108 protein-coding genes and 2 pseudogenes (1 of these 110 running past the window's edge) are annotated in these 115343 nt (G+C 53.0%); 52 read left to right on the forward strand and 58 right to left on the reverse strand.

What is annotated here, in order from left to right:
* Nucleotides 1-162 precede the first annotated feature (162 nt).
* The 19 genes and pseudogenes from J1779_RS05660 (at nucleotide 163) to J1779_RS05750 (ending at nucleotide 22210) form a co-directional block, all read left to right on the forward strand.
* The gene (locus J1779_RS05660) at nucleotides 163-1395 is read left to right on the forward strand and encodes a hypothetical protein (protein WP_217203054.1); all 1233 of its coding nucleotides are present in this window, start codon (nucleotides 163-165) and stop codon (nucleotides 1393-1395) included.
* On the forward strand, nucleotides 1392-4817 hold the full coding sequence (locus J1779_RS05665; RefSeq protein ID WP_217203055.1) for an ImcF-related family protein: 3426 nt from the start codon (nucleotides 1392-1394) through the stop codon (nucleotides 4815-4817). The genes J1779_RS05660 and J1779_RS05665 overlap by 4 nt, the downstream gene beginning before the upstream one ends.
* Nucleotides 4817-6409 (forward strand): type VI secretion system protein TssA, encoded by a 1593-nt coding sequence (gene tssA, locus J1779_RS05670; protein ID WP_217203056.1) that lies wholly within the window; start codon nucleotides 4817-4819, stop codon nucleotides 6407-6409. The genes J1779_RS05665 and tssA overlap by 1 nt, the downstream gene beginning before the upstream one ends.
* A gap of 22 nt (nucleotides 6410-6431) precedes the next feature.
* A complete protein-coding gene (locus tag J1779_RS05675; RefSeq protein WP_217203057.1) occupies nucleotides 6432-7691 on the forward strand; it encodes a PAAR domain-containing protein in 1260 nt (419 codons plus the stop codon).
* 1622 nt (nucleotides 7692-9313) lie between these two features.
* Nucleotides 9314-9589 carry a hypothetical protein gene (locus J1779_RS05680; RefSeq protein ID WP_217203058.1) on the forward strand — a complete coding sequence of 92 codons (276 nt, stop codon included), beginning with the start codon at nucleotides 9314-9316 and terminating at the stop codon, nucleotides 9587-9589.
* A 352-nt stretch (nucleotides 9590-9941) separates the two neighbouring features.
* Nucleotides 9942-11204 (forward strand): PAAR domain-containing protein, encoded by a 1263-nt coding sequence (locus tag J1779_RS05685; protein ID WP_217203059.1) that lies wholly within the window; start codon nucleotides 9942-9944, stop codon nucleotides 11202-11204.
* 14 nt (nucleotides 11205-11218) lie between these two features.
* Nucleotides 11219-11635 carry a hypothetical protein gene (locus J1779_RS05690; protein ID WP_217203060.1) on the forward strand — a complete coding sequence of 139 codons (417 nt, stop codon included), beginning with the start codon at nucleotides 11219-11221 and terminating at the stop codon, nucleotides 11633-11635.
* Nucleotides 11636-11756: 121 nt separating this feature from the next.
* Nucleotides 11757-12191: a DUF1240 domain-containing protein gene (locus J1779_RS05695; RefSeq protein WP_217203061.1), complete on the forward strand. Its 435-nt coding sequence runs from the start codon at nucleotides 11757-11759 to the stop codon at nucleotides 12189-12191.
* A gap of 58 nt (nucleotides 12192-12249) precedes the next feature.
* Nucleotides 12250-12444: pseudogene (locus tag J1779_RS05700) on the forward strand (PAAR domain-containing protein); the annotation flags it as partial.
* A 6-nt stretch (nucleotides 12445-12450) separates the two neighbouring features.
* A complete protein-coding gene (locus tag J1779_RS05705) occupies nucleotides 12451-12885 on the forward strand; it encodes an immunity protein TsiR (protein WP_217203063.1) in 435 nt (144 codons plus the stop codon).
* Between the two features lie 474 nt (nucleotides 12886-13359).
* Complete coding sequence (tssF, locus tag J1779_RS05710; RefSeq protein ID WP_217203064.1) at nucleotides 13360-15123, forward strand: type VI secretion system baseplate subunit TssF; 1764 nt, start codon at nucleotides 13360-13362, stop codon at nucleotides 15121-15123.
* Nucleotides 15087-16172 (forward strand): type VI secretion system baseplate subunit TssG, encoded by a 1086-nt coding sequence (gene tssG, locus J1779_RS05715; RefSeq protein WP_217203065.1) that lies wholly within the window; start codon nucleotides 15087-15089, stop codon nucleotides 16170-16172. The genes tssF and tssG overlap by 37 nt, the downstream gene beginning before the upstream one ends.
* A complete protein-coding gene (gene tssJ, locus J1779_RS05720) occupies nucleotides 16105-16683 on the forward strand; it encodes a type VI secretion system lipoprotein TssJ (protein WP_217203066.1) in 579 nt (192 codons plus the stop codon). The genes tssG and tssJ overlap by 68 nt, the downstream gene beginning before the upstream one ends.
* Complete coding sequence (gene tssE, locus J1779_RS05725) at nucleotides 16683-17120, forward strand: type VI secretion system baseplate subunit TssE (RefSeq protein WP_217203067.1); 438 nt, start codon at nucleotides 16683-16685, stop codon at nucleotides 17118-17120. Before tssJ ends, tssE begins: the two co-directional genes overlap by 1 nt.
* Before the next feature lie 11 nt (nucleotides 17121-17131).
* The gene (locus J1779_RS05730; RefSeq protein ID WP_217203068.1) at nucleotides 17132-18514 is read left to right on the forward strand and encodes a VasL domain-containing protein; all 1383 of its coding nucleotides are present in this window, start codon (nucleotides 17132-17134) and stop codon (nucleotides 18512-18514) included.
* Between the two features lie 64 nt (nucleotides 18515-18578).
* Nucleotides 18579-19049, forward strand: a complete 471-nt coding sequence (locus J1779_RS05735) for a hypothetical protein (protein WP_217203069.1) — start codon at nucleotides 18579-18581, stop codon at nucleotides 19047-19049.
* Nucleotides 19050-19599: 550 nt separating this feature from the next.
* Entirely contained in the window at nucleotides 19600-21024 is a 1425-nt protein-coding gene (locus J1779_RS05740) for a cytochrome ubiquinol oxidase subunit I (protein WP_056780090.1), read from the forward strand.
* 2 nt (nucleotides 21025-21026) lie between these two features.
* Nucleotides 21027-22034 carry a cytochrome d ubiquinol oxidase subunit II gene (gene cydB, locus J1779_RS05745; protein ID WP_136374751.1) on the forward strand — a complete coding sequence of 336 codons (1008 nt, stop codon included), beginning with the start codon at nucleotides 21027-21029 and terminating at the stop codon, nucleotides 22032-22034.
* A gap of 11 nt (nucleotides 22035-22045) precedes the next feature.
* Nucleotides 22046-22210: a DUF2474 domain-containing protein gene (locus tag J1779_RS05750; RefSeq protein ID WP_217203070.1), complete on the forward strand. Its 165-nt coding sequence runs from the start codon at nucleotides 22046-22048 to the stop codon at nucleotides 22208-22210.
* 59 nt (nucleotides 22211-22269) lie between these two features.
* Here the strand turns inward: J1779_RS05750 and J1779_RS05755 are convergent, their stop codons facing one another.
* Nucleotides 22270-22746 (reverse strand): OsmC family protein, encoded by a 477-nt coding sequence (locus J1779_RS05755; RefSeq protein WP_217203071.1) that lies wholly within the window; start codon nucleotides 22744-22746, stop codon nucleotides 22270-22272.
* A 109-nt stretch (nucleotides 22747-22855) separates the two neighbouring features.
* Here J1779_RS05755 and J1779_RS05760 point away from each other — a divergent pair, with 109 nt between their 5' ends.
* Nucleotides 22856-23515 (forward strand): GntR family transcriptional regulator, encoded by a 660-nt coding sequence (locus J1779_RS05760; protein WP_238485076.1) that lies wholly within the window; start codon nucleotides 22856-22858, stop codon nucleotides 23513-23515.
* Between the two features lie 61 nt (nucleotides 23516-23576).
* Here J1779_RS05760 and J1779_RS05765 read toward each other — a convergent pair whose 3' ends face one another.
* The 7 genes from J1779_RS05765 to J1779_RS05795 all read right to left on the reverse strand — a co-directional run bounded on the left by J1779_RS05765 (nucleotide 23577) and on the right by J1779_RS05795 (nucleotide 31216).
* Nucleotides 23577-24155: a TetR/AcrR family transcriptional regulator gene (locus tag J1779_RS05765; RefSeq protein ID WP_056780083.1), complete on the reverse strand. Its 579-nt coding sequence runs from the start codon at nucleotides 24153-24155 to the stop codon at nucleotides 23577-23579.
* A 47-nt stretch (nucleotides 24156-24202) separates the two neighbouring features.
* Nucleotides 24203-25699, reverse strand: coding sequence for an MFS transporter (locus J1779_RS05770; protein WP_217203072.1), 1497 nt, complete (start codon nucleotides 25697-25699; stop codon nucleotides 24203-24205).
* A gap of 219 nt (nucleotides 25700-25918) precedes the next feature.
* Nucleotides 25919-27433, reverse strand: a complete 1515-nt coding sequence (locus J1779_RS05775; protein WP_217203073.1) for an ABC transporter substrate-binding protein — start codon at nucleotides 27431-27433, stop codon at nucleotides 25919-25921.
* 1 nt (nucleotide 27434) lies between these two features.
* Nucleotides 27435-28463 carry an ABC transporter ATP-binding protein gene (locus J1779_RS05780; protein ID WP_217203074.1) on the reverse strand — a complete coding sequence of 343 codons (1029 nt, stop codon included), beginning with the start codon at nucleotides 28461-28463 and terminating at the stop codon, nucleotides 27435-27437.
* Nucleotides 28447-29424 (reverse strand): ABC transporter ATP-binding protein, encoded by a 978-nt coding sequence (locus J1779_RS05785; protein WP_217203075.1) that lies wholly within the window; start codon nucleotides 29422-29424, stop codon nucleotides 28447-28449. The genes J1779_RS05780 and J1779_RS05785 overlap by 17 nt, the downstream gene beginning before the upstream one ends.
* The gene (locus J1779_RS05790) at nucleotides 29421-30281 is read right to left on the reverse strand and encodes an ABC transporter permease (RefSeq protein WP_156362029.1); all 861 of its coding nucleotides are present in this window, start codon (nucleotides 30279-30281) and stop codon (nucleotides 29421-29423) included. The genes J1779_RS05785 and J1779_RS05790 overlap by 4 nt, the downstream gene beginning before the upstream one ends.
* Nucleotides 30278-31216 (reverse strand): ABC transporter permease, encoded by a 939-nt coding sequence (locus J1779_RS05795; RefSeq protein WP_056780070.1) that lies wholly within the window; start codon nucleotides 31214-31216, stop codon nucleotides 30278-30280. Before J1779_RS05795 ends, J1779_RS05790 begins: the two co-directional genes overlap by 4 nt.
* Nucleotides 31217-31531: 315 nt before the next feature.
* On the opposite strand from J1779_RS05795, the gene J1779_RS05800 reads away from it, so the two are divergent.
* The 6 genes from J1779_RS05800 to J1779_RS05825 all read left to right on the forward strand — a co-directional run bounded on the left by J1779_RS05800 (nucleotide 31532) and on the right by J1779_RS05825 (nucleotide 38304).
* Nucleotides 31532-32287, forward strand: a complete 756-nt coding sequence (locus J1779_RS05800; protein ID WP_056780067.1) for a LuxR family transcriptional regulator — start codon at nucleotides 31532-31534, stop codon at nucleotides 32285-32287.
* A gap of 89 nt (nucleotides 32288-32376) precedes the next feature.
* Nucleotides 32377-33270 carry a proline iminopeptidase-family hydrolase gene (locus J1779_RS05805; RefSeq protein WP_217203076.1) on the forward strand — a complete coding sequence of 298 codons (894 nt, stop codon included), beginning with the start codon at nucleotides 32377-32379 and terminating at the stop codon, nucleotides 33268-33270.
* 284 nt (nucleotides 33271-33554) lie between these two features.
* Complete coding sequence (locus J1779_RS05810) at nucleotides 33555-34253, forward strand: fimbrial biogenesis chaperone (RefSeq protein ID WP_217203078.1); 699 nt, start codon at nucleotides 33555-33557, stop codon at nucleotides 34251-34253.
* 91 nt (nucleotides 34254-34344) lie between these two features.
* Nucleotides 34345-34926, forward strand: coding sequence for a fimbrial protein (locus J1779_RS05815; RefSeq protein ID WP_217203080.1), 582 nt, complete (start codon nucleotides 34345-34347; stop codon nucleotides 34924-34926).
* 166 nt (nucleotides 34927-35092) lie between these two features.
* Entirely contained in the window at nucleotides 35093-37438 is a 2346-nt protein-coding gene (locus J1779_RS05820; RefSeq protein ID WP_217203082.1) for a fimbria/pilus outer membrane usher protein, read from the forward strand.
* Nucleotides 37429-38304 carry a hypothetical protein gene (locus tag J1779_RS05825; RefSeq protein ID WP_056780054.1) on the forward strand — a complete coding sequence of 292 codons (876 nt, stop codon included), beginning with the start codon at nucleotides 37429-37431 and terminating at the stop codon, nucleotides 38302-38304. The genes J1779_RS05820 and J1779_RS05825 overlap by 10 nt, the downstream gene beginning before the upstream one ends.
* Before the next feature lie 17 nt (nucleotides 38305-38321).
* On the opposite strand, the gene J1779_RS05830 is transcribed toward J1779_RS05825, so the two are convergent.
* On the reverse strand, nucleotides 38322-39740 hold the full coding sequence (locus J1779_RS05830) for an aminotransferase-like domain-containing protein (protein ID WP_217203084.1): 1419 nt from the start codon (nucleotides 39738-39740) through the stop codon (nucleotides 38322-38324).
* 201 nt (nucleotides 39741-39941) lie between these two features.
* Here J1779_RS05830 and J1779_RS05835 point away from each other — a divergent pair, with 201 nt between their 5' ends.
* The 3 genes from J1779_RS05835 to J1779_RS05845 all read left to right on the forward strand — a co-directional run bounded on the left by J1779_RS05835 (nucleotide 39942) and on the right by J1779_RS05845 (nucleotide 41965).
* The gene (locus J1779_RS05835; RefSeq protein ID WP_072158165.1) at nucleotides 39942-40634 is read left to right on the forward strand and encodes a DJ-1/PfpI family protein; all 693 of its coding nucleotides are present in this window, start codon (nucleotides 39942-39944) and stop codon (nucleotides 40632-40634) included.
* 103 nt (nucleotides 40635-40737) lie between these two features.
* Nucleotides 40738-41040, forward strand: a complete 303-nt coding sequence (locus J1779_RS05840) for a hypothetical protein (protein ID WP_217203086.1) — start codon at nucleotides 40738-40740, stop codon at nucleotides 41038-41040.
* 46 nt (nucleotides 41041-41086) lie between these two features.
* Nucleotides 41087-41965: a PhzF family phenazine biosynthesis protein gene (locus J1779_RS05845; RefSeq protein ID WP_217203088.1), complete on the forward strand. Its 879-nt coding sequence runs from the start codon at nucleotides 41087-41089 to the stop codon at nucleotides 41963-41965.
* 164 nt (nucleotides 41966-42129) lie between these two features.
* On the opposite strand, the gene J1779_RS05850 is transcribed toward J1779_RS05845, so the two are convergent.
* The 7 genes from J1779_RS05850 to J1779_RS05880 form a co-directional block, all read right to left on the reverse strand.
* Nucleotides 42130-42735, reverse strand: a complete 606-nt coding sequence (locus J1779_RS05850; protein WP_136375461.1) for a helix-turn-helix domain-containing protein — start codon at nucleotides 42733-42735, stop codon at nucleotides 42130-42132.
* 91 nt (nucleotides 42736-42826) lie between these two features.
* Nucleotides 42827-43864: a fimbrial protein gene (locus J1779_RS05855; RefSeq protein WP_217203090.1), complete on the reverse strand. Its 1038-nt coding sequence runs from the start codon at nucleotides 43862-43864 to the stop codon at nucleotides 42827-42829.
* 11 nt (nucleotides 43865-43875) lie between these two features.
* The gene (locus J1779_RS05860; protein ID WP_072158164.1) at nucleotides 43876-46368 is read right to left on the reverse strand and encodes a fimbria/pilus outer membrane usher protein; all 2493 of its coding nucleotides are present in this window, start codon (nucleotides 46366-46368) and stop codon (nucleotides 43876-43878) included.
* Between the two features lie 17 nt (nucleotides 46369-46385).
* Nucleotides 46386-47117 (reverse strand): fimbrial biogenesis chaperone, encoded by a 732-nt coding sequence (locus J1779_RS05865; protein WP_136375464.1) that lies wholly within the window; start codon nucleotides 47115-47117, stop codon nucleotides 46386-46388.
* 61 nt (nucleotides 47118-47178) lie between these two features.
* Complete coding sequence (locus tag J1779_RS05870) at nucleotides 47179-47820, reverse strand: fimbrial protein (RefSeq protein WP_235533476.1); 642 nt, start codon at nucleotides 47818-47820, stop codon at nucleotides 47179-47181.
* A 666-nt stretch (nucleotides 47821-48486) separates the two neighbouring features.
* The gene (locus tag J1779_RS05875) at nucleotides 48487-49134 is read right to left on the reverse strand and encodes a LuxR C-terminal-related transcriptional regulator (RefSeq protein WP_217203092.1); all 648 of its coding nucleotides are present in this window, start codon (nucleotides 49132-49134) and stop codon (nucleotides 48487-48489) included.
* 279 nt (nucleotides 49135-49413) lie between these two features.
* A complete protein-coding gene (locus tag J1779_RS05880; RefSeq protein ID WP_217203094.1) occupies nucleotides 49414-50523 on the reverse strand; it encodes an HD-GYP domain-containing protein in 1110 nt (369 codons plus the stop codon).
* Nucleotides 50524-50834: 311 nt separating this feature from the next.
* Between J1779_RS05880 and J1779_RS05885 the strand changes: the two genes are divergently transcribed.
* The 3 genes from J1779_RS05885 to J1779_RS05895 all read left to right on the forward strand — a co-directional run bounded on the left by J1779_RS05885 (nucleotide 50835) and on the right by J1779_RS05895 (nucleotide 52863).
* The gene (locus J1779_RS05885) at nucleotides 50835-51611 is read left to right on the forward strand and encodes a winged helix-turn-helix domain-containing protein (RefSeq protein WP_217203096.1); all 777 of its coding nucleotides are present in this window, start codon (nucleotides 50835-50837) and stop codon (nucleotides 51609-51611) included.
* Nucleotides 51608-52099 carry a FidL-like protein gene (locus J1779_RS05890; protein ID WP_217203098.1) on the forward strand — a complete coding sequence of 164 codons (492 nt, stop codon included), beginning with the start codon at nucleotides 51608-51610 and terminating at the stop codon, nucleotides 52097-52099. Before J1779_RS05885 ends, J1779_RS05890 begins: the two co-directional genes overlap by 4 nt.
* A gap of 197 nt (nucleotides 52100-52296) precedes the next feature.
* Complete coding sequence (locus J1779_RS05895) at nucleotides 52297-52863, forward strand: YfaZ family outer membrane protein (protein WP_056780020.1); 567 nt, start codon at nucleotides 52297-52299, stop codon at nucleotides 52861-52863.
* Nucleotides 52864-53007: 144 nt separating this feature from the next.
* On the opposite strand, the gene msrA is transcribed toward J1779_RS05895, so the two are convergent.
* The 4 genes from msrA to J1779_RS05915 form a co-directional block, all read right to left on the reverse strand.
* Complete coding sequence (gene msrA / locus J1779_RS05900; protein WP_217203099.1) at nucleotides 53008-53748, reverse strand: peptide-methionine (S)-S-oxide reductase MsrA; 741 nt, start codon at nucleotides 53746-53748, stop codon at nucleotides 53008-53010.
* Nucleotides 53749-53766: 18 nt separating this feature from the next.
* On the reverse strand, nucleotides 53767-54273 hold the full coding sequence (gene msrB / locus J1779_RS05905; protein ID WP_217203102.1) for a peptide-methionine (R)-S-oxide reductase MsrB: 507 nt from the start codon (nucleotides 54271-54273) through the stop codon (nucleotides 53767-53769).
* Nucleotides 54274-54505: 232 nt separating this feature from the next.
* Nucleotides 54506-56545, reverse strand: coding sequence for a glycoside hydrolase family 31 protein (locus J1779_RS05910; RefSeq protein ID WP_217203104.1), 2040 nt, complete (start codon nucleotides 56543-56545; stop codon nucleotides 54506-54508).
* Nucleotides 56542-57921, reverse strand: coding sequence for a glycoside-pentoside-hexuronide (GPH):cation symporter (locus J1779_RS05915; protein ID WP_056780012.1), 1380 nt, complete (start codon nucleotides 57919-57921; stop codon nucleotides 56542-56544). The genes J1779_RS05910 and J1779_RS05915 overlap by 4 nt, the downstream gene beginning before the upstream one ends.
* A gap of 930 nt (nucleotides 57922-58851) precedes the next feature.
* Between J1779_RS05915 and J1779_RS05920 the strand changes: the two genes are divergently transcribed.
* Nucleotides 58852-59109, forward strand: a complete 258-nt coding sequence (locus J1779_RS05920) for a biofilm development regulator YmgB/AriR family protein (RefSeq protein ID WP_056780009.1) — start codon at nucleotides 58852-58854, stop codon at nucleotides 59107-59109.
* Between the two features lie 69 nt (nucleotides 59110-59178).
* On the opposite strand, the gene J1779_RS05925 is transcribed toward J1779_RS05920, so the two are convergent.
* Nucleotides 59179-60036, reverse strand: coding sequence for an SDR family oxidoreductase (locus tag J1779_RS05925; RefSeq protein WP_217203106.1), 858 nt, complete (start codon nucleotides 60034-60036; stop codon nucleotides 59179-59181).
* 120 nt (nucleotides 60037-60156) lie between these two features.
* On the opposite strand from J1779_RS05925, the gene J1779_RS05930 reads away from it, so the two are divergent.
* The 4 genes from J1779_RS05930 to J1779_RS05945 all read left to right on the forward strand — a co-directional run bounded on the left by J1779_RS05930 (nucleotide 60157) and on the right by J1779_RS05945 (nucleotide 63699).
* Nucleotides 60157-60573, forward strand: a complete 417-nt coding sequence (locus J1779_RS05930) for a winged helix-turn-helix transcriptional regulator (protein WP_183849540.1) — start codon at nucleotides 60157-60159, stop codon at nucleotides 60571-60573.
* Nucleotides 60574-60685: 112 nt separating this feature from the next.
* A complete protein-coding gene (locus J1779_RS05935; RefSeq protein WP_217203108.1) occupies nucleotides 60686-61246 on the forward strand; it encodes an antibiotic biosynthesis monooxygenase in 561 nt (186 codons plus the stop codon).
* A gap of 14 nt (nucleotides 61247-61260) precedes the next feature.
* Nucleotides 61261-63132, forward strand: a complete 1872-nt coding sequence (locus J1779_RS05940; protein WP_217203109.1) for an amidohydrolase — start codon at nucleotides 61261-61263, stop codon at nucleotides 63130-63132.
* Nucleotides 63133-63408: 276 nt separating this feature from the next.
* Nucleotides 63409-63699, forward strand: a complete 291-nt coding sequence (locus J1779_RS05945) for a YdgH/BhsA/McbA family protein (RefSeq protein WP_056779995.1) — start codon at nucleotides 63409-63411, stop codon at nucleotides 63697-63699.
* A 73-nt stretch (nucleotides 63700-63772) separates the two neighbouring features.
* Here the strand turns inward: J1779_RS05945 and chbG are convergent, their stop codons facing one another.
* From chbG to J1779_RS05975, 6 genes are all read right to left on the reverse strand, one after another.
* Nucleotides 63773-64531: a chitin disaccharide deacetylase gene (gene chbG / locus J1779_RS05950; RefSeq protein ID WP_217203110.1), complete on the reverse strand. Its 759-nt coding sequence runs from the start codon at nucleotides 64529-64531 to the stop codon at nucleotides 63773-63775.
* A 45-nt stretch (nucleotides 64532-64576) separates the two neighbouring features.
* Nucleotides 64577-65920, reverse strand: a complete 1344-nt coding sequence (locus J1779_RS05955) for a 6-phospho-beta-glucosidase (protein WP_217203112.1) — start codon at nucleotides 65918-65920, stop codon at nucleotides 64577-64579.
* A gap of 63 nt (nucleotides 65921-65983) precedes the next feature.
* Nucleotides 65984-66820: a transcriptional regulator ChbR gene (gene chbR / locus J1779_RS05960; RefSeq protein WP_136376121.1), complete on the reverse strand. Its 837-nt coding sequence runs from the start codon at nucleotides 66818-66820 to the stop codon at nucleotides 65984-65986.
* A gap of 14 nt (nucleotides 66821-66834) precedes the next feature.
* Nucleotides 66835-67182 (reverse strand): PTS N,N'-diacetylchitobiose transporter subunit IIA, encoded by a 348-nt coding sequence (gene chbA / locus J1779_RS05965; RefSeq protein ID WP_056779981.1) that lies wholly within the window; start codon nucleotides 67180-67182, stop codon nucleotides 66835-66837.
* 63 nt (nucleotides 67183-67245) lie between these two features.
* On the reverse strand, nucleotides 67246-68604 hold the full coding sequence (gene chbC, locus J1779_RS05970; RefSeq protein ID WP_217203114.1) for a PTS N,N'-diacetylchitobiose transporter subunit IIC: 1359 nt from the start codon (nucleotides 68602-68604) through the stop codon (nucleotides 67246-67248).
* A 123-nt stretch (nucleotides 68605-68727) separates the two neighbouring features.
* Nucleotides 68728-69051 carry a PTS sugar transporter subunit IIB gene (locus tag J1779_RS05975; protein WP_056779975.1) on the reverse strand — a complete coding sequence of 108 codons (324 nt, stop codon included), beginning with the start codon at nucleotides 69049-69051 and terminating at the stop codon, nucleotides 68728-68730.
* Between the two features lie 375 nt (nucleotides 69052-69426).
* Here J1779_RS05975 and J1779_RS05980 point away from each other — a divergent pair, with 375 nt between their 5' ends.
* The 3 genes from J1779_RS05980 (at nucleotide 69427) to J1779_RS05990 (ending at nucleotide 71242) form a co-directional block, all read left to right on the forward strand.
* Nucleotides 69427-69954 (forward strand): GNAT family N-acetyltransferase, encoded by a 528-nt coding sequence (locus tag J1779_RS05980; RefSeq protein WP_217203116.1) that lies wholly within the window; start codon nucleotides 69427-69429, stop codon nucleotides 69952-69954.
* Between the two features lie 77 nt (nucleotides 69955-70031).
* Nucleotides 70032-70631: a tellurite resistance methyltransferase TehB gene (tehB, locus tag J1779_RS05985; protein ID WP_217203118.1), complete on the forward strand. Its 600-nt coding sequence runs from the start codon at nucleotides 70032-70034 to the stop codon at nucleotides 70629-70631.
* 248 nt (nucleotides 70632-70879) lie between these two features.
* The gene (locus J1779_RS05990; RefSeq protein ID WP_056779967.1) at nucleotides 70880-71242 is read left to right on the forward strand and encodes a hypothetical protein; all 363 of its coding nucleotides are present in this window, start codon (nucleotides 70880-70882) and stop codon (nucleotides 71240-71242) included.
* 63 nt (nucleotides 71243-71305) lie between these two features.
* Here the strand turns inward: J1779_RS05990 and J1779_RS05995 are convergent, their stop codons facing one another.
* Nucleotides 71306-72865 carry a DUF1176 domain-containing protein gene (locus J1779_RS05995; protein ID WP_217203120.1) on the reverse strand — a complete coding sequence of 520 codons (1560 nt, stop codon included), beginning with the start codon at nucleotides 72863-72865 and terminating at the stop codon, nucleotides 71306-71308.
* Between the two features lie 499 nt (nucleotides 72866-73364).
* On the opposite strand from J1779_RS05995, the gene J1779_RS06000 reads away from it, so the two are divergent.
* A complete protein-coding gene (locus J1779_RS06000; protein WP_217203122.1) occupies nucleotides 73365-73733 on the forward strand; it encodes a hypothetical protein in 369 nt (122 codons plus the stop codon).
* 35 nt (nucleotides 73734-73768) lie between these two features.
* Nucleotides 73769-73906: pseudogene (locus tag J1779_RS25500) on the forward strand (DNA polymerase III subunit theta).
* A gap of 445 nt (nucleotides 73907-74351) precedes the next feature.
* Here J1779_RS25500 and J1779_RS06005 read toward each other — a convergent pair.
* The 17 genes from J1779_RS06005 to J1779_RS06085 form a co-directional block, all read right to left on the reverse strand.
* On the reverse strand, nucleotides 74352-75770 hold the full coding sequence (locus J1779_RS06005) for a gamma-aminobutyraldehyde dehydrogenase (protein ID WP_217203123.1): 1419 nt from the start codon (nucleotides 75768-75770) through the stop codon (nucleotides 74352-74354).
* A gap of 13 nt (nucleotides 75771-75783) precedes the next feature.
* A complete protein-coding gene (locus tag J1779_RS06010; protein WP_217203125.1) occupies nucleotides 75784-76590 on the reverse strand; it encodes an ABC transporter permease in 807 nt (268 codons plus the stop codon).
* Entirely contained in the window at nucleotides 76580-77512 is a 933-nt protein-coding gene (locus J1779_RS06015; protein ID WP_390976467.1) for an ABC transporter permease, read from the reverse strand. Before J1779_RS06015 ends, J1779_RS06010 begins: the two co-directional genes overlap by 11 nt.
* Nucleotides 77513-77527: 15 nt before the next feature.
* Nucleotides 77528-78550 carry an ABC transporter ATP-binding protein gene (locus tag J1779_RS06020; protein ID WP_056779945.1) on the reverse strand — a complete coding sequence of 341 codons (1023 nt, stop codon included), beginning with the start codon at nucleotides 78548-78550 and terminating at the stop codon, nucleotides 77528-77530.
* 58 nt (nucleotides 78551-78608) lie between these two features.
* Nucleotides 78609-79784 (reverse strand): putative ABC transporter substrate-binding protein YdcS, encoded by a 1176-nt coding sequence (gene ydcS, locus J1779_RS06025; protein WP_217203126.1) that lies wholly within the window; start codon nucleotides 79782-79784, stop codon nucleotides 78609-78611.
* Between the two features lie 36 nt (nucleotides 79785-79820).
* On the reverse strand, nucleotides 79821-81284 hold the full coding sequence (locus tag J1779_RS06030) for a gamma-aminobutyraldehyde dehydrogenase (protein ID WP_056779940.1): 1464 nt from the start codon (nucleotides 81282-81284) through the stop codon (nucleotides 79821-79823).
* A 149-nt stretch (nucleotides 81285-81433) separates the two neighbouring features.
* Nucleotides 81434-82339 carry a LysR substrate-binding domain-containing protein gene (locus tag J1779_RS06035; protein WP_056779938.1) on the reverse strand — a complete coding sequence of 302 codons (906 nt, stop codon included), beginning with the start codon at nucleotides 82337-82339 and terminating at the stop codon, nucleotides 81434-81436.
* 198 nt (nucleotides 82340-82537) lie between these two features.
* Nucleotides 82538-82969 carry an OsmC family protein gene (locus J1779_RS06040; protein ID WP_122096795.1) on the reverse strand — a complete coding sequence of 144 codons (432 nt, stop codon included), beginning with the start codon at nucleotides 82967-82969 and terminating at the stop codon, nucleotides 82538-82540.
* Nucleotides 82970-83325: 356 nt separating this feature from the next.
* Nucleotides 83326-83574: a hypothetical protein gene (locus tag J1779_RS06045; protein WP_056779932.1), complete on the reverse strand. Its 249-nt coding sequence runs from the start codon at nucleotides 83572-83574 to the stop codon at nucleotides 83326-83328.
* Between the two features lie 181 nt (nucleotides 83575-83755).
* Nucleotides 83756-84967, reverse strand: coding sequence for an MFS transporter (locus J1779_RS06050; RefSeq protein ID WP_217203128.1), 1212 nt, complete (start codon nucleotides 84965-84967; stop codon nucleotides 83756-83758).
* Nucleotides 84968-85244: 277 nt separating this feature from the next.
* Nucleotides 85245-87047, reverse strand: coding sequence for an ABC transporter ATP-binding protein (locus J1779_RS06055; protein ID WP_217203160.1), 1803 nt, complete (start codon nucleotides 87045-87047; stop codon nucleotides 85245-85247).
* Nucleotides 87048-87049: 2 nt separating this feature from the next.
* On the reverse strand, nucleotides 87050-87967 hold the full coding sequence (locus J1779_RS06060; RefSeq protein WP_217203129.1) for an ABC transporter permease: 918 nt from the start codon (nucleotides 87965-87967) through the stop codon (nucleotides 87050-87052).
* Nucleotides 87967-88941: an ABC transporter permease gene (locus J1779_RS06065; RefSeq protein ID WP_217203131.1), complete on the reverse strand. Its 975-nt coding sequence runs from the start codon at nucleotides 88939-88941 to the stop codon at nucleotides 87967-87969. Before J1779_RS06065 ends, J1779_RS06060 begins: the two co-directional genes overlap by 1 nt.
* Nucleotides 88938-89900: a nucleoside hydrolase gene (locus J1779_RS06070; protein ID WP_136375032.1), complete on the reverse strand. Its 963-nt coding sequence runs from the start codon at nucleotides 89898-89900 to the stop codon at nucleotides 88938-88940. The genes J1779_RS06065 and J1779_RS06070 overlap by 4 nt, the downstream gene beginning before the upstream one ends.
* Nucleotides 89901-89904: 4 nt before the next feature.
* Nucleotides 89905-90855, reverse strand: a complete 951-nt coding sequence (locus tag J1779_RS06075) for a nucleoside hydrolase (protein ID WP_122096799.1) — start codon at nucleotides 90853-90855, stop codon at nucleotides 89905-89907.
* Nucleotides 90852-91736: a dihydrodipicolinate synthase family protein gene (locus J1779_RS06080; protein ID WP_056779914.1), complete on the reverse strand. Its 885-nt coding sequence runs from the start codon at nucleotides 91734-91736 to the stop codon at nucleotides 90852-90854. Before J1779_RS06080 ends, J1779_RS06075 begins: the two co-directional genes overlap by 4 nt.
* Before the next feature lie 80 nt (nucleotides 91737-91816).
* Entirely contained in the window at nucleotides 91817-93382 is a 1566-nt protein-coding gene (locus J1779_RS06085) for an ABC transporter substrate-binding protein (RefSeq protein WP_238485077.1), read from the reverse strand.
* Between the two features lie 141 nt (nucleotides 93383-93523).
* On the opposite strand from J1779_RS06085, the gene J1779_RS06090 reads away from it, so the two are divergent.
* The 4 genes from J1779_RS06090 (at nucleotide 93524) to J1779_RS06105 (ending at nucleotide 99151) form a co-directional block, all read left to right on the forward strand.
* On the forward strand, nucleotides 93524-94411 hold the full coding sequence (locus tag J1779_RS06090; protein ID WP_217203133.1) for a LysR family transcriptional regulator: 888 nt from the start codon (nucleotides 93524-93526) through the stop codon (nucleotides 94409-94411).
* Between the two features lie 379 nt (nucleotides 94412-94790).
* Nucleotides 94791-97265, forward strand: a complete 2475-nt coding sequence (locus J1779_RS06095) for a membrane-bound PQQ-dependent dehydrogenase, glucose/quinate/shikimate family (protein ID WP_056779906.1) — start codon at nucleotides 94791-94793, stop codon at nucleotides 97263-97265.
* A 190-nt stretch (nucleotides 97266-97455) separates the two neighbouring features.
* Nucleotides 97456-98127 carry an HAD family hydrolase gene (locus J1779_RS06100; RefSeq protein WP_217203135.1) on the forward strand — a complete coding sequence of 224 codons (672 nt, stop codon included), beginning with the start codon at nucleotides 97456-97458 and terminating at the stop codon, nucleotides 98125-98127.
* Nucleotides 98128-98479: 352 nt separating this feature from the next.
* Complete coding sequence (locus tag J1779_RS06105) at nucleotides 98480-99151, forward strand: oligogalacturonate-specific porin KdgM family protein (protein ID WP_217203136.1); 672 nt, start codon at nucleotides 98480-98482, stop codon at nucleotides 99149-99151.
* A 205-nt stretch (nucleotides 99152-99356) separates the two neighbouring features.
* Here the strand turns inward: J1779_RS06105 and J1779_RS06110 are convergent, their stop codons facing one another.
* The 9 genes from J1779_RS06110 to J1779_RS06150 form a co-directional block, all read right to left on the reverse strand.
* Nucleotides 99357-99893 carry a GNAT family N-acetyltransferase gene (locus tag J1779_RS06110; protein WP_056779897.1) on the reverse strand — a complete coding sequence of 179 codons (537 nt, stop codon included), beginning with the start codon at nucleotides 99891-99893 and terminating at the stop codon, nucleotides 99357-99359.
* Nucleotides 99874-100185 carry a type II toxin-antitoxin system TacA family antitoxin gene (locus J1779_RS06115; protein ID WP_390976463.1) on the reverse strand — a complete coding sequence of 104 codons (312 nt, stop codon included), beginning with the start codon at nucleotides 100183-100185 and terminating at the stop codon, nucleotides 99874-99876. The genes J1779_RS06110 and J1779_RS06115 overlap by 20 nt, the downstream gene beginning before the upstream one ends.
* 162 nt (nucleotides 100186-100347) lie before the next feature.
* Entirely contained in the window at nucleotides 100348-101601 is a 1254-nt protein-coding gene (locus J1779_RS06120) for a VWA domain-containing protein (protein ID WP_217203137.1), read from the reverse strand.
* A 107-nt stretch (nucleotides 101602-101708) separates the two neighbouring features.
* On the reverse strand, nucleotides 101709-102284 hold the full coding sequence (locus J1779_RS06125) for a TerD family protein (RefSeq protein ID WP_056779888.1): 576 nt from the start codon (nucleotides 102282-102284) through the stop codon (nucleotides 101709-101711).
* 80 nt (nucleotides 102285-102364) lie between these two features.
* Nucleotides 102365-102943 (reverse strand): TerD family protein, encoded by a 579-nt coding sequence (locus J1779_RS06130; RefSeq protein ID WP_056779886.1) that lies wholly within the window; start codon nucleotides 102941-102943, stop codon nucleotides 102365-102367.
* A gap of 50 nt (nucleotides 102944-102993) precedes the next feature.
* Complete coding sequence (locus tag J1779_RS06135) at nucleotides 102994-104037, reverse strand: TerC/Alx family metal homeostasis membrane protein (protein ID WP_056779884.1); 1044 nt, start codon at nucleotides 104035-104037, stop codon at nucleotides 102994-102996.
* Nucleotides 104038-104065: 28 nt separating this feature from the next.
* Nucleotides 104066-104521 carry a tellurite resistance TerB family protein gene (locus tag J1779_RS06140; protein ID WP_056779881.1) on the reverse strand — a complete coding sequence of 152 codons (456 nt, stop codon included), beginning with the start codon at nucleotides 104519-104521 and terminating at the stop codon, nucleotides 104066-104068.
* Nucleotides 104522-104564: 43 nt separating this feature from the next.
* A complete protein-coding gene (locus tag J1779_RS06145; RefSeq protein ID WP_217203139.1) occupies nucleotides 104565-105737 on the reverse strand; it encodes a TerD family protein in 1173 nt (390 codons plus the stop codon).
* Entirely contained in the window at nucleotides 105737-106324 is a 588-nt protein-coding gene (locus tag J1779_RS06150) for a TerD family protein (protein WP_056779874.1), read from the reverse strand. Before J1779_RS06150 ends, J1779_RS06145 begins: the two co-directional genes overlap by 1 nt.
* Before the next feature lie 322 nt (nucleotides 106325-106646).
* Here J1779_RS06150 and J1779_RS06155 point away from each other — a divergent pair, with 322 nt between their 5' ends.
* The 6 genes from J1779_RS06155 (at nucleotide 106647) to J1779_RS06180 (ending at nucleotide 112323) form a co-directional block, all read left to right on the forward strand.
* The gene (locus J1779_RS06155) at nucleotides 106647-107735 is read left to right on the forward strand and encodes an ATP-grasp domain-containing protein (RefSeq protein WP_056779871.1); all 1089 of its coding nucleotides are present in this window, start codon (nucleotides 106647-106649) and stop codon (nucleotides 107733-107735) included.
* A complete protein-coding gene (locus tag J1779_RS06160; RefSeq protein WP_420804203.1) occupies nucleotides 107732-108874 on the forward strand; it encodes a phosphoribosyltransferase domain-containing protein in 1143 nt (380 codons plus the stop codon). Before J1779_RS06155 ends, J1779_RS06160 begins: the two co-directional genes overlap by 4 nt.
* Nucleotides 108867-109640 carry an HAD family hydrolase gene (locus J1779_RS06165; RefSeq protein ID WP_056779865.1) on the forward strand — a complete coding sequence of 258 codons (774 nt, stop codon included), beginning with the start codon at nucleotides 108867-108869 and terminating at the stop codon, nucleotides 109638-109640. Before J1779_RS06160 ends, J1779_RS06165 begins: the two co-directional genes overlap by 8 nt.
* Nucleotide 109641: 1 nt before the next feature.
* Nucleotides 109642-110721, forward strand: coding sequence for a cysteine protease StiP family protein (locus J1779_RS06170; protein ID WP_217203141.1), 1080 nt, complete (start codon nucleotides 109642-109644; stop codon nucleotides 110719-110721).
* Complete coding sequence (locus tag J1779_RS06175; protein WP_217203143.1) at nucleotides 110721-111677, forward strand: HpcH/HpaI aldolase/citrate lyase family protein; 957 nt, start codon at nucleotides 110721-110723, stop codon at nucleotides 111675-111677. Before J1779_RS06170 ends, J1779_RS06175 begins: the two co-directional genes overlap by 1 nt.
* Before the next feature lie 166 nt (nucleotides 111678-111843).
* Nucleotides 111844-112323, forward strand: a complete 480-nt coding sequence (locus tag J1779_RS06180) for a hypothetical protein (RefSeq protein WP_056779855.1) — start codon at nucleotides 111844-111846, stop codon at nucleotides 112321-112323.
* Between the two features lie 58 nt (nucleotides 112324-112381).
* Here J1779_RS06180 and J1779_RS06185 read toward each other — a convergent pair whose 3' ends face one another.
* The 4 genes in view from J1779_RS06185 to J1779_RS06200 are tightly spaced (at most 24 nt apart) and all read right to left on the reverse strand, a layout consistent with a single transcriptional unit that may run on beyond the window.
* Nucleotides 112382-113152, reverse strand: coding sequence for an ABC transporter ATP-binding protein (locus J1779_RS06185; protein ID WP_217203163.1), 771 nt, complete (start codon nucleotides 113150-113152; stop codon nucleotides 112382-112384).
* A gap of 24 nt (nucleotides 113153-113176) precedes the next feature.
* Nucleotides 113177-114043 carry an ABC transporter ATP-binding protein gene (locus tag J1779_RS06190; protein WP_122096951.1) on the reverse strand — a complete coding sequence of 289 codons (867 nt, stop codon included), beginning with the start codon at nucleotides 114041-114043 and terminating at the stop codon, nucleotides 113177-113179.
* Nucleotides 114015-114920, reverse strand: a complete 906-nt coding sequence (locus J1779_RS06195; protein ID WP_056779852.1) for an ABC transporter permease — start codon at nucleotides 114918-114920, stop codon at nucleotides 114015-114017. The genes J1779_RS06190 and J1779_RS06195 overlap by 29 nt, the downstream gene beginning before the upstream one ends.
* A protein-coding gene (locus J1779_RS06200; protein ID WP_217203164.1) for an ABC transporter permease crosses the window boundary here: on the reverse strand, nucleotides 114917-115343 show its final stretch. Its footprint extends 590 nt past the window's final position; only the last 427 of its 1017 coding nucleotides appear in the window; the start codon falls outside the window, past its right edge — the gene reads right to left on this strand; its stop codon occupies nucleotides 114917-114919. The genes J1779_RS06195 and J1779_RS06200 overlap by 4 nt, the downstream gene beginning before the upstream one ends.

A 115343-nucleotide genomic window follows, 5' to 3' on the forward strand; every position in this document is an offset into this window, starting at 1 on the left:
CCTTAGTCTACTTTTCCACTTTCTAAACTAAAAGTTTTATAGATCAATTTTATTAAAAAACTAATACTTGCTGCATTTGTAAATGATTTAAAATTGCTAGTTAATATGTACGTGTATTCAGACAAACCCCATAATTTGTTTCCATTTTAATCCGAGTCACTCATGCCCGTTAAACTCAATACCGTCCCTGCCGCGTCTGTGCGTCCTGCTCCACCAAAACCTTTACGCTGGTTAAGTGCATTGGTTTGTCTGATTGGAGCAGGAGTATTACTGATGCGCTTTTTTGGAAATCTGGTGGGAAAAACGTCTTTCTGGTGGTTTGCCTTAGGCATTCCTGCGGTTTTCTGGTTTACGCTGATGATTTTTCGTCTGGCTATTTATCTTATGCAACAAATTCAGGCTAATGCCTGGGATAAGAGGCGTGAGCAAGTCATTTTGCACGGAGTTCGCCGTGGGCGTCGGGCGTTGCAGATTTTGGCCGCTGATTGTATTACCGCGCATAGTAATGATGAGCAATTTGTCACAGTGGCGGATGCGTTACTCAATAATGAAAACAAACTCTTTCCTCAGACGTCGTGGGAGGAAGAAACCAGCATCCGCCATAGCCGCCTTCCTGTTTCTGAGGAAATGTCACAAGAAGCGCTGATCTCGAACTCTTTTGATCGTCTCCTCATTAATCTGGCTGAGCAGTTTTCTTCCCTGCCGCCTGAAAACCCTGTGGTCATTTTATTTGAAACTTCCTGCTCATTGCCTAAAGAGCATGTGCAGGAAATTTGGATGCAAGCTTGGCAGGCCAGTGAGATCTGCCAGCCTGTCAGCTTCATGTCAGGCCACGGCCTGAGTGTCATCGATCACTGGTTAGATCATCGCATTAAAAGTTATGAACTGCTGCTGATTATTGCCGTGCAGATTGCGCCAAAGACATCGGCAATGAGTGCAGAATCTGTCGTGAGTCTTTTGCTGGGAAATCGCCTCACCCAGAAAACGGTGTGCCCGCTCGCGCTGTTACACCGTCCGGAGGGCTCTGCACCACAGCAAACACCGTTACAGGCGGGACTTTTGCAATCCGCCGACTGGGTTCCCTTAGTTCCTGATGAAATACAGCACCTCTGGATGGCTGAAATATATCCAGAAACTGATGCATATCTTAGTGCAACTGCCGCTCAGGGAAAGCCGCCGTTGCTCAATATTACTCAAGCTTCATCAGTACATGATTTTAATTCATTTCTGGGTGATCCCGGTATCGCTGGCCCCTGGCTGGCTATCGCCGCTGCCGCTCTGGCCATGAGGAGTCATTCCGCTCCACATATGATCCTCAGTGGCGAACATGGCAGTGACACTGTCTGGAGTACCGTCGTATCCCCTGTCGCTTCTCACAAGGAGAATAAAGCGTGAAGCGTATTGCCCTGCCTGTTAAAAAACCAGAAATTGGGTTCTGGACTGTCATTCTGTTGTTCTTAGTCGCTGGCATGGTTCTCTGCTGGCTGGCCTGGCAGCACCCGGAACATATAGGTTTAGTACAGGGAACGCCTGAGCGCGATCTTTGGCTGACCGGTCTGATAGTCGGAACCTCCATCCTTGCATGTTGTGCGCTGCTGTCGTTTTTTGGCACAAGACTCGCAGGAAAAAAGCATTTTGATGAAATTCTCAAACAAGCCCAGGGAGATGATAATCCTTCGCCTGAAAAAACGATTACACCGGAAGAGAAATCTGTCACTGCGCTAACTCAACTCAAAACCCGCCTGCGCCGCCGTTATGGCCTGTTCTGGCGTTACAAAGTCCGCCTGCTGATGGTCGTCGGTGAACCGGAGCACATTACAGCACTGGCACCTACTCTGGCACTTCAGGGCTGGCTGGAAGGTCAGCGCACCGTACTTATTCACGGTGGCAGTCTGCATGAAGCCGGTGATGACTCTCGTCTGTATGAATGGCGGAAACTGCGTCACAACCGTCCGCTGGATGGCATTGTCTGGGCCGTCACCGGATCGCAAAGCAAAACGCCTCAGTGGATGGATGACGGACTGCGTTCGCTTGAGAAAACTGGCGAAGCTTTACGTTATCAGCCGGCAGTGTATCTGTGGCAGGTTTGTGAAAGCGACTGGCCGCAGGACGAACGTATTGAGCAGCCGGTCGGGGTTATTTTCCCCGCCAATGCCACTTCGCAGGCGGTAGAAAGCCAGCTGAAATCGCTGATCCCCCTTCTTCGCCAGCAGGGGATGCAGCAGATATTCACCCGACAGTCACACGATTTTCTGCTGCGTCTGGCGCAGTCGCTCGGCGAAACCGCTGCTGCCCGCTGGCGTCAGTCCCTGACACCGTGGTTTGCCGACTATGCCGCACGCATTCCCCTGCGCGGCCTGATGTTCAGTCTGCCACAGGCTTTAAACGTTCCGGCAGTCGTACACGAGAAAACCTGGACACCGTCTGCCAGCTGGCAGAGCGTGATGGATGACTGTCGCTCCGCTCGCGGTCGCCGCGTCGGTCTGCCGTGGGAGCAAACGCTCTGCTACGGTGTGCTCGCGCTGATCGTCCTGTGGGGTATTGGCAGCGTGGTGTCGTTTTCTGTGAACCGTCATCAGATGGTCAGTGCAGCGGAACAGGCGCAATACCTCGCCACACCTCACCCTGTGTCCGATGAGCAGCTGATTGCCTTGCAGGCTCTGCGCAATGATATCGGTCGTCTTCAGACTCGCGTGACTCAGGGCGCACCGTGGTATCAGCGTTTTGGTCTGGACCACAACGCGCAACTGCTCACCGCTCTGCTGCCATCGTATGGCAACGCGAATAACCGTCTGATTCGCGATGCCGCGGCTGAAAGTTTGCAGCGTAAGCTCAACGAACTGGCCAGCCTCCCGGCTAACAGCCCGAAACGGGCTGCGCTGGCTAAATCAGGTTATGACCAGTTAAAGGCCTATCTGATGATGGCTCGCCCGGAGAAGTCCGAGGCCGCGTTTTACGCCCAAGTCATGAAAACCGCCGAGCCTCTGCGAACAGGGGTATCCCCTGGGTTATGGCAAAGTCTTGCACCCGACTTATGGCAATTTTATGCCATTAACCTGCCCGCTCAGCCGGGCTGGAAGATTCAGCCGGATAGCTCACTGGTTTCCCAGTCACGGCAGGTTCTGCTCGGGGAGATCGGTCAGCGTAATGCGGAAAGCACGTTATATGAAAACATGCTGCTATCGGTGCGCCGTAACTATGCGGACATGACGCTCGTCGATATGACGGGCGACACTGACGCACAGCGCCTGTTCCAAAGTGATGACGTGGTACCCGGGATGTTTACCCGCAAAGCATGGGATGAACAAATCCAGCAGGCGATCGATAAAGCCGTCACCGCACGTCGCGAGGAAATCGACTGGGTATTAAGCGACAACCGACGGGCAACGTCTGAAGACATTTCTCCTGAAGCGCTAAAAAAACGTCTTACCGAGCGGTATTTCACTGACTTTGCCAGCAGCTGGCTCAACTTCCTCAATGGCCTGCAATGGAACGAAGCGAAAAATCTGTCTGATGTGATTGACCAGCTTACCCTGATGAGTGACGTACGCCAGTCACCGCTCATTGCCCTGATGAATACACTGGCATGGCAAGGTCAGACGGGGCAGAAAAATGAAGCGCTCTCAGACTCGCTGGTGAAATCTGCTAAGGCGTTGATGAACAAAGAAGCTCAACCCGCTATCGATCAGCACGCAAGCGGTCCAGTCGGCCCCCTTGATGAAACATTTGGTCCCCTGCTCGCCATGATGGGCAAAGGCAACGTGCAAAATATGATGTCATCAGACATGTCGCTTAGCCTTCAAACCCTGCTGACCCGTGTCACCCGAGTACGTCTGAAACTCCAGCAGATCGCTAACGCTTCAGATCCACAGGAAATGACGCAGGTGCTGGCACAAACCGTATTCCAGGGCAAAAGCGTAGACCTGACTGATACACAGGAATACGGCAGTCTTATTGCCGCCAGTCTGGGTGAAGAATGGAGCGGATTCGGCCATACCCTGTTTGTTCAGCCACTGACTCAAGCCTGGGAAACGGTGCTTCAGCCCTCCTCTGCCAGTCTGAATGAACAGTGGAAAAACGCCATTGTCGCCAACTGGAAATCGGCGTTTGATGGACGCTACCCGTTTGCAGCCAGTAAAAGCGATGCTTCCTTGCCGATGCTGGCCGAATTTATCCGCAAGGACAGTGGCCGCATCGACAGCTTCCTGACCCGTGAACTCAGCGGGGTTCTGCACAAGGAGGGGACGCGCTGGGTGCCGGATAAAGTCAACAGTCAGGGGCTGACCTTCAACCCTGAATTTCTTAACGCCATCAACCAGCTGAGCCAGATCTCCGACATTTTGTTCACGGACGGCAGCCAGGGAATGCGCTTTGAATTGCTGGCCCGCCCGGTACCCAACGTGGTGGAAACCAACCTCATGATCGATGGACAAAAGCTTCATTACTTCAACCAGATGGAAAGCTGGCAAAGCTTTCGGTGGCCGGGGGATACCTATAAACCGGGCACCATGCTGACCTGGACTTCAACCTCCGCCGGTGCCCGCTTGTACGGGGATTATCAGGGAACCTGGGGCCTTATCCGCTGGCTTGAGCAGGCTAAACAACAAAAGCTGGATGAAGGCCGATATCAGCTGACGTTCAACACCTCAGACAAACAGCAACTGCAGTGGATACTGCGTACCGAACTGGGTAAAGGCCCGCTGGGTCTGCTGCAACTGCGTAACTTCACGTTACCGGCGCAGATTTTCCTGATTCAGGACAATCCCTCCGTTTCTGAACAACCTTTTGATCCCGATGCAATCGCCGAGGAGCCGTAATGGCCACATTAACTACATTGCTTGCCGCCTGCGCGGCAAAGCCTGAATCGCTTTTACCTCAGGCAGAAAAACAGGCTGCCCTTTGGGATAAATGGTTGCAGCCTGTTACGCCGGATCAACCCGCAGGCGAAGATCCGGGTTACGACGACGACTTCCAGCAGATGCGCGAAGAGGTCAATAAACTCTCCGGGGCGGATACGACCCTGACCTGCGAACTGGCAGAAAAACTGCTCGCCAGTCAGTGTAAAGACGTCCGCGTTGCCACGTACTACATCTGGGCGCGCCTTCATCGTGATGGCGAAGCCGGTCTGGCTGACGGACTTTCCCTGCTGGCCGGGCTGATCGCCCGCTTCGGGGAAACGCTGCATCCGCTTCGCGCAAACAGCCGCAAGACATCACTGGAATGGATCGCAGGATCCCGCGTGCTGGACAGCCTGTCGCTCTATCCTGAAGTCGATAAAACGGATTTTGCCCGCATCGTTGGCGCACTGGCGTTAATTGAACAGGGTGTTAGCACCTGGAATGACTCTTCACGGCCAGAACTGGGTGCGCTCTATGCCGCACTGGAAAACCGCCTCGCTCAGTCGGGCGGGATGAACGCCGTCGTCCCGCAAACCAGCGCCTCGTCATCACAGTCAGAAAGTGCGGGATTATCCCCTTCCCTGCGTGCTGTACAGTCAGGACGGGACCTGCTTGATCAGGCAAAAATGCTGGCAAAATACCTGCGGGATCAACCGCAAGGCTGGCTCTCAGGGCACCATCTTATTAAGAGCGTTCGCTGGGACACTGTGCACGAACTGCCGCCGCTGGATGCCAGTGGCCGCACCCGTCTGTTGCCGCCCCGCCCTGAATATCGTGCACAGCTTAAGCGTTTGTATCTGCAACAAAGTTGGGTGGAGTTGCTGGAGCAGGCTGAATCGATGTTTGCTGAAGGCGTTAACCATTTCTGGCTCGACGTGCAGTGGTATTTGCACCAGGCACTCAGCAAAGCCGGCGCACCTTATGAAGGCTGGGCTACCTGCATCACGCAAGATCTGGCGCTGTTCCTCACCCGTTTGCCGGGTCTGGAAAGTTTGTCATGGAGCGACGGCACGCCGTTTGCCGATGAAGTGACGCAGGGCTGGATTAACCAGCAGGTGCTGGGATCCGTCTCTGGCTGGGGAAATGAACCCGCGGCATGCGTCGCGTCCGGTGAGGATGACATCCTGCTGCTGGAACCCGAAGCCCTGGCACAGGCAGACAGCGACGGGGTGGAGTCGGCTCTGACCTGGCTTCAGACCAGGCCAGGCATCCACACTGACCGCCACCAATGGCTGTTGCGCTTAGTGATGGCGCGTGTGTCGGAGCAGTACGGTAAAAATGATATGGCGCTGCATTTGCTCAGCAGCCTTGACAGTGACAGCCTCTCACTCACGTTGCCGCAGTGGGAGCCGGGGCTGGTATTTGAAGTCAAAGCGCGCCGGCTGAAATTACTGCGTATGAAATCGCAACGAGGCGACGGAGATAAAAACCGCATGCTGAATGACATGGACACCCTGCTCAGCGCACTGATCGCCATCGACCCTGCCCGCGCCGCCGTGTTGTGCGGTTAGAACTCAATAAAGGACTTTCACTATGGCAAAAGGTTATTACTTAGTTTTGGGGGATAAAACCACCTGCGGAGGAAAAATCCTCAGCGGTGAACCTACTCACACCATCATGGGCAACCCCGTTGCCCGGGAACAAGACCCTGTCACTTGCGGCAATCATCCTGGAATTTATAAGATCATCGGGCATATTCCTGGTGATTCAATAATGGGCCGAAAATTTGCTGGTACGTTACACAGCAAAAGCAGTTGCCCCTGTCAGGCTAGATTTGTTCCGTCGATGGTGAATGATGCGTATGACTTCTCAGGTAGTTCATCGGCAGAAACTAAAAATCCTTCCGACACGAAAAAATCAGTGCAGTCCTCTTACGTCACTGGCGAAACCACTAAGTCGGGATTTGTTCCTGATTACCCTGCTACCTCATTGATAAATACGCATACGTTGCCTGATGATCGTGTCCGAGCCATGCTTGAAGCAAGAAATCAGGACGTGATGTTACTTACCGCAACAGAAGGTTATGAAATTTTAGTATATTGGAATGTGTTTAAAGAAGGATGGGTAGATATCACTCAATCAGGACCAGGGCAAATTTTAGTCAACTATGGACTAAATGGAAGAGATGCAATAAATACCTCTTTAGTAATATCAAAATTAGGTAGTTTTGGCCTGCGTGCTACGACTTTTGTCAATGAAAAAGGAACAGAGCTAATAAAAATTTCAGGCTACGCTGGCATTCGAAAAATATTGAATGCTCCCTTGTTTTCGCTAAAAAACCCAAAGGTTGTAGACATTGGCATCGGAAAGTATGGGCTGGCAAAATCAGTAATCGAAGGTGCAAGGCTAACTATATATGTTGCTACTGCATACAGAACGGTTGATTTTATTTTAAATGATCAAACGACTTTAGCGATGTTTATTGGTAGTCTTGCTACCGATGTTGTAAAGGTTGGTATTGTTTCTGCGACTGTATGGGGGGTAGGGGCCCTTATTTCAATGACACCTTTCGTTGTTGGACCCTTAGTTGTTGTAGTTGTTATCGGCTTTGGGACTGCTTGGTTACTCAACTTTATGGATGAGAAGTTCGGTATAACTGATAAAGTAGTTAAATATATCGAATCAGCTCAGCAAGAGTTCGTTTGGAAAGCAAGGCAAATAGAAAAAGGCATTTGGGATTTAGGAACAATGTATGCCGAAGAAATGCTTGAAGTCGGAGTGGAAGTCATCGAAGAACAAGTAATAAAATATTTGCGCTCAACCATTCACAATGTAAATCCTCAGGTGTATTGATCATGTATGATGCTAAACACAGATTTTTCGCTTTTTTGGGATTGCTTTTTTTCTTATTGCTTACCTCAACGATCTCTTTTTTTGGATTTGAATCGCTCCTGGGATATTTTGATAATTTGCCGACTTTCACTTTTTCCTCATGGAGTGTTTTCGCAGCGCTATCACCTCTCGTCATAATTCCATTTCTACTCATGATAATACCAGTAATTATAAGAGGAAAGCAGATTGAAATTAAGGCAGGTAAAAGGCTATTGATTTTCTCACTAACATCATTAGTTCTAATTATAATTATAATGTTTGCCTTTTCATTTATCTATAAAACTTTTTTAAATAACAAAGGTTATGTAGAATGCATTGAGACTCCAATGGGCTGGACACCAGGAATGGCAACTAAATACTCTATCAAAAAAAGTTATTGTGTAAAGTAACCTACGGACGGGATAACCATGGTAACAGTTGAGATTATTTTTATAATGTTCTTCTACACTAGAAACTGATCGATTATTTTCATGGCTATCTCTTTCGGATTTATTTAACTCATTCCCTTAAAATTACATTGTATATTGTGGCAGCATACAAAATTCTTGATTGTATTTAAATAATTAAAATACACTTTCAACATACATTTATTCTCTTACAGCTGATGTATTAAAATCGCAATAGCACCTACCATTTCATTTATGGTTTGTTGAAAAGCGCGAGAAATGGAAAATGGATTTTGGGACTTGGGAGCCATGTTTGCCGATGAAATACTTATAAAAGGTACAAAAGTCATTGAATCAGAAGTTAGAAATTACCTAAGATATGCTCTTAGTGGAATAAACCTTAGAAAATATTGAAATGAAAACAAGATCGGCCGCATCATTGTATATAATATTAAGCACATCTTTATTATCTCTGTATTTATGGGTTCATGAAATAATCGATTATCTAGAATTTAGGCATGTAATCACTTTTTCATGGATGTCTATTGGTTTGGTATGCATCCCTATTATTTTCTCTTTTCCAATTTATTGGTTTTTTTAGACTGTATCTATGAAAGAAAAGTAGCAATCGAGAAGATGGAAAGGATAATTCCCTATTTTAAACAGTTATGTATGCTCCCTTTCATTTTAGTCATACCCGTTTCATTGGGGTATATCACTATCTTAAAAAACAAAGGGTATGCTTCATGTCAACAAACCCCCTCAGGCTGGATGCCTGGACTGCTGAAAAATATGCTATTAATAAGGAATTGTGTGGAAAGTGAACTAGTAAGAGAGCGTTAGATTATTTTTTCAATGTATTGCGAAGGAGAAGCGGAAAGAAAACACAAGAAAAGCAAACAAACAAGGATATTGAAGGAAAGGATTGAATAATAAAAAAAATACGGCATAACACCGGTGATTTATTTATTATATGCAATAATAAAAACTTTCCTTTTTTGAGATTTATACTTTCCTCAGGATTGTTTGCCTCTGTTTTTACACTGTGATTTATTTACAATCTTCATTGATGGGTTTAAACTTCTTGAAGAGTCTTAAGATACAAACTTCAAAATTGAGATTCTGAAGTTGGGGCACTTGGTGACTCTTTATCACTTTATTCTGTTGGAACAGTAGATGAGTATCTTGGGGGGTTTTATGAGCTTTAATAAAAATAATAAATACATTATTCGTTGGGGGTTTATTAGCCTTGTTGTTATATGCTATTTTTTTGGTCTAATAGGAGCTTCATTTTCATTATCAGCTTTCATAGAAAATCAAAGTATGCAGATTTCTGGTCCTGTTAGCGTAGGTGAATACTCAGAAACAATAGATTCTTTAATGAAAGCCACCGATAATATATTCTATGTGGCCACCATTGGATTCATTATATGCGTGCCTTTGATCCTATTAATTTTTAATCGAGTTAGATGATTTAAACGCATTTTTACTGGGGGCATTTTTATGCCGAGCCTATTACCGATTAACGGCAAATAATATTTTATTATTTAAATACCCCTCCAAAATTTGTTAACGCAAAAGAGCCGTTCTCTATCGTCAAAGAATGTTATTAAGATGACTGATGAAATTTAAAAGATTATCCGAATGGGAAAATGTTGACCATAAAGGTCTAAGGATCTGTAACTAACGGTGTGTCAACAAGTAGGAATTACTGGAAGATGACGGATGCTGATCCCAATGAACAACTTACTTAACGCATTAATAGCCATCGACCCTGCCCGCGCCGCCGTGTTGTGCGGTTAGAACTCAATAAAGGACTATCACTATGGCAAAAGGTTATTACTTAGTTTTAGGCGATAAAACCACCTGCGGAGGAAAAATTCTTAGCGGTGAACCTACTCACACGATCATGGGCAACCCCGTTGCAAGGGAACAAGACCCTGTCACTTGTGGCCAACATCCCGGAATTTATAAGATCGTCGGGCATATACCTGGTGATTCAATACTGGGTCGAAAATTTGCTGGTACGTTACACAGCAAAAGTACTTGCCCCTGCCAGGCAAAATTTGTTCCGTCAATGGTAAATGACGCGTATGACTTTTCAGAAAATCCCTCTTCAGCAACGCAATCTTCAGCACAGTTGAAAAATCCGGCCCTGTCTTCATATGTCACTGGAGAAACCACAAATTCTGGGTATGTGCCAGATTATCCTGCGACTGCTTTGATTAATACACATACGTTGCCTGACATGAAACTTAGAGGAATGCTACAAGCGAACAATCAAGACATAGCTCTGCTAACCCCTGAAGAATGTATCGAGGTACTAAGCTCATGGGGAACATATAAGAGCGGATGGCTTCAGATAACACAGTCAGCTCCGGGGGCATTTATAGTCAACTATGGTACAAATATGAAAGATGTAGTCACTACTTCTATGATTATTTCACAACTGGGTAGTTTTGGCATTAAAGCAACAAACTTTACTAATGCTAAGGGTACTGCGTTGATTAAAATAAGTGGATATCCGGGTGTTAGGAAGATATTGAACGCTCCTGTTTTTGCTGCTAAAAATCCTAAAATTGTAGATTTAGGAATCGGCAAATTTGGAGCTACAAAATCAATTATAGAAGGAGCCAGAGTTACATTTTATGTGGCTGCAGCTTACAGGATTATTGACTACATTTTAAACGATGAAACTTCACTTTCTACTTTCATAGGCTCTCTGGCTACAGATATCGCAAAAATTGGAATTGTCTCAGCCATTACCTGGGGAACACAATTAGCCGCTGCTTCCCTAACAACTTTTGTGGCAGGGCCGTTAATTGCTGCTGTAGTTGTAGGTTTTATTACAGTCGTTGTCTTGAATGAATTAGATAATAAATTCGGCATTACTGATAAGTTAGTAAAATATATAGAATCAGCCCAACAAGAATTCGTTTGGACGGCAAGGAAATTAGAAGAAGGCATCTGGGACATCGGCGCGATGTATGTAGATCAAATGCTTGAAAAAGGTGTGGTGATTATAAAATCAGAAATAATGAGATACTTGCGAGCATCTCTTCAAGAATTAGCTCCCCAAACTTACTAAACAAATGGAATTGTATGAAAAAAAAATTGATTGCACTTTTAGTTACTTTAATTTTTGTGATTGTTATACCAACAATTTCATATTATCAATTCATTGAATGTGCCCAATACTTTACATATAACACAGAGATCATATACAGTAGATTTAGCATAGTGGTTATTCTTGCTCCAATTATCACAATTCCTTTTTCCATTCTAGGGTTTTATATTATTCTCACTGGAGAACTAGCTCCTGAAAAAATACAAAGAAATATAAACACCTTCGTTATTTATGCATTTATTTTCATTTTTTTATCAACTATCATTGCTTCAATGCTGTACACCCATTACATTGAAAGCAAAGGCTATTACAGATGCAAAAGCACTCCTATTGGATGGTCTGCAGGAACTGCCATTAAATTTGTAATTGATGAGAAACTTTGCTTCCGATAGATAATACATTAAAAAACTCAATGAGTTTAAACGCATGAAAATCATGTTATTTAAATGAAATAGGCATGTTCTTCATTTTCAATAACTCAGACATTCTTACTCGTATAATACAGGTATACTAATGACATATAACATAAAACAGCGGGTGTTATCATTATGTGGTTTTTTGTTTCTTGTAATAATATCTATTTCAGTTTTTTATGCTGGTGTTTATTTAATCTCAAAATATAATAATTATTCTCCAACTATCATTTTTACTGAATGGGGGGTTTTTGCAGTATTCTTTCCTCTTTTTTTTATGCCCTACGCCCTTATGTTAACCCCTGTTTTTATTAATGGTAAAAGCATTTCTGAAAAAAAAGCAAAAAAGCTAATAAAAACATCCCTCTGCTTTTTGTTACTCACCGCAATATCAATGGTTTTATTCTCCGCTTACTATAAGGAATCATTAAAACAAAGAGGATATGTTGAATGTCAAGGAACGCCTTCTGGATGGACTCCAGGTATGGCGACCAAGTATACGATTAATAAAAATTATTGTATAAAAATAGATTAACTATTGAGTCTTTGATTCATCACGCTACTCGACTGATTTTCAGCAAAGGAATATTGACATGGCAAAGGGTTATTACTTAGTTTTGGGCGATAAAACCACCTGCGGGGGAAAAATCCTTAGTGGTGAACCTACTCACACCATCATGGGCAAACCCGTTGCACGTGCGCAGAAACCTGCGACCTGCGACCTGCGACCTGTGACCTGCGGTCAGAATCGCGGAATTTATAATAAAATCGTGCTGATTCCGGGAGATTAGATAATGAAAAATATCATATATTTGTTATTTACTGTCACGGCGATCTTCTCAATTATACAGTATGGGAAACCCAATATTGTTGTAAGAAACGATACGGATAAGGTAATTTCTGTTTATTTAAGCATGGGTAGACTCGGGGTTGAACCTGATGTAAGCGAGGCCAAATCAGCTAATCAACCCCAAAAATTACTCGCTGGCGAGTCTCTTCAGATACCCCTGTCACTTTCCGATTTACTTACAGATAATGAACAGATCTACCTGGGGTGGAAAGTCAACGGGATGATTAATTCGTCAAAAAGAGTTGGTTACAAAATTTTCGATTTCACCCAATCAGAAGGGAGTTGCGCAGCAAAAATATTAGTAGGCAAACATGAAGAGACCCTAGAGTATACTCCCCGTTATTTTTGTTTTAAATTCCTTAAATTAACATCGAACTAGTTTTGGTTAACTGAGGGCTTAATGGACGAGATGCAATAAACACCTCTATGAGGGTAAAAGATTTTTAATCTCCGGGACGCCCTGCGTGATTTACACTTAACATAGGATGTCAAATATCTCATTTAGTGCTGTTACCATCAGGTTATACTTTTCGTTAATTAAAAAATGAATCAGTTAAACAGCATCGTAGAAACACTCCGGAAACAATGAGTGTATTAATACAAGTCTTTTTTATAACAGACATGTGGCGTAACCATTAACAATGTATAATCCTTGAGAAATTTATTCTATCTCTCTGCGATAGAAAATGAAGCGTGAATGTTTTTGCAATGAAGTTAATTAAATTATTGATTGGCATTATCAAACCAATTTAATATTATTTATTCTAATTCACACTCTCACAATGCAATGCATAACGAAAAAACATGAAACATAAACATCTATATTTGGATAATTAGATTTACTGAGAATCTTATGGAAGACTTAACCCTGCGTTATTTTGACGCTGAAATGCGTTATTTGCGTGAAGCGGGCGAAGAATTTGCCCGTGCGCATCCTGACCGCGCTGCCGGATTGAATCTGGACAAAACCGGTGCCCGTGATCCTTATGTAGAACGCCTGTTTGAAGGTTTTGCCTTCCTGATGGGACGCCTGCGTGAAAAACTCGACGACGACCTGCCTGAACTGACCGAAGGTTTAGTCAGCCTGCTGTGGCCACATTACCTGCGCACGATCCCTTCCCTTTCTATTGTTGAATTCACCCCTGAATGGCGGGGAATGAAAGAGCGAATGGCGGTGAATAAAGGGTTCGAAGTGCTCTCCCGCCCTATTGGCGAGCGGGCTACGCGTTGCCGCTACACCACGACGCAGGACATCGAACTGTTGCCGCTGTCGCTCAGTCGCGCCGTGCTGGATACCGAACCGGATGGCCGCTCGGTGGTGAGATTGCGCTTTAACTGTGGTGAACTGGCCGACTGGAGCAAAATCAACCTGAGTCATCTGCCGCTCTATTTTGATGCCGATGCGCCGCTGGCCTGCGCGTTACATGAAGCGCTGACACTCAACACTGCAAAACTGTGGATCCGCTTGCCGGGTCATACCGACCGACAGCCGCTGGACGCTTATTTTGCTCCGCAGGGGTTCAGTGAGCAGGATCAATTGTGGCCGAAAGGTGACAGTGCATTCAGCGGCTATCAGCTGTTGCTGGAATATTTCACCTTCCGCGAAAAGTTTATGTTCGTCGCCCTTAAGGGTCTGGAAAACGTCGAATTACCCGCTGAACTCGCCTGGTTCAACATTGATGTGGTGCTGGAAAAACGCTGGGATCACGATTTCTCATTCTCAGAAAAGCACCTGCGCTTGCACTGCGTACCGGTTATCAATCTGTTCCCGCTCGAGTCCGACCCCCTGTCACTCTCATCGCTACAGACCGAATATTTGCTGCGTCCGATGCGCATTCAGGACGGTTATACCGAAATCTACTCAGTGGATTCGGTGGTGTCGTCTAAACATTCCGGTCATCAGATATACGTACCTTTCACCAGTTTTCGTCATAAAGGGGGAATGCTGCGCCATGATGCGCCGGAATATTATTACCACACCCGCGTCAAGCGCGGTCCTTCTGGCCTGCACGATACCTGGCTGGTGCTCGGCGGCGAAGCCTTTGATAACCACACGGTGCCCGATAACGAAAATCTCTCTCTGAGCCTGACCGGAACCAACGGACAGTTGCCGCGCAAATCATTGCAAAGCACCGTGCTGGACACTGCCGTGAAATCAACCGGCGCCAACGTTCGGGTGCGCAATTTGTCCGTGCCATCAATGCCGTGCTACCCGCCTAACCGTGACCGTTTTCACTGGCGGGTGCTCAGCCATCTTGGCAGCAGCTTCTTATGGATGATGGACAGCGCGGAAGTTCTGCGCGGAACACTTGCCCTGTACGACTGGACCGAAAGCGAAATGAACCGCCGTCGGCTGGAAGCCATTGCTGATGTTAAACACAGCGAGATTGAGAGGTTCGAACGCGGGTATCTGCTGCGTGGCGTACACATAGAAATTACCCTCGACAGCAACGGTTTTGCCGGTACCGGCGATATCTGCCTCTTTGGTGAAATGCTCAGCCGATTTTTTGCGCTTTACACAGATATTCATCTGTTTAACCGCCTGACCCTGATACTGCAACCCACAGGAGAACGTCTGGAATGGGAAGAGAATCACAAACCCCGCATTCCCAGTTGAATGCCCGGCTTGCAAGGGATATCGCAAAGATTAACTTCTTTCGGTTTTGCCAGTTACTCGAGAAATCCGGCACATCTCCCCTCGGCGGCACCGCGAATCCGGCGGACGACCGGGTGCGTTTTCGGCCCCATCCGGGGATGGGGTTCCCGGTCAGCGAACTGAAGTCGCTGGAAACCGATGCAGCACATGTCGATGCGCCGCCGACGGTACGCACCACCTTTATGGGGCTGTACGGCGTCGATTCACCTTTACCGACATCCTATATCGATGACATCACCCAGCAACGCGAAGGACATGAGGCGCTGGAAGGTTTTCTCGATATTTTCAACCATCGCATCATGACGCAGTTTTATCGCATCTGGCGCAAATACTCTTATCCGGCCACGTTCGAAGCAGGCGGTAAGGACAATACCTCGCAAAGCTTGCTGGGGTTGATCGGGATGGGTATCCCCGGTTCCCAGCAGCATTTTGCAACACCTACCTCTCGCTTTCTGGCGTTGCTGGGTGTCATGCGCCAGCCGGGGAGAACGGCTGAAGGCGTACAGGCGTTGGTTCGCTTGCTGGCACCTGAAACCCGGGCTGACGTCACGCCGCATTGCCTGCGTACGGTACGCATTACTTCTCCAATGGCGTTTGCAGATGAAGGTGCGCAATGGATGGAAGGCGACACGGTGATGGGAGACGAAGGGACAGACGCCAACAGCCAGTTGCTGATTTCACTGCATACCTCAGACACCACTGAAGCCGCCGAATGGCTGCCGGATGGCATGATACTGGCTGATTTTATGGTGCTGTTGCGCGTCTATTTGGGCTGGCGTTACAAGGCCCGCATACAACTGACAGTTCCCTCTCATCTGCTGCCTGCACCGATTTTAGGTGATTCGCCAATCAGGCTGGGTCTGACCGGCGTGCTTGGGCTCGGCGATGGGCCCCCGTCGGACGATATACCCGAATATTTTACCGTTGAATTGGGCCACTACCATGGAATGGCTCCTTATTTGCATCAGGAAGGAAAGCAACGTGTTATTAAATACCGCGTGGAAAAATAGAATTGTCCTGCCAGCATTCGCCTTAGTTCTGGGCGGCTGCGGGCTGACGCAGACTGTGACTGACGGAACGGTATCTGCGACGAAATCCCTCTTCTATAAACAGATCAAAGTTCTGCATCTGGATTTTACTGCCCGTGAAGCCCTGAATACCGACGCCCAGGAGGCAAACTCAGCGTCAGAGCCGGTATTAGTGCGGATTTATCAATTGCGCGACGATAAAAACTTCCAAAAAACGGTATACCAGCAACTGGCCGTTGACGGTGACGATGCCTTAAAAGATGAACTGCTGGCCAGCCGTAATGTGGTGGTTAAACCCGGCACCGCTGCATCGTTAGATATGCCGATGGAAAAAGACGCTAAATTCGTCGCCGTCGTCGCCCTGTTCCGCCACCCTGATATGGAAAAAAATCACTGGCGTTTGATTCTCGCCCGTGAGGATTTAGATCCAGATAAAGCGCGCATCATTGAATTGGGTGAAAACCACCTGACGCTGCAGGCGGTGAAGGACTGATGCCACTTTCCCGCTCTCCCTCACTCTACGAAATGCTGCTCGGCAACTTTGCCGGTGGCCTCGACCTGCATAATGTCAGCGAAGAGAATCAGGTGATCCTGTCGGTACTCGATAATATGCAGCGCATTCTTAACTGTCGCGCCGGCACCCTCAGCCATCTGCCGGATTACGGCCTGCCGGACATGAGTAAGATCCTGCAAGGGATGCCGGGTACGGCGCATTCATTGCTGAACGTCCTGTCAGAGACGCTGCTTAAGTACGAGCCACGCATCAAAAAACTGCACGTCATTTTACTGCCGCAATCCACACCAGGACATCTGGAATACGCCATCGACGCCGAGCTGAAAGAGCTCGGCTTAGTGCGTTTCGGCACAGAATTTATGCCGGAAGGCCGGGTGCTGATGCGCCACATGAAACAGCAGAATTACGTCAGTTAAGGAAAACAACCATGTCTATTGAACGCCAGCTGCGCACCGGGGGCGACCCGCGTGCGCTGCCTGATTACGCCGTTTTACGCGAAGAGCTCAGCAAATTAACCCATCCGGCGCGCCCTGATGTGAACTGGAAGAGAGTCGAACAGCTGTGTCTGAACCTGTTCCAGCAAAACGGTATCGAGTTGCAAACCGCGTCCTGGTATACGCAGGCCAGAACGCAGCTTGTCGGGCTGTCCGGGCTGAATGAAGGACTGGCGATCCTCGAGGCGCTGATCTCCCGTCAGTGGCCCGGACTCTGGCCGCAGCCGGTTCACGCACGTATGGAAATCCTCACGGGTCTGAGCCAGCGCCTGCAGCAGATTTTGCGCAGCATGACGCTGGAATATGGCGATCTGCCGCAAATCTATCAGGCAGAAAAACTGATCACTTCATTATGTGACGCCCTGCAACGCCTTGAACTGAAACATGCCAGCCAGCTTGCTTCGCTGATTACGATTATGCATGGCGCGGCGGTGCGGCTGGAGAACATGCATGCCACCACCGATGCACCAGTGGTCCTTCCGGCAACGGCGAGCCTGACACCTGATGACCTGTCCCACAGAGCATCTGAGCCCTGGGTGTATGTCGCGCAGGCTGAACCCGTTACGCCGCAGGTGGTGATCTCTCCGCCACCGGCACCTCAGCGCCCGATCCAATGGAAAGGATTTATCGCAGGCGTGGTGATCACCGTGCTGGCGGGCAGCGGCGTGAAGGCGGGCATCAACGCCTTTTATTCGCCTTCCACCAGCGAGCAACTGATGGCGACCTTAAAGGGGATGCCGAAACCGTTGAACGCGCCGTCACTCAATGCGCTTAAACACCGCGAGGCTGAGATGCTGCGCCGCGAAGCCCCGCAGATTATTGCCGCAACGCAGCAGCAAACCCGCCAACTGGCATCCCTGTCGCCGGTCTGGGCGCAGGATACCGGTGCGCAGCTGGTACATCAGACACAGGTACTGTTGCCGGACAATCCGGCGGCAAAACGCCTGGCGCAGGAATGGGCAGATAACCTTAACGCCCGTGCCTTCCCGCTGGAAAATCTGACAGGCTGGAACTCGGCCAACACCCAGTTGCAGCAACTGGCAGACAAACTCAACGGCCTTGATGAACAACGCGGCAAATACATGACCGTCTCACAGCTTAAATCCTCGGTGTTTGCTATCCAGCAGGCGCTGAACAGCTCACCGCCGGTCGAAGAATCGCTGCGCAAACTTGCCGAGGCAAAACAGCAAAACAAGGACGCGTCTGCGCAGCTGGTCATGCAGCTGGATAACCAGTTCACGCAGTTGCTGAACCGCTATGCGTTGCTGACGCAAACCCCGCCAGAAGCCGATAAAAAGGGTAACGGGGCTCACTGAAGCACGGGCGCTGTTGCAGTAGCAAAACATATGATGATGAGCCATTTTAAATTACAGAGGATGTATGTCAGCAAAAGAGCGGTTTTTAAAGAAGTTGCAAGACAGTCAGCCGCGCAGCGGCTCATTTGCCAATAAAGGTCAGGCAGATATTGCCGAGTTCCGGGAACGGATGAACCTGCTTCAGGAAAACATGGAAGAGTGGCTGACGGGCACCGGCATCCGCGTTGAACGCACCGATGTCTCACTGGTAGAACTTCTGATGGGAGGCAAAACCTTCAGCGTTCCGGGGATCCGGCTGCAATACGAAGATAAACTGGTGAAATTCACGCCTGTCTTTTTGTACGGGCAAGGCGTGACAGGCTGTTTGGAAACCAGCCTCAGCGATCAGGGCCACATCTCTATTTTATGCCGGTTGTTTATGCGGGCGGGCGAAGTCAGCCACTGGACCTGGCGCCCGGCAAACGCCTCCACCGGGCCGGGTGGTACATTCGATGAAGATGCCTTTTTCGAAATGATTGCGGGTTTACTACCATGACGCCTTCGGGCGTCATTTTTTTTAGCAGCACTCACTGAGTCAGTCACACAAATGTAAAAAAATGCTACAACCGTTACCCCTTTTGATGCGAATATCATCAAAACCGATGACATAAATTTACATTGCATTAAAATCAGAATGCGCTGAGGCCCCTGTTGATTTAACTTTTTTGTTACCAATTTTGCACACAACAAACCATTACAGGATGCAGGGAAATTACATTTGAAAAACATCAAAACTTTTTGATCCAGATCAATGCAACAACATGCCCTCTTCCTTTTTGTGGATAATCCCCCCTGCTGCCCGTTTCCCTCTCATTTAGTTTTTCTGCCCCGGCGTTTTAACCGCCGCTAAAGTGTTTCAGCGACTACTTTCCCTGCGAAACCGTCCCTGTTAATGCCTTTGTTCATTGTGGTTAAATCGCCCTCTCGCAAAACCCCGTTGTACTTTCCTTTCATTCAAGACTTCACCTGCGAATGTCAGACATCGCCGGTTCCCGTGCCGGTGCCTGTGTTTGGAAGGAATACCTGACGCACAAAAAGAGGTTGTTATGTTTGGTCTTGATGCGCTTGAACTGGCCCGGATCCAGTTTGCCTTCACCGTCTCTTTTCACATCATTTTTCCCGCAATCACCATCGGGCTGGCCAGCTTTTTGGCGGTTCTCGAAGGGATGTGGCTAAAAACCAAAAAAGAGGCTTATCGCGATCTGTACCATTTCTGGTCGAAGATTTTTGCCGTTAACTTCGGTATGGGCGTGGTGTCCGGCCTGGTGATGGCCTACCAGTTTGGTACCAACTGGAGCATGTTCTCCTCGTTTGCCGGCAGCATTACCGGCCCGCTGCTGACTTACGAAGTGTTAACCGCGTTCTTCCTGGAAGCGGGTTTTCTCGGCGTCATGCTGTTCGGCTGGAACCGCGTCGGCCCCGGCCTGCACTTCTTCTCCACCTGCATGGTGGCGCTCGGCACGCTGATGTCGACGTTCTGGATCCTCGCCTCCAACAGCTGGATGCAGACCCCGCAGGGCTATGAGATTGTTAACAATCTGGTCGTTCCGGTCAGCTGGATGAAGATCATCTTCAACCCGTCGTTCCCGTTCCGCTTAATGCACATGACCACGGCGGCGTTCCTCGCTTCCGCCTTCTTCGTCGGTTCTGCGGCGGCCTGGCATTTACTGCGCGGTCGCGATACACCGGCAATCCGCACCATGTTGTCGATGGCGATGTGGATGGCGCTGATCGTCTCGCCCATTCAGGCATTTTTAGGCGACGCGCATGGCCTGAATACGCTGAAATATCAGCCGGCTAAAATCGCCGCCATTGAAGGCCACTGGGAAAATAAAGACAACAAACCGACGCCGCTGGTGCTGATTGGTTATCCGGACATGAACCGTGAAGAAACCCGCTACGCGGTTGAAATCCCGTATCTGGGCAGCCTGATCCTGACGCACAGCCTGACGCATCAGATCCCGGCGCTGAAATCTTTCCCGAAAGAAGACCGCCCGAACTCATCCGTCATCTTCTACACCTTCCGCATCATGGCTGGCCTCGGCATGCTGATGATTTTACTGGGTGTGCTGAGCCTTATCCTGCGTCGCGGCGGCAAAATGTATACCTCTAAAGCCTTCCTGCGCTTTGCTTTTCTGATGGGGCCTTCCGGTCTGCTGGCGTTACTGGCGGGGTGGATTACCACGGAAATGGGGCGTCAGCCGTGGGTGGTGTATGGCCTGCTGCGCACCAAAGACGCGGTATCCAACCATAACGTGCTGCAAATGAGCGTCAGCCTGATCCTGTTCATCGTTATTTACTGCTCGGTGTTTGGTGTCGGTTACGGCTACATGATGCGTCTGATCCGCAAAGGGCCACAGGCGCATGAAGGCGAAAGCGTTGACCACGGCGGTCCGGGCCAGCACCGCACGCCTGCGCGTCCGCTGTCTGCCATCAAAGAATCACTGACCGACGACACTAAGGGAGCTTGATAATGGGTATCGACTTACCGCTGATCTGGTTTTTGATCATCATCTTCGGCGTGATGATGTATGTGGTGATGGACGGCTTCGACCTGGGTATCGGTCTGCTGTTCCCGCTGGTGAAAAAAGAACACGACCGTGACGTGATGATGAACACCGTTGCGCCAGTCTGGGACGGCAACGAAACCTGGCTGGTGCTCGGCGGCGCGGCGCTGTACGGCGCATTCCCGCTGGCCTACTCGGTGATTCTGGATGCGCTGACCATCCCGCTGACCCTGATGCTGTTCGGCCTGATCTTCCGTGGCGTGGCCTTTGAATTTCGCTTCAAAGCCAGCCCGGCCAAACGCCACGTGTGGGATAAATCCTTTATCGGCGGTTCCGTGCTGGCGACGTTCTGTCAGGGCGTGGTGCTGGGCGCGGTGATCAACGGTATCCCGGTGGTAAACCGCACTTATGCCGGTGGCGCGCTGGACTGGCTGACGCCGTTCACGCTGTTCTGTGGTTTCGCGCTGGTGGTGGCTTACGCCCTGCTTGGGTGCACCTGGCTGATTATGAAAACCGAAGGCGAATTGCAGGAAGCGATGCATAAGATCGCCAAACCGCTGCTGGTGGTATTCCTGCTGGTGACGGCGGCGGTCAGCCTGTGGACACCGCTCTCTCACAGCGACATCGCCACCCGTTGGTTCTCGCGTCCTAACCTTTACTGGTTCCTGCCGGTCCCGGTGCTGGTGGTGCTGGTTTCTGCGTGGATGTTCCGCGCCATCAGCAAAAATGCGCACCACGCGCCATTCTTGCTGACGCTGGCACTGGTGTTCCTGGGCTATACCGGTCTGGGTATCAGCATCTGGCCGAACATCATTCCACCGTCCATTTCCATCTGGGAAGCGGCTTCACCTCCGCAAAGTCAGGGCTTTATTCTGGTCGGCGCCCTGTTCATCATCCCTATTATTCTGGTGTACACCTTCTGGAGCTACTACGTGTTCCGCGGGAAAGTCACACCGGATCAGGGTTATCACTGAGGAGTAACCTGATGAATCTGATTCAAAAGATGGATGAGAACGTCATCACCAAAGCCCCGTTCTGGAAACGCGTCGGCTGGATGGCCGTCATCTGGGGCGGCAGCGTACTGGCGCTATTTGTTGTGGCAACGGCGTTTCATCTGCTGATGTTTGCAGCGGGAATGAGAAGTCATTGAGTGAACAGAGTCCGGCACTGTGCCGGACTCTTTTTTTTAGCATGGCGTTCTGCCGCCCGTTAAGACGCTGAACAATACCTAATCACCGGTTCACACAGTACCGGGAAGTTCAGCGAATTCGCGATAAAGCACAGTTCATGTGCGCGGTGATGCAGTTCCTTCGCGAGCTGAATATCATCACCGGCACGGATCGCAATGTCGGGTTTGAGTGTGATACTCGTGAAACACCCTTTCTCACCGTCTGTCATGACCCCTTCAGCCTTATCGGTATAAGAATCAACACTGATACCCGCCTCGGCGCATAAATGCAGATACCAGAGCTGATGGCAGGCTGAAGCCGAAGCCACCAGCAGGTCTTCAGGGTTCCAGCGCGCGGCATCACCCAGAAATGCCGGGTCTGATGAACCGGCAATGCTTTGTTTCTTCCCTTCTGAAATTTCATAATCGCGGCTGTAAGCTTTATAGGATTCGGTTCCGCGCCCCTTGTTGCCTGTCCATTCAATGTTGACCTGATAATGATGCTCGCGATGTGCCATAGCCGGTGCTCCTGTCGTTTCTAAGTGGGGATACTGAGGGGTGGAGAGGGATAGTTCTCCCTTTAATGCCAAAAATGGTATACCATTATTCCATAATGTACAGGAGAAAATGATGACGCTGAAACCCCAATCCACCGCCGAAATGCTTGCCGGATCACTCAGGAAGATGATTAACAATGGCTCACTGCCTGATGGCTCGCGGCTGGTAGAAAGGGATCTGGCCAGCCAGTTTGCTGTCAGCCGTGTTCCGATGCGGGAAGCTATCCGGCTGCTGGAGCAGGAAGGCATGGTGGATATTTTCAGAAACCGCGGGGCGGTGGTCAGAACACTGTCTGTTGAGGATATCGCTGAGATTTATGAACTGCGGGCTTTACTGGAGGGGGAAGCGATATTTAACAGCGTGCAGAATATGGATGCCGAAACACTGGCCAGAGCGGAACTCACGCACACACTGCTCGGGAATGCCGAAGACGCCGACAGGCAAGGAGAGCACAACCGTGAGTTTCACGGTCTGCTGTACCGCGGATGTCAAAATAAGCGCCTGCTGGCGATGATCGACGAGTTACGTAATCAGATAGAAAGGTACGAATATTTTCAGCGCAGACTGCTTTCAGACACTCAGGCATTTCAGCACGAACATGAATTGATTCTTAATGCGTGCCGGGAAGGCAATGCAGAGGCGGCACGACAGGAAACCTTCCGGCATATTGAATCTGCCGGAAGAGTGCTAAAAGAGTTCATCAGTAAGGGGATTTCGGCTCAGAAATGAGTGACTGCCCGAAGCCGATGTTCCGGGCCACTGCGGTGGAAGAAGCCGCCTGGGAATGGGGTTATTTCTCCAGCACCAGCGCCACAAAATCCAGAATATCGTCCATCGCTTCCTGTCGGGCTTCGGCAGAAGGCATGACGATCAGCTGATCGGAATAGCCATTCATGATCGCGGAAAGCTGGCGGGTGACCCGATCTGCGTTGGCCGACCGGAAAACCCCTGCCTCGATCCCCGCGCGGATAATTTCCGCCAGCAGTTCCAGCCACTTATGCACCATCAGCCGCGCCAGTTCGGCATAAGCCTCGTTATGCGCCGCCAGTTGCCACAGCGAGCCGTAAAGCTGCCAGATATCACCCTGCGTATCCGGCAGATAATTACGCACCAGCGTATGCAGTTTTTCCTGCGGATGCAGCGTCGCAATTTCTGCGGTGAACTCTTTCAGTTCCGCCAGCATCACCACCGATAACGCTTCAATACACAGCGTCTGCCAGTCACGAAAATAGTGATAAATATGGCTGCGCGAAATGCCCACGTGCTCGGTCAGTTCGCGCGTCGTCACTTTCTCAATCCCCTTTTCGATAAAGAGACTGATGGCACCGTCAAGAATTTTAGCCCTTAACGCCTCCTGATTTTCTTTCATCATCCATCCTGTGCTGGCCCTGAGCAACCGCTCTTGCCCGCATTTTATCAGGAAGGCAGACGTGCGCCCAATGACTTACGTAATACGATTTTCACCACAATCACGGTGGCGATCACCAGCAGGGCAGCCGACACCAACACGGCCATAAAGGCCTGGTCGAACGCAGCGCGGGCGAGGCTGCTGATTAAGGAGGCGTGTTCCGGGCTGAGATGGCTGGCCAGCGCCAACGCTTCGTCGAGGCTGTCATACGCGGCATCACCGCTCACCAGCCCTGCCGGCAGTTCCAGGCTGCGGCTGTAAACCGCGGTCATCAGGCCGCCCAGCAAGGTCACGCCCAGCACACCGCCCATTTCCCACGACACATCTTCGATAGCGGCGACCATGCCGGCTTTGTCTTCCGGTGCATTAAGCATGATGGACGTTGAGGCTGCCGTTACCGCACCGCCCAGACCAAAACCGAGAATGAACAGGCTGATGAGTTGCAGTAAGGTTCCGGCATCAAACACCAGCGCATGCATCACAATCCCCAGCGCCGACAGCGCAAAACCGCCAACCATTATCCTGCGCACACCCACTCGCGGGATCAGCATACCCGCCAGCGGTGAGGCCAGCGCAGAGGCCACCGGGATCGGCAGAATAAACATGGCGGCCATAAACGGCGACAGCCCGAGCACCAGCTGCAACCGTTGGCTGAGCACCAGTTCGATACCGATCAGCGCAATCATTGACGTGATCGCAACACCCACACCACAGGCAAACGCCCGGTTACGGAACAGCGAGAAGTCGATCATCGGCTGCAAGGCCCGCTGCTGTCTTCTGGCAAAGAAGCCGAGGAATATCACCCCTGCGGCCGCCGCGCAGACGATCACCAGCCATGAAGAGTTGATATGGCTCAGCTCTTTGAGCGCGTAAATCACCCCGACCAGCCCCGCCATCACCAGTGCGGAGCCGATAAAATCACAAGGCCGTTGTTTATTACCTTTGCCACGCGGGATCAGCGCCAGCGCGAACGGGAAAACGGCCAGCACAACCGGCACGTTAATCAGGAATACCGAACCCCACCAGTAATACTCCAACAATACGCCGCCGATCACCGGGCCGAGCGCAGCGGCACCGGAGGCAACGGCGGACCAGATGCCGATCGCCAGCGCCCTTTCGCGCTCATCGGTAAACACATGGCGCACGATCGCCAGCGTTGCAGGCATCATCATTGCCGCCCCCACAGCCAGGAAAACGCGCGAAGCGATCAGCATGTCAGCGGACGAGGAAAACGCCGCGCACAGCGAGGCCACCGCAAACACCGGCAGCCCGCACATAAACAGATTTTTGTGGCCCAGCCGGTCGCTGAGCATTCCCGCGCCGGGTAACAGCCCCGCGACGACCAGCGGATAGGCATTCACTATCCATAATTTTTCCGAGGACGATGCACCCAAAGCCAGCGTGAGGCGCGGCAGTGCGGTGTATAAGACCGTCATATCAATGATGATCAGGAAAAGTGTACTGGTGACAATGGCAAGGATCAGCCAGCGGTTGTGGGAAAACATAAAAGCCTCTGAAGTTTTTGAGCACTTGCTCAAGCGCGAAAGGTACTTGAGCGCCCGCTCAAAAGCAAGGGTATCAGCCGGTCCGTTGATGAATGATTTACCCTGCGCAGGGTGCGCAAAGGCAGATACCTGACACGAAAAAGCCCACTCGAAAGTGGGCTAAGGGGGGTACAGACTGACTTTTTTAAGTGCTACTTATTTTCCCTGGTGTGGCAAAAATTACTCTTTCACCGTTTCCTCTAACGTGAAACGGCCTAACGGATTCTGATGGAAGTCTTTGATATTTTTACGGGTCACATTGCGGTACGGGCTGTAATAGAGATCAATCCAGTTCACGTCGGCTTTCGCCATTTTCTGCAAATCGATATACATCTGTTCGCGCTTCTTCGGATCCATTTCAACGCGTGCAGCCGCAACCAGCGCTTTCACTTTTTCGTTGTGGTAGTGCGTCATGTAGTTGTTGTTGGAATCATGCCCCAGCGTAAAGGTGGTTTTCTGGTCCGGGTCAAGAATGTCGTTGGTCCAGTACATCACCGAAATGTCGTAATCTCCCGCCACCAGCATGTCCCAGCTCTGGCTCGGATCCACCTTTTGCAGACTGGCGGTGATGCCCGCTTTTGCCAGCTGTTGTTGCAGCAGAACCGCGATCTGCTCGTCCACTTCATCACCGGCGTTGACCAGATACTTCAGTGTCAGATTTTTGACACCAGCCGCCGCCAGCAGCTGTCTGGCTTTTTCCGGGTCATACGGGCGTTGCAGGTTAGCGGCGTAGTGATAGAGCGCGCCGTCAGGAATGTAGGAGTTAGCAATTTTGCCGTAGCCGAAGGTCACGGTGTCGATGATGGATTTCTTATCGATTGCGAAATCCAGCGCCTGACGCACTTCCACTTTTGCCAGATCGCCGTGGGCATGGTTGATCAGCAGATGATCTTCGCGGGTTGAGGTGTCCAGCTCCACGCTCAGTTTCGGGTCTTTTTGCAGCGAGGCGATGCGCGAGAACGGAATCGACAGCGCCGCATCCAGCTCGCCGGCCTGCACCTTCAGCATACGGGTATTATCATCCGGCAACGTCAGCCACTCGACGCCGTCCAGTTTTACCTTGGCGGCGTCCCAGTAATACGGGTTCTTCACCAGCTCGACTTTTTCGCCGCGTGTCCACTCTTTCACACTGAAAGCGCCGGAACCCACCGGATGCTCGGCAAAATCATCCGCGCCCTGTTTGGTGAAGGCCTGCTGAGAAATTACCGAGGCATTAGGCAGTGCCAGTTGCGATAAAAAGGCCGCCGACGGGGTTTTCAGGGTGATCACCAGCGTACGGGCGTCGGGCGCTTTAAGGCTTTCAATAATGCTGTAAGAGTCTTTCCACATGGAACCGGCATCATCGCGGATACGCGTCAGGCTGAACACCGCATCGGAAGCGGTGACCGGCGTGCCGTCAGAGAACTTCGCGTCGCGTAATTTCAGGGTATAGGTTTTGCCGTCCGGTGAAATCGTCCAGCTCTCCGCCAGCCCCGGCAGCAGTTTGGTGCCGGTATTATCGACCCGCACCAGCGGATCGAACACGTTGGAGAACACCCAGTTATCTGCGTTTTGCGCGGACTTGATCGGGTCAAATGTGGTGCTGTCTTCACGACGACCAATGGTTAAAACTCCCGCCGCCTGCGCCATTTCGCTGACCAGGCTCAACGCCAGCAGCACCCCGGCGGCCACAACGTTAAAATGCTTTTGCTTCATGTCACATTCCTTCAGTCATCGGATAGACGCCTTCGCGTTTGTGGCCGTCAAGCACACAGGCGAAAGCATGATCGGCAATATGCCGGGTTTCTGGTGCCGCGCCTTGCCTGCACGCGGCAAGCGCAAAGGCACAGCGAGGATGAAAAGCGCAGCCCGCAGGAAGAGAAACCGGGCCAGGCGGCTCCCCCTGTAACGGATGCTCCGGCAGCGGCCGGTTGGGGTCGATTTCAGGGATCGCCGCCACCAGCGCAGCGGTATAAGGATGGCGCGGCGCGGTAAACACCGTTTGCGTCGGGCCGCTTTCGACAATGCGCCCGAGGTACATCACCGCCACGCGGTCACACAGGCGGCGCACAATCGCCAGATCGTGCGCGATAAACAGGATCGCCAGCCCCATGCTTTCGCGCAGATCCATCAGTAAGTTAATGATTTGCGCCTGAATCGACACATCCAGCGCAGCCACGCATTCATCCGCCACGATCAGACGCGGTTCGATCGCCAGTGCGCGGGCAATACCGGCTCGCTGACACTGTCCGCCACTCAGCGCCTGTGGCCGTTTCGCGGCGTGTTCCGGGCTGAGGCCCACGCGCATCAGCAGTTCACTCACCCGCCCCGCGATGTGCGCTTTCGCGACTTTCTGGTGCACCCGCAACACTTCGCTGATGCTTTCACCCAGCGTCTGGCGCGGGTTGAGCGAGGCGTAAGGATCCTGAAAAATCATCGCGGTTTGCTGGCGCAGACGGGCGATATCGGGCCTGACGCCGTCGGTGATCAGTTGCCCGCGAAAACGCACCCGTCCGGCACTGGCCGTTTCCAGATGCAACATCGCCCGGCCCAGCGTGCTTTTGCCGCTGCCTGATTCGCCCACCAGCCCCAGCGTTTCACCTGCTTGAATGTGCAAAGACACGCCGTTCACCGCCTGAACGTGGCGCTTTTTCAGGCCAAATCCGGAAACCGGAAACGTCACGGACAGATCCTCAACTTCCAGCAGCGGATATGGCTGCGAACTCAGTTCAGATGGCAGATTCATTTTCTCTCCCGGGGGTCAGCGGATGGTGGCAGGCCGTCGCGTGACTGCCCGCAACCATGGCGGGCTGGGTGGCACGGCACTGTGCGGACGCCCGTGCGCAGCGCGGATGAAACCGGCAGCCCGCGGGGAAACGAGCCGCCACCGGCGGCTGGCCGGGCAGCGTGATCATTCGTCCGCTGCCGCCGTCGCTGGCGGGCTGGCAATCAATCAGCCCGCGCGTGTACGGATGTTGCGCCTGCGCCAGCACCTGACGTTTTTCGCCGGTTTCACACAGGCGGCCGCCATACATCACCGCAATGCGGTCACAGGTTTGCGCCACCACGCCGAGATCGTGGGTGATCAGAATAATGGCGATGCCCAGCCTGTCGCGCAGATCGCGCAGCAGCCGCAAAATCTGCATCTGCACGGTGACGTCCAGCGCCGTAGTCGGTTCGTCGGCAATCAGCATTTTGGGTTCGCAGGCCAGCGCCACGGCGATCATGGCGCGCTGGCGCATACCGCCGGAAAACTCATGCGGATAGTTATCTGCGCGGCGCTGCGGATCAGGAATACCGACCTGACGCAGCAGTTCCACCGCCTGCAAATGCGCGTCGCGGCGGCTGGCCCCGAAATGCAGGCGGCGGCTTTCGGCAATTTGCTGACCGATGCTCATCACCGGATTCAGATGGCTGGCCGGGTTCTGGAAAATCATGCCGATTTCACGCCCGCGAACGGCGGTCATGCGTTTGTCACTCAGCGTCAGCAGATCTGTGCCATTCAGGCGAATTTCTCCCGCGCGGATGTTCAGCCCTTCACCAGGCAGCAACCGCATCATGGCGCGGCAGCTCAGGGTTTTTCCGGAGCCACTTTCGCCCACCAGCCCGAGAATGTCCCCCGCGTTCAGCGTCAGCGAGAGCCTGTCCACCAGCGCCACGCCCTGCCGGTCTTCAATGGTTAAACCGGACACCTGCAATAACGTCATGGCCGCTCTCCCAGTTTGTCGCCCAGCCCGTCGGCCAGCAGGCTGAAACTCATCGCCAGCACCACAATGGCCAGGCCGGGAAAGGTGGTTATCCACCACGCCGTGGTAATAAAACTCTGGCCTTCGGCAACCATTACGCCCCATTCGGCAACGGGCGGCTGAACGCCAAGGCCGAGATAACTCACCGACGCGCCGCTGAGTAACACCAGCACGCAGTCGGACATCGAGAACACCAGCGAACTGGTCAGTGCGTTGGGCAGCAGGTGTAAAAGTAAAATGCGCGGGTGGCTGTAACCGAGGCTGCGCGCCGCCAGAATGAAATCCCGGTGTTTCAGCGTCAGCACCTGCGACCGCACCAGACGGGCATACGACACCCAGCCGACCATTGCCATCGCGATATAAAAACTGCCCAGCCCCGGCCCGAGAATGGCGATGATCGACAGCATCAGCACCAGAAACGGAAACGCCAGCACCACGTCGATTACCCGCATAAAGACAGTGTCCACCGCGCCGCCGAGATACCCGGCAAACGCCCCCGCCAGCGTGCCGAAGGTGAACGGGAAAATGACGCCAATCAGACAAATTTGCAGATCCACCCGCGCGCCCCACATCACGCGGGAAAGGATGTCGCGGCCAAAGTTATCCGTGCCAAACGGATGGGCGAATGAAGGCGGTGACAACGTCACGGATGCATCCTGCGCAACCGGGTCAAATGGCGCGATCCACGGGCTGAGCAACGCCACTAATATCCACACCAGCAACATCAGAATGCCCAGCCGCAGCGCCTGCTGGCGTGGCAACCAGCGCAGAGGAAAGTACACCCGCCGCTGCGTGATTAACTTTTCTGTCATGCTCATAACGTCACCCTCGGATCCAGCGCCACGGTCACCAGATCGGCGATCAGATTCACGGCGACCGTCGCCAGCGCAAACACCAGCACCACGCCCTGCACTACCATGTAGTCACGGCTGATAATCGCTTTCACCAGTAACTGCCCCATGCCGGGAATAGCAAATACGCTTTCGATCACCACCGTACTGCCGATCAGCCAGCCGATGTTCACCGCCAGCAGGTTGACCGTGGGCACCAGTGAATTGGGCATCACGTGCCGCCAGAAAATGCGGTTTTCGTTCTGACCACGCGCCCTGGCGGCCGTCACGTAATCATTCTGTAATTCCATCAGCAGGCTGGCGCGCAGGTTGCGGGTCAGCACCGCCGACAGCGCCAGCGCGACGGTCAGACAGGGCAAAAACAGATGACGGAGACGTTCACCCGCGTCACTGCCGTACCCCGATACCGGAAACCAGCCGAGCGACAGGCTGAACAGCAAAATCATCATGATCGCCAGCCAGAATGCGGGCAGGCCGAGGCCGACGGTGGAAAGCAAACGGATCACCTGATCGGCCAGTTTTCCGCGCTGTCTCGCCGCCGCGGCGGCCAGTGGCACCGCGATCAGCAGCGCCAGCAACACGCTGCCGAGCACCAGATACAGCGTCGGTTCGATACGGGTCGTGACCAGCTTCAGCGTATCGACACGGTAAATCAGCGATTTACCCATCTCACCGTTAAGCAGATTGCGCAGAAAATAGAGGTATTGCTGCCATATCGGCAAATCCAGCCCAAACTGGGCGCGGATACGGGCGATGGCTTCCGGCGAACTGTGCACCCCAAGCAGGATCCTCGCCGGATCGCCGGGGATGGCGCGGACCATAATAAAGGTCAGAATGCTGATCCCCAGCAGCACCGGCAGCAGTTGCAGCGGTCGCCAGAGCAGAAAACGATAACGGTGCATGGCAGTCCCCTTCATGGCGTGTAACGGTGCAAAAACGGACGTGGCGGGCGACATTTGCACCAGACCGGTGCAGCGTGGCTGCGCCGACCCCGGCGTTTATCCCCTTTTTTCGGCACGCCTGCGATGGCCTTTTGCCCTGTCGCCCTACGTTAGCCGCAGTGGTGCCGCACCGGTAGTTAGCAAAAATACTAGTTTTGCTATCACCGTGATCTGGCACCGCGATTGCATGTTTTTCAGGCACAGGTTGGGCAACGCAGGAACCGTGCCGGAGGGGCAAATGCCGTTTTTACGTTGAAGCATGGCGGAGATGAATTCATGAAACTCGCAGTGACAGAGAGTGCGCAGGGGATGCGGGAAAGTACCGTGGAAGGCGCGTTTGCCCACCTTTTCGCCCAGACATCGCGCCTGGGATTTGATGCCCTGATTTACGATTTCACGCCGGTTCCCCGTTCGCTGGAAGGGGATCTGATCACGCCTTCCCTGTTGCAGATGTGCAATGTACCGGGAGATATGCAGCGGCTGTGGCTGGAGAGTGGATATTATCAGGTGGATCCGGTGCAGCATTATGCGCTGGAGAGCTGTGCGCCGTTCGTCTGGTCTTATCAGCGGCCAGACAACACCTCGCTGCAAAACCGTCTGAGTGACCTTAATAAACCGGTCACCCATTACATGTGCGATAACAATATGCCGAGTGGCGCCACCGTGCCGCTGCATCTGCCCAACGGCGGATTTGTTACGGTGACCGGGATCCACACCGGCGCCGGGCACGAGCTGGATATTCATGACGTGCTGGGCGATTTCAGCCTGCTGGCGCTGACCTTTCAGGAGTGCGTGTTTCCGCTGTTCGACAGCAGCGTGCTGACCTGTCAGCACGTCAGGTTAAGCAAACGCGAACGTGAATGTCTGGCGTGGGCGGCGGAGGGATTAACCGCCAAAGAGATTGCCCGTAAGCTGAACCGGTCAATCGCCACCGTCACGCTGCATCTCAACACCGCCGGCCGCAAACTGGGGGCCAGCAACCGCGTGCAGGCGGTGGTTCGCGCCATGCATTACCGCCTGCTCGACAGTTGAGCTTTCACGTTTTCTATCTTTTTTACTAGCTGTTCAGCGCCGCCGCGATGTTTACCCTGTGAGGATTATTCACCGACAGGGGAAACAACATGGTCAAGCTCACTGAAGGCTTTGCGCCGTTTCAGGAATACCAGACCTGGTACCGCGTTTGCGGCGATTTAAACAACGGCGTCACGCCGCTGGTGATCGCGCACGGCGGGCCGGGCTGCACCCACGATTACGTGGATGCCTTCCGCGATATTGCCCAAACCGGCCGGGCGGTGATCCATTACGATCAGATTGGTAATGGCCGCTCCACCCACCTTCCTGATAAACCGGCAGATTTCTGGCAACCGTCGCTGTTTCTGGCGGAACTGGACAATCTGCTGCGCCATCTGTGCATCGAAAAAGATTACGCGCTGCTCGGCCAGTCGTGGGGCGGTATGCTCGGTGCCGAACATGCGGTCACCCAACCTGCCGGACTGAAAGCGTTGATCATCGCCAATTCACCAGCCTCGATGGCGCTCTGGTTGCAGGCCGCCGCAAGGTTGCGCAGCGAACTGCCGCCGGACGTTCAGCAGACCTTACTCACCCATGAACAGGCCGGAACGATCGACAGCCCCGAATACAAAGCCGCGTCGCAGGTGTTTTATGCCCGCCACGTCTGCCGCCTCGATCCGTGGCCGGAAGAGGTGAAACGCACGTTCGCCGCCATGGATGCCGATCCGACGGTGTACCTCGCCATGAACGGACCGACCGAGTTTCACGTTATTGGCAGCATGAAAGCGTGGACGGTGATCGACCGTCTCGCGGCCATTAATGTGCCGGTTCTGCTGATATCAGGCCGTTACGACGAAGCCGCACCGGAAGTTGTGCAGCCCTTCGCCGACCACATCAAAGGGGCAGAATGGGTGATTTTCGAACACTCCAGCCATATGCCGCACGTGGAAGAACGTGAGGCGTGCATGGCGTGCGTGGGGAAATTTTTAGCGTCGGTTACGTGATTCACCTCAACAGCACAGCAAACCACGCCACACGTTGCCCTCAGGTGGATGAATAAACGCAAATCTCAGTGCATTTATTCATTCACTTTACTTAGCCCATCACGCCGCATTTCTTATTTGCACAGAGTCTTTACATTCCCGCGCTGTTATTTTCATGATGATAACATTTCCGCCAGTCACACCCCGCCGTTGTGGTTTTGTTTAATTTTCACTGAACCTCCGTATTTATTATCGTGCCCTGAGTCAGCAGAACCTCATTCAACGATCCGGTTTCAGAGAAAATAATGAACGCTACGTGCATCCGAAATTATTTCATTCCCTTCCTGATATTTCTTTGCCCTGTTATCAGCCATGCTTCACTGATGCTGGATGAAACGCGGGTAATCTATCCGGAGTCAACCCCGCAGCAGTCGGTGAAAGTCAGTAACCCTTCCGGCCTCGATTTTCTTGCGCAGGCGTGGATTGAAAATGAATCCGGCCAGGAGGAAGGACGCTTCACGGTTTACCCGCCGCTGTCGAAAGTTACCGCCAATAACGTCACCACCTTGCGCATTGAGAAAATCGACAACACCGGCCTTCCTGCGGATCGGGAAACCATGATGTGGTTGAATCTCAAGGAAATCCCCCAGCGTCAGGTGGCCGACGGTGCGCAGCTGGTGGTGGCGTTTAAAACCCGGATCAAGATCTTCTATCGTCCGAAAGGGATTGACCCCGAGCTGCACGAAAGTTTTACCACCATGAAATGGCGTGCCGAACCCGGAAAACTGATTGTCACTAATCCTTCGCCTTACCATATTACGTTTAATAAAGTCTGGCGGGATGCAGCCAATAATTCAAAGAATGAACTTCCAGCCAATATGCTGGCGCCCTTCTCCTCATTGACGATTTCTGTCCCGGCCGGTTCGACGGTTCACACCGTCTATTACAACATCATTAATGATTTCGGCGGGCTGTCAGAAATACAACACGTCTCTTTGCAATAACGGTTATTTAACGCCTGTCACGTTGCTCTGAGTAAAACTTCCCGTCAACGGGAAGTCGTTATCCATGATGTAAAGAAATAAAGGCAATAAAATGATTTTGAATAAACGTATTTACGCGGGATTACTGGCCGCCGGTCTTTTGCCGGTGATGCATTGTGCTATGGCGGAGGATGCGGCACCCACTGACATCACGATCGAATTTACGGGTTCCGTGAAAGCCCCGACCTGCACCATCGACAGCAAGACGCTCCACTCGGTTCCTTTAGATGAAATTAACCTGAATAAAATCAGCACCCTGCCCGTCGGCGCAGCCACTGATGAAGGCGAAAAACGCTTTTCTATTTATCTGAACTGCCCGGATCAGATTAACCAGAACAACGTCAGCCTGAAAATTGAAGGGGGAACAGACTCTTCGTCTCCGACTCTGCTCACCAATACTGACACCGATACCGACGGGGCGAAGGGCCTGGGCTTTGAGCTTTTCAGCGCCATGGATGGTTCAGCAACAGCGCTGAAGGTGGATAACAGCGAAGTTCCGTCTGCTGACTACGCGTCACGCCTGAATAATGGCAATGATAACCTTGATTTCATCGTCAAATACGCCAAAGAGGCCAGCACCGTGACAGCAGGCGACGTGGCCTCTAAAGCCACGTTTACCTTCACCTATAAATAAACTGAGCGGAAATAATGCCTGACGCACTTCACCTCATCTCCGCCAGGCATTACCGGACCGCAAGGTCCGGGTTCCGGCTTGCCCCATGACGCGCCCCCGGCCTTTTATCACCCGCTTCCTGCTTTTTTTCTGCTGTTCATGTGCCGCCCACAGCGAGGAGTTCGATATGAATCTGATGGAGAAAATGGGCAATCTGCAGGGCATCGATGCGTCCGTGCTTGAAAAAGGCAGCCAGGTGATAGCCGGTGATTATCCGGTCGATCTGCTGATCAATGCGCAAGACGCCGGTCAGATCACGCAGCCGTTTCGTTTAACCGACGGAACGGTTCAGCCGGTGTTTACGTTGACGTTGCTGCGCATGTGGGGCATTCGCGCAGACCGAACCCCGCCGGGCCTGCACCCTCTCAGCGCATTTGTCGATAACGCCAAAGCCAGTTATGACGCGGGCAGCGAAACGCTCACGCTGACTGTACCGCAGGCCAGATTCAGTGCGCCTTCCGACGATATTGCCCCCGAGCAGAACTGGACCAGCGGCCTCAATGCCGCCCGCATCAACTACAACATGAACATGCAACGCAATACCGGCAGCCAAAGTCGTCATGACAGCAGCCTCAGTTCTACCCTGAACAACGGGCTGAATCTGGGCGACTGGCGGCTGCGCAATGACGGGTACTTCAGCGATAACAGCCGCGAACGCAGCCATTACCAAAGCAGCGCCAGTTACCTCACCCGTGATATCCGCTGGCTGAAAAGCACGTTTCGCGGCGGCGATTTTTTTACCGACGGCAGGATTTTTTCGTCGGTGTCGCTGCGCGGCATGACGCTGTATTCCAGTGAGGAGATGCGCCCGGACAATCAGCGTTTTTACATGCCCGCCATCAGCGGAACGGCACGCACAAATGCCACCGTGGTGATCCGTCAGAACGGATTTGTCATCGACCAGCGGCGGGTGACGCCCGGCCCGTTTCTGATCACGGACATCCACAGCGCCAGCAGTTCCGGCGATCTGGACATCAGCGTCGTTGAAACCGACGGCAACGTGCAGCATTTCACGCAGGCGTTTAATACCATCGCCGCCCTGCTGCCGCCCGGCGTTTTCAACTATGAAATGTCGGGCGGCCGCTTACGCAACAGCGGCGCGCCTGACACCGCCCTGCAGCCCACCCTTTATCAGGCCAGCGCGTTTTACGGGCTGGATAACACTTTTACCCTGCTGGCCGGTCAGCAGATGGCGCAGCAAAACACCTTCCGCTACCAGAACAGCGCGGGCGGTGTGGTGGCGAATATGCCGGTGCTCGGCGGGTTGTCTTTGCTGCTTAAACGCAGTCAGTCCAGGGCGGCTTCCCGCCCTGGTGTGGAACAGGGTAAACAGCTGGAAACGCTGTTCGTGCGTTCGCTGAATCAGACCCGCAGCACCCTGAACCTGAGCTGGAAACACAGCTACAACCCGCACTATCAGGAAGCCGGAGACGCGGTCAATGCAGTGAAAAACAGCCCGGCGAATGCCCGCTATCGTGACCGGTACAACCTTCAGCTGGATCAGAGCTTCGACGCCCTGACCCTGATGCTGCGCTATACCGAAGACCACACCTGGCGGGGCAACAAACAGCACAGCATCCGCTTTGGCCTGAGCCTGAATTACTGGCAATCCCAGTTTCAGGTGTTCTTCGCGCATCAGCATGACCTGCAAGGCGTGGCCGATAACAGCATCACGTTCAGCCTCGATATTCCGCTGGGCCGCGATCAAAAACACCGCGCGGGATACAACTTCAACAGCGATTCCCGCGGGGGGCATCAGCAAACGGCATCGGTAAACGGGGCATTTATGGATGATGACCAGCTCACTTACGACGTGAACATGTCCGGGCAGGACAGCCCGCAAACCAGCAATATGTCAGGCACCTACAGCGCCTCGGGCGGGCTTATCAGCGCCGGGTTGTCTCAGGGAAGTGGCTATCAGCAAACCAGTTTCGGCCTGCAGGGCGGCGTGATTATGCATCACCACGGCGTGACCCTGAGCCAGCCGCTGGGGGATACCGTGGTGCTGGTGCATACGCCGCAGACCCGCGGGCTGAAAATCGAGAACAGTCAGAACGTCTATACCGACAGGCAGGGTAACGCCGTCATCAGCTATGCGGTGCCTTACCATGTGAACGATGTCGAGCTGGATCCCAACTCGCTCGACCGGCAAATCGATCTGCCGTCCACCATCAAACGCGTGGTGCCGACCAGCGGCGCAGTGGTGGAAGCGGAGTTTAATGCCATCCGCCACGATCGCCGGTTCGCCCGTATTGTCGATAAACACCAGCACACTTTGCCGTTTGGCGTGACGGTGCAGGACGCCAGCCAAAAACCGGTGGGCACCGGCGGCGCCGCAGGCGTGCTGCTGGCGGATTTCACCGCGGTGCGCTGGCCGCTGACTGCCCTGCTCAACGGCCAGGTGCTGTGCCATATCCCGCAACCGGCGACAGCCTCCGACCCTTCAAACTTGTGGAAACTCTCATGCATGTAAGCCTTCGCGCCCGGCCTTTGCGGCTGACGGCCCTTCTGCTGTTACTGTTTTTCGTCGCGGCCAGCGCATCGGCGACCAGTACCTTAATGCTCAAAGCCGGTACGCTGCCGGTCAGACAAATTCAGGCCAACGGTTCGCTGCTTGCCACCTTTCCCGCCGCCCCGCTCAGCCGCGTAAATCTGCCTGCGCAGGCCCTTCAGGTTGCGATGAGCTATCCGGTGTGGAATGAAAACCGGGGCATTTATCACACCGGCATCCCGGGCATCGGCTTCAGCTTCTGTACGCAGGAAGGCAGCGGTTGTCTGCATAACGGCAGCGCTTACCGCCTGGATCCCGCGGGCGAGGGGATCAAAAACTTCGCCATCCGGCTGTATAAAACCGGTGATGTGCAGGCGGGAGATTACGACCTGCCCGCGCTGTTTACGCTGAGCCTGAACGGAGCCCCGCTGCTGGCACCGGGTCTGAGTGCGCTGCGCCTGAACGTCAGCCAGTGCAGCGTGACCCGTGAAAACCTTCGGGTCACGTTTCCGGACGCGGTCATCAGCGCTGCGCCGGTGCTGTCCAGGGTGAGTTTTCACCTGCCGGTGAGCTGTAAAAATGCAGCCGATTACGACAATCTCGCCATCCATTTCAGTTTTAACGGCACACGTCCGGATGCGCAGCACATCGCCACCAGTTTGCCGGGGATCAGTTTGCGGGTGAAAAATGAGGAAGGGAGATACGTCGATTTCAGCGCGCCCGCCACCGGGCAGAACGCCCGGTTTCATGATACGGACTATGTCGCCGAACTGACACGCAACCCCGGCGAGCAGCCCGCCGCCGGAACGTTTGTGGTGAGCATTACCGCAGAAGTCGAATTGCGTTGAAAAACCTGTGGCGGGGGTCAGCCCGCCTGAGCGCAGGCCAGTTCACCCAGCCGCGCCAGCCCCTGCACATGGCTGTCATCAAGTTCCACACACACCGCGAGACGCAGGCAATGGCTGTAGGCCTTACTGCCGGAACAGAGCAAACCGGGCATACAGAGTATTTTTTCATCCAGCGCGGCGTGGAACAGCAGCAACGTATCGAGGTTTTCCGGCAGCTCAAGCCAGAGGATAAAGCCACATTCCGGGCGGCTGACGCGGGTGCCCTGCGGAAAATGACGGGCGATGATGCCGCGCACGGTGTCAATCTGGCGGGTGTACAGCCGTTTCAGGTGGCGCAGGTGAAGTTCATAGCTGCCGTTTTCCAGAAACATGCCCAGGGTTTCAGACAGCAGGGCGGGTTCCGCTACGGTCGAGGTGAATTTGAGCTGACGGACGACATCGCGGAAGCGCCCGGCCTCCAGCCAGCCGATCCTGAAATCCGGCGCGACGGTCTTGGTGTAACTGGCACAAACCAGCACCCAGCCCTCTTCATCGAAAGCTTTGAGGTTGGGCACGGCGCGTTCGCCGTATTGCAGTTCGGCATACATGGCGTCTTCGATGACCGGGATGTGATGGGTGTTGGCCATTTTCGCCAGACGCTGCCGGTGTTCCTCGGGCATGGTGAAACCCAGCGGGTTCTGCCCGCTGGGCACGGTGATCACCGCAGCGACTTCGCCGTCGTCAATGCGCTTTTGCAGGGTATCAAGGCACATGCCGGTGTGAGGATGGGTGGGGATTTCAATGACGCGTCGCCCGAGATCTTCGAGCATCGGGTAGAGGTTATAAAACGTCGGGGTTTCCAGCGCGACGCCGTCTCCGGGGCGGGTCGAGGCCCGCACAGCAAGGCTGAGTGCTTCCATGGTGCCGTGAGTGATCAGAATATCCTCGGCGGACAGCACCATCCCCAGATGCACGCCACGGCGGGCAATTTGCGATCTCAGGCGAAGGGAGCCCGGAGGAAGTGCGTAAGACGTCAGGCTGTGATTGTTGGCGCGCAGCAGCTGCGAGGTGAGCTTGCGCAGCCGCGTGGCCGGGTAAAAGGCTTCACCGACCGGGCAGGCCAGCGCCAGATCGAGGAAATCCTCTTTGGCATGGTTATCGAGGATCACCGAAAGCAGCCGTTTGATTCCGCTCAGTGACAGCTTTTCAGGTGCGTGGGTCAGCGCCGCTGGCGCTGAAAGCACGGGGATGTTGTTACTCACAAAATAGCCCGCCTGCGGGCGCGCGACGATAAGCCCGCGATCTTCCAGCAACCGGTACGCGGTTTTCACGGTATTAACGCTGACGTTGTGGCTGTTGGCGTATTCCCGGATGGAACGGATACGGGAACCGGGCGGTAACTGACCGTTGGTGATCGCCGTGGCGACCTCTTTGGCTAAAATTTCATAGGTAAACATGCTTAATCTCCACAACGTAATGGTCACAGTTTACCGCGTTTTTACAGGCTTTAATACCGGACCTCCTCACGGAATGGCCCGGCTGAACGCGGTTATTGTGTCCTTTGATTCAGACTTATACTGTATCTGTACCCCTTATTCTGAAGGGTGTAGCATCTTTCTTTATACAGCTGACTTTTATTTATGGTCCGGGAGACTGTGATGGAACTGAAAAATCATTCGCCACTTCAGGTTGGGATCCTCGTTTGTCCGGGGGTTGCCATCATGGATCTGCTCGGCGCTCATGCCGTATTCGGTATGACGCCGGAGGTTGAGTTGCATATCCTCTGGAAGAATAAAGATCTGATCGAGGCCTCGCCCCGCCTGCCTCTGGCCGCCACCACCACGTTTGACGAGTGTCCGCCGCTGGATGTGCTGGTCATGGGCGCGGTGCCCGCAGACATGAACCGCAACCCTGACATTCTGGCGTTCATTGCCCGTCAGTCGCAACACGACCCGTACCTGATGGCAATCTGCGGCGGCGCGCTGCTGTTAGGCGCCGTGGGCCTGCTCAAAGGGCGCAAAGCCACCACCAATTTTCATCTGCTGGAAAGCCTGCCGCTGTTTGGGGCTGAAGCGGTGCCGGGCGGCGCGGTGGTTCAGGATGGCAAATTGCTGACTGCGGGCCCGGCCACCGGCGGGTTTGAAGCTGCGCTCAGGGTACTGGCAGCGTTGCGTGGCGAACATCAGGCAAAACTGGTTGAGCTGACGATTGAATATCATCCTCAGCCGGTATTTGGCGTTGGCACGCCGGAACGTGCAGGCGAGGAATTAACCCGTCAGTCGAAAGCCTTATATAAAGATCATTTCGGTGCCTGCCGTGATGCCGCGTTGTCGTATTACCGCGCGCGTTAAACGCCTGATGGCACACATACGCTGTTCTTTTCATTCCGGCACACAGATGCCGGATAGTGTTTTTTATTAATCCATACTTTTTTAAACCCCAGGAAATAAATCAATGAAGATGTTAATGATTATCGTCACCCTGTTTGCACTGACCGGTTGCGTGGAATATAAATGGGTCAAAGCCGACAGCACAGACCAGCAGGAATTGCTGGCCGAAACAGAGTGTCAGGCTAACGCATTACGGGATCTGCCACCGGATAATATCGTGACCGATAAATACACCTCCAAAGATAAGAAAACCAAAAAAAGCGACACCAGCTATACCATCGAAGATATCAATCAGGATAAACGCGAAATTCTGGTGAAAAGCTGCATGCTGAATAAAGGCTGGAACCAGATTGAAATTCAGCACTGATATTCTTCCGGCAGGTTATTCCGTTACATCATCATGAGATAAGATTATGCAGCAGATTAATTTCAAACAGGTTGATGTCTTTACCTCCGCGCCTTATAAGGGCAACCCGGTGGCCGTTATTATGGATGCCCGCGGGCTGAGCGACAGCCAGATGCAATCCATTGCCAGCTGGACAAATCTTTCTGAGACGACGTTTGTTCTTCCCGCTGAGGATCACAGGGCCGATTATCGGGTACGCATATTTACTCCCGTCAGCGAATTGCCTTTTGCCGGGCATCCGACGCTCGGCACGGCGTATGCCTTGCTGGAATCCGGCTGCATTACGCCACGCGACGGGGTTCTCATTCAGGAGTGCGCCGCCGGGCTGATTGAACTGAAGGTTACCGCACCAGACGCCGCGGCGATGTCCATTTCATTCCGGTTACCTGAGCCGGTGATCACGCCCCTGACTCCGGGGCAAACGCAGGAACTGGAAGAGATCCTCGGCTGCCCCATTGACCGCAGCCTCGCACCGGCACGGGTGGATGTCGGCGCGCGCTGGGTGGTGGCAAAAACCACCGATGCCGCGCAGGTGCTGGCCACCACGCCGGACTTTGCCCGGCTGGCGCAGCATGACGCGGCCATGAACATTACCGGCATCTGCCTCTACGGTTTACACGCGGGCGCATCAGATATGCACATTGAAGCCCGGTCATTCGCTCCCTCCTGCGGAGTCAATGAGGATCCGGTGTGCGGCAGCGGTAATGGCAGCATCGCGGCGTTTATGCGCCATCATCAGGTCGCATTGCCGGATGACGGCATCGTCAGATCCTCACAAGGTCAGAAAACAGGGCGCGACGGAAAACTGGTCCTGCGCATCACCAGGGACCATATCTATGTCGGGGGCCATGCAGTGACGTGCATCAGCGGGAAAATCTGCGCATAACGGGTCGCTGCCCGGCGCAGGTAACAACAAGGAAAGACGTTTTGCCCTCCTTCCGCCGCGCTGACACCTGACCCCGCCGTGCCGGTCTGTAAAAAACCCTTTATTGTTCGCCGCTGAATGGCTGAACAATAAAGGGTTTTTTTATGGCTTGCGATGGCAGCCCTTCAAAGAAGATGCCCTTTATCGAGCGACAGGACGCCATCATCCTGAAGTTTTTTCAGCACGCGGCTGATCGAACTTTTGGATAAATGCGTGGTTTGCCCGATCAGTGAAAGGGCAGAAAATCTCTTTTTAATATGATCGGGCAAATTTTGCAGACGAGTAATCGCATTGCACACCTCTTTGGTGGCATCGCCATTATTATCTGAAATAAAATAGATCATATTGGTGAACCGCTGGGATAAAATATAGAGCACATCCCCCATCATCTGATGAGAGAAAATAATTCGCATACAGTTTTTTAACGTGATGTAACTTATCTTGCCATAATCGATCCGCTCGAGATAAATCGGATAATCTTCACGTAAGGCGGGTAAGAATCCGATCACCGAAGGCGAGGTAATAAGTTCAATGACTTTGTCGTCTTGTCGTCGCTTGACAAAATAATCACCCTCTTCAATAACAAAAACCAGCTGTTCTCCTTCTTTATTAAAATTGTACCGTCGCTTACCTTTATAAACTTCATCAGGAGTGGCTGTTTGACAAAAAGGCATTATTTCTTTGATGACCCGGGCGTAACACCGGTTGATATCAATACTTTGGTATTTCATGGCGTGTCTTGTATTCAATAATCGGGGTTAATGGCTATTAACCCCGTGGATTGACTCTATTTCTTTTTGACAATAATGGAATTAAGCAATGTCATTCGTAATTAAAATAAAGCATGGCGGTGGCGATGACCGTGCCTGCCGAAGCAGTCTGGGTATCAAATATTTTGTAAAAGGCGTTAATGTCTATCACGACATTACTGCTGTCTCCCCCTCTGACAATGTTTAAAATGGACGTCGCGGTGTTTTGTGTGGTGGCAGCCGATAATGAAATATCACTGCCCGCACTGTTTTTCAGCGCGATGCCAATCCCACTGGAGGTCGATGAACCGTTTCTCATCACCAGATTGTTGCTGTCCACGATATCTGCGCTGTACAACCAGGCGGAAATTCCCCGGGTGGACACATTGACCAGCGTGTTGGAACAGGTCACCGGCAGCTGAACCGGCGTTGAACCGGTATCCATTCCCAGTTTTAAGTCGCTTAATGAGACTTTAGGTAAATGGACATTTTGATCTGGCATGTCACAGGTGGTTTCCGGCGGGTTAAAGGTCACCGTCAACTCGTTGTAGGCCAGATATTTTGACGTCCAGGCTTTCGATGCCACAATCGCGGCGACCTGATCGACCGTCGGGATCTGGACGAAAATTCCCCAGTTGGTGTTCTCCAGTACTAACGGGGTCAGGGTCGCGACCCCCGTGGTGGTGCTCTGACTGAAGTTAGCGTTCACTGCGCCGGGCACTCCGGACAGTAAGGTGGCCGTCAGCGTATAGCTGACGGCTGTTGAGGTTTGATTGCCTGGGCCGTATTCCTGTCTGCTGATGAAATCGGACACCACAAATTTTACCCAACGCGAAATTCCGGCGGGGCTGATGTATTCCACCCAGTAACCATTTGCCATCGGGCTGATGTAGTTAACGCTGGAACTCCCAACAACGAGGGTCGAACAGTTCAGACTTATATTGGCAAAGGTACTGCGCGATTCCGTCGCCGTGTCTGTGGTGGTAAATAACGACGAAAGATCCAAACTTTCTGAAAATAATGTCGGAGTGCTACCGCCATTTACCCTCACGCAATCCGCCCACGCGGCAGGTGCCATTAACGACAAAAGAATAATGATTATTTTTTTCATGTTAATCCTGTTTACAGTACGCAGATATTTCTTTGCGACTCCGACGGGTTAGTAACTTTACATTTCTGCTGTTTTTCATCTTGCGTATATTTCACAAAAATAAACTTCGGCAAAACGTCAGCTTTGATATACATCTGGCTGCCCTGGGAAACATATCCCAGCGCTGCATTTTTTTTATCGAGCAGTTCAGCGCCAAAAGGTAAAGGTTGCCCGTCGCTCTTGTACGCCTCAATAACAAAGACCTTTCGGGTATCGGTATTGTATTTCACATAACTGATACTTCCTGCCCAGGGAGCTACGTGGCGAATATTGCCTTTCACTTCCGCATCGGCATCATTATTTTCCAGCCGGAAATTATTCATACGATAAGGCGCCGCATACGGATAAAGTACCTTGCCGCTTTTATTGGTTTTCATCGCCGGATTACCATTGACCACCGCGTTAGCCACGCCGGGCGAATCCAGAATAACAAACGTCGTTCCGCTGGATCCGGAGGTCAGTAAACCGCCGCTCCATAACACCGCGCTGCCGCTGGCACCAAAGCCTGCCTGACGGTAGTCGTTTGATTCACTGTAATTCCCGGTCAGTTTCACCGCCGAGGTGCGCATCGCCCCCCAGGCGTTAAGGGTGGAGGTGCGGTTGGTGTTATCGTCGGCCATACTCAGGTTGTAATCGACGTTGTCCGTCGAGCCGTTGAGCCCGATGTCGCTGTTCGCATATTTGCCGTCTTTCATACCGCTGCGGGTCACCAGGCTGGCATTGGTATCAAATATTTTCAGCGGGATAGTAATCGACAGATCGATGCGATTTTCATCCTGGCTTCTGCTCCTGCCATAATGACTTTCGTCATACTGGTTGCTGGAATCGTCCGCATCATATTCATAATGTGTCCGCCGCGCGGAAATACTCCAGCTGATATCACGCCAGAGATTACTGTAAGTCAGGCTGTACTGCCGCGTGGACTGATTGCTATTCCAGTAATCACGCCAGTAAGCATCAAGCGCAATACGACCCCAGCCATCATCAAGGGTTTGATCAAGGCTGATACTGTAGGTCTTTTTACTTCTTTTATAACCTGACGTGCTGTTATCTTGTTGAATGAGCCGGTTGATATAAACGAAGTCATTAAAAGATAAATATTCGGCAGAATTATAATAATAACTGGCGATACTGATGTTGGTTTTGGTCGGCAAATAGCGGCTCCACGAAAACTTAATTCGCTGACCGTCTGACGACTGACCATTTTTCAGCGTTGCCGAGGCCCGCTCAATATTGGATGACACAGAACCTAAATACGGCACGCTGACGGCTGCGCCCGCCAATAATGACTGGTAATCATTATTCAGCGTGGCCCCGCCGTACACTGACAGATAGTTATTCACCCCATAGGAATAACTCCCCTGCACAAATTCGGGGTGAAAATCGACATTACTGATTTGCACCTTACCGGCATTCAGCATCCACTCCGAGGAGCCAGGGCGCAGCATGTCGCTGACCGTCGAAAACGGCACGATAAAACTTTCTGTCGAGCCACCGGCGTTGACAACATCGACCTGAAAATCGCTTCGCGAACCGGTAGGCATCAGATCTTCAATGGAAAACGGGCCGGCCGGCACGTTGACCTGATGAATGATCTGTCCATTCTGATAAATTTTGACCACAGCATTACTGTTAGCCATACCCCGGATAACCGGCATATAGGTGCGGTAACTGTCCGGGTACATGCGCAAATCTTGCCTGAGGCTCACGCCGCGAAAACGCATGTTGTCGAACCACGGCGATTCGGTATAGCTGTCCCCCACCCTCAGCAACGCGTTCATCCCCGGCAAAGGGCGCTCGAGGTAACGGGTGCTGTTCGTCCAGTAGCCACTTTTATTGCTGCGGTTACGCTGAAAGGTCGAGTTATCCAGCAACGACCAGCCCGCCAGATTCAGACCGCTTCTCATTGAGAGATAAATATTATCGGCATCGCTCACATCGTCTTTGCGGTGTGAGTTGTAATAACTGAAGTTGTAGCTGGTGTAAGCCCCGTTAATGCCCGGATCCCACATTTCTGGCGCCACCCAGCGCTGATCTTTGCTGATCACAAAAGCCTGAGGAATAACCAGGTTCAGTTCCATTTTACCGGTATTTAATGTCGTGCTGCCGCCGTGTAAAAAGGTGCTGGCGGGCAACCATTCTTCTGTTGTGTCCTTCATTTCCGCCGGTTTCTTGACCAGCAAAGAGCCGAAAACGTCCGGCTTCATAAAAATGTTGTTCTTTTCATCCACCTTGACGGGGAATTTTCCTCGCCATGCGCCGTTAACCGACACATCCAGATCGTAAATACCGGCGGAGATGACCTTACTGCCGCTGCTCCAGTCGGCGCTGCCGATATCGCCCATTAAAAAGCTGCTGTTAAAAGCAGCGGCGTGCCCCTGTTGGGAATATAGCGCGGCTAAAAGTGCGTAAACGAGTTTTGACTTATTGAATACTCCAGAAATGGTGACTGACTTCCCGTTCATAATCCAATCCTAACAAATCATTTATACTCAACAACAAAGGGAACCCGGCTGCCGTAATCGTCCACATGCACCATCTGATATTTCCCTGGTGTCGCTGGCATCTTATTAATAGGCTGGCAACTGAAAGGAGAAAGCGTCATTGCGCCGTCAAGCAGATTCCCTTTTATATTGTTCTGTACGGTCCGGCTTTTCCCATCCCATTTCATGACCTGCGAAACGGTGACGTAATAAGGCGTCGGATTATCAGCACATAACTTGCCATTTCCTGAACGCTTAAGGCTGACAAGATCAGAGATTTTATCAGCTGATATTTTTAATGATGCCGGGCGCCAGAAAAGCTTAATTCGGTTTCTGATCGCGACCTGGAGATAGTTTCCATTATCTGCGGCATTCTCAGGTTCAGGCGGAACGTCAATAACGTTCAGCCAGAACAGACTTTCACGGTCTTTAGGTAATGCTTCTGACAACGTATTTTTACTGATGCGTAATGTCTGTCCGTCATTGGCATTAATTTTCACAACCGGCGGGCTGATCATGAACGGCGTATTTAATTCTTCAGGTTTAGCCTCCGCCCTGCCGTCATCGATCCAGGATTGGACAAGATGTGTATTCTTGCTTTTATTCACCAGCTGGACAGAGACACTTTTCGATTCAGAAGGAAATATAACGCGCGTGGAATTAAGCACGACGCTGGCTGTAGAAGAGAAACAAATAAAAGACAAAACAGCAAAAAGAGAGATATTCCTCACAACTAACCCCGGTGAAAACTGGCATTAAAAAAAGGAGGGTGCATGACACCCTCCGTATTCATTACTCGTAGGTGAACATATAAGTTGCTGTGGTCACAACGGTACCGACAGAAGCGCTTGCGCCGCCATAGTTGTAGTAGTTTGCATAAAGAGTGATATCACCCTCTGCGCCATTGTCGAATACTGTGCCAGCAGTGCCATCAGTAGTAGTGGCAGAGGTTGATAAACCCGTAGAGATGTAGTTAGCCAAATCTACGGCGGTGCTGCCATCAGTGGTCAGGGTAATACCCACGCCTGACGCTGTACCTGTTTCATTTTTCAGGTAAGTAGAATCATCAGAAACATTAGCGCCTGACACTTTCATTTTTAATTGCTGAGCCACTGTGCTTGTTGCATCAAAACCAGTACAGCCGCTTACAGCCATAGTGAAAGGTGTGGAACCTGCAGTCACGACACCGGCGGTATTGCTTAAATCAGTCAGCGCGATAGGCGCCAGGTTCACTGTGAAATCTGAACCGTTATTTGTGGTAACATTACAGGTCGCATCACTGACTGCGCCGCTGAAAGTAATTTTACCCCCTCCTACTGATTCAGTAGTAGCAGCGAATGCAGAACCCATTGTCAGTGCACCAGCAAATGCAGCAGAAACAACCAAACTCAGTTTTTTAATATTCATAAGAATCTCTCGAAAAATAACATCCATTTAAAGTAAATCCCGGCAATGCAGAAGAATTCAATTAAGCGATATAAGAAGTTCTCCCTGCCGAGCCATTACATTCTTGTTTTATTCCCTTGCTAAGGAAAGGGTTAAAAACAATCCGTCATTTAGAGAAATACTCCACAATTTGTTACTGAATTGGATTTACATACTGCCTTATTGTTAATTTGTGGTGATTAATTTCAGGATAAGATGATTTTTCGGTGTAAATGAAAATGCTAATTATGTTGTGTTATTTGCATCATCTGACCGCCAATGTTTAATTATTGTTAATTTTAGTGACTTGTTTTGTTTTCCTGACAACTTAAAGCGCATTATTTTTGTGATTATCTTCATCGTCCGGAATTAAACGTTTAGCCCGCTGCAAAATCCGCTTCTAAGAATAATCTCACCGAAGTCAGCTTATCACCTAATATGAGGCACTTGTTAAACGAACCAAATACAAGAGGCCATAAGAATAGTGCTTTTCGGTATTTGTTAATGGAGGTGTTTTCAGAACGAAGGGTAATTCACTGTGACCATGGAAATGGCGTGCAACTGGGGCTGTACGAAGAGAATGTTATTTAATAAAATGATGACTTTGTCCGGACGAGATATATTGGCAGGAAATAAAAAAAACGTCATTCATAATGAAAGACGTAAAGGTAGTGATTATATGTGTAAACCGGGATAGATAAGGCAGTCTGATTTTCTGGTGAGGTTGAATCTCAGCAAGACATACAGTTCCTGATCGCTTTTGATGTTAAAGTTTCTCATTATCTTGAGTTTGTGCGAATACACCGTTTTGGTATCACACCCTAAATCTCCGGCCATTTTTTTGACCGAACAGCCGGAAAGGTACAAATGACTGAAATAGGATTGCTGGGGTGTGAGCGTCAGCTGTTTACAATGAAAGCAGTTCTTATTCTGAAACGTGAATTCATGTTGTTCCTCATTGCTGATTTTGTCGAACATCTGACTGACTTGTGCAACAGAGTTTTTAAGGGACAGGGTCTGCATCCCGGCATGACAATACAGAGAAGTCGTTGTAACCGGATCATCAGAGTCACGTTCAAGTCCGATAACGATACTGTCTGGCTTTCGTATTTTATGCAGGGTATTACAGATGGAATTTCTGCCACATGAAATATTCATCACGATCACATCCGCTTTGCTGGCTTCATTCAGTTCGCCATCCTCAATATGAACTACTGAGGTTTCCCGTAATGTCAGACGGCTCAGGATTTCTGCCAGCCCGGTTGAAAAGTAGATATTATTGTAGTTTATGACAGCAATAGATAATGGGGCAACTTCCGACATTCTGACCACCTTCAGGTATAAAAGACTGACAGTAAAAACATAAGGCTACACTGTGGGCGAATTGCTTCTCATTTAAATAACACCCGGACAGTAACATGAATATAACAGCCTATATCCGCCCGACAACGTGAATAGCCTTCGCTGTGCCAGATAACAGGATTCATTTACACCTTCATGTTAATAAGTGATTAAATAAAAACCATTTATTGATGAATAAATAACATCTACTCCTGAATGGTGAGCCATATTATCCGGTTGTTATGCGTTAACTGTGGAATATCAAAACACCGGCAATGCCTTCGCGTTAATATAGCTGGCAAGAGCCTCCACGATACCGGCGTCCAGACAGCCGGAATTTGCGCTTTCCTGCATGATCTTCATACTTTGTTCATGCGACAAAGCAGAGCGGTAACAACGGTTTTCACGCAGCGCGGCGTAATTGTCCGCCACGGCAATAATACGCGGACCTAAATCAAGCTGCGGTGAACGCAGATGAAACGGATAGCCGGAACCGTTTGGCCGCTCATGGTGGAAGCTGGCCATCTGCATGATGTCGTGCATACCGTCGATACGGGAAAGGATTTTACAGGTGAACTGTGGGTGTACTTTTATCTGCCTCATTTCGAATTCTGTCAGCGGCTGCTTTTTGCCAAGCAACGCGGCAGGCAGTGCCAGTTTACCTAAATCATGCAACATCGCTGCAATGCGGACACGGGTTATGCCTTTTTTCGAAAATCCGTACAACTCAGCCAGGGTGGCGCTGTAACCGGCAACGGAGAATGAATGCGCACACCCCTGATGACAGTGGCTGTCAATGACCTGCGCCAGCAGCGAAGACAGCGTTAATAACTCGTCATCATTAAGGTGATGGTCTGGCAGCGGCGACAGCGTTTGCAGGGTTTCGGGCAGTTTTACAGAAACATGGATTTTCCAGAACTCACTGTCCAGGCTCAGTTCACGCAGAGCAATCGCATCATCGAGGGAGTAGCGTGAGCCGATAGCATCACACAAAGTTTCGATAGCCTGCGCCGGGTAATAGCCGCGCGGATACTGGTTTAAGGTGAGTAAATCCAGCGAGTCGGCCAGATCCAGCAAACGGTTTTCCGGGTGATGGGGATTATCTCCGGTGATCAGATCTGCGCAGTCAGCCAGCAACGCCGTATTTTTAATCCGCGCGTGGCAGTCAACCGGGGAATGCCGCCCTCTTCCCATTTCGCGCAACAGTGCGGCGACAAACACGCGTCGTTGTGACAGTGGGCTAAGATGACGATGAAGGGCAATACTGAGCGCAATCCAGGCGCGGCGCGCACCGCGATTGCCCTTTTCCGGATCCAGAAGGTCAAGTGCAGCAGAAAAACCAAGCAGAAACTGAGTGAAGGTGGTGTACAAGAAAAACTCCCCTGCAGGGAGCGGTCAGGGTTTCAACCTCGTAAGCCTGCGGATAAATGAACGATACCTACAGGGAAACGTAATTTATCATGGCAGACAATTTAATTATAAAAGCATCGTATATATAGGTTTTTATCTCGCTAAAATTCAAATTTAAAGCGAATAAAATCAGATGTGTTATACCAAAATGATTCACCGTCAAAACATCCGCAGGGATGACCGGAGGAAGATCTGGCTTTTTCAACCCGGATCTCAGACGGAATTGTTTTTACACGTTTTACCAGGGCTTTACTGATATTAAACAGGGTCAGATGAAATATCTTATTGATAATACAATAGAATTTAATACCGATGACGGCACGCTGTTCTACCCCGCCAGCCAGGATGTGATCAGGTTAACCTTACCTGCCGCCCGTTTGCTGGAAGAGTTCCTGTCCTCCGGCGGGCATGAGCTGACGCGCGAGTATCTGCTGGAAAACGTCTGGGATAAGTATGGATTGCAGGCTTCAGGCAGCAATCTGAACCAGTACGTCAGCATTCTGCGGCGCAGCCTGGCAACCTTTGAATGCAACGAACTCATCATTACGCTGCCAAAAGTCGGCTTTAAACTGAATACTGCGGTGAACGTCACAGCGCTTCCTTCTGCGCCAGCAGAGAAGTTCGCCGTGATGACAGAGCCAGAAATCACGGCGGGTCGGCCACAACCGCCCGCGAGATCTCTGTGGCGAAAAGCGTTGCCCGGCCTGATATTTCTGCTGGCGGTCAGCGCGGGTGCTGCGCTGGTGTGGGAATACATTGATGCCACCAACGGCGTGACTGAAATCAGACGGCCTGAGATCGGCTGTGAAATCCTCTATCTGAAAGATATCCCCGCAGACGAAGAGACGCAGGTGGTTGCACAGGTGAGTCACGTGATGAAAGAGAATCATCTGACCTGTAACAACGAAAACATCATTATCTACAGCAGTGAGCTTTCCTCTTCTTCGAAAAATAATGCCAGAACCTTACTTTCCCTGTGTTCGACAGGTAAGAAGAAAGAAATTCTTTCCTGTGACAACTTCTATCATTACTCGTGGATCAGACCATGATCGTCATTAAGAAATCGAAATTCTATCTCGCCACTTTCGTCATTCTCGCGTCAGCCGCTGCCTTCCTGTTCTTTCCCGCCCGGGAGGCAATCGAGCCACTGAAATGCAAAGCGTTTGCCAGGGTTAAAATGGATATCGGCCAGGATCAGCTGATCTTCTCCGTGATAGAAAGCGTGCAGTTTTACGATAAAAATAAAGGCATTATTCAGTACGAGGGGGACGTCACATCCGCAGGGAAATCCACCTACCTCGCCCGCACGGTTTACCTCAGTCACGGCGTAAAAACCGACAAAAACACCTATCTTTTTACCGTCGACAAAGTGACAGCGTCACCTCTTAGCAATACCCCGGATTCCGACTTTAACCAGATGTGGCTGGAAAACAGCGGCGATAATGCCTCGATTGATATTGGCGTGAAGAAAATTCGCGACCAGGCATACGTGATCAGCAGTACCTATTCTCCGCAATTTGTCTGCGCAGCGTACTGATGCGGACGCGCCTAAACAGCATAAAAATATGCATGGTGATTAATTACCCCTATAAAAACCTATATGCGCGGTCATTTCAGATATAAATTGATGGGCAAGGTCGTCTGACGTTTCATACCCCCTGACAAAATGTCTTTCGACCTGCAAGCAGTTTCGGCGTTAGCCGCAGCTTGCTCATTACATAATTAGGTAAACAAATGCGTAGCAACAAAATTAAATCAGCCATCGCGGCAAGTGCTTTAGTGGTGATGATGGCGGCAGCCGGTCAGGCTCAGGCCCTTGAGCTGGGTGCCAAAGCAGGCAGTGATTTCACCGAACTGGATGTCGGCATGGGCCGTCAGACCTCCGGTTTATACCTCAGCGGAAACTGGGCTAAAGACACTAAAAATGGCCGTCAGGTTGGCGGTATTGGTGCAGGTTTTAATATTCCTGTTGGCCCGGCGATGATTAATCTGGGTGCAAAAAGCGTTTATTTGCAGGGCACCACATCTGATAACGAAGGCGTTGCGTTCCCGGTTGGCGGCGGTATCACGATCCCGTTCACTGACAGCCTGGCGTTTTACGGCGAAGGCTATGTCGCACCAGACGCGTTAAACAACAGTGTCAAAAGTTACATTGAAGCCGATGGCGGCCTGAGCTGGGTTCCGTTCCGTCCGCTGAAACTCAAAGCCGGTTATCGTTATGTCGGTATTGATGGCACGGCGGGTAATCCTAACGAACGCATTATCGACGGTGCGTATTTAGGTGCCGAGCTGGATTTCTGATTGAAGGGCGTAATACGTAAAACGTCCACGCCATGATCAGGCGAGCAGTCATTTTTTACTTCAAAGAATGACTGCTCTTGCCGTGAATACCGCTAACCCCGCCTTCCCCCTTTCTGAATCATGTCAGCCGCCATTCCGGTAGCGTCAATTCTTACTTTCAGGGTTCACCAGCACGGGCTGCTCGCGGTAATTCGCCGGGAACACCTGTTGCAGATCTTTAATTTTCGGCAGATCGTTCACCACAATGTACGGATAGTCCGGGTTATCGTTTAAGAAATTCTGGTGATAGGCTTCCGCCGGATAAAAGTGGGCGTTGTTTTCAATTTTTGTCACCATCGGTTCGCTGAAACTTTTGCTGGCATTGAGTTGTGCGATGTACGCTTTTGCTACTGCGGCCTGCGCGGCATTTAACGGAAACACCGCCGAGCGGTACTGACTGCCGGTGTCCGGCCCCTGACGGTTCAGCTGAGTCGGGTTATGTCCGACCGAAAAGAAGATATGCAGCAACTCGCCGTAGGTCACCTGTGTCGGGTCAAACGTCACTTTCACTGATTCGGCATGGCCGGTTTCACCGGTGCTGACTTCCTCGTAATTTGCCGTTCCTGCTGCCCCGCCGGCATATCCGGATACCGCGCTGGTGACGCCTTTCACATGCTGGAACACCCCCTGGATCCCCCAGAAACACCCGCCGGCAAACAGCGCGGTTTCGCTGTGCGATGTGGCTGCCGGTTCATCTTTTGCCGGGGCGGCGATCACCACGGCGGGCTCTGCTCCGCCCCATGACCAGGCGTTATTCTGAAACACAAACGCAGAGGCCAGCACCAGACCGGCGATCAGGCTGTAATTGCGTAACGACTTCACTCTTTTGTCGGTAATTTTCTTCATGGTGAATTTCCTGCCTGATTAAACGTTGGGGGTGAACGTCATTGCCAGCCCGTTCATGCAATAACGCAGGCCGGTCGGCTGCGGGCCGTCGTCGAAAACATGACCGAGATGCCCGCCGCAGCGGCGGCAATGGACTTCATCGCGCACCATGCCGAAGGAGGTATCCCGGCTGGTGAGCGCCGAATCTGGCAAGGGTTTCCAGAAACTCGGCCAGCCGGTGTGGCTGTCAAATTTGGTCGCTGAGGAGAAAAGAGGAAGATTGCAGCCCGCACAGGCAAATTCCCCCGCCCGGTGCTCGTTGTTCAGCGGGCTGGAATAAGGCCGCTCGGTGCCGGCTTCGCGCAAAATGCGGTACTGATCGTCGTTCAGGCGCTGATGCCACTGAGCATCCGTCAGCATGATGTCGAATTTAGCGGATTTCGCCTGCGCGTCGGCATTGCGGGAAAACAGTGACGGGATCAGCCCCATCACCGCAGCAGCCGATACCGCGCCACTGCCCAGCAAGAAATTACGTCTGTTGATCATTGTTGCCACCGTTGCGGTTGCTGTCGATGGCACCAGAGTACAGGGCGAGGGATTACGGAATCCTCGCGGAGAGTTAACAGTTTTGTGATAAGTCGGGGGCAGGAGGCCGCGGCATGGCGCGGCTTTCAGGTACAGATAGTGGAAGGTTTGGGTTTCTTCTCTGCGGTGATCCTCTGACGTTACACGCTGAGCGACCACCGCATTTGAGAAACCGAAACGGTTACAGTCCGGTTTACAGGATAGCCAGTGCAGTCGGGTCAGCACCTTCCCGCACAAATACCGGGATCTCACTCATCGGTGCGGCGACACTCACCGCCCTTCCTCCTTCATAGCGTTCGCCATTAAGCGCCACCCAGGTTTCTCCCGCCGGTAACCACACCTCGCGTTCGCGCTGGCCCGCATGCAAAATAGGCGCGACCAGAATATCGGCACCGAGCAGATACTGGTCTTCCACCTGCCAGCTTTCCGGCTGAGCGGGATACTGATAGAACATCGTGCGCATCGCCGGATCGCCGTTTTCGTGGGCTTGCTGCATGACGCGGCTGATGTACGGACGCAGCTTTTCACGCAGGAATAGCCCGCTTTTCATCAGGGCATAATTCTCTTCGCCATAGCTCCAGACTTCATTCGGCGCGCCGCTGTTGCACTGCGCGATGCCTTCACGCCAGGGTTCTGACGGCTGAATTTGCGGTTCGCGGTAGCCGTGCAGGCGCATCACCGGGCAGAACACGCCCCACTGGAACCAGCGGATCAGCAACTCCTGAAATGCCGGATCGTTGACGTTGCCGCCCTGAAAACCGCCGATGTCGGTCGTCCACCACGGAATACCCGCCAGCCCCATGTTCAGGCCAGCAGCAATCTGATTGCGCAGCGCATGGAAGGAAGAGTGGATGTCGCCGGACCACGCCAGCACGCCGTAACGCTGGCTGCCCGCCCAGGCGCAGCGCACCAGATTGACGATCTCGTTTTCGCCTTCCTGCTGCAATCCGTCGTAAAAACCCTGGGCGAATTTCTGCGGATAGATATTCCCCACTTCCAGCACCGGGCCAAGGTGATAGCGATAGTTATCAAAATCATACGCACGGTATTCCGGTTCGGCTTCATCCAGCCAGAAAGTGCGGATGCCCAGATCGAAATAATTTTGTTTCACTTTGTCCCAGACAAACTGTCGTGCGCCGGGATGCGTGGCATCGAAGAACGTACAGTTGCCGAGGAAATCCAGATTCACTGACACACCGCGATCGGTATTCACCAGATAACCTTTGGATTTCATCTCTTTATAGTTATCGGTGCGGCTGTCCACCGTCGGCCACACCGACACCATGGTTTCGATGCCGAGGGATTTAAGCTCTGCCACCATCGCTTTCGGATCCGGCCAGTCCACCGGATCAAAACACCAGGTGCCCTGATTCGGCCAGTGGAAGAAATCGATAACAATCACCGAAATCGGCAGATTGCGCCGCTTGTATTCACGCGCCACCTCCAGCACTTCCTGCTGGGTGCGGTAACGCAGTTTGCACTGCCAGAAACCGGTGGCGTATTCCGGCATGTGCGGCGCGGTACCGGTCGCGCGGCCATACTGGTGCAGGATGTCAGCGGGCGTATCACCGGCGGTTATCCAGTAATCCATCTGCTCGGTGACCTGCGCTTCCCAGCGGGTAATGTTCTTGCCGAACGTCGCCTCGCCAATCGCCGGGTTATTCCACAGCAAACCATAACCGAGGCTCGAGAGCATAAACGGCACGCTGGCCTGCGAGTTGCGCTGCGCCAGTTCCAGCGTGCAACCTTTGAGATCCAGACAACTCTGCTGATACTGCCCCATGCCGTAGATTTTCTCGTCCGGACGGGATTCAAAACGCACGGTGAGCTGATGTTTGCCGCCCGGAATGGCTTTGAATTCGCGCGCATCCATCTTCAGCGCGCTGATGTATTTATCCTGACTCTTCTCTGTCGCGCCGATCCCCACGGTCGAACGCTGACGCCAGAACTCTTCGAGGATAAGCTCGCCGCGCTGGTTATAAAACGCCAGTTGCCCTTTGATGTTCACCGTTGCCGTGATATTGCCGTTGCGCAGCGTGAGGGTTTCGGTGCCGTGGCGGATGTCAGCCTGTGGCTGTGTGGAGGGCGGCAACAGCGCCCACAGATGATCATTCAGCGCCGGACGGCAGGTGGCGCGCACGCGCAGACTGTTTTCGCCCCAGGGTTCAATCACCAGCGTTTGCTGATCGAAATGCCAGAGGATGCGGTTTTTTTCGGCGATTAATTCGCTCATGCGGACTCCTGTGTATGCAAGATGGCCTGACGTTCAGGCTCGCGTTCCTGAGAAATTTTGGACTGGTTGATCTGTTTCATGGTGGCGTCATTGAGCTTGTACCAGCGCATCGACAGCGCGCTGAACATCGACAACACGCCCGGCACCAGCGAGAACAGCGCAATAATCGACAGCATCGCGGCGGTATTTTGCTGGGCGGCATGCGGCACGTAACCGCTCATGCCGAGCGTCCAGCCGACCACCGCCCCGCTCACCGCCATCCCCATTTTGAGGATCGCCAGCAAGGTCGAGAACACGGTGCCGTCCATGCGTTTGCCCTGTTTGTATTCACCGTAATCCACCACGTCAGACATCATCACCCACATCAGCGTGGTCGTGACCTGATAGAAGGTGGACACCAGCAGCGTCATGCCCACCAGCAGGGAGATCCACGCCGGAACGAAGAAGATCGCCGCGCTCAGGATGCCGGTCACAATGGCGCAAAGCGTGAATGCCGTAAGCTTGCTGCGATTGCGGGTCAGCGGTTTGACCAGCAGGCTGCCGAGGCTTTTACCAATAATGTGCGCGGCCAGCAGCCACATAAAGTAGCTGGCGTTGCCGAGATAATAGGTGACGTAATACATCATCGCGCCGAGACGCACGACGCCGAAGGAGATGTTAAAGAAGATCAGCGCCGCGACCACGCGCCACTGGTCGTTACGCACTAAATCGCGCAGATCGGAGAGGAAATTTTCATGCGTCGGCGGTGCGCTGATACGTTCTTTGGTGTTGAGAAAACACAGCAGGAACATGACCACGGCCACCGAGGCCATGATGGCCATCGCGCCGAAATAACCGTCAAGCTTATTGCCGCCGCCCAGCATTTCCGCCAGCGGCATCATCAGGAAGGTGGACATCGCGCCGCCCAGGGTGGCGAGGAAAAAGCGATAGGATTGCAGGGAGATTCGCTGGGTATTATCCGGCGTAATGATCGCGCCCATCGAGCAATAAGGAATATTGATGGCGGTGTACATCAGCATCATCACGCAGTAGGTCACGCTGGCATACACCATTTTGCCGCCCAGCGTCAGGGATTCCGGCACGGCATACACCAGCAGGCAGCTGGCACCAAAAGGCAGTGCCAGCCAGAGAATATACGGGCGGAACTTACCAAATCGGGTCTGCGTGCGGTCGGCAATCAGCCCCATCGCGGGGTCAACAATCGCATCCGCGACGCGCGCCACCAGGAACATGGTGCCGACAAACACCGCCGGTAAACCCACCACGTCGGTGTAGTAAAAGGTTAAAAATATAATGACGTTATCCAGGCCAATATGGCTCGCCATATCCCCCAGACCGTAACTTACTTTCTCTTTGACGGATAATTTTCCACTCATAACTCGTTCTGCCTTTTGTCCGGTTAAACAAAAAAGTCAGTCCGTCCGCTGGGCTGAAGAACTGTTATAGAGAGGTTAAATGCCGGTCACAATTGCGAGATGTTGTAAATTTCTTACGATATTTAGCTTCTGTGATACCGGTAACATCGTGGGGAAAGGATGTATGGATGGGTAGGTTTCGGTTTCTCAGGTGCGGTGATCGCTTAACATTTTGCGCCGAAACCGACCAAAAGAGGCCAGGACGGGCCTCTCTTGGATCTCTCGCGTCTTTAAACTGCGCGCTGTCGCTCGCGGGCTATGTTTCAGGGGCTTTCGCTATTGCCGCAAATCCCGCCGCTGCGCGGTGCCCTCCGGTCGGGTTACAACCCGCGCACACTGACGCGCGGTTTTCCACCGCGCCTCCGGCGTGATTCTTGAGCGCGGCCAGTGGCAGTATTGCGTTCTCATTCGTGTGGCAGCGCAGTGAGTGAAGTGCTCACCGCATTTAAGAAACCGAGACTCACTCAGTCCCGTGGTGAAAAACACTACTCACCTGATCATTACAAAATGAACTAACTCAATCTGTGAATGTATCGATCGTTAATCACACAGTACTATTCGTGCTGTTTTTGATTGCTAGCAACCGGTTATTAAGATATTTCTCACCCAAAACTGTACAAATCTGCAATCTTTGTATAACTTCTTTACACCCCTGCTTTATCATTAGTCCGTCATTTACGGGCATATTCAGCCTGGTTTTTGGAGGAGAATGTGGATTTCCCCTCCTCCAAAAACTTTTTTTTAATGCTGGCCTTTTTCTTTTGCAAAAAAGGCATGGGATGAAACAGGGAAACGAATTGTGAAGCATTGCTAAACAATACTATGTTTTCTCACTCGCAACAGACACTTCTCATGTCATGATTTACCATGCGAAGTATTAAGGAGGTCTATATGCAACTCGAAGAAGAACAAACAGTTACTGAAATCAGCGAATACTTCAAACCGCAGGAATCCCAGACCTTAAGTGAAGTGGAAATTTTGGGCAGAGTGGTGTCCAGCCTGTTGTGCAGCCGCTTCCCGGTAAGCAATAAAGCCATCATCGAAGGTTTGATCCGCCAGATCGAAATCGATTCCAACATCAGTAATCAGCAGGCCTGTCGCAATCTGCTTGAGCTGGTCTTGTTATCCACGCAGGATGATGTGATTTAAATAAAAATACGGCCTGTTAAGCGATGCTAACAGGCCGTAAACTTTATGATAACAAACCGCGGTCGCGCCTCAGAGAGACTTCAGCGTCGCAGCAATCACCTCTTTCGCAGACGTTGTCGGGCGACCAATCAGTTTGCTCAATGTATGTGAATCATCAAACAGCCCGCCCTGCGCTGCGCCTGCATCAGAATCTGCCAGCATCTCCGCCAGCCAGTCCGGCAAACCTGCACCGGTCAGTGCTTTTGCGAAATCCGCCTGGGTCATGTTGATGTAATCCACTTTTTTACCTGACAGTTGCGCGATCTGCGCGGTAAATTCTGCCAGCGTGTAAGCCTCATCTCCCGCCAGTTCGTATACTTTGCCCGCCTGATTATCCAGGCTCAGCACCGTTGCTGCCGCTTCGGCGTAATCTTCACGCGCTGCCGAGGAGATACGGCCTTCACCCACCGCACCAATAAAGGCATTGTGCGCCAGCGCCGGGGCGATGCTCGCCGCGTAGTTTTCCGTGTACCAGCCATTACGCAACAGCACGAAGGGAACGCCTGATTCACTTAAAGCTTTTTCGGTCGCGCGGTGTTCTACGCCAAGCCCCAGCGGGCTTTTGTCTGCGTGCAGCAGGCTGGTGTAGGCCAGCAGTTTTACGCCTGCGCGTTTTGCCGCATCAATCACTGCGCCGTGCTGCGCTTCGCGCTGACCGACTTCACTCGAAGAAATCAGCAGCACTTTTTCAACACCTTTGAACGCGCTGTCCAGCGTCGCTGGCTGGCTGTAATCGGCCTGACGTAACTCCACGCCCAGCTCCGCCAGATCTTTGGCTTTTTCCGGGCTGCGCACGGCGGCAATAATCTGATTCGCCGGGACTTTCTTCAACAATGCAGCGATAACGAGGCGGCCTAACTGGCCGGTGGCACCGGTAATTGCGATCATGTTGTTTCTCCAAAAAGTGTAAGACACGAGATTTATGTTCTGAAGGGCGCGAAATGCGTCGCCGTTGAAACATCCTATGCGATATACTTTCTTTTGGTAAGTACGCACTAAAAGGTAAGTATGAAAATAATATCGTCCGATAAGTCGGCTGACGCATTACCGCTCACGGAGCAAATCCGGCGTGGCGAGGTGCTCGATCCTAATTGCCCGTCACGGGAGATTTTGCGTCATATCACCAGCCGCTGGGGATTACTGGTGCTGATCGCCCTGAGCGAAGAGACACTGCGCTTTAGCGAACTGCGCCGCAAAGTGGGTGGCGTCAGTGAAAAGATGCTGGCCCAGACCTTACAGGCATTTGAAGAAGATGGCTTTATTGACCGCCGCTCTTATCCGGTGGTGCCGCCGCATGTGGAGTACCGGCTGACGCCGCTGGGTATCGAAGTCAAAGACCAGATTGCCGGGCTGGCTAACTGGCTGGAATCAAATCTGCATCGCGTGATGAAGCAGCGCAATCTGCGCGTGGTGGGCGAGGAATGATTCACAAAAAAATTTGATAAGAACCCCAAAATTCTCGCCTATCATTGCTCCGTTCCGGCAACTAACATCATTTCATTGATTCGTTAAATTCTTTAATTCAATGAGGTGATGTATGCCGCAGTCCCATCAGCAACATGTAACACTCGTCATTACTCACAGGATCGCACCCGCCAGCGAAGCACGCTATGAAGCCTGGTTGAATAAAATTATGCCGCAGGCCGGCAGCTTTACCGGGCATCTGGGCGTGAATGTGATCCGCCCGAGCCGCAGCGGCGATCCTTACACCATTCTGGTGCGCTTCGATACGCTGGAAAATCTCAACGCCTGGCATAATTCTGAGTTGCGTAAAGAGCTGGTAAAAGAAGTCAGCCCGCTTTTACTGCAAAACGACAATACCGAAGTGCGCCCCGGTGCCGAATTCTGGTTCACACCGCCCGCCGCCAACGTCCGCCCCCCTGCCCGCTGGAAACAATATCTGCTGACCCTGCTGGTCATTTACCCGTCGACCCACATTGTGCCCTGGTTCTGGGGGCAGATTTTACCGCACCTCAAAGGCACCGAAGTCGGCCATATCCTGAATGACGCTTCCGTTGTCGGGCTGGTGGTTTTCCTGTGGATGCCCGTTATCACCCGAGTTTTTCATTCATGGCTGACGCGCACTTCCGCGCAATGACAGGAGCTTTCCCAATGAACAGTTTCGCATCCCTGATCCTGATAAATGGACAATTCCACACCGTCGATCGTGAAAAACCACGGGCGAACGCGGTGGCGATAAAAGACGGTAAATTTCTGGCCGTCGGTACTGAAAATGAAGTGATGCAGTTTGCCGATGCGCAGACGGAGGTTGTGGACTTAAAGGGGCACACGGCGGTCCCTGGCCTCAATGACTCGCACCTGCACCTGATCCGTGGAGGGCTGAATTACAATCTGGAGCTGCGCTGGGAAGGTGTTCCGTCGCTGGCGGATGCGCTGCGAATGCTGAAAGATCAGGCAATGCGCACACCCAGCCCGCAGTGGGTTCGCGTGGTCGGTGGCTGGACGGAATTTCAGTTCGCCGAACGGCGGATGCCGACGCTGGATGAAATCAATCAGGCCGCGCCCGACACGCCAGTCTTTATTCTGCATTTATATGACCGTGCCCTGCTCAACCGCGCGGCGCTGAAGGTGGTCGGTTACACCAAAGACACGCCCAATCCGCCGGGCGGTGAAATTCAGCGCGACAGCAATGGCAATCCGACCGGGATGCTCATCGCCAAACCGAACGCCATGATTTTGTATTCCACGCTGGCAAAAGGGCCAAAACTGCCGCTGGAGCAACAGGTGAATTCCACACGTCAGTTTATGCGCGAGCTAAACCGCCTCGGGCTGACCAGTGCCATTGATGCGGGCGGCGGCTTCCAGAATTATCCCGAGGATTATCAGATCATTGATGAGCTTCATCAGAAAAAACAGCTGACGATCCGCATCGCCTACAACCTGTTCACCCAGCGCCCGCAGCATGAGCTGGAAGATTTCGAACTGTGGACCGACATGCTGAAACCCGGCCAGGGCACCGACTTTTATCGCCATAACGGCGCGGGCGAAATGCTGGTGTTTTCCGCCGCAGACTTTGAAGATTTCCTGCAACCGCGCCCGGATTTACCACCGGGGACTGAAATTGAACTTGAGCGCGTGGTGCGCCATCTGGTGGAACACCGCTGGCCCTTCCGGCTGCACGCCACCTATGACGAGTCGATCAGCCGGATGCTGGACGTATTTGAAAAAGTGAACCACGACATTCCGTTCAACGGTTTGCACTGGTTCTTCGACCATGCGGAAACCATTACTGAACGCAATATCGAACGCGTTAAAGCGCTGGGCGGCGGCATTGCGGTGCAACATCGCATGGCGTTTCAGGGTGAATATTTTGCAGAGCGCTACGGCGCTGAAGCCACAAAACATACGCCGCCGGTGGCGAAAATGCTCTCTGCCGGATTACCCGTCGGGCTGGGCACGGACGCCACCCGCGTTGCCAGTTACAATCCGTGGACCGCGCTGTACTGGCTGGTGTCCGGCCGTACCGTTGGCGGCATGGCAATGTATGACGACGATGCGCGAATCGACCGCGAAACGGCGCTGATGCTGTGGACTCAGGGCAGCGCCTGGTTCTCCAGCGAACAGGGTAAAAAGGGGCAGATTAAAGCCGGGCAGCTGGCCGATCTGGCCGTTTTATCGGAAGATTTCTTCAGTGTTGCGGAAGAGCGCATCAAAGGCATTGAATCGGTACTGACCATGGTCGATGGTAAAGTGGTTTACGCGGCAGGAAGTTTCTTGCCGCTCTCGCCACCGGCGATCCCGGTATTGCCGGACTGGTCGCCGGTCACCCGTGTGCCGGGGCATTACCGTTCTGCTCCGCCAGAAGGGGCGGCACGGGTCGGGCAGATCCGGCAGATGCATCAGTGCGTCGGGCCATGCGGTGTGCATAAGCACAGCCATGACCTTGCCCGCGGGGCCGATGTTCCGGTATCCGATGACAACGCCTTCTGGGGCGCACTCGGCTGCTCCTGTTTCTCGTTCTGATCGTTTCTCCGTGATGTAAAAAAGCCCGCAGTTCATTTGAATTGCGGGCTTTGCGGTTCCCCTTTTCCCGGCCTGTTGTTTCTCTCGTCGCAATAAACAGACATACCGGTGCGGGCGCAGGATGTTTTCATACTCATCCTTGTGATCCGTTCTGACGGCAAAAGCCTCCCCGGCTTTGTGCCGTAAAAATCCGTGCATGTTTTGGTGACAGGTGAAAATCCGGTCTAAACTAAATCAGCGTGAAGCAAACTCTTACCTCTAAAAAGGATGATGTAAATGAAAAAAATCATTTTAGCTGCCTCTCTGCTTATCACTGCCTTTTCATTCAGTGCATTAGCAGCTGACCAAGTCTCTAAAGAAGAGGTCACTCACTTCAAACTGGTAAAAATTGGCAACGTCACCGTGTCGCAAAGTGGCGGGCAGGTAGGTTCTCCAAGTGAATTGCACGAAGAGCTTTCCAAGTTAGCGGATGAGAAAGGGGGTAAGTATTACCATATCATTGCAGCAGGGCAGAAAGGCCCAAACTTTGAAGCCATCGCCACTGTCTATAAAGACGCGGATAAATAATCACGCGTGATTAACCCGCAAAAAGGCCGCCGTGAGCAATATGCCCGCGGCGGCCTTTGTGTTTTTACAGGGCTTATAAATCCTTAAATGATCCCAGCCGGAACCCGCGCTGAGTAATCGCGGATTTAAGCGACGCAGATGTCAATACATCCAGCTCTGCCAGCCTCGGGTAACAATATTTACTGGCCAGAAGCGTGTTATCGATAAACGAAGGGTGCGTCATGATCTCAACGGAACGGTCGCCGCGCTGTGTGGCGTTGTCCAGCGTTTGCAGAAACAGCGCTTCTGAAATCGCCTCTCCGTAAAACGTGCTGTCGAAACCGTCTGTACTCTTCGCGCCGCGCAGAGGAATGTCCGCTTTGCGGATTTCGTCGCGGTCAATGCGCAGCGGCACGCCCTTCTGTTTCGCAAACGCCTCCACTATCGGGAAAATCTGCGGGAACATGTGCACGTGATGATGGCTGTCGATATGCACCGGCGCTTTGCCAAACACGTCGATAAAGCGCGCGAACTGACATTCCAGTTCATGCGCGATTTCATGAAGCGGCAGCGTTCCGGCCTCCGCCATTTCCCAGATCCATTTGCCTAGTTCACCGTTTCGGACCAAACCTGGCATGGGTGAAAGCGGTTTTCCCAGCGTCAGGACAAAATGCATCCCGACGGCAAGCTGCGGGTGGGATGCGCTTAATACGGCGGCATGTTCCGCCGCCGCCATCGTGACCATCGCCGTAGTCGATCGCACAACGCCGTTATTGCATGCCTCGATAATGCCGTAGTTTTGCGCCTTGCAAAGTCCGAAATCATCGGCATTCACAATCAGTAATTTATCCATGATTTTCCCTTTTGCATCGCCTTCCCGCACCGGGAAGGAGGCGGGTTATTTCAGTGCGGCAATCGTTTCTGCAAAGTTTGGCAGCAGCGCCTCATGCGCCAGCAACATTTCCCGCGCCAGCACTTCGGCATCTTTATCTGAATGGATCAGCGGGCTGAGGTTCAGCGCCAGCAGCACATCATTAAATTTGCCGCTCAGTGCCGCTTCGCTGGCCGCGATTTCAAAGCCTTTAATGGTGTGGATCAGCCCGAGGACTTTATCGTCGAAATGCGTCAGACGCGGATGCGGTGTCGCGCCGTCGCGCCCGATGGTGCAGGTCATTTCGATTGCCCACTCCGCCGGAATATTATCAATGTGCCCGTTGTGCGGGAAATTGACGTACTGCTCGGTTTGCTTATCGTTATAAATCGCGCTGATCACTTCGCAGGCCGCATCGGAATAGTACGCCCCGCCCCGCAACTCCAGCTCTTTAGGTTTGACGCTCAGCTCAGGATCTTTATAGAGATCGAACAACTGCTTCTCAACTTTTTGCACCACGGATGCGCGCGCCCCGCCTTTGTAGAATTCACCCATTTCAATCGCCAGCATCTCTTTCTGCTTGAAGTAATACAGCAGGTAAGAGCACGGCAGCAGGTTGAGCGAGCGGATCAGGCCTTCGCTGAAAGGTAAATCAAAGATGTTTTTCACCGAGCCGGCGGTAAGCGTGCCGGAGGCTACGCCGTCGAGCAGTTCAGCAAAGCGTGATTCACCGTTAACAATCACATCTTTGATAAACACCATATGGTTCAGGCCGAAAAGATCGATAGACAACGCGTCCTGTGGAGTCAGTTTCAGCACATCCTGAATGAACATTTTCATGCCGACAGGAATATTGCACACGCCAATGAATTTCTTGAACTGAGTGTGACGGAAGACGGCTTCCGTGACCATTCCCGCCGGGTTGGTGAAGTTAATGACCCAGGCGTTCGGGCAAATCTCTTCGACGTCTTTGATGATGTCGAAAATGACCGGGATGGTGCGCAGGCCTTTGAATAAACCGCCTGCGCCGTTAGTTTCCTGCCCCAGATACCCATGGCTCAGCGGGATACGCTCATCAAGCTCGCGCGCCTTTAACTGACCGACACGCAATTGCGTGGTAACGAAATCCGCATTTTCCAGCGCTTCACGGCGGTTGAGGGTTTTGTGGATCGCAATCGGCACACCGGCGCGTTTCACCATGCGCACACAGAGATCAAAAATAATATCCTGCTTCTCTTTTCCGGCCTCGACATCCACCAGCCATAATTCAGAAATCGGTAATTCGTCGTAACGTTTAATAAAGCCTTCAAGTAATTCCGGGGTATAGCTGCTCCCGCCACCAATGGTGACGACTTTCAGTTTTTTGCTCATAGGGACTCCCGTGCAAGTGATTGCACTGCAAATTTAAACAGAAATATAAAATAAACCTGAGCGTTAATTAATACTGCACAATTTCTTTCGATAATGATTCGGTGTAAATGATGTCAGCTTTTTAAAGTTCTTGATAAACATACTCGGGCTGCTATATCCGGATTCAAAGGCAATATCCGTGACCGAGTAATTGGTAATTTCAAGTTGCTTTTTCGCGAAATCAATTCGGATTTCATTGATAATCTGCATCGGCGTCATTCCATAATGACGCTGCGTGGCGCGGGTCAGATATTCCTGCGACTTACCGGATAATGCCACCATGTTCGATAAGGCTTTATCACCGAACTGCGTTTTATCATGCATTCTCTCAACCGCCACCTTTAACCAGGCTGGCGCATCCGTTGTGGCTTCTGATTCTCTGTGGTGACGTAACCGGTTCACGATATAAAACGTCACCATCTCCAGAAATTCATTAAATTCCCCGTTGCGGAAATTGAGCGAAGCCACCACCGATTCAATATAAGTCAGAAATTCAGTTTTAATTTTGTACACTTGTGAGGCAATAAAATGTGCCGGTAATAATGAGGCGTAGTGTTGTTCGAAAAAAGCTTTGCTGATCCCGACATTTAATATTCGGGTCGCGCCAAATTCATAAAAGCTCTGATGATTCGAACCCAGCGGAATGAAGACAAAATCGCCGCGCTCTAACAGCACCCGTTTGCCATTCACACTCTGGTAATACCGGCCCGTCAATACCACCGTAAATTCGTAGTAATCATGTTCATGCAACCCGGAAATGCTTTCTACTTTGTTGTAGATAAACATATGGAAATTCTGACCGTCGAAGAGTTGATTTTCGCGTGCTGTCTTGATTTCCATGCTCAATACCGGTGGCTGCATTATCACTCCCTACGTTATTTTATTTTCTCGTGAAGCTCAATGAGTTCCGTGATTAACTCGCGGGCCAGCATCGAGGTCATCAGGTGATCCTGCGCGTGAACCAGGATCAGGCTGACTTTCATTTTGCCTTCGCCCATATCGTCTTCAATCAGCTTCGTCTGCACCAGATGCGCTTCATTGAGCGATAAACGTGACTGATCCATTAACGCTTTGGCTTGCTCAAAATCGCCTTCTTTGGCTTTTTTCAGCGCACCGTAAGCCAGGCTGCGCGCTTGTCCGGAGTTAATAATTAACCCCATGACCACTTCTTCGAGTTCCTGCATCTCGTCTTGCGTATCCGCGATGCTGTCTAAATCAATCATCTTAATCTCTCCTTGATAGCCAGTGGGCAGAGGGAAGGACGCGCCCGCCCTCTGCGGGTCAGATTAGAATTTCAGTGCGGCAGCGATATCTTCTTCGCTTTCTTCTTCTTCAATAATCTCCTGCGCTTTGTTCGACAGGATAACGAAAGGCATGTAAACCAGCGTGGCGACCGCCAGGTTAAACAAGGCCACTAACAATGCCGCGATGCTGCCATTACTGTTAAAGAAAGCGCCAAGGCCGGTCGGCATGGTCCAGGGCGCCAGGTTAGTCACCGGCGGAATAATGCCCATGGAGTAAGCCGCGAGCGTGATGGCCGCCAGAATAGGTTGCACCAGCACGAACGGAATAAACATGACCGGGTTCATGATGATCGGTAAACCAAACAGGATAGGCTCGTTAATCTGGAAGATGCCTGACGGCAGCGCCAGTTTTGCCACCTGGCGGTGATCCGCGCGGCGTGAGGCAATGAAAATGGCGATAATCAGACCTAACGTCGCACCGGAACCGCCCAGCAGGATGTAGGAATCGAGCATCGGTTTCGCCCAGAAGTGGAACGTTTTACCCGCGTCAATGGCAGCACTCACTGAACCGTATTCGGTGTACAGCGCGATATTTTCCAGCGCCCACGGGGTCATGATGCCGTTGTCCAGCGCGGTCAGCGCAAGAGAACCGTGGACACCAAAGAACCACAGCAGGGAGTTGAAGATCACGTATGCCCAGCCCACCACGCTGCCCATAGAGGCCAGCGGTTTGGAGATGGAATCCATAATAATCTGGTGGAAGTTGTGGCCGTATAATCCCAGCAGCCAGGAAATCACACCGAAAATAAACAGAATGATAAAGCCGGGAATTAATGCAGAGAATGAGCGGGCGACAGAGGTCGGCACGCTTGCGGGTAAAGTAATCACCCAATTTCTGCGGATAATAAACGTAAACATTTCGGCGACCACTAATCCAATCAACATACCGGAAATAATGTTCGCACCGCCTAACCAGTTCGCGCCTACCGCATAGGCTTCACCTACGCTGTAAGGTGTGACGGTCATAAAGGCGGCAACGGCTAATAACCCCGCGGACAGGGAATCCACTTTGCGTTCTTCGGCTAAAGCCATGCCGATAAAGAACGGCGCCATCAGCGACATAATACCCAGCGTACCGTTGTAGACATTAATACCGATGGTTTTTAAACCACTCAGGGTTTCAATCGTGGAGGGGTCTAAACGCACGCCTAAGGAATAGAAGAAAGAACCGGCACCAAAATTCAGGAAAACGTTATTAATTAAAACGAACATGGCACCGGCAAGGGTCAGCGGCATTAATTTAATAAAACCATTTTTGATGGCATTAATATGCGGCTGCTTACCAATTTTAACGGCAAAAGGAAGAAGTATCTTCTCCAGGGAATCAATAACTTTACTCATTCGCGTGTTCCTTTAATGCCGCCCTTCGGCGGCCAGGGTATGAAATTCGCTCTTTGACTGGATTTCTCTTTGACTAAAGTAATTCAATGTAAAAAAGGACAAGGTATCGCTAAAAATTTACGCTTACTGAGTGGCGGCGGCTTTTTTGATGGCAGCAACGGCGGCTTTCAAAACACCTAAACCATCGATTTTGCCGTAAAGCACAGAATCGATCACTTCAACCGGTTTACCCGGTAATACTTTTTGAATCTCAGGCAACATATAAGCAATCTGCGGCCCCAGAAGTACCACATCCGCCGCATGCCCTTTTTCAGCGGCCAGTGTTTCCGGGAATGCTTCAATAATGACCGGCACTTCGTATTTTTCGGCCTGCACTTTCATTTTAGTCACCAGCAATGAAGTGGACATGCCTGCCGAGCAAAACAAATAGATGACTTTCTTTTCCATAATGAAACCCTCATATCCAGTTATGATTGCAGGCCAGACAAGCGTTCCTGCATTGCTGCCAAATGGGCATTTAAACGAAAAAAGATGTAATACGAATTGTCTCTGCTTGAGTCGAGTATACGGCATCACTTTAGCGGGTGATAATTCTGAGAAGTTAAAAATTGTCTCTCCTTGACCATTGCTTATGACTCCCTTCACATTTTGGGCAAATAACTGACGATGGAAAATAACACCGCAGCCCTGAACGCTCCTCACGCGCCAAAGTGTGCGGCAGATCCCTGCGCAGACCGGCGGGGTGATTTTTTCAGCGCCGGATGACGACGCGCCCCGGTGCGGCTAAGCTTGAAGTCATCTCACAGGAGGAAAAACGTCACTATGATCATTGAGACATCGCGGTTATTGCTGCGTCCGGTTGCAGACGCTGACCTGTATTCCCTCTTTGCCATTTACGGCGATCCGCAGACCAATCTGTTCAACCCGCGCGGCCCGCTGCCGGACAGGGCGGCGGCACAGGAAAAACTGAGCGGCTGGTTACGCGAATGGCCGGAGCACGGCTTCGGCCACTGGGCGATTACGCTGAACCATAAACCCGATGAGGTCATCGGGTTTGGCGGGCTGGGAGTCCGTGAAGGCTACGAAAATCACCGGGTGTTTCTCGGCTACCGCTTCGCCACTACGGCGTGGGGAAAAGGGCTGGCGACCGAGTTTGCCAGCGTGGCGCTCAATACGGGTTTTGAGAAACTGGGAATACCGCGGATCTCCGCCACCGTGCGCGAAAACCATCTGGCTTCCCAGCGCGTTCTGGAAAAAATCGGGATGCAAAAAGTCGGTTTTGAGGGCGACCCTCTGCACGGCACGGGCAGTTATCTTTACCGGCAAACCGACCGGCGCACGTTGCGCTGACCATTAAGAGTCATGGCGCGGGGGAGATTTTGGAGGATAATCGCTGGCAATCGATCTCACTTTAAGGAACACAGGGCATGACCCAGCAACCTGCGCCAGAAGATTACTACACCGAAAAATACGGCCTTACCCGCACCCATTCAGAAATCATTCATGCAGCCGGTTATGTTCAGCCGGGCAAAGCGTTGGATCTGGGCTGTGGCAGCGGGCGCAACTCGTTGTATCTCAACCTGAAAGGCTTTGATGTGACGGGATGGGACAACAACGCCATGAGCGTGGCGAAAGTGAATGACATTATTGCGGCGGAATCTCTGCGCAATATCGCCATCAGCGAACAGGATCTGAACACGCACCGTTTCAGCGGCGAATACGATTTCATCTTTTCCACCGTGGTCATGATGTTTTTGCAACGCGACAGCATCCCGCACATTCTCGAAGACATGCACGCGGCCACCAAAACCGGCGGCTACAACCTGATTGTCGCCGCGATGGACAGCCCGGATTATCCTTGTCCGCTGCCCTTCCCGTTTACCTTTAAGCCCGATGAATTGCGCCACGCTTATCGTGGCTGGGAAATCGTGAAATACAACGAGGATATTGGCGAATTGCATAAACGTGACGAAAACGGTGACCGCTACAAGCTTCGCTTTGCCACCTTGCTGGCGAAGAAAATGTAAGACGGATAACGCTGGCGCACGCGTCGCCAGCCCTTATTTCCCCGGTGATCCCTGCCAGAATTCTCGCCTGAACATTCTTGCCAGAGTGTTGACGTCCGTGTGATAATACCGCGCGTCAATTCTTTAAATACTCTGTAAAATCATACCATTAACGTTTAATGACTCTGTTTTTCTCGCGGCCAAAGCGGTTCAGAACAGGGTTTCTTTTTATTATTCGTCGCCAAGCGCGGCAACATTCAGAGATACGTATGAACTGGGACGTCATGAAGTGGTTGATCGGTATTTATCTGGGCTGTTTTTTAGGTCTTCTTAAGATGGCTTACTCCGACCCTAAGTTTTACCTTGAATATATCGACAAGAAATTCACTTATGTCTGTTACACCTGCTTTATTGTCTGCGGCGCATTATGGTTTGGCCTCTATTCAGCCAGGGGATATGCCATTGACAATATTGATTTAATTTCAGAGCAACTCACATTGATAGACAAAGAATATAATTACGTCACCTCATATCTTCTTTCAATGATAATTGGTTCGGGGATCTCTTTTGCTTCCAGCATTTTGTTTATCGATATTGCCCGCAAAAAGATCGCCTCAGCCACGGCAGAATAACTCTCTCTGATGATGCTTCAGCAGGGGGCGGCCCACTCCCTGCTTCATCAACACCTCGTTTCCCTACCTGCCGTTATCCCCTTGCACCACACCACGGGCGCGTTCGATCGCAACGACTTCCCGTTTACCGAAAACTGAAATATCCCCTTTCAACTCCCCATCCTGCTGCGGCGAATACACATAAAGCATGATGTCTACGCCCTCTTTCGGTGAGTAGTCGCCAAAATGGCTGTACACGCCGCCGACATAACACTGCTCATCGATCCACACCGGAATATCGCCGATAGCCTGTACTTCATAGCCCGGCACAGGTGAACGGCCATAAAACCCGGCTTCATTTTGACTCAGAGACGGCGGCACCGGACAGACCGAAACGGCTGGCGAAGCAGGACTTCCTGCATTGGGCTGATGCGCCTGCAAAGCGGCTAAACTTTTCCCGACGCTGACTTTTTGTTTATCCGATAACGTCAGCCAGGGCGTTTCTTTATCCCGCGGATCCGGGGAGGTAACCGACAGCGCATAGCGGTATGTGACCGTTATTTTTGCCACGCTGGCGTTGTGGCTGAAGGGGCGAAGCAGGTAAATATTATCCACGCCGAAATAGCTGACCCGGTAGGCGAGATAAATCTGCTTATTGAGTCTGACCCAGTAGCCCGCCTGATTTGCGCCGCGTGCGTTGGTTGAATACAAATAACCGGGCACCGAAGCATCCGGATCTGCCTTCACGGTTGAATAAAAGGTGCCCTTTCCTCTTTTCAATATCCCGGTATAGGTGAATATGCCGGTGCCCCCGATATAGGCATCAATAATGAGATCCCGTTTACCATCCCCGTCGAGATCCACCAGCGTATAACTGGCCGTTTGGTTTTCTGTAAAGACGACCACGTTAGATTTCTGAAATGCCTGCCATTCGTCATCTGTGATATCCGCTGAGGGCTTTTTCTTTGGCAGCTTGTTCTTTTCCTCCCCCTCGTAGGTGATATCAAACCGGGTCACCTGCGTTTCCGGACTGGCGTAACGACTCATCAGCGTTTCGACAGGCATCTGATTGTTCTGGTTTTTTTCCTTTTGCAGCGCGGCGAATAATTCATCCTGCGCGGCACTGTCGTCATCCGGTTTTGATGTGGCGTCGGCTCTTTGCACAAAGGCGGCTGGCGTATCCAGCAGCCCCTGGAAGTCATCCATTTTAAGCAAGACGGCGTTAACCCCTTCACCTGAGAGATCAGCAGCCTGATCCGGCTGCGCAATCTGAATCTGCTTATCGTGAAGAAGCGCCTGTAACGCACCACTGACCTGTGATGCGGTGAAGGCAAACTGCCCGTTCTCTTCGCGGGTTAAGATACCGGCAGCCTGACCGCCGAGAATCAGCTGCGGGGAATTGTCTGAGGGGTGAGTGTCGGAAAAAATCAGGCTGACGCTCGCCTGCCCGGCGGCGTCTGTTTTTCGCGTGAGCATAACGGACGCCGTGCTGCTCCCTTTCATCCTTCCCGTGGCATGACAGAGATGCACATTCTCACACACCAGCGACCAGTCTTTATGAGTAAAACGCAGACCCTCGTTATCCTGGGCAAAAAGAGAAACTGAAAAGGCGCTTAAAAATACGATGAGTGCCGTGCGTAACATGGTCGTCCCTGAGGAAAGTTTTTTGTGCGAGCCATACTAGTTGAAAAGTAACGACTTTAGAATCAGCGCCTCCGGCGGGTGATACATTCCCTGTCCGGGCGGCGGCATCACAAACCCAAACCAGTCATCGTATGCCTGACCCAGCCAGAATCATCCGCCGTGCACCTTTAGCCGTTGGAAGAACATGTATGTACCCGGCATGATGTGATTGCGAGTCTGTCCGCGCAACACAACATCAAATCCCAAATCTTTGCCACCCATAAGCCACCCCACAAAATACTGATTATGCATACAGCATAAGCATGAGTAACATGCTGAAGAAAGTCCGGTCGGAGACACTTCTGTTATACCGCTGATCGGCAAGGGGTTTGTATATTAAGCACGGCATCAGGACCGGATCAGCAACCCCATAGCCATTTATTGTCGCAAAGAATCTTAGCCCTTATGGCACGGAAGCCTGATGCTATAATCGATGCATATAAATTTGAAAGGAATCTCAATGCGTATTTCACCATTAGCTTTAATGCTTATACCCGCCCTGTCTTCCGCCTCTCTTAAAGATTTTGATTTGGAGGTAAGGGGTCAACACCTCACCATTCCAGCCTCTTGCATCAAGCAAGTTCAAAATAATGAAAATGAAGAAACGGTCAATAGTGGTGTTTATTTAGAGATTATGTCGCCGTGCTCTCAACCCTTGTCTGAAATCACCACAATGAACATTGGCAAAACAATGACAATTTCTTATGGTGGTCAGATTGTACAGAAAGCAACCATAGCCTCTCGATTGTCAAATGGATTTATGTTCAACACGAACGGCGGCAACATGATGGTAATTCGTCAAATCATCGCTGATTCTGAGGCAAAGTAATGTCATACAATCTTGCTGACCTACCCAAAGACTAAATGGACAAAATCAACGTGGATTAGCTGCGGGAGGCGTTGCTTTCAAAGAGCGATACAACCAGCCGGTCATCGCTGATGATCATCGAGCGTGAACAGCCTGAGCATCTGCGTGAGTACCTCAGGGAACGTTTTGGCTGACATAAACACTCCTTCATTAAGCCTCCGTTATGAGGCAAAAAAGTGTCTACGAAACCTGGGTCTATTCACACCCGGCAATAAATGCGCTGAAAAGCCAGATGCAATTCACACGCATGCGGGAGCAAAAGGAGGGTGTTGTGAACCTAAGGGAGTATGGAAAGCATCGAACTGATATTTGCACGTTTTTCTTCAATTCATCCGTGACCGGGGTTCATCCGACAAAGAGCATTTGCTATGTGCCGGAGCCAACCCAAGTTTCATTGCCAGCCAGATGGGGCACACAAATGCGCAGATGGTATTCAGCGTTTATGGGAAATGGCTGGTTGAACAAAATGGCGACCAAATCGCCCTCCTCAATCAGAATCTCGACTTCAATGCCCACAGATGCCCCATAAGAAACTGGCCGGAATAGAATAGTTAACTATTACAGCCAGTTATCCCCTTTTCAGTGTTTTATCATCACATGCCGGATCGCCGTGTAATCTTCCAGCCCGTACATCGACATATCCTTTCCGTAGCCGGATTGTTTTTGTCCCCCGTGCGGCATTTCACTGACCAGCATGAAGTGGGTATTCACCCAGGTGCAACCGTATTGCAGACGCGCGCTCAGGCGGTGGGCGCGACCAATGTTTTGCGTCCAGACGGAAGATGCCAGCCCGTAGTTGGATTCATTTGCCCACGCCAGAACTTGCTCTTCCGTATCAAACTCGGTCACGCTGACCACCGGACCGAACACTTCGCGTTGCACAATTTCATCTTCCTGACGCGCACCGGCAAGCACCGTAGGCTGGAAATAATACCCCTCGCCGCGCACCCGTTCGCCACCGGTGATGACCTGAATATGCGCGACGTCTTTCGCCCGCTGCACAAAGCCTTCCACCCGCTCTAAATGCGCCGCTGACACCAGCGGGCCCATTTCGCTGCTTTCATCGGTGCCCAGTTTGAGGGTGGAAACGGCCTCGCCCAGCGCTTTCACCAGCTGCGCATACACCCCTTTTTGCGCGTAGATGCGGCAGGCGGCGGTGCAATCCTGTCCGGCGTTGTAGAACCCGAACGTGCGCACGCCTTCCACCACTTGTTCGATATCAGCGTCATCGAAAACGATCACCGGCGCTTTGCCGCCGAGTTCCATATGCGTGCGTTTGATGCCGGTGGTCGCCTGAGCGACAATTTTCTCGCCGGTAGAAACGGAACCGGTCAGCGAAATCATCCGCACTTTATCGTGATGGGTCAGCGCGCTGCCGACCGATTTACCGTCGCCAAACAGCACGTTCAGCACGCCAGCCGGAAAGATATCCCGCGCCAGTTCGCCGAGTTTCAGCGCGGTCAGCGGGGTGATTTCGGAAGGTTTGATCACCACGCAGTTGCCTGCCGCCAGCGCCGGAGCGATTTTCCACGCGGCCATCATCAGCGGGTAATTCCAGGGGGCGATGGAGGCCACCACGCCCAGCGGATCGCGGCGGATCATCGACGTATGCCCGGCGAGATATTCGCCGCCGGCTAATCCGCTCAGGCAACGGCTGGCACCGGCAAAGAAGCGGAACACGTCAACCACCGCCGGAATTTCATCATTCAGCGCCAGATGAAAAGGCTTACCGCAGTTCAGCGACTCCAGCTTGGCCAGCGCTTCGGCGTTTTCTTCGATGCGGTCTGCCAGCGCCAGCAGCAGTTCCGCACGGGTTTTCGGCGTTGTCTGGCCCCAGTCGGTAAAAGCGCTGTGCGCCAGATCGACCGTCTGACGGGTTTGTTGTTCACTGGCCTGCGCCAGACGGACAATTTCCTGCCCGGTATGCGGGTTGAAAACCGGCAGTAACGTTCCTTCTCCGGCCACCAGTTCACCGTTAATCAGCATGTTCGTTTGCATCAGTTATTCCTTATTATTTGCCGTCACCGGCCACATCTGACCCGTTTCTTGTGAGATACCACGCGCCCAGAATCGGGATCATGGTGAGCACCATCAGGCACAGCGCCACCACGTTGGTCACCGGCACTTCGCGCGGCCTGCCCAGCTGGTTAAGCAGCCAGATGGGTAACGTGCGTTCATGACCGGAGGTAAACGTGGTGACAATGATTTCATCGAAAGAGAGCGCGAACGCCAGCATGCCGCCTGCCAGCAGCGCGGTGCTGAGGTTTGGCAAAATGATGTAGCGGAAGGTCTGCCAGCCGTCTGCGCCTAAATCCATCGAGGCTTCGATCAGGCTGTGCGTGATACGGCGAAAACGGGCGATCACGTTGTTATAAACAATCACCATGCAAAACGTCGCGTGGCCGATGACAATCGTCAGCATGCCCGGCTCGATGTGCGCCGCGTGAAAAGCGTTGAGCAGCGCCAGACCGGTGATGATCCCCGGCAGGGCAATCGGCAACATAAACAGCAGGGTTATGCTGTTTTTGCCATAAAATTCACGCCGGTACAGCGCCGCGGCAGCCAGCGTGCCGAGCACCATGGCAATCAGCGTGGCGCAACAGGCGATTTGCACCGAAAGCCAGATGGCGTCAAGAATGTCGTGACGCCCTGCCGCGACGGCAAACCAGTGCAGCGTGAAGCCTTTCGGCGGAAAGCTGAACGCCGCATCTTCGGTGTTGAAGGCATACACCGCGATGATCAGCAGCGGGAAGTGCAGAAAGACCAGTCCGCCCCACGCGGAGAGTTTGAGTAACCAGGGTGCGCGTTTAGAGTGCATCGAAAGCTCCCAGTCGTTTGACCATCGATAAATACAACGCAATCAGCACGATAGGCACCAGCGTGAACGCGGCGGCCATAGGCATATTGCCGATCGAACCCTGCTGCGAGTAGACCATATTGCCGATGTAATACCCCGGCGGGCCCACCAGTTGCGGAATGATGTAATCACCCAGCGTCAGCGAGAACGTGAAGATCGAACCGGCGGCGATACCCGGTACGGCCAGCGGGAAGATCACGTAGCGCAGCGTCTGCCAGGGTTTTGCACCTAAATCTTCTGAAGCATGAATCAGCGACGGCGGCAGACGTTCGAGTGCGGCCTGAATCGGCAAGATCATAAACGGCAGCCAGATATAGACGAACACCCAGAAGCGCCCGATGCCTGAGGTTGACAGCGTATTGCCGCCAATGCCCGGCAGGCTCAGCATGGCCGTCAGCAGCGGTTGCAGCCCGAGGTGTTCGAGGAACCATTGCAGCACGCCGCCTTTGGAGAGCAGCAGGGTCCACGCATAGGCTTTGACGATATAACTGGCCCACATCGGCATCATGATGGCGATGTAAAAGAAGGCTTTCTTTTTGCCGGTGATATAACGCGCCATGTAATAGGCAATCGGAAACGCCAGCACCGCGCTGAAGAAAGACACCAGCAGCGCCATCGTCACCGTGCGGACAATAATGTCAGCATTCACCGGGTCAAACAGGGCGCGGATATTGGCCGTCGTCAGCGTCGAGGAGACGGTCATGGTGAAATCGTCAAAGGTATAGAAACCCTGCCACAACAGCGCGAACAGCGAACCTAAATAGATCGCGCCAAACCACAGCAGCGGCGGCACCAGCAGCAGCGCCAGATAAAATCCCGGCCTGTGATGCAGATAAGTCACCAGTGCGCGGCCACGCCCCACACGCTTTTCATAAGGAGTCATACTGATATCCATCTTTTAGCCCTCAAGCAGCGTGACCATGGCATCTCTGTCCCAACACGCCACCACCGGCTGACCTTGCCGGAAGTGGTGTTGCGCACTGGCCGCCAGGTTGTTGGGCTCACTGACAAACAGACGCTCGCCGCCTTCCAGTGCCAGTTCGTAGCGTGTCGCCGCGCCCTGAAAATGGATGTCTTTGAGGATGGCGTTAACCTGCACCGCCTGGCTGTCTGCCAGCGGCTGCGGCGCAAGGCGGATGTGTTCCGGACGAATAGAACGGCTGCCGGAGACACCGGTGATTTTGAAGGAGAGATCGGCGGTCAGGACGTTCGCCGTACCGACAAACTGCGCAACGAATGCGGTACGCGGATTGAGGTACAGCTCACGCGGCGTATCAACCTGTTCGATACGGCCATTGTTGAACACCGCCACGCGGTCAGACATCGACAGCGCTTCGCTCTGGTCGTGGGTGACAAAAATAAAGGTGATGCCCAGTTCGCGTTGCAGCTTTTTCAGCTCACCCTGCATCTGCTCTCGTAATTTTAAATCCAGCGCGCCGAGGGGTTCATCCAGCAGCAGCACGCTGGGCTGATTCACCAGCGCCCTGGCCAGCGCCACGCGCTGACGCTGTCCGCCGGACAAAAACGCCGGTTTGCGCGCAGCGGTAAAGCCAAGCGCCACCCGCTCCAGCGATTCCATCGCGCGGATTTGACGTTCCTTTTTCCCCACGCCTTTCACCATCAGGCCATACGCGACATTTTCCAGCACGGTCATGTGCGGGAACAGCGCGTAATCCTGAAACACGGTGTTGACGTCCCGCTCATAGGGGGCGAGCTGCGAGGCTTCTTTGCCGTGAATGCGCACCGAGCCGGAGGTCAGGGTTTCAAAGCCGGCAATCAGACGCAGGCAGGTGGTTTTGCCCGAGCCGGAAGGCCCGAGCATGGAAAAGAATTCACCGTCCTGAATGTCAATTGAGACATTATCGACGGCTTTGGTTTCCCCATATAATCGGGAAGCATTAATAAATTGTACGGCGGCCATAACGGACTCCCGGATTCGGTTTTTAATAAAAGGGCTAAACGCAACCTCTGACAGCGGATTACCGGCCGCCCATGATGGCGATATAGTCCTGAGTCCACTTGCTGTACGGCACGTATTTACCGCCTTCGGACTGAGGTGTTTTCCAGAATGAAATCGCGGTGAATTTATTAAAGCCGTTCGTTTCGCAACCTTCCGCCCCTAATAACGGGCTGGCTTTACACCCGGCCGGTACGCTTGGCACGGAACCAAACCATGCCGCAACGTCGCCCTGCACTTTCGGCTCCAGCGACCAGTTCATCCACTGATAGGCACAGTTCGGGTGTTCGGCGTCGGCAGCCAGCATGGTGGTATCCGCCCAGCCGGTGACCCCCTCTTTCGGGAAGACGGTGGCGATCGGTTGTTTTTCGCCTTTCAGCGCATTGGCCTGATACGGCCACGAGCTGCTGGCGACCACGCCTTCGTTTTTGAAATCACTCATTTGTACCGATGCATCGTGCCAGTAGCGGTGGATCAGCGGATGCTGACCGCGCAGAAATTTCAGCACGGCCTGGTACTGGGTTTCGTTGAGCTGATACGGATCGTCGATTTTCAGATCAGGCTGGGTGCTTTTCAGGTAAAGCGCGGCATCCGCAATGGCGATCGGGCCGTCATACGCCTGAACGCGTCCCTGATTGGGTTTGCCGTCAGGCAAATTTTGCGGCACGAAAATCACTGACCAGCTGTCAGGCGCAGTGGGGAAGGTTTTGGTGTTGTACATCAGCAGGTTCGGCCCCCACTGGTAAGGCGTGCCATAGACTTTTCCGGCAACGTTAAACCATTCGCCTTTCAGCAGGCGCGGGTCGAGATTCTTCCAGTTGGCAATCAGCGCCGGGTTGATCGGCTGAACGCGTTTACCGTAAATCAGCCGCAGTGAGGCATCTCCCGAGGCGGTGACCAGATCATAGCCCCCCTTCGCCATCAGGCTGACCATTTCATCTGACGTCGCCGCGGTTTTGACATTGACCTTACAGCTGGTTTGTTTTTCAAACTGCGTCACCCAGTCGTAATTCTTGTCACTTTCGCCGCGTTCAATATATCCCGGCCAGGCGACGATATTTAATTGCCCTTCGCCTTTTCCTACCGCTGTCGGTAAGTCTGCGGCCACAGCCGTATTAAGAAAACTCAGCAGACCTAAACAAACCGCAGATAACTTTTTATTGCCAGATGGTTCTTTATTGAAAATAAGTGTTTTCATTGGATACCCCTGTCCTGTCGTCGTATTTGTCTGTTATTAGAATTGTGGTTTGAACTTCGCCATGATGTGCCTGACTACGCTGTAATCCTGTAACGAATAACTCGAGAGATCGTTGCCATACCCGGAGCGTTTTAATCCGCCGTGGGGCATTTCGCTGACTAAAGAAAAGTGCGTGTTAATCCAGGTGGTGCCGTATTGCAGATGGGAGGAAATTTGCATCGCCAGATCGATATTTTGCGTCCAGACCGAGGACGCCAGCCCGTATTCTGATTCATTCGCCCAGTCCACGACCTGCTGAACGGTGTCGAAGCGGGTGACGCTGACCACCGGGCCGAACACTTCGCGCTGGACGATTTCATCACTTTGCAGACATCCCGCCAGCAGCGTGGGCTGGTAATAGAAGCCGGGGCCGGAATGGGACGCCGCGCCGGTGATACGCTCGATATGCGGCTGACTCAGCGCCCGTTCGACAAAGCTCGACACGCGATCCCGCTGGCGTGCGCTGATAAGCGGCCCCATAAAGTTTTCGCTGTCATTCTTTCTGGCGAAAGAGAGTTGCGATACCGCCTCGCCCAGCTTTTCCACCAGCCGTTCGTAAATCCCGGCCTGCGCATACACGCGGCAGGCGGAAGTACAATCCTGCCCCGCGTTGTAATATCCCCAGCAGCTGACCGCCTGCACCACGTCATCAATGTCGGCATCGTTGCATACGATCACCGGCGCTTTGCCGCCCAGCTCAAGATGAGTGCGTTTCACCGTTTTCACCGCCGCCTGCAAAATGCGCTGCCCGGTGACGATGTCGCCGGTCAGTGAAATCAGACGGACATGCGGATGACTGACCAGCGCATTACCGACCCCTTCACCGCTGCCGGTAATGACGTTCAGCACGCCCGGCGGCAGGATCTCCTGCAACGCGGGCAGCAAGGCCAAAATGGTCAGCGGAGTATGTTCAGAGGGTTTAAACACCACGGTGTTACCCGCCGCCAGCGCGGGAGCAATTTTCCACGCCGACATCATCAGCGGGTAATTCCAGGGGGCAATCGAGGCCACCACGCCCAGCGGGTCGCGGCGCACCATTGAGGTGTGGCCGGGCAGATATTCGCCGGAAAGTTGCCCCTGCTGGCAACGCACTGCCCCGGCAAAGAAGCGAAAGACATCGACAGCGGCAGGCAAATCGTCTTTCAGCGCCTGATGCAGCGGTTTACCGCAGTTGATGGCTTCAAGCTGTGCCAGCGAATGCGCCTGTTTTTCGATGGCGTCGGCGATACGTAAAAGCACGGAGGCCCGTTCGGCTGGCGTGGTGCGTGACCAGCGGCTGAAAGCGGCATTGGCGGCATTCACCGCCAGAGCGACTTGTGCCAGAGAGGTTTCGGCGACCTCGGCAATCACTTCACCGGTCGCAGGATTGAAAATGTTTTGCGTTGCGCCTTCGCCGTGCAGAAGGTCGCCATTGATCACATGCTTTTCAGAAAAACTGGCAACAAATTCTGCATCCGACATTGCACTGCCCTCAGTTCAGAGAATCATCCTTAATTAACAAAAATGTTATTAGTTAGTAACAAACCTGCTAATTCACAGTAGGTAATTTCTCTGAGGGCAACAAATAGCAATTATTGAAGTCTGCGTTCGGTTAAACCGAATGCTCCTTGTCAGGGTCTGCGCTTGGCGCTGTTTTCACGTGCAATGGTCAGGAACGGCGTAACCAGCTCCGGCCTCGCGCTGCCGCGCCGCCACGCCAGCCCGATATCCAGCGGTTCGATGGAATCCTCCAGTTTGCTGGCTTCGATCATATTGCCTTCCAGCGACCAGGCACGGTAGGCCATGTCCGGCTGAACCGAAACGCCCAGACCGGCCGCAACCAGGCTGCGTACCGCCTCGGTGGAGGCGGTTTTCATCGCGATATTGGGTTTCAGCCCCGCCCGTGCCCACAGCCGCTGCGCATGTTTCTCCATTTCATCGACGTTGAGCTGGATCAGCGGTTCATTCGCGATATCCGCCAGCGAAATACTTTCGCGCTCCAGCAACGGATGCAGCGGCGGCAGCCACAGGCGGTAGGAGGAATGGGTCAGCACTTCGGTTTGCAGCGCATCGCGATCTTCCAGATTGGAGAGGATCAGCACGCCGATATCGATTTCACCGCTCACCAGCAGATGTTCGATGTACTGACGCTCATCCTCCACCACTTTGACCTCTACATTCGGGTAATACGCATTGAATTGCTTGAGCAAATCCACCAGAAAATAACCGGCCACCAGGCTGGTCACGCCAAGCGTGATCTGACCAGTGACGCTTTCTGTCCCCATTTGCAGGCTGCGTTTGGCGTTATCGACAGTGGCGAGGATCAGATAAGACTGGCGTAAAAACTGATGCCCCTGATGGGTCAGCGTCATGCCTTTCGCATGGCGGTCGAACAGCCGCGCTTCGGTTTCCACCTCAAGCTGCTGAATGGCCTGCGTCAGCGATGACTGAGACACAAAGGAGGCCTGCGCCGCAGCGGAAATCGAACCGGTTTCAGCAACGGCAATAAAATGGCGGATCTGGCGTAACGTCAGCATGGGGCACCTCAACATCTCATTAAAAAACCGAACAGCATCAGGCACCATTCGTTTTAAGGGAATGATTGAGTTAAGGCAGGCAGGGATTTTTTGTCAAATGGCAGGACAGAAGGATGACAGATTTGGGATCAGAAACACAAAAGCCATGCAAAATTTGCATGGCTCATTGTTCTGAGAAAAAGAATCAGAATTTGACGATCAATTTTCCAGCTTGTACGTCAGAGTGATTTCCGCGTTAAGCACTTTGGAAACCGGGCAACCGGCTTTCGCCGCTTTGATAATTTCGTCGAATTTGTCTTTATCAATGCCGGGCAGTTTGACCGTGCTGTCGAGCGCGATCTTAGTAATGGCGAAGCCGCCATCGACTTTATCAAGAGAAACATCTGCCACGGTATCAATGCTTTCAGGGACATGCCCTGCTTCGCCGAGCATCAATGACAGCGCCATTGAGAAACAGGCGGAATGTGCCGCGCCGAGCAATTCTTCCGGGTTAGTCCCCGGTTTACCCTCGAAGCGGGTATTGAATCCGTAAGGCTGGTCTTTCAGAGCACCGCTTTCAGAAGAGATATAACCTTTTCCGTGTTTGATGTCGCCTTCCCAATGCGCCTGTCCTTTCTTATGAATGGTCATGTATTCCTCCGGTTTTTTTAACATTCACCTTAAGTATAGACGCTGATGCTCATCCCGCAACGATGCCGCCCTTCTCAGGCACTGATGGTTTATTACTCAGTAACAAAAAATCTTATTTAAATGCAATCCTGGGATCATATGATCACAGGATTCATGATCCGAAATAGACACAGATTGGGAACAAAGGGTTTATTTAAAGAATATTCTTATTCGACTTTATGTTTGTGGTGGCAGGTCTGTGTATGAAAACAGATGAAGAATTCGCCTTCGGGACAGGGGAGAACAAATAGAAAAAAGGGCCGGTGGATCTATCCAGGCCCTTTTAACATTCGTGCCAAATTATAACATTCGCCAGATTAATGTATGTCCAGTTCCACAGCCCACTCGGAAACCATGTCACGGGAAATATAATTTACCTCGCAATTACAACCTGTTGAAGAAAAAGTTAAATACCCAATACACGGGAAAGACTCTGGGTGCAATTCGGTCAGTACCTCTTTAATCTCACCATCACTCATTAACGGGGATACCGTTGCCTTTGACAGCTGAAAGTAGTTGTCGAACATCCATGTAATATAGTCCGTCTCGTTTTTCAGCACTTTCATTTAACATCCTCCTGTCCTTTCACTCCGATTATAAAAAAGTAGCAGGCGACTGCAATTGTGGCGAATAATAAATCATTAAAATTGCCAATTGTCTATTTTATATCAAATTTCCCCACCGCAGAGGGCGTGGGGAATAAGGGGAAAGTGCTTATGTGGAGAGATTTCCTGATGACTGACGCGATTATCTCTTCCCACCCTGCACGTTTACCGGCTGCGGACGTGACAGATAAATGGTGATCGCCGCCAGCAAGGTCAGCACTCCACCGAGCAGGAATGCGCTGCTGACACCGGCGTTATCCGCCAGTACGCCGCCAAACAGTGCCCCCAGCGCCAGCGATGTCTGGAACACACAAACCAGCAGTGCTGACCCGGTTTCAAACAGCGCGGGCGATGCCTGATACGTCCAGATATTCAGACATACCGGCAATGCCCCGAACGCCAGGCCCCAGAGGATCACCAGCGCACTGGCCAGCACCAGCGGAAGATGAAATGTTGACAGCACCAGCACCGACAGGCTGAGTAACAACATGTTGAGCATAAACGCCCGTTTCACACCGAATTCCCGCACGGTGAATTCCGACGCCAGCGTACCGATAAGCCCCGCAATACCGTATCCCATCAGCAAGAGAGAAATACTGCTGGCGGAGAGGTGCAAATCAAAACGCAGCCAGGGTTCAAGATAGGTATAGGCCGCGAAATGCCCGCCCGCCATAAAGACGCCGATAATCAGCGCGTAGCGGATACCCGGCACTTTGGTCACGCCCAGCATGGCGCGCAGCCCAATCGACTGCTGCGCCGGAAGGGACGGCAGCGCTATCCATTGCAGGACAAAAATCATCAGCGCCATGACCGCGTTAAGCGTGAACGCCATTCTCCAGCCGAACACATCGCCGATAAAGGCGCCGGCGGGCACGCCGGCCACCGTACCGACCGCCACGCCAGCGGTGATCAGCGAAATCGCCCGCGCGCCCTGCTCTTCCGGCACCAGACGCCGCCCGGAGGGGATGGCAAAAGACCAGAATCCCCCGACACCGACGCCGAGAATAATGCGTCCGATCAGCAAAACGTTAAACGAGTCCGCCATCACCGCAATGCCGTTGGCGAGGATCACCGTGGCAGAGAGCAGAAGCAGGAGTCTGCGACGATCCATACGTTTGGCAAACAGCATAATCAGCGGAGCAGAAATCGCCGCAACCAGCCCCGGCAACATTACCGCCAGCCCGGCATGGCCTTCGGTCACGCCCAGCGAACGGGCGATCGGCGAAAGCAGGCCGATCGGCAGAAATTCTGTGTTAACCAGCACGAATGTGCCGCAGGCGAGAGAAAATACCGCCAGCCATCGGCGGAAAGCAGAAGTCTGTGGCCGGGTGTCCAGCGATGCGCACTCAGTCATTATTATTATCCTTAGCAGGTGAATTAACGGGTGTTCGGCTGCCATAAAACGTGATCACCGTCACGCGGTCAAGATTTTTGCTCAGGATCGAAAAGTTATAACCCATAGCGAAATACACTAAGCCAGTCCCCGCCTGCCATGCGGCTTACAGAGGGATCGGAGGTGACACATTTGCAGGGCACATACAGATCCCCCGATCAGGAAATCCCTCCACATATAAGTATGTTGTAACTAAGTTGGTACGCTAAAGCGTTGAGCGAAAAGACGGGCGAGAAAATCAGGAAATTTGGACGAAATGGCCGTTGCTGACTTCGCGATAATGGCGGGCAAGCGGCTGATACGTGGCCGGGCGTAACGGGCTGGCGAGTTCATCCGGGATCACAGTGCGTTTGCGGTGAACGGTGGGATCTGGAACCGGCACGGCGGCCAGCAATTTGCGGGTGTAAGGATGTTGCGGATTGTCGAAAATATCGGCGCGGGAGCCGATTTCCACGATTTCGCCCAGATACATCACGGCGACACGGTGGCTGATGCGTTCTACCACCGCCATATCGTGGGAAATAAACAGATACGCCAGCCCGAGCTGCTGCTGGAGATCAAGCATCAGATTAATCACCTGCGCTTTGACGGACACGTCCAGCGCAGAAACGGCTTCGTCAGCAATAATGAGTTTAGGTTCCAGCGCCAGCGCGCGGGCGATGCAGATCCGCTGACGCTGGCCGCCGGAAAACTGATGCGGGAATCGCGTCGCCATGCTGCTTTGCAGGCCGACCTGCTCCAGCAACTGCGCCACGCGGATTTTCGCACCGGCATTATCGTGCAGCCCGAGGCTGACCATCGGTTCGGCAATGGCCTGGCCGATACGCATCCGCGGATTCAGGCTTTCGTAAGGATCCTGAAAAATCATCTGCGCCTGAGTGCGGATATCCGCAAGCTGGCTGCGATCGGCGCGGCGGATATCCTGCCCGGAGATCAGCACCTCCCCGGACGTCGCTTCGGTCAGTCGTAAAATCGTGCGCCCGGTGGTGGATTTGCCGCAGCCGGATTCCCCCACCAGCGACAGGGTTTCGCCCGGTTGCAGGCTGAAAGAGAGATCTTCAACCGCATGAACGCGCGAGGAAACCCGGCGCAAAAAACCGGATTTCACATCAAAGCGCGTCACGAGGTTTTTGACCTCGAGCACCGGCTGGCCGGCACGCAGCGTATTGACGGAATCTGCTACCGGCTGCGGTTCGCCGGTGTGCAGGTCGCGCAGCGGAAAACGCTGCGGCAGGGCAATGCCGGTCATCGCGCCGAGGCGCGGCACCGCTGCCAGCAGCGCCTGGGTATAGGCATGGCGCGGACGGTGAAAAATCTCCCGCGTGGTCGCCTGCTCAACGGATTCGCCCCGGTGCATCACCAGCGTGCGGTCGGCCACTTCGGCCACCACGCCCATATCGTGGGTGATGAACAGCACCGACATCCCCTCTTCTTCCTGCAAAGATTTGATGAGCGCGAGGATCTGCGCCTGAATAGTGACGTCCAGCGCGGTGGTCGGTTCATCCGCAATCAGTAAACGTGGATTACACGCCAGCGCAATGGCGATCACCACACGCTGGCGCATACCGCCGGAAAAACTCAGCGGATATTCATTCAGCCGCGACGCGGCGGCGGGAATACGAACTTTTTCCAGCAGGCGAACCGCCTCGGCGCGGGCGGTGGCGTCGTCCATCCCACGGTGGCGTTTCAGCACTTCGGTGATTTGCACACCAATTTTGAGCACCGGATTCAGACTGGTCATCGGCTCCTGAAAGATCATGCCGATACGGTTGCCGCGAATGCTCTGCATCTGCCGCGGGTTCAGGGTCAGTAAATCCTGGCCGTCGAACAGGACGCTGCCCGAATAGCGGGTATGCCTCGGGTCCAGCAGTTGCATGATCGACATGGCGGTGACGCTTTTACCGGAGCCGGATTCGCCCACCAGCGCCAGCGTTTCTTTTGCGCCAAGCGTGAACGACAGGTCACGCACCACATTCAGCCATTCGCCCTCCACAGAAAAGGCGGTATTGAGCTTTTCGACCTGTAACACCGGATCGCGCATCATCAATCCTTATTCCTGGGGTTGAGGATGTCACGCAGCGCGTCACCGACTAAGTTGATAGCGACAATCAGCACCAGCAATGTGACGCCGGGAAAGACGCTTATCCAGTAGTCGCCGGACATCAGGTAATCGAAACCGTTGGCGATCAGTAACCCCAGCGACGGTTCGGTCACCGGCAACCCGATGCCGAGAAACGACAGCGTGGCCTCGAGCATGATGGCGTAGGCGATACGCATGGTGGCGACCACAATCAGCGGCGGCAGACAGTTGGGGAAAATGTGGCGCAGAAGAATGCGCGGAGTTGACAACGCCATGCTGCGCGCGGCGTCCACGTAGCTGCGGCGGCGTTCAAGCAGCGCCGAACCGCGCACCGTGCGGGCGTAGTACGCCCACTGCGTGACCACCAGCGCCAGGATGATTTTATCCACGCCCTGCCCGAGCACGGCCAGCAGGATAAGCGCGATCAGGATCGGCGGAAAACTCAGCTGGATATCCACGATACGCATGATCAGCGCGTCTGTTTTGCCGCCCGCCCAGGCGCTGGTCATGCCGAGGATTGCGCCAATGGTCAGCGCAATCACCGCGCTGCATACGCCCACCAGCAGGCTGGTGCGCATGCCGTAAAGAATGGCGCTGAATAAATCACGGCCCTGATCGTCGGTGCCCAGCCAGTAAACCAGGCCACTCAGGCTGGCCGAACCCGGCTTAAGGCGGCCATCCATGATGTCGAGCTGCGATAAATCGTACGGATTTTGCGGGGAAATCCAGGGTGCCAGCACAGAGAGCAGCACCGCGATGCCCAGAATAATCAGGCCGCACAGCGAGAATTTGTTACGCAGCAGCGCGGTGAGCGTGTTGTAAAACGCCGTGTGCGGTGTCTGCGCGGCGGCAATGCGGGAGTGAACGGAATCCGGTGGCATCACGCCTCTCCTCCCAGCCGCACGCGCGGATCGACCAGCACATACAGCACGTCGACCAGCAGATTGATCAGGCTGAACATCACCACGGTAATCATCAGATACGCCAGGATCACCGGGCGATCCAGCACGGCGATGGAATCAATGATCAGCTTGCCCATGCCCGGCCAGGCGTAAATGGTTTCGGTGACGACCGCAAAGGCGATAAGCGAACCGAGCTCAAGGCCGATCACGGTAATCAGCGGGATCAGGGTATTTTTCAGAACGTGAACCAGCACGATGCGGCTTTCAGATAACCCTTTGGCGCGGGCAAACCGGATGAAATCTTGTTGCAGGCATTCGAGCACACCAGCGCGGGTCAGCCGGATAATCAGCGAGATTTTAAACAGCGCCAGATTGAAGGCCGGAAGGATCAGATGCGTCAGTCCGTCGGCGGTGAAAAGACTGACGGGGACGCCGAAAACGTCCACCGTTTCGCCACGCCCGGAGGCAGGCAGCACCCCGAGTTTGACACTGAACAGCATGATCATCATCAGCCCGATCCAAAACGTCGGCAGGCTGAAGCCAAAAATGGAGACGGTCATGATGGTTTTCGACAGCCAGCCCTCGGGGCGTAAACCGGCATAGACGCCAAGCGGAATGCCGATCACCAGCGCCAGCACGAAGGCCACCAGCGCCAGTTCAAGGGTGGCGGGCATGCGCTGGAAAATCAGGTGTAACGCGGGCTGGTTGTAAATAAAGGAGTTGCCCATATCGCCGTGCAGGGCGTTCACCACGAACAGGCCGTATTGTTCCCACACCGGTTTATCCAGGCCGAAAGACTGGATCACGTCAAGGCGTTCGGCCGGCGTCGCACTGGTGCTGAGCAACAGATCCACCGGATTGCCCACCAGATACACGCCACCAAATACCAGCAGCGACATCACGAACAGCGTCAGCAGCGTTTGTCCGAAACGTCCCAGCAGGTAGCGGCTCATGCGCGCGCGTCGTCTTGCTGCGCGCCGTAGCGGGAAAAGACGCGCCGCAGCAGGCTGAAGAAGCCGTATTCATCGACGTTCTGCATCACCATTGCGTTCGGCGGCGTCGCCAGTTTGTGCCAGAAATCGGCGTAGGTGTAACCGGCGGTCTTGCCGGACACCGCCACGCCGACGCGGGCATTCTGGCCGGAGAATAGCCCCGGTTGCAGCAGCCAGGCGATGGTGGTCGCATCATGCACCGGGCCGCCTTCGCGACCAAAACGGCTGAGATCGCTGCGATCAAAGGCGCCCAGCAGCGCGGCGACAGAGGCTCCCGGCAGACCGCCGTCCTGACGAATTGCCTCGATGTCATCCGCACCGATCAGCGCCTGAAAGGTCATATCCAGCGGCATGATCACCAGCGGAACGCCGCTGTTAAACACTTTTTCCGCCGCGTGGGGATCGGCGTACACATTGAATTCGGCCCAGGGCACGCGGTGCCCCAATGCCGTAAAGGCACAACTCATGGTGACGATGTGCCTGATGCCACGCGCCACGTCCGGATGCATTCCCAGCGCCAGCGCCAGATTGGTCATCGGCCCGATGGCGCATACCGTGACAGGGTCGTTATCCTGCGCCGCCTGTCTGAGGGTGCGCACCAGAAAATCCACCGCGTGTTCTTTCTGCGGTTGCAGTTCGCTGTCCGGCACCAGCTCGTCGCTGAAGGCACCGATATGCGCGTATTTACCATAAACCTGCTCGCGCACCAGCGGACCGGGCGCACCGGCAAAGACCGGCGTGTCGGTTTTACCCGACAGCGCGACGATTTTACAGGCGTTGCGCACGGTGTCTTTCAGCGCCACGTTGCCCGCCACCACGGTGATGCCCAGCACGTCCAGCTCCGGTGACGCCAGTGCCAGCCACAATGCAATGGCGTCATCCACGCCGGGATCGGTATCAATAATGATGCGCTGGCTCATAAGATCAGTTCCCGGCATAGCGTGATAACAGTTCATAAAACAGGGTGAAGACTTTTGCAGTGTCCACACGCGTGACGATATCGACATTGGCAGTCTGTCCGGATTTGCCGTACCAGTCGGCCACGGTTTGCCCCAGACAAAGTTCGCTGTCGTACTCAACAAACACCCGCGCTTTCTCGGTGCCAAATAACTCCGGCGCCAGCACGTAAGCGATCACCAGCGGATCGTGCAGTGGCCCGCCACGCGAGCCGTAACGGCGTACGTCATTGCGATCCCAGAACGCCATCAGCTCACCCAGCGGCGCGGAAATCCGCCCTGAGATTTTGATAAATTTCGCCACATGTTCCGGCGTAAGGATCACCTGATGGGTGGCATCGAGCGGCAGCACCGTGATGCGAAGATCGCTGGAAAACACGATGTGCGCGGCATGGGGATCGGCCAGCATGTTGAATTCAGACGTCATGGTGCGGTTACCGGCTTCCCGGTACGCGCCGCCCATCAGCACCACCCGGCCAATACCGGCAGCAATGTCGGGTTTCATGCGCAGCGCCGTTGCCAGATTGGTCAGCGGCCCCAGCACGCACAGCGTCAGCGGCTGATTATCGTCGATCGCCTGCTGGCAACGGTTTATCAGGAAGTTAACGGCGTGCAGTTTTTCGGGCGTTTTTTGCGGCGCGGGAAACGCGGTGTTGCCCAGACCGTTTTCGCCATGGAACTGGCCGTGGATCGGCTCACGGAACATCGGCTCATGGCAACCGGCAAACACCGGGATGTCGGTACGCTGACCGAGTTCGGTGATTTGCAGCGCATTACGCAATGTATTGGCTAAAGGCTGATTACCGCACACGGTGCAGATGCCGAGAATATTCAGCTGTGGCGCGACAAACGCGCTGAGCAGCGCAATGGCGTCGTCGATACCAGGATCGCAATCAATAATGACAGGCAGCGTTTTCACAGGGCACCTACGGAACGTAAGACTTCAGCGATTTCCTGACGCGCAGCGGCATCAAGCGGAACCTGTGGCGGCAGCGGATCGCCCACGGCGAACCCCTGCAACTGCAACGCCGCCTTGATGCATCCGGCGATGGAGTATTTGGCGAAGATTTCATTGATGCGCCACAAAGGGCGCTGTAACGCCATGGCCTGCGCCCAGTCGCCCTGCTTTGCCGCTTCGTACAGCGCCAGGCTTTGCTTCGGTACGATGCAGGCCGGACCGGCCATCCAGCCGACGCCACCAATCATCATCACGCACACCGGGATGTGTGCCGACGCAGCAAACACCTGCATCCGCCCCTGCGTGCGTTCGATGATCGACAGCAACCGGCCGGTATTGGTCGAGGCATCTTTAATATAGTTGATATTCTCCACGTGACTCAGGCGCTCAATGACCGGCAGGCTGAGGTCGGCGCGCTGAAACTGTGGATTGGTGTACAGCACGACCGGCAGTTGACCTGCGGCAGCCGCGATGGCACGGAAATAGTCCTCGACGCCCTGATCGGGCACCGGGAAATAGGCTTCAAGAATAGCCAGAATACCGTCGACACCCAGAGCGACATAACGAGCGGTTTGCGCTATGGCGTCCTGAATGGTGGTGGCTGCGACACCGGCAATCACCGGAACGCGGCCTCGAGCGGCGTGGACAACCGTTTCGACCACTGCGGTGCGCTGTTCTGCACTGAGATAGGCGAATTCACCTGTACTGCCCAGCGGCGTCAGACCCTGCACGCCACTGGCAATCAGGTGTTCAACCAGTGCGGTTAACACCGGTTTGTCTATCTGGCCACCGTCAGTAACGGGGGAAACCAGATAGGGAAATACACCGCTAAAAGAAGTCATAGCTTCTCTCTCTTTTCTAAGAACAACCCTGGTGATGGCGCTCTATTCCCGCGTGGGTTCGGTATGTGCTTTGCGCTTACTTACTGTTTCTCATGCACAAAGTACGGCAACGTGTAGCCGTCGGAACGGCCAACGTAGGTATAAGGTGTTTTCATCGCCCAGGTGTAGGAGAGGAACAGCAGCGGGATGGTGCCCTGATCCTTCATCGCTATCTCTGTGGCGTGTTGTAACAGTGTTTCGCGTTTGGCGTCGTCGAGGGTCGAACGCGCCTGCGCCAGCGTTTTATCAAATTCAGGGTTCGAATAACGCCCGCGGTTGCCTTGCCCGCCATTCGGCCCGAAGGTTTCCAGCAACGGTCCCAGCACGCCGGAAGCTTCACCGGTTTCAATCGCCGCGCCGCCCATGATCAGGCTGAAATCGCGTTTAGAAGCCCGTGAGAAATAGACGCTGCCGGGCATGGTCACCACGTCGGTTTTTATGCCAACGCGGGTGAACATCTGGCCGAGGGCCTGAGCAATTTTCGAATCGTTAGGATATCGGTCGTTCGACGCATGGAAGGTCAGCGTAAAGCCGTTCGGATAACCGGCCTGCGCCAGCAACTGTTTGGCTTTGGCCGGATCGTATTCCGGTGCGCCAATCGACGGCGTGTAGCCGAAGTAACCTTTTGGCACCAGCTGCGAAGCCGGAACGCCCTGGCCGTCCATGATCCTGTCCACGATGGCCTGACGGTTTATCGCCAGCGACATCGCCTCACGCACTTCACGCTTTTTCAGCGGATTGCTGCCATCCGGGCCTTTGGCGAACGGCGAATCGTCACGATCCTGATCCGGGTGTAAATAGAGAATACGGTTACCCGCGACGGATTCCATGTGCAGAACGGCCTGTTTCGCCAGGTTGCCACCATCTGCCGTCGGGACACTTTCAATCACGTCGACGTCGCCGGAACGGATCGCCGCAACGCGCGCGCTGGGGTTTTTAAACACACGCAGGGTCACGTTATCCCACTGCGCTTTTCCGCCCCAATACTGGTCGTTACGCGCCAATACCACGTTGTCATCCGGCGTCCAGCTGACAAATTTGAAAGGTCCGGTGCCGATCACCTCTTTCCCTTCGTTAAGGGTTTGTGACGGAACGTTTTCAAGCCGTGCCGGTAAAATAGCCACACGGCTTAAATTGTTGAGTAACAGAGGCGTTGGCGCTTTGGTGATAATTCTGACCGTTAGCGGGTTCACTTCAACGACGTCAGCGATGTCATTGACGTAAGGCGTGTAGGCGCTCGGGCTATTTTTCGAAGCCAGCGGCACACGTTTGATGCTGGCGATCACGTCTTTCGCGGTGAAATCGCTGCCGTCGTGGAATTTCACACCGGGACGCAGGGCAAATTCCCAGGTGGTGTCGTTAATGACTTTCCACGAGACCGCCAGCGCAGGCGTAATATGTTGTTTTTCGTCCTGATTGACCAGCCCGTCGAAAATGTTACGCGCCATGGCGCTGTTCGCACCCCCCACGTAAAACTGCGGATCCATTGACGTCGTTGAAGCGGCAAGACCGATTTTAAGATCGGTAGCCTGTACAAAAGAGGCGTGTAATACAAAAGGCGTGGCCAGTGCTGAGGAAAGCACTCCTGCCAGAACGGACTTCTTCATTCATTTAACCCTTAATTATTTTAGATTTTCAGGCAATGTGTGTCAGATCGTAAACCGGAGTCTAGGGGGTGGACATCTGAATTGAAAATTGTATTTTGTGTTACATCCATAAACAAATGTTATGGATCATGAGGACATATTATGAAAATTAATCCCCGACAGGTAGAAGCTTTTCACAAAGTGATCCTCACCGGCAGCATTACGGCAGCAGCAAACATGATGAACATTACCCAGCCGGCGGTCAGCAGGCTGATACGTGATTTCGAATATGCGGTGGATTTGAAGCTTTTCGATCGTGACGGACGCGGGCTGATCCCGCGCGACGACGCCATTAAGCTGTACCGTGAGGTGGAGCGTTTGTATCTCGGCCTTGAACATATTTCACGCATTGCCGATGAAATCCGCCATTCCAAAGGCAGCGTTCTGCGCATCGGCACGGTGGCGGCGTTGTCTGCGCTGTGCGTTGAGCATATTTTGCCGCCGCTCATTGCAACCATTGACGATATCTCCCTGTTTCTGGATATCGAAAGCACCACGCACATTATGGATGTGGTCACCAGCAATCAGTACGACGTCGGCTTTGTTTTTGGCAAACCCGATGTCAAAGGGCTGGAAGCGGAGATGCTGGCGCGGGCGAATGCTGTCGCCGTGATGTCGCCGCGCCATCCGCTGGCAAAGCAGGATGTGGTCACCGCGAAGGATCTGACGCTGTACCGCCCCATTATTCCGGGCCGTAAAACGCCGCTGCGGGAACAGCTGGATCAGGTAATGAGCCGTCAGGATTTATATATGAACAATCCTATCGAAACGTCGCTGAACAATTGCTGCATCATGGCGGGCAATAATCTGGGTGTCGGCGTGGTGGATTTCATCACAGCCCGCAGCCACCGGTGCAATCTGGTGATCAAACCTTTCACTCCGGACATCAGCATCGCCTATCTGGCCGTATTCCCGCCGCAAATTCCGAAAAGCCGTCTGATAGAACAGATCACCAAAGAAATGAAGACGTTAATCGAAGGCTATTTGTAAAACGCCCCATCAGGTTCGCCCGTTTCGTACCAGCGAGTTCAAAATAGTCTGTTTCAGTTTTATGACCCTAAATAATTGGACACTTGGTGCGATCGGTTAGATGAAAAATGTATATTAATCTCAATAAACATTTAAATAATGAATAACACACTTTATTTTATTCTTTAAAATCAACGCGTAAAATTTCCCTGCATAAATAATAATCTCTTCTATAATAATTTACCTAATTTCAAACTCTTCGTTACACATTCACAACCCGGATGGGAAGTATTACTATTTGCGCGAAATTGTTCTATTTGGTTCATTTAATAACGGGTGCTCACCACGTGTTACCCGCTTTTCATCAACAGTTGTCTAAAACCATGCAGTGAGATAAATCATGCCAACAACAAATAGCAAGTGGACCTGGCTCCTCTGGCTGCTGAGTGCGCTGATGCTGGTCATCGGCCTGACACTCGGCATCGGTGGCGCGTATCTGGCCACATTGGGAGGAAGCCTTTACTTCCTGCTGATGGGTCTGGCGCTCATCGTTTCCGCCGTTTTGATTTTCAAAGGTAAGCCTTCAGGTGCGTGGCTTTATGCCGTGGCCTTTGTGCTTTCTGTTATCTGGGCAGTCTGGGACGCGGGCTTCACGTTCTGGCCGCTGTTCTCCCGCCTGTTCACCTTCGGCGTTCTGGCCTTCCTGGTGGCACTGGCCTACCCGCTGCTGAAAGCACGCGCGGGGCTGGTGGCGCGTAAAGGGCCAAGCTTCTCGCTGGCAGGTGTGGTAGCCGTTGCGTTGATTGCCGCTTTCGCCAACACCTTCGTCCCGACGCCAATCATCAGCGCCGACAACGACCAGGCACCGGTAAAACCGGTGGCTCCGGGTGCTGAACAGAAAAACTGGGAAAGCTGGGGTAACACGACTGCCGGTGACCGTTTCGCTGCATTGGATCAGATCAACAAGACCAACGTAGACAAACTTCAGGTCGCGTGGATTGCCCACACCGGCGATATTCCGCAGAGCAATGGCTCCGGCGCGGAAGATCAGAACACTCCATTGCAGATTGGCGACAAACTGTTTGTCTGTACCGCCTACAGCAAAGTGATTGCCCTGAACGTCGACGACGGTAAAAAGCTGTGGTCTTACGATTCCAACTCCACCGCGCCTAACTGGCAGCGTTGTCGTGGTCTGGGTTATTACGAGAATGCTTCTGCACCGGCGGCACCTGCGGCACAACCCGTCGCGGAGTCAACGGCGACAGCCAGCACCTCAACGGCTGCCGAAGCCACTCCCTCTGCCAGCTCTGCACCTCACTCACCGGCTGCAACCGGCGGTACGGTCAGCGGCACCTGCGAACGTCGTCTGTTCCTGCCAACCATCGATGCGCGTCTGATCGCCATCAACGCTGACACCGGTAAGCCTTGTGCTGATTTCGGTGACAACGGCGTGGTGGATTTGAAAGTCGGTATGGGTGAAGTCAAGCCGGGTTACTACCAGCAAACCTCAACTCCGCTGGTTGCGGGGAACGTGGTGGTGGTCGGTGGTCGCGTGGCGGATAACTTCTCCACCGGCGAGCCTCCGGGCGTAGTGCGTGCATTCGATGTTCATACCGGCGCACTGGCATGGGCATGGGATCCGGGTAATCCGAACATCACCAAACTGCCACCGGAAGGTCAGACTTACACCCGTGGCACACCGAACGTCTGGTCGGCCATGTCATACGATCCGAAACTGGGTCTGATTTACATGCCAACCGGTAACGCCACGCCAGACTTCTTTGGCGGCACACGTACCGCGCTTGACGACAAATACAGTTCTTCAGTGGTCGCGGTTGACGTTGCTACGGGTAAAGTTCGCTGGACCTTCCAGACCACACATCATGATCTGTGGGACTTTGACCTGCCGTCTCAGCCGTTGCTGTATGACTTGCCGGACGACAAAGGTGGCAGCACGCCAGTTCTGGTGCAGACCTCCAAACAAGGCATGATCTTCATGCTGAACCGCGAAACCGGTGAGCCGGTCGCGAAAGTCGAAAACCGCGAAGTACCGCAGGGTAACGTCCCTGGCGAACGCTACTCCAAAACACAGCCTTTCTCTGTCGGGATGCCAAACATCGGCAACCAGACGCTGAAAGAGTCTGATATGTGGGGCGCCACGCCGATGGACCAGTTGCTGTGCCGCATCGAATTTAAAGGCATGCGTCACGAAGGTGTGTACACGCCTCCGGGCCTCGATCGTTCCCTGCAATTCCCAGGCTCTCTGGGCGGCATGAACTGGGGCAGCGTGTCGGTTGATCCGAACAACGCCATCATGTTTGTGAATGATATGCGTCTGGGTCTGGCGAACTACATGGTTCCGCGTGCCAAAGTGCCAACCGGCGCAAGCGGTATTGAGATGGGTATGGTGCCGATGGACGGTACGCCGTTCGGCGCAGTGCGTGAGCGTTTCCTGTCTCCGCTGGGCATTCCTTGCCAGAAACCTCCGTTTGGTACCATGTCTGCGGTTAACCTGAAAACCGGTAAAATCGTCTGGCAGGTGCCGGTCGGTACGGTGAAAGACACCGGCCCGCTGGGCATCAAAATGCGCATGCCAATGGAAGTGGGTATGCCAACGCTGGGCGCCAGCCTGTCAACGCAATCCGGCCTGCTGTTCTTCGCCGGTACGCAGGATTTCTATCTGCGTGCGTTCGATACCGCGAACGGTAAAGAGATCTGGAAATCTCGTCTGCCAGTCGGCAGCCAGTCTGGCCCGATGAGCTATGTTTCACCGAAAACCGGTAAACAATACATCATCATCAGCGCCGGTGGCGCACGTCAGTCCGCCGAACGTGGCGACTACGTGATTGCCTATGCATTGCCTGATGCGAAGTAAATTTTAGGTTCAGGTCAGCACTAAAAAGACCCCGCCCGCCGATGTAAACCGGCGGGCTTTTTTTCGTCTGCGACTTAACAAAGCAGCAGACAACAATGATCAACAGGCCTAAACCGATTACACTAATGCCAGAGATGATTGATGTTGTCCCCCTGATCCCGGCGGGCACAACCGAAGGAGCAATTGAACGATGGTTAGCGATGTAATTAATGTTGGCGATTCCCTGTCTGTGTTTGATTTTGACGGCACGCTGACAAAGCACGACAGTTTCGTGCCCTTCCTGCGCTTTGCCTTTGGTAAACGCGTTTTCGCCCGTCGCCTGGTACGCCTGGTATTGCCTACCCTGAAATGCATGGGCCGCAGGCTGACACGCGATGAACTGAAGGAAGTGCTGATCCACACATTTATGACCGGCGTCGAGGCTAAATGGGTGGAAGAGAAGGCAGAAGAATTTTGTGAGCGTTACTGGAAGCGTCTGATGCGCCCTTCCGGCCTGATTGCGGTGGCTACTCAGGTAAATTCAGGCGCCATCGTGACGATTTGCTCGGCTTCACCGGCGATGGTGCTTAAACCTTTCGCCGAGCGTCTGGGCATTCGCCTGATCGGCACGAATTTAGAAGTGAAAGACGGCGTACTGACGGGACGCATCAGCGGCCACAACTGCCGCTGCGGCCAGAAGGTCGAACGACTCGAAGCGGAGTACGGCCCGCTTTCCTCATACCATCTGCGCGCCTGGGGCGACACGCGCGGCGACTATGAAATGCTGGCTGCCGCGCAGGAACCTTACTGGCGACATTTCCACGGTTCATGGGCGAAACGCAATCCGCCCATTGCGCGGATTAAACAACTGCGCACTAAGTAAGCTGAGTTAACGGGAAGGTGTGCCAGCTCTGCCGCCTTCTCGTTGATATTTTCATTTCAGGCCAGTCTGTTTTCCCGCTTGTCATTCCTGTTTCATTGCCTTAATGATAATGACAAAAATTTTCATCAAGTGGCAGCCAAATCAAGAACACCCCTTTTTATTTCACACTTCCGATATATTTATCACCGCCTGGATGTAATCCAAAAATCCCGCTAATTTGAATACTTGTGATGAATATTCAATTTTATTAAAAAACCAATTTAAAATATTGAAACAGCTTTTCATTAAGCATAACTTCGTATTCAGCCTTAAGCACCCCTCTTAGTTAATTATTATTAAAAATGGGTTTATCATGAAAAAATACCTTTTGCTTTCATTCTCTCTGGCTGTCACCAATGCACATGCCGTCTATATGGATGTACGTCATGAATATCTTGATGACAGTAAAGCCAACTACGATCGTGTTTATATCTCCAACCGGTTTAGTAATGGCTTTGGATTTGCAGTTGAAGCCATTTCAAAATCTGGAGGAGATGACACGAACAAAGCGTTTAACGATCTCGAAGTACAGGGCAATGAATATACGGTGAACTACCAGTTCAACAGTGGCCCTGTCGCCTGGCAGCCCGGTTTTGTACTGGAAACAGGCAGCGGCTATTCCACCTATAAACCCTATTTACGCTCAACCTGGACGATTAATGAATCATGGTGGCTGGGTGCCCGATATCGTTTCGAGTATACGCGGCGCTCATCCGACTCCCGTGAAGACGATACGGTAAATCGTATGGATGTCTGGGCGGGATATAAATGGAATAACTTTGACTGGACGCTGGAGGGTATATATAAAAAAGCCGATAAGTATGACCTGTATAATAACAGCAAATACAATTATGAATACAATTTCAGAACCGCTTATATTATTGGCGCATGGTCCCCTTTTGTTGAAGTCGGGAATGTTTCAGTTCGAAGTAACAGTGATGAAAGACAAACCCGCTTTCGTGTAGGTTTGGGTTATACGTTCTAAATCGTTGTGAATAATTTATCGCATTTTCTGTATATTCCTGAAAATAAGTACGTGGAGGATGAGAAGCTCCGCACTGATATTTTTTAATTAAAACTGCAAAAGCGCTGAGGAGATTAAAAGACTCAGCGCTAATAAGACAGTGATCTGTCTGGCTGGCTCTGGCAAAAGGGTCAAAAAAAGATATCCGATACCCTTACCGTTAACATTACGCTGCGAGGATGTGCTGAATTCCCAGAAACATGGGTATTGCGCCAAAGGCATTTGGGGGTGCAGTAAGTTCGGCAAAACCTAATCGCGTGTAGAAATTGACGGCGCCAGGATCGGCATCCAGATAAACGCCTTTGATCGGTAAGGCTTCATGAATAATTTTAATATGCTGGAAGAATTCGTAGAGCAAATCCTGCCCGTAACCTTTGTTTTGTTCTTTTTTGGCGATGCCAAGCATATTAAGCCGTACAACCCCGATGTCATTAGGCAGTGATCCCGCAACGGCTCCGGCCAATTTCGCCCGCTCAAGAGAGTATGCAGAAAACGTACACACCCCAAGCAACTCACCTGTCTGGGTATCTATCAGTGCTTTTGCTGCGCAGTTTCCGTCTCTGACGCTTTTCTTGAGTGAATTGCGAACGTATGCATTCAGTACAATATTGCCGCAGTCAAAATGCTTGTTACCTGGATAGGAAATATCAGACTGGTAGCTGCAAACCATAAGGCCATCATGTTCATTCTTTAGGTTTGCCATCTTTCTTTCTCCGCATTAATGCCTGTAGTGCCAACGTTGGTGCTGCAGGTTCAGCGAGAAGCTCATTGAGCTGCTGCCAACCCTGCGTTGTCAGTTCCCTTCGACGCTGATTATCCAATACGCTCTCAGCACGTTCTATGGCTGCATTTAGGATAAATGCACTTAAATCCAGCCCTGCGGCGGCAGCGGCTTCACGCAGCATATCTTTGAGATCCGGGCTGGTTTTTAATTCAACTCTGGCGGTTTTGATGTTTCGACCCTCTGCAGGGAATGTCGCGACTTTGGACATAATGACCTCTTTTCATGGTACGGCTGATAGCCGTATGCTGATAATCTATCCGCATCCACTACCCGCGTCAATCGGATACGGTTCACAGCCGTATCCGATAAAGAGGTTTAACGGGGGCTGAGGATATCGTTTCTGTGCAACAGCCCCGCGCTCAGGACACCGCATTTACCGCATAATCCGCTCTTTTCGCGCGGCCACTGTCCAGTCCTTAAACTCTTCAAGTAACAGGTCATAGAGACGTTCATCACTCATAGTGGCGAAATCGTCGATCGCGAAAAAATGCGTGTTGTCGATACGACGGTCCGTGAAGGTGTCCAGTTGCTCGAGGATGCCATAGCCGCTGCCACCAAGACCCAAAAACTTCCAGAAAATCGGGTAGTTCGCTGAGCGGCGAATGGCTTCTTTAATTGCTCTGGTTTTACTGATGCCACCATCCGTAATGAAAACAACGTACACGGGCAAATCACTGTGCTTAAAAGTATCGATAATCTCTTCAAGCACGGGTGGCTCATTATTGATACCGCCCAATCCTGGCAAATTCTCCCACCGCCCGCGCCTTGCTGAGTTCTGGATATCAGCGACATAGCCATCAAGATTATCGAGTGTTACATCTTTGTATTTGCGGTGTTTTTCGGCGAATCCCCACATGTCCATGTCGCCATCATCATCAAACTGGACGGCGAGAACCGCGATGCGATCCACCACGGCCTGAACGTTACCTTTTTTGAACTCGCCGGTCATAGAACCGGAGGCATCCAGCACGAAAGCCACTTTAGCTTTCACTGACTGGAGGTTATGTTTGGCCAGACTGACCGTGACGGTTTTTGCCAGACTGATAAGGCGCGGCGCTTTTTCCTGTATCCGTTTTTCAAGACTGACGGTCGTTGACGTCGGTGCTGGTGCTGGCGCCGGGGATGGCGAGGTCACATCCACGCCGAAATGAACTGCCAGCGGTTCCAGCCCCCCGTTGAACCCCTGCCCTGATGCCCTGAGTTTCCAGTTGCCGTTGTGGCGATAAACTTCGGCCACAATAAGCGCTTTTTCACTCCGCCCGGCGAGAGGAATGTCGAACGTCGCCACACCTTCCGCATTCATCTGGATCCGTTGCAGACCTGAGACAGAATCCGGGCCGTCAAACACCAGTGTGAGAGCAATTTTGACGATGTCGGCATCAACCTTTCTCAGATCCAGCGAAAACTGGCTGCTTCCAGCATAAGAAGTGAGGCTCAGGCTGCCATTTGGCGCAGAGGGCTGATTGAAAAAAATGAAATCTGCATCTCCTCTGACCTTATTTTGCGCCGACAACATAAAGGCTGAAGCATCGATTTCACTGCGAAAGGCGGCTGTTCCGGGGTATGAAAGAGTGATACGGAGGAGGGGCTGGTTTAACGCGATGTTCTGTCCGGATTGCAATTCCATTTTGGCTATCCTGTTTAAGGGGAAACACCGGCTCTTCAGGCCACGTTTCCTGCAGATACAAAAAAGCCCCGATGGAAACCAACGGGGCTGTCAGAATTATGCGTGATTTAGATGTTCACGCCATGCTGAGAGGCCAGTGCAGACAGGCCGCCTGCGAAGCCCTGACCGACGGCTTTAAATTTCCACTCAACGTTGTGACGGTAAAGTTCGCCGAACACCATTGCCGTTTCGGTGGACGCATCTTCAGACAGGTCGAAACGGGCGATTTCAGTGCCGTTATCGTTGTTGAATACGCGCATGAAGCTGTTGCTGACCATGCCGAAGTTCTGTTTACGCGCTTCTGCGTCATAAATAGTCACGGCGAATACCAGCTTTTTCACTTCGGCCGGGATTTTAGACAGGTCGATTTTAACCTGCTCGTCATCGCCTTCGCCTTCGCCAGTTCGGTTGTCGCCCATGTGAGTCACGGAACCACAGGTGCTGGTTTTGTTGTTGAAGAAGATGAAGCTCGCATCGGAAATAACTTTACCGTCATCACCGACCATGAACACAGAAGCGTCGAGGTCAAACTCAGCGCCATCAGTTACGCGTGCATCCCAGCCGAGGCCGACCATAGCCACATTCATGGTTGGGGCTTCTTTAGTTAAGGATACGTTGCCGCCTTTAATCAGAGAAACTGCCATTTAAAACTCCTGTAATAAGTCATGTTCATTACAGCAGGCAACAGTATGTCGCCTGCCGGGTTTCAAAAAACTGTGTGAAATTACGATGCGTTGATGCCGTACTGTGCGCATACGGAGCTCAGGCCGCCTGCATAACCCTGACCCACCGCGCGGAATTTCCACTCGGTGTTATGGCGATACAGTTCACCGAACAGCATGGCCGTTTCGGTTGACGCATCTTCTGTCAGGTCGTAACGCGCGACTTCCTGTTGGTTGTCGTCATTCACTAAACGAATGAATGCGCCAGACACCTGACCGAAGCTTTGACGACGCGTAGTGGCGTCATGGATGGTCACCACAAAGACGATTTTATCTACGTCAGCCGGGATCTGATCCAGTTTGATCTTCAGGGCTTCATCATCGCCATCACCTTCACCAGTACGGTTGTCGCCGGTATGCAGCACAGAACCGTCGGTGGATTTCAGGTTGTTGTAGAAAATGAAGTCGGTATCGCCGCGCACTTTGCCGGCGCTGGTCAGCAGGAACGCTGAGGCATCAAGGTCGAAATCCTGGCCGTCGGTTGAGCGGGCATCCCAACCCAAACCGATCAGCACATTTTTCATTGTCGGTGCTTCTTTGCTTAAAGAAACATTGCCGCCTTTAGAGAGAGAAACGCCCATAATTATATCCTCAATTGTTAACGTTTATTTTCAAGGGGGAAGGCAAGGGCTTAGCCCTGCTTGCCTTCCTCAGCATCCGATTTGCCTGGGAACAGTACGCTGACGATGATACCCACAGCCAGTACGCCCAGAACAACAAACAGACTTGCGTTAGCAGAAATATTGTAACCGTGATGCCACAGGTGGTCGGTGGCGTTCAGACCCAGTTTCACACCGATGAAGAACAGCAGCACGATAACCGCTTTCTCAAGGTGTGCCAGGTACTGTTTCATGGCTTCCAGCACGAAGTACATGGTACGCAGGCCGAGGATCGCAAACATCATGGCGCTGTAAACAATCAGCGGTTCACGGCTCACTGCGATAACCGCAGGCACGGAGTCAAACGCGAACATCACGTCGGACAATTCCACCACGGCCAGACACAGCATCAGCGGCGTGGCATAAAGTGCAGCTTTACCTACACGGCCCACTTTGATGTCTTTGTTTTCAGGTTTCGCCAGTTCAGCATCCACTTCTTTTTGGCTTAACAGGAAGGAATGTCCTTTCAGTTTCGGCCAGATCGGGAAGAAGCGTTTTACCATACGGTAAGCAATGTGCTGAGAATAGTCTTCGATCTCGTCATCATCACCGCCGCTTTTGAGCATCATGACGGCTGTCCACAACACGACCAGCGCAAAGACGATTTCGACCCAAGGCCCCAGCGTTAACAGGCTCGACCCGATGGCAACGAAGATGCCGCGGAAAACAATCGCCCCGATAACGCCCCAATAGAGGACGCGGTGACGCAGATTATCCGGTACGGCAAACCACGAGAAGATAGCCATCATGACAAACAGGTTATCAACTGACAGGACTTTCTCCAGCGCATAACCGGTAATAAACAGGCTCGCCACTTCAGAACCGTGATGAATGTAGAGGAAACCGGCAAAAGCCATCGCCACAACGATCCAGAAGACCGTCCAGAGCGAAGCACTTTTCAGCGAAATCGGCTTGTCATGACGATGCATGAACAGGTCGACAGCAATCGCCCCAATAGCCAGAACAACAAATACCGTGACGGTTTCAGCCGGGAAACCGATATGCGTGGATACCATAAATAGCCCTTAAGCCAGAGTGTTGAAATTAAAGACCGAATTCGGCCGGGGTGAAGCCCAGTGCCAGCGCAATTTCGCGTACGGCGGTTTGCTCGTCCTGATCGAAATCACCGTCGCTTTTTGCTACGGCAATACCGACGCGAACGGCCAGTTGTGCGGCTTCTGGTTGGCTTTTCAGCGCCAGAATGTATTTCATGGTTTCGCCTTTACCGATTTCGTAGTCGAAACTGAAGCTGGTCACCAGTTCATTAAAGAACGCTATGACTTCTTTGGTTTCAAACACTTTCAGTTCAGGAGAAGCCTGAAGGAAGCCGATCATCTTTTGCTTTTCTTCAGAGCTCACGCCATTGCTTGAGACGGCGATGCGCGCACAAACAGCAACGGTGCCCTGCATGAATTTTTTGTTTTTGAAACGGCCAACCTGTTTGGTCAGCTCGTCACGGCCGCTGTTAAAGGCGCCTTTCACTTTGTCGAAGAAACTCATTTTCTCTGCCCTCAGATAATTAAAATTATGTGGTGAATCACTGTCACTTAGAGCCAGCAGACCAGCGAAAGCCCCAGCCGAGCGCGTTATCCATATCTTTGTGGCCGCTGAAGAACTGGTTCAGACGTTCAACCTTGATCGCACCGTTGTCATTGACCAGACGGGCGATGGCACACATGTTGTGGCGGTTCGACCCTTCGGTTAAGCGCGTTTCGATCGGCGGTTGCTCAGGAATGTGCATCGTGACCACCCCGTCCGTTTTATCCCAGCTCGCTGCGCCTTCATAGATGAACGCGTAGATCAGCACTTCGCGGATTTTCTTCCACTCGCGGCCATTAATGTGCAGCCACTCGCCGTCACGCACCTGACCGGTGCGGTCATCGCCTTGCAACTGAACATAGGGCTCTGCATTCAGACGACCAAAGGTATTTCCCAATGCCTGAATCACGCCTTTGGTGCCGTCCTGCAATTCGACAAATGCCCCCAAATCCAGATCGATACCTTTGGATTTGTTAAACATGCCGCCGAACATCCCGCCGCCGGAACCGGTGTTGCTTTGCTGATTCCAGTTAAGGTTAATTTTGATTTCGCCAAAGTTATCCCGCTTCGCCAGGCTGATCGTCGGTTTTTCTTTGGTCAGCGACACTTTGCTCAGGCTAATTTTAGCAGGTTCAGGGGTCGGTGCCGGTGCTGGCGCAGGCGTTGGAGCAGGTGCCGTAGCATCGGAAATATCTACCCCGAAGTGCTCTGCCAGCGGTTTCAGGCCACCGTTAAAGCCCTGAGCAATGAAGCGGAACTTCCACTCCGCATTGCGGCGGTAAATTTCACCCAAAATCAGCGCGGCTTCCTGACGGCCTGTAACATCAACGTCACCGGTCAGCAGGACATTGCCGTTTTGCTCCACCTGAATGGTCAGGCGCTTCAGGCCTGAAAGCGTCATATTGCCGTCGCAGGTGGCGGTAAAGGCCAGCTTCTGCACTTCAGGCCGCAGGCGGTTGATATCCACCGTAAAGGCGGTGTCCGTGCCTGCGCCGCTCAGCTTTACAGACGCATCGTCATTGACGGGTTGGCCGTAAAACACCATGTCAGGATCGCCCTGCACTTTGCCTGAAGCATAGAGACGAAACGATGAGGCATCGACCGCGACGCCAGAGAGCACGCGTACCGTCAATACCTGTGAAGGAATGGAGGCGTTGCCCCCCGGCGTCATCGTCATTAGCGCACCACCGTTGCCACGATATCTGCGTGCATATCGTCAATTGTGCGGCCGGTGGAGGCTTTACCGTGCGCGGTGAAATCCCACTCGCCGTTGTTACGGGACAATGAGGCAATAATGATACCGGTGTGAGAGCCCTGCTCCGTCAGCTGATAACGGGCCAGTTCCTTACGGGACTGATCGACGACGCGGCAAAATGCGTTATCGACTTCATTAAATGTCTGACCACGGAAGCTGTTCACCGTGAAGGCCAGATACTCTACCTGAGAAGGCAGGCGGGTCAGGTCAACGGTGATCACTTCGTCGTCGCCATCGCCTTCACCGGTCAGGTTGTCACCCAAATGGACAACTGAACCACAGCTTGACTTCAGCTTGCGGAACCAGATGGTGTCGATGGTCTGGCCAGTGCGGTCTAACAGAACGCATCCCGCGTCTAAATCAATTGAATCGCTGCCGCCGCCTAAAAGACCACCCAGGAACCCTTTTTTCTTTTTCAAAGGATCCCAACCCAAACCGAATTGGAGTTGATTCAACGAAGACGTTTGTTTGCTGAGTGAAACAGTTTGGTTCTTGCTTAATGAAACCATTAGTTATTCCTTCAGAGATAGGTTAAATCATTATTTTTTCGAATCAGAAATCCATGTGCTGAAAAATCATATCATGACGAAGTAGTTGCACAAGCTACATTTTGACACTAATTTCCTTAACAAAAGTTAATTCTTTGATATTAAATATTTATTTTTTGATAATTTACGTTTTTTGACGAAAACAGACGTTGCCAAACGTATGATAAAAGACAAATTGATAACATCCAGATATGAATCATGTTATGATTGACATGGTTAAAATCCCTGCATAGACTCTCAAATAATTCTTTTTCCCCTCTTCATTTCTGGAATATATACGCCGATGAGTCACGTAATTTGGTTAATGGAAGGTCTGTCGTCACAGCGCGACATTATTTTGGGCATCAAAGACTTTTTTAAATCTTCAAATCAAGATGTCACCGTCATTGCCTCCCATCGCCATCACAGAAATGAAATTCTTTCTCTGGCGGACATCGCGCTCATCGAACCGGCAGAAGATGAAGAACGCCTGGCCTTTATCACCGCAACCGTGGCGCAGTACGGTGTCAATGCCATCCACACTGGCCGTAATTGCCAGTGGTTTGAAACCCACCGGGCAGACATTGTTGCGTCGGGCGTCACGCTGACCACCGGCGCTGTCAGCAATGCCATGTTTGAACTGGCCGACGATAAAGTGGATTTCGCCCTCGCCATGCAACAACACGGACTGCCGGTTGTGCCGTCGATCCGCATTGAATCGGCAGAAGAATTACGCGGGCATCTGGCTGACAATACCAGCGCCGAATCCTGGTCCGGTGCGACTATGCTGTGCGTGAAACCCGTTGTCGGTATTTATGGCATGGGATTCTGGCGTTTTGATGACAATGTGGGCCATATGGCCGCTTTCACCCATCCTGACAGCCGCAAAGTGCGTCCGGATATGTATCTGCACGCCCTGGAACAGCAGGAAATCTTCGAGCCGCTGGTGTTAATGCCTTACCTGCCCGGCCCGGAATATTCGGTCGATATGCTGGTGGAACGCGGTAAAGTCATCGCGGCCGTAGCGCGCCGCAAAGAAGGTGCGCTGCAATATCTCGAGCAATCGGGTGCAGCCTATGAGCTGGGCAAGCGTTGCGCCGAAGTTATGCAGGCCGACGGTCTGGTGAATGTTCAGACCCGCAACAACGATCACGGCGAGCCAGTTTTGCTGGAAATTAATATGCGGCCTTCCGGCGGTATCGGTTATACCCGCCACAGCGGCGTCAATCTGCCCGGCCTGTTCGCCGCCCGCAAACTGGGTTTGCTCAACGAAACGCAGGCCATGAACGCGGCAACGGAGAGCTTCTCTCCTGCGGTTGTGCGTTCTATGACGGATGTCATCCCTTACACCACTTCGCTCGACAACCTGTCTTCAGGCCAAGGAAACGCATGAGTATGTCCCACGCCACTTCTGTTTATCGCCGTGAGCTTTCCGGCGGTACGCTGACCGTGACCCCGACCGGCGGCACACATTCGCTGGATGCATTATTTGATATCGCTGAACGCCGCAATCCGAAGCGCGCGTTTTTGTTTGTCAGCAAAGTGCTCGGACGTCATATTCCGATTGCCCCTTCGGTTATGCGTTCCGCTTACCGCCAGCTGGCCGTGCAAATCCCCACCGATTTGCCAGAGCCGGTGCTGTTTATCGGCATGGCCGAGACGGCCGTAGGACTGGGCGCGGGGGTTTATGATGAGGCGTCAGGCCGCTATGCGAATTCAGTGTATCTGACATCAACACGTCATCCGGTTGAGGGCGATCTGCTGTGTGAATTCAAAGAAAATCACAGCCATGCCACAGACCACCTGATCTACCATCCGGCAGACCCGGTGTTGCGCGACCGCGTGCGGGATGCCCGCAGTCTGGTGCTGATCGATGACGAAGCGACCACCGGCAACACCTTTATTAATCTGCTGGAAGCGCTGCGCGCGGATGCAGGGCTGTCACAACTCGAACGTGTGGTCACGGTCACACTGACAGACTGGAGCGGTAACGCGATTGAAGCCAATTGCCCGCTGCCGGTCACGCCCGTGTCGCTGGTTCAGGGCGACTGGCATTGGGAAATGAAACCCGATGCGCCAGTGCCGGTAATGCCAGCGGTGAACGTGACCGCCAAAGGCAGCGTCGCCATCACCGGCAAACAGAGCTGGGGGCGTCTGGGCATGGCGATCCCGGCGCGTGACCTGGGTAAGCACCTCACGGCAGCCGTGGGCGAAAAAGTGCTGGTGTTAGGTTCGGGGGAATTTGTCTGGGAACCTCTTCTGCTGGCGGAACGTCTGGAGAAAACCGGGGCTGACGTGAAATTCAGCTGCACCACCCGCTCACCGATTTCTACCGGTTACGCCATCAAATCCGCCATTGCGTTCACCGACAACTACGGTCTGGGCATTCCGAATTTCGTTTACAACGTCGCTCATCAGCATTTTGATCGCATTCTGCTGTGTATTGAAACCCCTGCCGACAGCGTTGATCCTTCCCTGCTCGATGCCCTGAAAAACGTGGCGAATACTGTTGAGGTTGTTGTGTATGAATAAGCCGGTCATTCTTTCCGATCTGGACGATACTCTGTTTCAGACGCGCCGTAAGATGGTCGATGAACTGGACCTCGAGCCTTTCCGTCCGGGGGCCTTAGACCGCTCGATGTCTGCGCGCAGCTTTATGACCGAAGAACAATCTATGCTGGTGGACTGGCTGCTTGAAAACGCTGACTTTATTCCGGTCACCGCCCGCGGTACCGAAGAGATAAGCCGCGTGACCATTCCTTTCAACTCCTGGGCGATCGCCACCCACGGCGCGGTGATTCTGACGCCCCAGGGCGAACCGGATGCAGAGTGGAAAGCCCATATTCTCGACAGTCTGGCACCTTTTCGTGAGCGTCTGCTGAACATGCAGCAGGGCATCACGGCGCTGATGGCGGAGCGCAAGATCAACGGCTGGGCGCGTATTAATTATGAGTACGGCGACACCCCGATCTATCTGGTGATGAAGCACACCGACAGCACCCGCCTCGACGAACTCTATACCCTCGGCGAAGAGATCGAAGCCCTGTTCCCTGCCGAAGGTTTTTATATTCATCGCAACAGTAACAACATTGCCTGGCTGCCGCTGCCGGTTGAAAAAGGCCTCGCCACGCAATACTTACTGAAGAAATTGCGGGCGGAGCGCGGCGTGTTCCCGGTCATCGGTCTGGGCGACAGCCTGAGCGATCACCGTTTTATGAAACTGTGTAACTGGTTTGGCATGCCACAGCAGAGTCAGTTTGCTGAACACATCAGCCAGCACATTTTCGGAGAGAAATAACATGCAGCCTTTTATCCCTTTTTCCGGCTCATACCTGCCAGAGGACGTGCACTTTCTGTTAACGCCGGTGGAAATGGAAATGACGCCGGTCGAGCAAAAAGAGCAGCTGATCCAGTCCGGTGAAAAGCATTATTCCGAGATGCTGAGTCAGGAACCTGAGCCGACCGCCTGGCATCTGGACTTGTTTGCCCGTGCGCTGGAACAAGGCGCAGAACGTCTGGCGAAAGAAGTGGTGATGCTGGCGAAGGCGCTGGCCGACCGCTTCGGCGAGACGCCGGTCATCCTCGTCAGCCTGGTGCGCGCCGGTGTGCCATTGGGCGTGATGCTGCATCAGGCGTTGCGGGAGATGGGTAAAACATCTCACCACTACGGCGTGAGTATCATCCGTGACCGTGGCATTGACGATACGGCAATGGACTGGATTGAAGCGCAACATGGCACCGAAGGCATCGTGTTTGTCGATGGCTGGACCGGAAAAGGCGCGATCACCGGCCAGCTGCGACGTTCGCTGGAAAATCGTGCAGGCTATCCACAGGATCCGCGTCTCGTGGTGCTGGCCGACCCGTGCGGCGTTTCCTGGCTGGCCGCCAGCGACGACGACTGGCTGATCCCGTTTGGCATCATGGGTGCGCCGGTTTCAGGTCTGATTTCACGATCGATCTGGTCTTCAGAAGGTTTGCACGGCTGTGTGAAGTGCGATCACCTGAGCGAATTTGAGTGCAGCCGCCTGCTGGTGGATACCGTGGCCGGGTGTCGCCGCTCGCTGGATCTCGCAACCATTCCGGCCAGCCCGTGGGTGCCGCAGGAGTATGTGCATCTGAAAATACGCAGCGAGCAGGTGATTTCCTCACTGGCCGCCGAATATGACATTTCCAGCATTAACCGGATTAAACCGGGCATTGCCGAGGCCACCCGCGCCGTTTTGCGTCGCGTGCCGGAACACGTTCTGGTGCGTTCGGTGAACGATCCGGACGTCGCCCTGCTGGTCTATCTCGCCCGTGAAAAAAACATCACCATCACTGAAGTCGGTGACCGCATCGGCCAATACCGTGCCGTCACCATCATTAAAAAGGTTCACTGATGACAAAGAGACTATCGCCATACCGGCTGGGCGCCACGCTTTACATGCCCGCCACCCGCAACGACATCGCGGGCAGTATTCTGCATAACGAAATTGACGGGCTGCGCTCGATCGTCATCTGTCTGGAAGATGCGGTCAGCGACGCCGATGTTCCCGCCGCGCTGCAAAATCTGAAGCAGGTGCTGAACGCGCTGAAAGCCGCTAAGGATGCGGGTTTGGGCGCAGACTGGCCGCTGGTGTTTATCCGTCCGCGTCATCCCGGAATGGGCAAGTTCCTGACCGCAACGGAAGATCTCACGCCGGTTGACGGGCTGGTGTTGCCGAAGTTCACGCTGGAGTCTCTGCCGGTATGGTGGGACATCATGAAAGAGACTCACCTGTGCATGATGCCAACGCTGGAAACGGAAGAAGTTTTTGACGTCACTGAAATGCGCAAACTCGCCGTCGAACTGCTCGCCCATCCGTGTCACTCACGCATTATCGCCCTGCGTATTGGCGGCAATGACCTGATGAACGTGATTTCGCTGCGCCGTCCGCGCAACCTGACGCTGTACGACAGCCCGATGGGTTACGTGATCAAGATGCTGGTTGCCGTGTTCGGCTCACGGGATTTCGCCCTGACATCGCCGGTTTGCGAACATATTGACGATCACGACGTGATGGAAAAAGAACTGGCGCTGGACATGGCGCACGGTCTGGTGGGAAAAACGGCCATTCATCCGAATCAGATCGCCAAAATTGAGCGTGCGCTGATGGTGACATCCGCCGATCACGCCGATGCTTTGCGGATTCTCAACTCCAGTCAGGCCGTGTTTAAATCCCAGGGCGCAATGTGTGAACCCGCGACTCACCGTCGCTGGGCCGCACGCGTGCTTGAACAGGCCCAGATTTACGGCATTGCGCAGGAAGAGACACAGGACGGCGTCAGATTTTTCACGGCCAATCAGCTGAACTAACACCATTGCGACAGATTGATTTAGCTGATGTTGAGGAAAGACCTGATAGGATTTTTGGCCCTGCAGGCGCCAAGGAAAGGAAGAACCACGGGAAGGAGATACAGGATGTGTACTGACATTTTCTATGCACCATCGCCCATAACACGACGACAGGCAACGACTAACCATGCAACTCAGCACACGACAAGCACGTATTTTCCGACTGGCGCAATTGCTCGGTACCGGGCAACCGGTGTCAGCGACAAAAGTCATCACCCGGCTTGCCTGTTCAGAACCGACATTGACGCGGGCGTTAAAGGAATTACGCGAAACCTACTCTGCTGAGATCAAATACAGCAAAGCCACGCACTCTTATCAGATGACCGACGCGGGCTCGCTGGATAAAAAGACCTTGCGTCAGATGGCTCAGGCTTTACATTCCAGTGGCGATCTCAAAACCGAAGAGCAGGTCAGCCACGTCTCGCTGGATAAAGAAAAGAAAAAAACAGTGTCGCTGTCATTGCGCATGTCGGTGGTGAGAAAAATCGACCGCCTGGCGATGCTGGTGGAGACGTCGCGCAGTGATGCCGTTGAAATGCTGGTTGACCGCTGTATTGCTGACGTGATGACCGCACTGCGCCAGCCTGAAAAATCACTGCAAAAATAACCTCATGACTTTCTCTGTCGTTCCGGCATTCAGACCGGAACGACAGCACTCGCGCCCCTTACAGCATCACTTTCGCCGCCATTTCCCGGCTGTAATCCCGGCTGGCATCCACCAGCACGCGGGTGTAATCATCACGAATATCCCCGCGCAGCAGCGCATCGGTTTCCAGCGTCTCGAGGATCCTGCCGAATTTCATCACCGCGACACGCTGGCACAGATGGGCGATAACGCCCAAATCGTGCGTCACCATCAGATACGTCAGCCCTTCCTCTTTTTGAAGATCGAACAGCAAATTGAGGATTTCTGCCTGCACTGACACATCCAGCGCAGACGTCGGTTCGTCGAGCAACAGCACGCGCGGTTTGAGGATCAGCGCACGCGCAATGGCCACGCGCTGGCGCTGGCCGCCGGAAAGCTGATGCGGATAGCGGCTGCGAAACGCCCGGTTCAGGCCGACTTTCTCCAGAATGGTATTAATCCGCTGATCCCGCTGGTCAATACGGTGGATTTGCAACGGCTCCTCCAGAATATCGCCGATGGTGTGGCGCGGATGCAGCGAACCGTAGGGATCCTGAAATACCATCTGCACCAGCCGGCAGCGGTCACGGCCAATCCGGTGTTCGAGCTGCTGGCCGTCGATTTCCAGTTCACCTTTCCAGTGGGTAAACAGCCCTGCCAGACATTTCAGCACCGTGGTTTTACCCGATCCGGATTCCCCCACCAGCCCGAAAATCTCGCCTTCGCGCACAGCAATATTCACCTCTGTCAGCACCTGCGTGGTTTTCGCCCCTTCGCCAAACGTCAGGTTCAGGTGACGCACGTCAATCATGGTTTTCGCTGTCATGTTGGCTCCTTAGTCGGTCAGCCAGCTGGCCTGACGTTGCATCACCGGTAGGGGATAACGGCGGTTATCCATGTCCGGCAACGCGTTGAGCAGGCCGCGCGTGTAAGGATGCTGCGCGTTATCCAGATCGGTGGCAGCAATAGATTCGACCACGCGTCCGGCATACATCACCAGCACCCGGTCGCAGAAGCTGCGCACCAGATTGATGTCGTGACTGATAAATATCAGCCCCAGACCGCGCGTTTTTACCAGATCGTCGAGCAGCGCCAGCACCTGTAAACGCACGGACACATCCAGCGCTGAGGTGGGTTCATCGGCTATCACCATTTCCGGGTCGGTGATCAGCATCATGGCGATCATGATGCGCTGCCCCTGCCCGCCGGAAATCTCGTGCGGATAGAGGCCGTACACCCGTTCGGGTTCACGGATGCGCACCACATCGAGCATGTTCAGCACTTTGCTTTTGGCCTCCTGATAGGAACATGTGTGGTGAGAACGCCATGCTTCGGCAATCTGGTCGCCGACGCACAGCACCGGGTTCAGCGAGTATTTCGGATCCTGCATAATCATCGAAATGCGTTTTCCGCGCACCTGACGCATTTGCTTCGGCGTGGCGTTAAGCAAATCAACATCACCGAACTGCATCCGCTCGGCGGTGATCCGCGCTTTCGCGGGGTGCAGTTGCAGCAAGGCGCGCCCGACGGTGGATTTCCCGGAGCCCGACTCACCGACGATAGCCAGTTTTTCCCGCCCGAGCTGGAAAGAAACGCCGCGCACCGCCTGCGTCACCTGACGACCATTCACAAAGCTGACGTGCAGATCGCGCACGTCGAGTAACGCCGGAGCGTCAGTCATTCCGGGGATCAAGGATGTCACGTAGGCCATCTCCTAAAAAGTTGAACGCCAGGCTGTTAATCAGGATCGCAAGACCGGGGATGGTCGCCACCCACCAGCACTCCATCATGTACGTACGACCGCTGGAAATCATCGCGCCCCACTCCGGGTCCGGCGGCTGCGCGCCGAGGCCGAGAAAACCCAGCCCGGCAGCGGTCAGGATAATCCCGGCCATGTTCATGGTGATTCGGATGATCACCGACGGCAGGCACAGCGGCACGATGTGACGCCACAGCACCCGCACCGGACTTGCCCCTTGCAGGCGCACCGCCGAGATAAAATCGGCCTGGCGCAGCGAGAGCGTTTCCGCACGGGCCAGACGCGCAATCGGCGGCCAGGCAGTGAGCGTAATGGCGATCACCACATGTTCCAGCCCCGGCCCGAGCGCGGCAACAAATGCCAGCGCCAGCACCAGACTCGGGAAGGAGATGAAAATATCGGTGACGCGCATCAGCACCATGTCGGTTTTACCGCCGAAATAACCGGCAGTGACACCGAGCAGCAACCCGAGCGGGCCAACGGTCACCGACACCAGCAGAACGATGTACAGCGTGATGCGCGAGCCATACACCAGACGGCTGAAAATATCGCGGCCAAACTCGTCGGTGCCGAACCAGTGCGCCGCCGACGGCGGGCTGAGCGCGTTGTTTAAATCCTGCACCAGCGGATGGAACGGGGCGATCCACGGGGCGAAAATCGCCACAATCATCAGCACCAGCACAATCGCGCCACCAATGGCTGTCAGCGGATTGCACGCCATCTGCCACAGAAAATGGCCTACCCGGCCAAACGCTCTTTTCACGCGCTGACGTTTTTCATCGCCCGCGCTGAGCGTTACAGAATCGAGGGAAAGGGTCATACTTTTGTCCTCGGGTCAAAGACCTGATACAGCAGGTCAGACAGCAGATTCAGCACCACAAAAATCATGCCAACCACCAGCACGCAGCCCATCACCGCGTTCATGTCGCCCAGCATCAGGCTGCTGGTGAGATACGAACCGAAGCCCGGCCAGGAAAATACCGTTTCGATCAGCACCGCGCCTTCCAGCAGTGAGCCGTACGCCAGCGCCACCACGGTCAGAAGCTGAACCAGAATGTTGCGGAACGCGTGATTCCACAGCACATCCCATTCGCTCAGCCCCTTGACCCGGGCGGTGATGATGAATTCCTGTGAAAGCTGCGCCAGCATAAAGCTGCGGGTCATGCGGCTGATGTAGGCCAGCGAGTGGAAACCGAGCAGCGAGGCAGGCAGGATCAGGTGATTAAGCGCATTGCGAAATACT

Origin of the sequence: Rahnella rivi (assembly GCF_019049655.1) — a bacterium.
Classification (GTDB): Bacteria; Pseudomonadota; Gammaproteobacteria; order Enterobacterales; family Enterobacteriaceae; genus Rahnella; species Rahnella rivi.

What these genes read in the sequence shown, in the direction of transcription:
- J1779_RS05890 (WP_217203098.1), top strand. Translation starts at nt 51,608, where the DNA reads ATGATCGTCATTAAGAAATCGAAATTCTATCTCGCCACTTTCGTCATT.
- J1779_RS06035 (WP_056779938.1), bottom strand. Translation starts at nt 82,339, where the DNA reads ATGCTGACGTTACGCCAGATCCGCCATTTTATTGCCGTTGCTGAAACC.
- J1779_RS05820 (WP_217203082.1), top strand. Translation starts at nt 35,093, where the DNA reads ATGAATCTGATGGAGAAAATGGGCAATCTGCAGGGCATCGATGCGTCC.
- J1779_RS05990 (WP_056779967.1), top strand. Translation starts at nt 70,880, where the DNA reads ATGAACTGGGACGTCATGAAGTGGTTGATCGGTATTTATCTGGGCTGT.
- J1779_RS06160 (WP_420804203.1), top strand. Translation starts at nt 107,732, where the DNA reads ATGAGTATGTCCCACGCCACTTCTGTTTATCGCCGTGAGCTTTCCGGC.
- J1779_RS05760 (WP_238485076.1), top strand. Translation starts at nt 22,856, where the DNA reads ATGATGACGCTGAAACCCCAATCCACCGCCGAAATGCTTGCCGGATCA.
- J1779_RS06145 (WP_217203139.1), bottom strand. Translation starts at nt 105,737, where the DNA reads ATGACGATGACGCCGGGGGGCAACGCCTCCATTCCTTCACAGGTATTG.
- J1779_RS06130 (WP_056779886.1), bottom strand. Translation starts at nt 102,943, where the DNA reads ATGGGCGTTTCTCTCTCTAAAGGCGGCAATGTTTCTTTAAGCAAAGAA.
- J1779_RS05695 (WP_217203061.1), top strand. Translation starts at nt 11,757, where the DNA reads ATGACATATAACATAAAACAGCGGGTGTTATCATTATGTGGTTTTTTG.
- J1779_RS06135 (WP_056779884.1), bottom strand. Translation starts at nt 104,037, where the DNA reads ATGGTATCCACGCATATCGGTTTCCCGGCTGAAACCGTCACGGTATTT.
- J1779_RS05705 (WP_217203063.1), top strand. Translation starts at nt 12,451, where the DNA reads ATGAAAAATATCATATATTTGTTATTTACTGTCACGGCGATCTTCTCA.
- J1779_RS05780 (WP_217203074.1), bottom strand. Translation starts at nt 28,463, where the DNA reads ATGAATCTGCCATCTGAACTGAGTTCGCAGCCATATCCGCTGCTGGAA.
- J1779_RS06080 (WP_056779914.1), bottom strand. Translation starts at nt 91,736, where the DNA reads ATGACTTCTTTTAGCGGTGTATTTCCCTATCTGGTTTCCCCCGTTACT.
- J1779_RS05785 (WP_217203075.1), bottom strand. Translation starts at nt 29,424, where the DNA reads ATGACGTTATTGCAGGTGTCCGGTTTAACCATTGAAGACCGGCAGGGC.
- tehB (WP_217203118.1), top strand. Translation starts at nt 70,032, where the DNA reads ATGACCCAGCAACCTGCGCCAGAAGATTACTACACCGAAAAATACGGC.
- tssA (WP_217203056.1), top strand. Translation starts at nt 4,817, where the DNA reads ATGGCCACATTAACTACATTGCTTGCCGCCTGCGCGGCAAAGCCTGAA.
- J1779_RS05920 (WP_056780009.1), top strand. Translation starts at nt 58,852, where the DNA reads ATGCAACTCGAAGAAGAACAAACAGTTACTGAAATCAGCGAATACTTC.
- J1779_RS05845 (WP_217203088.1), top strand. Translation starts at nt 41,087, where the DNA reads ATGCAGCAGATTAATTTCAAACAGGTTGATGTCTTTACCTCCGCGCCT.
- J1779_RS05925 (WP_217203106.1), bottom strand. Translation starts at nt 60,036, where the DNA reads ATGATCGCAATTACCGGTGCCACCGGCCAGTTAGGCCGCCTCGTTATC.
- chbR (WP_136376121.1), bottom strand. Translation starts at nt 66,820, where the DNA reads ATGCAGCCACCGGTATTGAGCATGGAAATCAAGACAGCACGCGAAAAT.
- J1779_RS05885 (WP_217203096.1), top strand. Translation starts at nt 50,835, where the DNA reads ATGAAATATCTTATTGATAATACAATAGAATTTAATACCGATGACGGC.
- J1779_RS06195 (WP_056779852.1), bottom strand. Translation starts at nt 114,920, where the DNA reads ATGACCCTTTCCCTCGATTCTGTAACGCTCAGCGCGGGCGATGAAAAA.
- tssJ (WP_217203066.1), top strand. Translation starts at nt 16,105, where the DNA reads ATGGAATGGCTCCTTATTTGCATCAGGAAGGAAAGCAACGTGTTATTA.
- J1779_RS06150 (WP_056779874.1), bottom strand. Translation starts at nt 106,324, where the DNA reads ATGGTTTCATTAAGCAAGAACCAAACTGTTTCACTCAGCAAACAAACG.
- J1779_RS05685 (WP_217203059.1), top strand. Translation starts at nt 9,942, where the DNA reads ATGGCAAAAGGTTATTACTTAGTTTTAGGCGATAAAACCACCTGCGGA.
- J1779_RS06185 (WP_217203163.1), bottom strand. Translation starts at nt 113,152, where the DNA reads ATGATTGACGTGCGTCACCTGAACCTGACGTTTGGCGAAGGGGCGAAA.
- J1779_RS06070 (WP_136375032.1), bottom strand. Translation starts at nt 89,900, where the DNA reads ATGAGCCAGCGCATCATTATTGATACCGATCCCGGCGTGGATGACGCC.
- J1779_RS05690 (WP_217203060.1), top strand. Translation starts at nt 11,219, where the DNA reads ATGAAAAAAAAATTGATTGCACTTTTAGTTACTTTAATTTTTGTGATT.
- J1779_RS06095 (WP_056779906.1), top strand. Translation starts at nt 94,791, where the DNA reads ATGCCAACAACAAATAGCAAGTGGACCTGGCTCCTCTGGCTGCTGAGT.
- J1779_RS05825 (WP_056780054.1), top strand. Translation starts at nt 37,429, where the DNA reads ATGCATGTAAGCCTTCGCGCCCGGCCTTTGCGGCTGACGGCCCTTCTG.
- J1779_RS06155 (WP_056779871.1), top strand. Translation starts at nt 106,647, where the DNA reads ATGAGTCACGTAATTTGGTTAATGGAAGGTCTGTCGTCACAGCGCGAC.
- J1779_RS06060 (WP_217203129.1), bottom strand. Translation starts at nt 87,967, where the DNA reads ATGCCACCGGATTCCGTTCACTCCCGCATTGCCGCCGCGCAGACACCG.
- J1779_RS06110 (WP_056779897.1), bottom strand. Translation starts at nt 99,893, where the DNA reads ATGGCAAACCTAAAGAATGAACATGATGGCCTTATGGTTTGCAGCTAC.
- J1779_RS05680 (WP_217203058.1), top strand. Translation starts at nt 9,314, where the DNA reads ATGAGCTTTAATAAAAATAATAAATACATTATTCGTTGGGGGTTTATT.
- J1779_RS06100 (WP_217203135.1), top strand. Translation starts at nt 97,456, where the DNA reads ATGGTTAGCGATGTAATTAATGTTGGCGATTCCCTGTCTGTGTTTGAT.
- J1779_RS05910 (WP_217203104.1), bottom strand. Translation starts at nt 56,545, where the DNA reads ATGAGCGAATTAATCGCCGAAAAAAACCGCATCCTCTGGCATTTCGAT.
- J1779_RS06125 (WP_056779888.1), bottom strand. Translation starts at nt 102,284, where the DNA reads ATGGCAGTTTCTCTGATTAAAGGCGGCAACGTATCCTTAACTAAAGAA.
- J1779_RS05975 (WP_056779975.1), bottom strand. Translation starts at nt 69,051, where the DNA reads ATGGAAAAGAAAGTCATCTATTTGTTTTGCTCGGCAGGCATGTCCACT.
- J1779_RS05915 (WP_056780012.1), bottom strand. Translation starts at nt 57,921, where the DNA reads ATGAGTGGAAAATTATCCGTCAAAGAGAAAGTAAGTTACGGTCTGGGG.
- J1779_RS06085 (WP_238485077.1), bottom strand. Translation starts at nt 93,382, where the DNA reads ATGAAGAAGTCCGTTCTGGCAGGAGTGCTTTCCTCAGCACTGGCCACG.
- J1779_RS05750 (WP_217203070.1), top strand. Translation starts at nt 22,046, where the DNA reads ATGAATCTGATTCAAAAGATGGATGAGAACGTCATCACCAAAGCCCCG.
- J1779_RS05830 (WP_217203084.1), bottom strand. Translation starts at nt 39,740, where the DNA reads ATGTTTACCTATGAAATTTTAGCCAAAGAGGTCGCCACGGCGATCACC.
- J1779_RS06180 (WP_056779855.1), top strand. Translation starts at nt 111,844, where the DNA reads ATGCAACTCAGCACACGACAAGCACGTATTTTCCGACTGGCGCAATTG.
- J1779_RS05675 (WP_217203057.1), top strand. Translation starts at nt 6,432, where the DNA reads ATGGCAAAAGGTTATTACTTAGTTTTGGGGGATAAAACCACCTGCGGA.
- tssE (WP_217203067.1), top strand. Translation starts at nt 16,683, where the DNA reads ATGCCACTTTCCCGCTCTCCCTCACTCTACGAAATGCTGCTCGGCAAC.
- J1779_RS06020 (WP_056779945.1), bottom strand. Translation starts at nt 78,550, where the DNA reads ATGGCCGCCGTACAATTTATTAATGCTTCCCGATTATATGGGGAAACC.
- J1779_RS05735 (WP_217203069.1), top strand. Translation starts at nt 18,579, where the DNA reads ATGTCAGCAAAAGAGCGGTTTTTAAAGAAGTTGCAAGACAGTCAGCCG.
- J1779_RS06000 (WP_217203122.1), top strand. Translation starts at nt 73,365, where the DNA reads ATGCGTATTTCACCATTAGCTTTAATGCTTATACCCGCCCTGTCTTCC.
- J1779_RS05875 (WP_217203092.1), bottom strand. Translation starts at nt 49,134, where the DNA reads ATGTCGGAAGTTGCCCCATTATCTATTGCTGTCATAAACTACAATAAT.
- J1779_RS05815 (WP_217203080.1), top strand. Translation starts at nt 34,345, where the DNA reads ATGATTTTGAATAAACGTATTTACGCGGGATTACTGGCCGCCGGTCTT.
- J1779_RS05980 (WP_217203116.1), top strand. Translation starts at nt 69,427, where the DNA reads ATGATCATTGAGACATCGCGGTTATTGCTGCGTCCGGTTGCAGACGCT.
- chbC (WP_217203114.1), bottom strand. Translation starts at nt 68,604, where the DNA reads ATGAGTAAAGTTATTGATTCCCTGGAGAAGATACTTCTTCCTTTTGCC.
- J1779_RS05850 (WP_136375461.1), bottom strand. Translation starts at nt 42,735, where the DNA reads ATGAAATACCAAAGTATTGATATCAACCGGTGTTACGCCCGGGTCATC.
- J1779_RS05835 (WP_072158165.1), top strand. Translation starts at nt 39,942, where the DNA reads ATGGAACTGAAAAATCATTCGCCACTTCAGGTTGGGATCCTCGTTTGT.
- J1779_RS06045 (WP_056779932.1), bottom strand. Translation starts at nt 83,574, where the DNA reads ATGAAAGTGCTGAAAAACGAGACGGACTATATTACATGGATGTTCGAC.
- J1779_RS06140 (WP_056779881.1), bottom strand. Translation starts at nt 104,521, where the DNA reads ATGAGTTTCTTCGACAAAGTGAAAGGCGCCTTTAACAGCGGCCGTGAC.
- J1779_RS05790 (WP_156362029.1), bottom strand. Translation starts at nt 30,281, where the DNA reads ATGAGCATGACAGAAAAGTTAATCACGCAGCGGCGGGTGTACTTTCCT.
- J1779_RS06105 (WP_217203136.1), top strand. Translation starts at nt 98,480, where the DNA reads ATGAAAAAATACCTTTTGCTTTCATTCTCTCTGGCTGTCACCAATGCA.
- J1779_RS05870 (WP_235533476.1), bottom strand. Translation starts at nt 47,820, where the DNA reads ATGGATGTTATTTTTCGAGAGATTCTTATGAATATTAAAAAACTGAGT.
- J1779_RS06065 (WP_217203131.1), bottom strand. Translation starts at nt 88,941, where the DNA reads ATGAGCCGCTACCTGCTGGGACGTTTCGGACAAACGCTGCTGACGCTG.
- msrA (WP_217203099.1), bottom strand. Translation starts at nt 53,748, where the DNA reads ATGAAGAAAATTACCGACAAAAGAGTGAAGTCGTTACGCAATTACAGC.
- J1779_RS06170 (WP_217203141.1), top strand. Translation starts at nt 109,642, where the DNA reads ATGCAGCCTTTTATCCCTTTTTCCGGCTCATACCTGCCAGAGGACGTG.
- J1779_RS05755 (WP_217203071.1), bottom strand. Translation starts at nt 22,746, where the DNA reads ATGGCACATCGCGAGCATCATTATCAGGTCAACATTGAATGGACAGGC.
- J1779_RS05775 (WP_217203073.1), bottom strand. Translation starts at nt 27,433, where the DNA reads ATGAAGCAAAAGCATTTTAACGTTGTGGCCGCCGGGGTGCTGCTGGCG.
- J1779_RS06005 (WP_217203123.1), bottom strand. Translation starts at nt 75,770, where the DNA reads ATGCAAACGAACATGCTGATTAACGGTGAACTGGTGGCCGGAGAAGGA.
- J1779_RS06040 (WP_122096795.1), bottom strand. Translation starts at nt 82,969, where the DNA reads ATGACCATTCATAAGAAAGGACAGGCGCATTGGGAAGGCGACATCAAA.
- tssF (WP_217203064.1), top strand. Translation starts at nt 13,360, where the DNA reads ATGGAAGACTTAACCCTGCGTTATTTTGACGCTGAAATGCGTTATTTG.
- J1779_RS05800 (WP_056780067.1), top strand. Translation starts at nt 31,532, where the DNA reads ATGAAACTCGCAGTGACAGAGAGTGCGCAGGGGATGCGGGAAAGTACC.
- J1779_RS05935 (WP_217203108.1), top strand. Translation starts at nt 60,686, where the DNA reads ATGCCGCAGTCCCATCAGCAACATGTAACACTCGTCATTACTCACAGG.
- J1779_RS05945 (WP_056779995.1), top strand. Translation starts at nt 63,409, where the DNA reads ATGAAAAAAATCATTTTAGCTGCCTCTCTGCTTATCACTGCCTTTTCA.
- J1779_RS06015 (WP_390976467.1), bottom strand. Translation starts at nt 77,512, where the DNA reads ATGACTCCTTATGAAAAGCGTGTGGGGCGTGGCCGCGCACTGGTGACT.
- chbG (WP_217203110.1), bottom strand. Translation starts at nt 64,531, where the DNA reads ATGGATAAATTACTGATTGTGAATGCCGATGATTTCGGACTTTGCAAG.
- J1779_RS05740 (WP_056780090.1), top strand. Translation starts at nt 19,600, where the DNA reads ATGTTTGGTCTTGATGCGCTTGAACTGGCCCGGATCCAGTTTGCCTTC.
- J1779_RS06010 (WP_217203125.1), bottom strand. Translation starts at nt 76,590, where the DNA reads ATGCACTCTAAACGCGCACCCTGGTTACTCAAACTCTCCGCGTGGGGC.
- J1779_RS05810 (WP_217203078.1), top strand. Translation starts at nt 33,555, where the DNA reads ATGAACGCTACGTGCATCCGAAATTATTTCATTCCCTTCCTGATATTT.
- J1779_RS05660 (WP_217203054.1), top strand. Translation starts at nt 163, where the DNA reads ATGCCCGTTAAACTCAATACCGTCCCTGCCGCGTCTGTGCGTCCTGCT.
- J1779_RS05930 (WP_183849540.1), top strand. Translation starts at nt 60,157, where the DNA reads ATGAAAATAATATCGTCCGATAAGTCGGCTGACGCATTACCGCTCACG.
- J1779_RS05765 (WP_056780083.1), bottom strand. Translation starts at nt 24,155, where the DNA reads ATGAAAGAAAATCAGGAGGCGTTAAGGGCTAAAATTCTTGACGGTGCC.
- J1779_RS05995 (WP_217203120.1), bottom strand. Translation starts at nt 72,865, where the DNA reads ATGTTACGCACGGCACTCATCGTATTTTTAAGCGCCTTTTCAGTTTCT.
- J1779_RS05805 (WP_217203076.1), top strand. Translation starts at nt 32,377, where the DNA reads ATGGTCAAGCTCACTGAAGGCTTTGCGCCGTTTCAGGAATACCAGACC.
- J1779_RS05955 (WP_217203112.1), bottom strand. Translation starts at nt 65,920, where the DNA reads ATGAGCAAAAAACTGAAAGTCGTCACCATTGGTGGCGGGAGCAGCTAT.
- J1779_RS05770 (WP_217203072.1), bottom strand. Translation starts at nt 25,699, where the DNA reads ATGTTTTCCCACAACCGCTGGCTGATCCTTGCCATTGTCACCAGTACA.
- msrB (WP_217203102.1), bottom strand. Translation starts at nt 54,273, where the DNA reads ATGATCAACAGACGTAATTTCTTGCTGGGCAGTGGCGCGGTATCGGCT.
- J1779_RS05895 (WP_056780020.1), top strand. Translation starts at nt 52,297, where the DNA reads ATGCGTAGCAACAAAATTAAATCAGCCATCGCGGCAAGTGCTTTAGTG.
- J1779_RS05840 (WP_217203086.1), top strand. Translation starts at nt 40,738, where the DNA reads ATGAAGATGTTAATGATTATCGTCACCCTGTTTGCACTGACCGGTTGC.
- J1779_RS05940 (WP_217203109.1), top strand. Translation starts at nt 61,261, where the DNA reads ATGAACAGTTTCGCATCCCTGATCCTGATAAATGGACAATTCCACACC.
- J1779_RS06090 (WP_217203133.1), top strand. Translation starts at nt 93,524, where the DNA reads ATGAAAATTAATCCCCGACAGGTAGAAGCTTTTCACAAAGTGATCCTC.
- J1779_RS06120 (WP_217203137.1), bottom strand. Translation starts at nt 101,601, where the DNA reads ATGGAATTGCAATCCGGACAGAACATCGCGTTAAACCAGCCCCTCCTC.
- tssG (WP_217203065.1), top strand. Translation starts at nt 15,087, where the DNA reads ATGGGAAGAGAATCACAAACCCCGCATTCCCAGTTGAATGCCCGGCTT.
- J1779_RS06055 (WP_217203160.1), bottom strand. Translation starts at nt 87,047, where the DNA reads ATGCGCGATCCGGTGTTACAGGTCGAAAAGCTCAATACCGCCTTTTCT.
- J1779_RS05730 (WP_217203068.1), top strand. Translation starts at nt 17,132, where the DNA reads ATGTCTATTGAACGCCAGCTGCGCACCGGGGGCGACCCGCGTGCGCTG.
- J1779_RS06175 (WP_217203143.1), top strand. Translation starts at nt 110,721, where the DNA reads ATGACAAAGAGACTATCGCCATACCGGCTGGGCGCCACGCTTTACATG.
- J1779_RS05860 (WP_072158164.1), bottom strand. Translation starts at nt 46,368, where the DNA reads ATGAACGGGAAGTCAGTCACCATTTCTGGAGTATTCAATAAGTCAAAA.
- J1779_RS06030 (WP_056779940.1), bottom strand. Translation starts at nt 81,284, where the DNA reads ATGTCGGATGCAGAATTTGTTGCCAGTTTTTCTGAAAAGCATGTGATC.
- chbA (WP_056779981.1), bottom strand. Translation starts at nt 67,182, where the DNA reads ATGATTGATTTAGACAGCATCGCGGATACGCAAGACGAGATGCAGGAA.
- J1779_RS05855 (WP_217203090.1), bottom strand. Translation starts at nt 43,864, where the DNA reads ATGAAAAAAATAATCATTATTCTTTTGTCGTTAATGGCACCTGCCGCG.
- cydB (WP_136374751.1), top strand. Translation starts at nt 21,027, where the DNA reads ATGGGTATCGACTTACCGCTGATCTGGTTTTTGATCATCATCTTCGGC.
- ydcS (WP_217203126.1), bottom strand. Translation starts at nt 79,784, where the DNA reads ATGAAAACACTTATTTTCAATAAAGAACCATCTGGCAATAAAAAGTTA.
- J1779_RS06050 (WP_217203128.1), bottom strand. Translation starts at nt 84,967, where the DNA reads ATGACTGAGTGCGCATCGCTGGACACCCGGCCACAGACTTCTGCTTTC.
- J1779_RS06165 (WP_056779865.1), top strand. Translation starts at nt 108,867, where the DNA reads ATGAATAAGCCGGTCATTCTTTCCGATCTGGACGATACTCTGTTTCAG.
- J1779_RS05795 (WP_056780070.1), bottom strand. Translation starts at nt 31,216, where the DNA reads ATGCACCGTTATCGTTTTCTGCTCTGGCGACCGCTGCAACTGCTGCCG.